This window comes from Mesorhizobium sp. M1004, assembly GCF_040318795.1.
Taxonomy (GTDB): Bacteria; Pseudomonadota; Alphaproteobacteria; order Rhizobiales; family Rhizobiaceae; genus Mesorhizobium.
Genome location: NZ_JAMYNB010000014.1, coordinates 57,672 through 165,878, shown reverse-complemented (window position 1 = coordinate 165,878; position 108,207 = coordinate 57,672). Strand labels below are relative to the sequence as shown.

The window sequence follows — 108,207 nt, the reverse complement described above, 5'->3', positions numbered from 1 at the left end:
AAGACCTGGAGAAGCTGATGGACGACGCCTCGCGCGGCTCCAATGCGACGGTGTCGGTCGACCTCGAGGCCAAGGAAATCCGCGGCCCCGACGGCGGCGTGGTCACCTTCGACCTCGACGACTTCAAGCGCCACTGCCTGCTGAACGGTCTCGACGATATCGGCCTGACCATGGAGAAGGCCGGCGCCATCGCCTCGTTCGAGAAGAAGAACGCTGCCGAGCGTCCTTGGGCCTGAGTGGTACGAGATGGCCCGGCCGCCACAAAGCCGGGTTCGTGGCGGCTGAACGGAGGGGACAGTCATGACACGTTTTCTTCTTGCCGGCGCCTGCGCGCTGGCGTGGATGCTGATGCCGGTGGCCGGCGCGCAAGCACAGACCGACACGGTCCTCGTGCCGGCAGAAGATCCGTCCGCCGCCGATCCGGGCGCGTCGAGCAATGCGGCCCTGGCGGACGATGACAGCCAGGGGCCGGTCCCGTTCGAGGGCGGGCAGCTGACCATCACCCAGCCGGAGCAGGATGGCGAAAAGGTGCTGGCCTATGACGGCAAGCAGCTGGCCAGCAATTACGACGTGTTCTTCGACAGAACAGTCAAGGTCGGCGGCGTCGACGTGGCGCTGGTCGATGTTGGCGACGGCGGCAACCAGTGCGGCCCGGCCAAGGTCATCGTCTGGAAACCGGAAGGCGGCGAGATACAAAGCCTCAAGGTCGAACAGGACGAATGCGGCGCGCCGCCGGCGGCGGTGGCCGACAACGCCATCTATTTCGTGCCGTATCTGTTGCCGGGCGATACGAAGCAAGCGCTGCAATGGTCACCCAGCGACGGGCTGACGATCTCGGGCGACCTGACCTACGCGCCGGAGCCGGGTACGGACTGGAAGGACGTCGATCCGGCCAAATACCAGAACATCATCGACGCCTTCCACAATGAGGCCGTCTACAAGGCGGCGCAGACGCTGCTCGGCGACACCATGCCCGACATGGCGACCAGCCTGCTGGTCGGCGGCGGCACCGAAAAGACGGCGTCGGGCGCCTTCTACGCCACCGGCTGCGTGCCGCACGCATGCGGCAGCAATGACGGTTTCATGGCGGTCGACCCGGCCAAGCACACGCTCTACTTCGCCCGGCGCGGCGACAATGGCGAGCCGCAGGCGTGGCCTGACGTGAAGACCTGGCCTGCGGATGTGAAGGAAGCAATGGACAAGGCGCAGGAGTCGGGGAACTAGGGTTCGCGGCAGCGCGGCGAACACTCGGTGTTCATGCTTGTTCCGTCGCGATCCGTCACACCCCCCTCTGCCCTGCCGGGCATCTCCCGCTCAAGGGGGGAGATCAGACGTCACTCTGGCTTTCGCCAATCGCAAATGTGGAAAGCGAGAAAGGCGTCCGAACTGCTAATCTCCCCCCTTGAGGGGGAGATGGCCGGCAGGCCAGAGGGGGGTGCTGTCCCGCCGACGACCAAGATTTGCACCTGACTTGGCCCATGGCCTGGCCGGCCCTTTCCCTGCAAAGTGTCCGAAACCACAGCGAGGCTCCATGCGCACACTCATCTCCACCGGTTCGCCCTTCGAAAAAACCGCCGGCTATTCGCGCGCGGTGGTGCAGGGCGACTGGTGCTTCGTCTCGGGAACCACCGGCTACGACTATGCGACGATGGCCATGCCGGAAACGGTGGAGGCGCAGACGCGCAATTGTCTGGCGACCATCGCGGAGGCGCTGAGGGATGGCGGCTTCGACATGGCCGATGTGGTGCGGGCGCATTACTACATCACAGACCGGGCCATCGTGGACGTCGTCTTCCCCATCCTCGGCGAGGCTTTCGGCGAGATCAGGCCGGCGGCGACGATGATCGTGTGCCAGCTCAACAAGCCGGAAATGAAGATCGAGATCGAAGTCACGGCGCTGCGGCGCACGGCTTGAGGAGGCCAAAGCCATGACGGTCCGGCGCATCGTAGCCAATATCGGGACGCAGGACGCGGCGGCGGCGAAACGCTTCTATCAGGACGTGCTTGGCCTCGATGTGCTGATGGATCAGGGCTGGATCGTCACCTACGGGTCCGACGAACGGATGCAGGTGCAGATCAGCTTCATGGCCCAGGGCGGCTCCGGCACGCCGGTGCCGGACCTCTCCATCGAGGTCGACGATGTCGATGCGGCGCTGCAAGGCATGAAGGCCGCCGGCTTTGCCGTCGAATACGGTCCGGCCGACGAGCCGTGGGGCGTACGGCGGTTTTATGTGCGCGATCCGTTCGGCCGGTTGGTGAATATTTTGTCCCACAAGTGATTTGTTCCTCTCCCCCGCCTCTGGCCACGGCGAGGAACCCAGGTCTTGAGAGGCGGGCGCCGTCGTAGCGTTCTTCATCCCCTTGCGCCGCAAGCTCTTGGCGTTTAGCAAGGCCGCGGTTTCTCCAAACAGCATCGGACGGTTCTCCATGGCTTCGAAAAATCTTCTCCTGCTCGCCGGCGACGGCATCGGCCCCGAGGCGATGGCCGAGGTGAAGAAGCTGATCGCGGCCATGAACGCAAAGCTCGGCAGCGGTTTTGCCACTGATGAAGGCTTGGTCGGCGGCTGTGCCTACGACGCGCATGGCGCGGCGATTTCGGATGGCGACATGGCAAAGGCGATGGCTGCGGACGCCGTGCTGTTCGGCGCCGTCGGCGGGCCGAAATGGGACAAGGTGCCTTACGAGGTGCGTCCCGAGGCCGGGTTGCTACGGCTGCGCAAGGATATGGAGCTGTTCGCCAATCTCCGGCCCGCCATCTGCTATCCGGCGCTGGCCGCGTCGTCCTCGCTGAAGCAGGAAGTCGTCGAGGGCCTCGACATATTGATCGTGCGCGAGCTTACCGGCGGAGTCTATTTCGGCGAGCCGAAGCAGATCATCGATCTCGGCAACGGCCAGAAGCGCGGCATCGACACGCAGGTCTACGACACGTTCGAGATCGAGCGCATTTCCGGCGTCGCTTTTGAGCTGGCGCGCACGCGCAAGAACCACGTGACATCGATGGAAAAGCGCAACGTGATGAAATCCGGGGTGCTGTGGAACGAGGTCGTCACCCAGACCCACGCAGCCAGATATGCTGACGTCAAGCTCGACCACATGCTGGCCGATGCCGGCGGCATGCAGCTGGTGCGCTGGCCAAAGCAGTTCGACGTCATCGTCACCGACAATCTGTTCGGCGACATGCTGTCCGACATCGCCGCCATGCTGACCGGATCGATCGGCATGCTGCCGTCGGCCTCGCTCGGCGCGCCCGATGTGAAGACCAGGAAGCGCAAGGCGCTGTACGAGCCGGTGCATGGCTCGGCGCCCGACATTGCGGGACAGGGCATCGCCAACCCGATCGCCATGATCGCGTCGTTTGCCATGTGCCTGCGCTACTCCTTCGGCATGGTCGATGAGGCCGACAAGCTCGAAGGCGCCATAGCCGCCGTGCTCGACGACGGGCTGCGGACGAAGGATATTATGTCCGAGGGCATGACCGAAGTCGGCACTGTCGCAATGGGCGATGCCATCATCGCCAAGTTCCTGGCTTAGCGGCCGACTCAGCGGATCTCGCCGGCCAGCCGTTTCAGCAGGCCGACGAGTTGCGCCTCATCCACGGCTGAGAAAAAAGCAGCGTCGGCGGCTTCGACGGCGACGATAGCGCGCTGGACTGCGGCCGTCCCCGTCGTGGAGACGCGGATCACCTTGGCGCGGGAATCCCGCGGGTTGGTGTCCCGCACAATCAGTCCCTTTGCCTCGAGCCGGGCGACGACGTCCGATGTCATCTTCACCTCGGTGCCGGCCTGGGCGGCGAGCTGCACCTGGTTGGGCGGCTCGCCATAGCGGCCGAGCCACATCGCCGAAGCCAGCAGCACGAACTGGACATGGGTAAGGTCAAGCGGGGCCAGCGCCGCCGTCATGACGCGCTGCCAGCGCATGGTGGTTCGCCAGAGCAGCAAGCCGGGGCTCTCGGATGGTCCGCTGAAGCGCGTGTTCAGATCCCCCCGATCAGCCACCGTTCGCCAACACCCTTGCCTGCTCGAACAGTTTGGCCATCGAAGTGTCGAAATCGCCGCTGATCTGCGGCCCGAGCTCTGGTCCGACCTCGGCGGCCGATGGGCCGGAAATCTCGAGGCGATGAGTCACTTGAGTGCCACCCTCGACCGGCGTCAGCGTATGCCTGAACAGCAGTTTCGTGTCGCCGAACGAGGTCTCGTCGGCATACGTCACAGTGTCGACAAGATCGACGATCGTCGATTCGAAGGTGTCCTGCCCGACGGGCGTTACAGAGACGCGGGTGCCCTTGGCGAACGGGCCGTGCAGCACGAACGTATCGGACCCTTCGTAGGTGAGGCGGCCTTCGTGCAGCGCCTTGAGCGCGTTCCAGATGGCCTGCGCCGAAAGGGGGGAAATTGCGGTGTACTCGTTGGTCCACATTTGTCTTGGCTCCATCATCCGTTTTCGATCGTCGATTTGATGAGTGCACAGATTATCTGTGCGCAGACTAAACGGCAAGAGAAATATTTTGTTCGTCCGGTCAAAACAGCAGCTGCCTTCCTGGCTGCGACCTAAGCCATTGTTAAATCGCGGCTGTCCGCAAACAGCCGGCAGTTCATTTCTGGTGCGGTCTAGGCTCCGCCTCCTCCAGGCACCGGCCCCCACTGGTTTTCGTGGGCCTGGGTCGGGATCAATCCGAGTATCAGCGCGAGGATCAGCGTAGCCGGAGCGAACATGAAGGTGATTGCGAAGTAAGGTATTGCCAGCCAGCCGGTCAGGCCGATGTCGTGCAAGCGGCGCACGACGAGCCCGACCCAGGGCAGGAACGTCGCTAGCCAAAACAGCCCCCAGACGCCGATCATCACAATCGGCCAGTTGCCGGCATCGAAATTGCCGACGGCCTGGTCGGCGAGGGCGCCGGCAATTCCGACCAGGATGAAGCTGACGGTCCAGAACAGGCAGTAGCCCCAGAATTCCTTGCGGCGGGCGCGTTCGGCGAAGTTGATGTAGTTGCGCGTCACGCCTCGCCAGAAATAACCCGGCAGTCCGCTATCGCGAACCGCGCCGTCTTCCGCCAGGCGGCCGAAATGCTGTGGCGCGGCTGAAGCGGCAGCCGCCTTGGGCGGCGCGGCGCTTGCCGCTGGCGCAGCGGTGGCGGGACTGGCGGGCTGGGCGCGGATTGAAAAAACGTCGCGCGCCTGACCGCTTGCCGGCAGAAACTCGACCACTGCGCCGTTCGCGATCACGGTATCACGGCGCAGATCCTCGCGCGCGAAGGTGTAGCGGTTGCCGTCCGCCCCGGTGATGAAGCCGAAACCCTGGGCCTCGTCATAGTGAAGAACTTCGCCGCGCATTTAGCCTCGCCCCCGTGTAGGCACAGACTGTTCAAAGTTGCGGCGGACTGCAAGGGGTTGGACGAAATGGAGGGTAAACGGTTCAGGCATGAGTTGCTTCATTTTCCCGTCCGTTGGCGCTGCCCCTCACCTGCCTGCCGGCATCCTCTCCCCGTATAATGGCGGGGAGAGGGGTCGCTGTTATTGACGATTCCGCCAATCGCCAACGTTGCAAGAAGAGCGCCAAGGCTGCGGTCAGCCGTTTCTCCCCGTCACTATACGGGGAGAAACGCCAGGCAGGGCAATGAGGGGCAGCGCCTGCATTTGTAATTGGCCGATAAGAGCCTCAAACCGGCCGCTTCTTCGGCTTCTTGTTCTTCGGCGGTCCCGCCTTGTCGAATTTCGGTTTCCCGGCCCAAGGCTTTGCATCCCCGGCGGGCCGTTCCCGCTTCTCGAATTTCGGCTTGTGTGCGCTTTGCGGCGCCTCGAACGGGCGCTTGCCGCGATGCGGCTTCTTGTCGGGCTTCGGCGCCTGGTAGCCGGCCCGCGACAGGTCGGGCGTGCCGTCCAGGCGTTTCAACGCAATGTTGCCCTGCAATTTCTTGTCGGGGCCGACGGCGGCGAGGAAGCGATCGGCCCAGTCGGCCGCGATCTGCACGTAGGTCTCATCCTGCTGCATCTTGATGGAGCCGATCTCGCGCTTGGAGATGTTGCCGGTGCGGCACAGCATCGGGATCAGCCAGCGCGGCTCGGCATTCTGCTTGCGCCCGATCGACAGCGAGAACCAGACGCTGTCGCCGAAATCGTCGCGGCGGCTGGGCGCTTCGTCGCGGCGTTCGAATTTTTCGCCCGCCGGTCTGTCTCGCGACGGCGTGAAGGCCGCGACCTCCGTCAGTTCCTCGGGCGCCGAGCGGCTGGCGCGGCATTGGCGCACGAAGGCGGCGGCCACCTGTTCGGCGCCATGCCTGGCCAGAAGCGCGTCGATGAAGCCGCGCTCGTCCTCGGCAATCGGCTCTTCGAAGGCTGGATCGGCAAGGATGCGCTCGTCGTCGCGCTTGATGACTTCGTCGGCGGAGGGCGGGCTCGCCCATGTCGCCTTCAGCCCGGCATTCTGCAGCAGCCGTTCGGTGCGCTTGCGGGCGCCGTTGGGCACGATCAGCGCGCTGACGCCCTTGCGTCCGGCTCGGCCGGTTCGGCCGCTGCGGTGCAGCAGCGTTTCGGGATTGGTCGGCAGATCGGCGTGGATGACCAGTTCGAGATTGGGCAGGTCGATGCCGCGCGCTGCGACGTCCGTGGCAATGCAGACTTTGGCGCGGCCGTCCCGCATCGCCTGCAGCGCGTGGGTGCGTTCGTTCTGGCTGAGCTCGCCCGACAGTGCGACGACGGAAAAATTGCGGTTGTTGAAGCGTGCCGTCAGATGATTGACGGCGGCGCGGGTGTTGCAGAACACCAGCGCGTTCTTCGCCTCGTAAAAGCGCAGCACGTTGATGATGGCGTTCTCGCGGTCGGGATAGGCGACATTCAGCGCCCGGTATTCGATATCGAGATGCTGCTTTTCCTCGCCGCCGGCCGAGATGCGTACGGCGTCGCGCTGATAGCCTTGCGCCAGCGTGGCGATCGAGCGCGGCACGGTGGCCGAAAACATCAGCGTGCGGCGCTGAGCCGGTGCGGCATCGAGGATGAATTCGAGGTCCTCGCGAAAGCCGAGGTCGAGCATCTCGTCGGCCTCGTCCAGCACCACGGCTTTCAGCGCCGACATGTCGAGGGAGTTGCGGGTGATGTGGTCGCGCAGGCGGCCGGGCGTGCCGACGACGATGTGGGCGCCGCGCTCCAGCACGCGCCGTTCGGAGCGCATGTCCATGCCGCCGACGCAGGACGCGACGGTGGCGCCGGTCGGCGCGTAGAGCCATTGCAATTCGCGCATCACCTGCAGAGCGAGCTCGCGCGTCGGCGCCACGGCCAGCGCCAGCGGTGCGCCAGCCTGGTCAAAACGTTCGGCGCTTCCAAGAAGGGTCGGCGCCAAAGCGAGGCCGAAGGCGACGGTCTTGCCTGAGCCGGTCTGCGCCGACACCAACGCGTCGGACTCGCCGAGCTCCAGCACGGCCTTCTGCACTGGCGTCAGCTCGGTATAGCCGCGTTTTTCCAGCGCTTCTGCCAGCGCAGGAACAATAGCTTCGAAATTGGACATCTCACTCTTTCGGAATTCAGGGTCTGGGCTCATCATGGAGCACATGCCGGGGCTGACGCACGCCAGCCAAACACTATTTGGGCGTTCGTACTTCTTGCGGCCGCTATTGTACAGGGCAGGCGTGTGCCTGGCCGCAATTGACTCCTGACGCAAACCGCGTAAAAGCCGGCATCGAACGGGATCATTTTCGATGCGCGGCCTTCTGATGGCTCTTCTTGCCTTCGACTTCCGCGGCCACAATCATGGGGCCGGGCGCGTCGGCGCGTCTTACCGTTCCAGCAAAACCATGGCCAAAAAAACCACCACCACGGTGTGATTCCCTTGGCCTAACCACCCTCTCCCGGGTCCGGCCCGGGGGACGGAACCCGCATTGGCCGGCGGGTTTTCTCCAAAAACCAAGCGGAGAGGGACAGGAGATTTCTGATGAGTTTCAAGGTTGCGGTAGTCGGCGCCACGGGCAATGTGGGCCGCGAAATGCTCAACATACTGGAAGAGCGCGGCTTTCCGGTAAGCGAAGTCGTGGCGCTGGCCTCGCGGCGCAGTCAGGGCACCGAAGTGTCGTTCGGCGACCGTTCGCTGAAGGTCAAGACGCTCGACCAGTATGATTTTTCCGACACCGACATCTGCATCATGTCGGCCGGCGGCAACGTCTCGAAGGAGTGGTCGCCGAAGATCGGCAAGCAGGGCTGCGTCGTCATCGATAACTCGTCGGCCTTCCGCTACGACCAGGACGTGCCGCTGATCGTGCCGGAAGTGAACCCGGATGCGATCTCGCTGTTCACCCGCAAGAACATCATCGCCAATCCGAACTGCTCGACGGCGCAGTTGGTCGTGGCGCTGAAGCCGCTGCACGATGTCGCAACCATCAAGCGCGTCGTCGTCGCCACCTATCAATCGGTATCCGGCGCCGGCAAGGAAGGCATGGACGAACTCTTTACACAGACCCGCGCGGTGTTCGTCGCCGATGGCGTCGAGGTCAAGAAGTTCACCAAGCGCATCGCCTTCAACGTCATTCCGCACATCGACGTCTTCCTCGACGACGGCTCGACCAAGGAAGAGTGGAAGATGGTCGCCGAGACCAAGAAGATGCTCGACCCCAAGATCAAGCTGACGGCGACCTGTGTGCGCGTGCCGGTGTTCATCGGCCATTCCGAAGCCGTGAACATCGAGTTCGAAAAGCCGATCACCGCCGACGAGGCGCGCGATATCCTGCGCGAAGCGCCAGGCTGCCAGGTCTTGGACAAGCGCGAGGATGGCGGCTACATCACGCCGCTGGAATCGGCCGGCGAGGACGCGACCTTCATCTCGCGCATCCGCGAGGATTCGACCATCGACAACGGCCTGTCGATGTGGATTGTCTCCGACAATTTGCGCAAGGGCGCGGCGCTCAACGCGGTGCAGATCGCCGAGCTTCTGGTCGAGCGCGGCCTGATCCAGCCGAAGAAGAAGGCGGCATAGTTTATTCGCTCACGGGCCGTATCGTTGCTGCCGCGGCGGGCCCTCCGCGGGGGCGCCGGAAGGCCGGCGGCCCGCAGTCGCGGGCTCGGCCTTCGGCCGAAGCCTTCCTTCTCCCCGTTCACGGGGAGAAGGTCCCGGCAGGAGGATGAGGGGCGCTGACCTCTGTTGAGAAACGTCGATTGCATTGCTTCCAGGCCAACACCGGCGCGCGTCGGTTCTACGAGCGCCATGGCTTTCGCCCGGAGACGTTCGGCGACGGCACCACCAACGAAGAAGGCCTGCCGAATCTCTACGTGCGTCGAGCTTGATACTCAGCCGGCGCTATCCTTGGCCAGTTGGCGCAATAACTCCATCGCTTCCTCGGCCCGCTCAGCGGGCACGAACAGATGGTCATGATAGAAAGCAGAGACCGGATTGACGCCCATGCCGGCGGCGGCCAGCCGGGCGGTGATGGCGGCGAGGAAGCCGACGGCTTCCAGCGAGGAGTGGACGTTCAGGGTGATCATGCGGCAGCGGAACGAAGCGGTCAGCCCGGCCGCCCGTGCCGCGTCCTCGGTCACGATCAGTGTCACACCCTCGCGCTCGCGAAAGACCATCACGGGATCGAGGCCTGCCTGCCGGCTGATTCCAGGTGTGAGCGTAGCGAACACGTAGACGTCCGGCAGCAGTTCCGGCGTCATCGCCGCCAGCAGCTTTTTCAGATCAGTCTCGCCGGCCATTCGCTCGTCTCTCGCCCAGCCCTATCAATAGCCGTGACTGGTGGATGTCGATAGTCCGTCAAGGTGGAGGGACAGCGCCCCCCTCTGCCCTGCCGGGCATCTCCCCCGCAAGCAGGGAGATCGGCGGTTTCGATGCTCAGCTCATTCATGGAACATTGCCGAAGCGGTCGAGCGTGTAATCTCCCCCCTTGCGGGGGAGATGGCCGGCAGGCCAGAGGGGGGTGTGAAGGATCGCCACGCAGCGGCTTTTGCTTGCTGCTACCCAAAAAGAATCCGCACCCTGTAGGATCGCCGCCCCATCGCTCGTCCTTGGTCCGAAGCGAGCAAACGGCTCGAACCGCTTAGGAGGGAACACCCGTGAGTATTTCTCAAACCATGCCCGTCTCATCGGGCGCCCTGTGGACCGGCCGCGTGCTCAGCGGCCTCATCATCCTGTTCATGATCTTCGACGGCGTCATCAAGCTGCCGCCGCTCGATGTCGTCACCCAGACCATGGTGCCGCTCGGCTGGCCGGCCGATGTCAATGTCGCGCGCACGCTCGGCATTATCGGGCTGATCTCGACCGCGCTCTATGCGCTGCCCCGCACCTCGGTGCTCGGCGCCATCCTGCTCACCGGCTATCTCGGCGGCGCCATCGCCACAAATATGCGCGTCGGCAGCCCGTTGTTTTCGCACACGCTGTTTAGCGTCTATCTCGGCATCATCCTGTGGGGCGGTCTCTATCTGCGCGACCCAAGCGTGCGCGCCCTGATCCCGTTCAGCCGTTAAGCGAGGAGAAAAACATGCTCAGCACCATTCTCATCCTCCTGGTCGTCATCATCGCCGCCGTGCTCATCTATGCGGCGACGAGGTCGAATGATTTCGTCACCGCCCGCACCGCCAGCATCAAGGCCGCGCCGGAAGCGATCTTTCCGCTGATCAACAATTTCAAGCACTGGCCGGAATGGTCACCCTACGAAAAGCTCGACCCGCTGATGAAGCGCACGCTGTCGGGCGCTGATGCCGGCAAGGGCGCCGCCTACGCCTGGGAAGGCAATGCCAAGGCCGGCAAGGGACGCATGGAGATCGTCAATTCCGTGCCATTTTCGCTGGTGTCGCTGAAGCTCGACTTCGAGAAGCCGTTCCGGGCCAGCAACAGCGTCGACTTCACCCTGAAGCCCTCGGGCGACACCACCGCAGTCACCTGGGCAATGCGCGGCAGCCGGCCCTTCATTGCCAAGCTGATGGGCCTGTTCATGAGTTTCGATACGCTGATCGGCAAGGATTTCGAGGCTGGCCTAGCCAATCTGAAAAAGGCAGCCGAAAGGTAGAAAAGCCTGGAATTCAACAAGCTCGGCGGCGGTCGGCACGAATGTGACCGGCGCGGACACCGCGATCTCTCACGTCATCGGGATCAAATCAGCCGTCTGGGAGTTAGAGCCGTGGCGGCGAGGACGGCGATCCGCGTGAGAGAGGAACGATAATGAAAAGAGCGATGATCATTCTGGTACTGGCGGCCGCGCTGGGCGCGTGCTCGCAAACCGAAAAGGGTGCCGCGGTCGGCGGCCTCGGCGGCGCGGCGGTTGGCGCAGCTGTGGCAAATGATCCGGTTCAGGGCGCCGTCGTCGGCGGCGCCGTCGGCGCCGTGGCCGGCGCGCTGATCGGCCGTGCCAGCGAAAGCGGTCAATGTCGCTACCGCGGCCGGAACGGGCGCACCTATATCGCCAGCTGCCCCGACGGTTATTGAACACAGCCAGGTCCAACATCGGAAACCGGCGGCTATAGATCGCCGGTTTCGCTGTTGCCCAAGACAGCTGGACCATGGCTGCCTGCGCTACAGCAATCCCCAGATATGCTCCCAAGCCAGGCGGCCCAGGCGTGTGTCGGCGTCGTCATTGCCGCCATGGGCGTGCAGCCCCGAGCGCGGCGTGTTTTCGCCCGGCAGCAGAATGCGGTGGCCGGCGTCGGGCACTGAGACGAGGCAGGTGGTCATTGCGGTGTCCTGGCGACGCTGAATGATCGACTGGGCAAAATCCAGCGATGGCCATAGCGCGTCGTCGCCGCCCGCAACCAGAACAATGTCGGCTGAAATAGCTTCGGCGGGAATGGCAGCCTCGGCCGCAGCGTCCTTGAAGGTTTGCAAGGCACGCTGGAAGAGGCCTCGGTAGGACACCAGACCGTCGACATACTCCGCGTTCCAAGCGGGATTGCTTGGGACGAACGGCAAAGGAATCCCCTCGAGCGTCCACGACGATCGTTCCGGCCAGCTGACGCCGTCGCGGCCCGGCCCGATATTCCCCCAGACCACCGATGTCGGGCTGATCGCAACCACGACGTCAATGCGTGGATCATGAGCCGCCGCAAGCAGGGAGGCCTCGGCGCCTTTCGAGGTCCCGACATAGACGATGCGCCGGCATCCCATCTGGACTAGATAGCCGGTCGCCGCGAAAAACGTTTCGAGCGGGATCTCGCAAATGCCGGGCACCTGACCTTCGCCGCCAAACCATTGCAGCGCGAGAGCGGATGCTCCTTCCTTGGCAAAGAGCCGGGCGCGGGTGACGTCGATGCGGCCGCTCGATCCGCTCAGCACGACGACGCCTGTCGTGGCGCCGGCGCATCGCAACAGCGTTCCGGCTACGCCGCCGAAAAGGGTCTCTTCCGTGACGGTCCGCTCAGTCATCTTTCGTTCGAACGCCATATGACATCGCCGCACAATAGCAAAACGGCGGGCACAGGCCCGCCGTTTTGTCGATGCGATGACGCGATGCTTATTCGGCGGTGGCGGCTTCCGCTTCGGCCGGGGCTGCAGCAGCGGCGGCAACAGCGGCGGCGGCGTCTTCCTGGGCCTTCTTCAGCAGAGAGGCGCGTTCCTGCGCCTTCTTGCCGGGCTCGGCCTTCTTCGGGTTGGAGCGGGCTTCGCGCTTGAGGAGGCCGGCCTCATCGAGGAAGCGCAGCACGCGGTCGGTCGGCTGAGCGCCGTGCGACAGCCAATGCTTGACGCGGTCGGCGTCGACCTTGACGCGCTCGCCGTCCTTGGGCAGCAGCGGGTTCCACGAGCCGATCGACTCGATGAACCGGCCGTCACGCGGCGAACGGGCGTCGGCGATGACGACGTGGTAGTAAGGGCGCTTCTTCGAGCCCGCACGGGCCAGTCTGATCTTCAAGGGCATTTCATTTCTCCTAAAATTTCTGATGTCAGTGTTGGGTTAATGGCTTTGTCTGGTGCAGGTCGTTGTCCCAAAACCGCTGCGCACTTTTGGGCGACATGCACTTTGTTAGCCGGTTTTGCTTGCGCCGTTGGACGCGGCGATCTGCTCGTGATGGCGGATCACTTCGCGGACGACGAAGTTGAGGAATTTTTCCGCGAAATCGGGGTCGAGATGAGCGTCCTTCGCCAGCTGGCGAAGGCGGGTGATCTGCTCCTGCTCGCGCGCCGGGTCGGCGGGCGGCAGGCCATGCTCGGCCTTGAGCACGCCGACCGCCTTGGTGCAGCGGAAGCGCTCGGCCAGCATATGAATGAGGGCGGCGTCGATGTTGTCGATCGAGGCGCGATAGCCGGCCAGGATGGTGCGTGCGTCGGCCATGTCTTTTTCTTCGTTCATAGCGTCCTCACTTCTTCTTTCCGAGGCCGGGCAGACCACCGCCGCCAAGGCCGGGAAGCTTCATGCCGCCGGGCAGACCGGGCAGGCCACCGCCGCTCGGGGTGGGCGGGCCCTTCATGCCGCCAAGGCCGGGCATCTGCTTCTGCAAGGCTTCGAGCTGCTTGGGATCCATCTTGGAGAGGTCGGGCATGCCGCCGCCCATCATGCCCCCAGGGCCGCCCATGCCGCCAGGCATCATGCCGCCGAGGCCCATCTTGGAGGCAAGGCCGCCCATCATGCCGCGCATCAAGCCGCCGCCTTTGCCCTTGCCGCCCATCGCCTTCATCATGTCTGCCATGCCGCGATGCATTTTCAAGAGCTTGTTGATCTCGGCCGCATCCGTGCCTGAGCCGGCGGCGATGCGCTTCTTGCGCGAATGTTTCAGCATGTCCGGATTGGCGCGTTCGGCCTTGGTCATCGACGAGATGATGGCTAGCTGGCGGCCAAACATCTTGTCGTCGAGGCCGGCGGCGGCCATCTGGTCCTTCATTTTGCCCATGCCGGGCATCATGCCCATGATGCCGCCCATGCCGCCCATTTTCGACATCTGCTGAAGCTGGCCGGCAAGGTCGTTCAGGTCGAACTTGCCCGACTGCATCTTTTTGGCCATCGCCGCCGCCTGCTCGGCGTCGATGTTTTCGGCGGCCTTTTCGACCAGCGAGACGATGTCGCCCATGCCGAGGATGCGGTCTGCAATACGCTTGGGGTGGAATTCCTCCAGCCCGTCCATCTTTTCGCCGGTGCCGATCAGCTTGATCGGCTTGCCGGTGACGGCGCGCATCGAAAGCGCGGCACCGCCACGGCCATCGCCGTCCATGCGGGTCAGCACCAGGCCGGTGATGCCGACGCGCTCGTCGAAGCTTTTGGCAAGGTTGACGGCGTCCTGGCCGGTCAGCGAATCCGCGACCAGCAGGATTTCGTGCGGGCTCGACATTTTCTTGATGTCGGCCATCTCCACCATCAGCGGCTCATCGATATGGGTGCGGCCGGCGGTGTCGAGGATGACGACGTCATGACCGCCGAGCTTGGCTGCCTGGACGGCGCGCCTGGCGATGTCGACCGGGTTCTGGCCCGCAATGACAGGCAGGGTCGCGACTTTGACCTGCTCGCCGAGCTGGCGCAGCTGCTCTTGCGCCGCGGGCCGCCGCGTGTCGAGCGAGGCCATCAGAACCTTCTTGTTCTGGCGCTCGGTCAGGCGCTTGGCGATCTTGGCGGAGGTCGTCGTCTTGCCGGAGCCCTGCAGGCCGACCATCATGATGACGACCGGCGCCGGCGCATTGAGGTCGATGGCGACGCCCTCGGCGCCGAGCATGTCGACCAACTCGTCATGGACGATCTTGACGACCATCTGTCCGGGCTTGATCGACTTGACGACAGCCGCGCCGACGGCCTTCTCGCGCACCTTGTCGGTGAAGGAACGCACCACTTCCAGCGCAACGTCGGCTTCGAGCAGCGCACGGCGCACCTCGCGCAACGCCGCCGAGACATCAGCCTCCGACAGCGCGCCGCGGCCGGTCAGGCCGTTCAGGATGGAGCCAAGGCGCTCCTGAAGTGATTCAAACATTGGTCAACCCGCCGCGCGAGAGCGCCTTGGATTCATGGTGATCCCTGTCGGGCCGATGGCCCTCCACGCCTCTTGTGCGCTCCTGCAGCGATTCAAACATTCCGTTTCCTTTTTCTCAGGCACCCCGATGGTGCCGAGAGGTAGTGCGTTCGCGCCGCTCATCCAAGCAAAGCTCAAAACCAAAAAGCACCCGGGGGCGCTCAGCGCTGCCGGGTGTTGGCCTCCAGGATCTGTTTACAGCACCCACCTCAAAAGGTTTTGGCGTCCTGGTCGGCTTGCTCGGAGGGATACTCGTCGCGGATTTCGGGGCTGTAGACAGGAAATCGGCCGAAGAGTCAAGACAAGGGCGGCTTCCCGGTCTCTGGATCGGTCCCTGTTTAGTTCACCCTGCATCCCGAGGGTCGGCCGTAACCTTCAGCGGCGAGCGCGGGTGCAGAAGCAGCAGGATCGTCAGCAAGGTGCAGACGATACCGATGGCGGCGATGATGACGGCATCCGTCGTCGTCCAGTCCGGACCTTCCAGCGGCTTGGCGTTGAACAGGGCGAAGGAATTGTAGTTCTCCTGATGCGAGATCAGCAGGAAGCCGGTGAGATTGTTGCCGAGATGGGCGCCGAAGGCGGCGCCGAGATTGCCGGTGACATAAACCACCAGCGTCAACAGCAAGGCGAAGGCGGCGATCGAGGCCAGCACGCAGGCGTTGATGGCGGGGGTCGAGCCCGGGCTCCAATGCAAGGAGGTGAACAGCAAAGCGGGCAATAGCGCCCACACGTAAGGGCTCTCGAAGCGCCTGGCCAGGCCGCGCAGCAGATAGCCGCGAAACAGCATCTCCTCGGACGAGGTCTGCAGCAGGGTCAGCGCCACGATCGGGAGCAGGAACAGCAGCCAGGTCGACAGGTTGATCGTGCCGCGGGCGATTTCGGGCTGTAGCCAGTAGAGCAGGATTTCGGAAAGCGCGGATGTGATCAGCACCGCGACCAGGCCCTTGAGGAAGCCCGACAAGGACACGCGGCGACTGGCGCCGAAAAGCGCCGAGAGCGGCTCGCCATGGACGAAACGCATGGCAAGCCAGAGGCCGAGCCAGATGCCGGTAAACGAGGTGAGTGCGGTGAGTATGCCGATGGGCGAGGCCAGAAAGCCCTGAAGCGGCCCGCGCGAATCGTCCGGCAATACATGCCAGACGATCGCGACATAGGTGCCGCCAAGCACCACAACCAGGGTGATCGCCACCCAGAACAGGACGACGACTGCCGTTCCAATTATCAGCCGCGGCAGGTTCGTCTTTTCGGTGGCCGTGTTGCTATAGCGCTCGAAGGCGGCTGGATCTGATATCACGCGAGTTCCTCTGCCGAACGCATCGGGTCGCATGATCTAGGGGATCGTCGGCTCTCGCGCAATTGCTGCTGTTCAGCTACCCTTTTGCCGCCCTCAGCCTCGGCAGGAGGGCGGCACGAGTTCACTTGTCATTCTTTCCAGGCAAAATCAGCGCACGACGTACATGATGCGCCGTGTCTGTGGGTCGACCAGCGCCTGCTGGCCATTCACATAGACGTAGCGGTAGCGGTAGTCGGGGATTTCGCGCAGTTCGACCGTGTCGGGCAAGGTGGCACCGGTCACCACCTCGCCCTCGAGATAGACAGGATCGAGCCGGTGCGTGCTGACATAGGTGCCGACTTCCGCCGGTGGCCTGTCGATGGCGTCGACGGGGCCGTCGTCGGACAGAATCGCACCGGTATAGGTATCGGGATAATCATCCTGCGGCGGTGTAACCACGGTGATGGCGGCGTCGGCGGGGCGGCGTGTCAGAACGACCCGGTTGCCGCCGAAATCGGCCGTGACATAGTCGGAATAGACCCAGCCCTGGCCTCCGGCTTCGGCAATGGTGCACCATTTGCTGTTTTCGATGCAGCCATTGAGCGTCGCCGACTGGCCGGCGGCGAGCACGCCGATCACAGGATATTGCGGGCCGGGGCCGGCGCGCACATTAAGATCGGTGACGGCCGAGACGGCGGTATCGGCGAGTGCCACACCCGACATCGCGACAAGCGCCCCGGCGACGGCCGGAAACAATATGCGTCTCATGGTTTCTCTCCCTTTCATGGTCCCTCGCGACACCAAACGAAACCAGAACGCATGCGTTCCGGCTAAAATACCGACGCCAGCTCACGATTTGTTCCGGTTTCTTTCGGCAAACCGGTCAAAAGCTCATGCACGAAGCTGAGTTTCTGCGCCGTCACGTCCGAAATGACGAAGGGATAAAGGTCGGGCAGGCCCATGCAGCGGTTGATCGAGTTGGAGGCTTCCGAGAGTACCAGCCAGCGGGCGAGAATCTTTTCGAACGGCTCGGGCACGGCGTCAGGTTCCGCGGGCGCCGCCTGCAACCGGCCGCCGGTGTCGCCTTGCGGCAGCACATTGGTCTCCATCGTCTCAAGCTGGCCGAGTGGAAAATTCAGCGCGTGCACCATCTCCAGCGTGTCGGTGATGTGGAGATGGTGCGCCCAGGTCTCGGCCCAGTCTTCCCATGGATGCGACGTCGCATAGGCGGAGATGTGGTTCTGCTGCCAGTCGGGCGCAGCGCCATTGGCGTAATAGGCCTTCAGCGCCTGCTCGTAGTCCGGGCGTTCGTCGCCGAACAGCGCCCGGAAGGCTTCGAGCCGTTGCGGCACGTCGCGGATCAGCCGGTCCCAGTAGTAATGGCCAAGCTCATGACGGAAATGACCAAGCAGCGTGCGGTAATTTTCGCCCATCTCGACGCGCCGCCGCTCGCGCTCGGCCGAGTCCGCCTCGGCGACGTTGAGCGTGATCAGGCCGTTGTCGTGGCCGGTAAGGATGCGTTCGCCGCCGGGACCGCCGCCGATCGGATCGGCAATGAAGTCGAAGGCGAGGCCGATTTCGTCGCCGTGCTTGTGCTTGGGCGCTACCGGCAGGCCGAAGGCGAGCAGCGAATAGACGGCGCGCTTCTTGGCCGCCTCGACGCGAATCCAGCGGCGGCGGTTGCCGTCGACGGAGAGGTCGGGGATCAGCTGGTTCAGCACGCAGGCGCGGCAGTAGGTATGGCCCGGTTCGGCCATCCAGTTGCAGGCGCATTCATCCGCATTGGTGCAGTGGAAGATGCCGTCGACGTCAGACAAGGCAAAGCGCGCATGCTCGGGATCGTAAAGCACGAGACTCCCGCAATTCAGGCACTGCGCATTCTCGAAGTAGAGGCGGTGGCCGCAATGCGGGCAGTCGAACAGTTTCATGTCGTTCTCGATGCGTCAGGCGTTGGCGTATGGCGTCAGAGGAGGAATATGGTGCGGAGCGGCGCCTCGCCCAAACGCCCGCCACGGGCCGCCGTTCCATGCCCCCGTCACCTCTTTTTACCCGAGCAGCGAATTCGCCTGCCCGGCGCCGGGCGTTTCGGCCACAATAAGCACTTGATCGTAAGCAAATTCCGCTGCATTGGCCAGGGTAGCGCCGGGGGTACGGTGACAATGGCGCGTTTCGCTGGCAAGTTCGCAACCGGGACGTGATTCAGGCAATCAGGAGAGAAAGCATGGCATTGCTTGCCAAGGGAAAGATTATTGCTGCCGCGGTGGTCGCGGTACTCGCGCTGGCGACGGGCGCGCAGGCGGCGGCCAGCTGCGGCAAGACCGGCGCGGGCTTCGAAGCGTGGAAGCAGGATTTTGCCGCGCAGGCCAGGTCCGAAGGTGTTGGTGGGAAGGGTCTGGCTGCTCTGGCCGGTGCCAGCTACGCGACAAAGACAATCTCCGTCGACCGCGCCATCCACAAGGCGTTCAGCGGTTCGGTGGACGCCTTCATGAAGCGCCGTGGCGGAGCTGCGATCATTTCCAGGGGCCGTGCGCTGAAGAAGTCGAATGCGGCGATGTTCGACAGGATCGAGAGCAATTACGGGGTGTCGCCGGGCGTGTTGCTGGCCATCTGGGGCATGGAAACCGGCTTCGGAGCCTCCCTGGGCAACCAGAACACGGTCTCCGCCATTCTGACGCTTGCCTATGATTGCCGTCGCCCGGGGTTCTTTTACCCGCACGCCATTGCGGCGCTGAAGCTGGTCGATCGCGGCGCGCTGAGCGCCTCGTCGGTCGGCGCTGCGCATGGCGAGATCGGCCATACGCAGTTCCTGCCCGGCAATGTCCTGAAGTATGGCGTCGGCAACGGAAATCTGCGCGACAAGGCGACGGCCTTGGCTTCGACGGCCAACTTCCTCAAGGCTCATGGCTGGCGGGCGGGTGCGAGCGCGAGTGCGAATATGGGGGCCATCGCCGGCTGGAATTCCGCCAGCGTCTACCAGCAGGCCATCGCCCAGATCGCCGACGCGATCGACGGCGGCTGACAGAAATATCCAGATCGAAGAACGGAAAGCCCGGCCATGCGCCGGGCTTTTCTGCAAGGACTGGAGCTTTTGGCGGTCAAACCGTTCAGCAGCCAAGCGGCTACCCGCCTTTTATGACCTTCCAGATGTCCGTGGACTGGTCGAACTGGAGGCGGTTTATGTCGGAGAAGGTCAGCCGGCCGGTCTTCATGGCATCGACAAGGCGGCGGCACAGCAGTGGCGGCATGCGCTCCAGGGAAACGTCCATAAAAGCGGCGATCTCGTGTTTGGCCGATATATTCGATATGGCCACCTTGCTGACGCAGCGATCGAATGCCGCCTCGGGATCCTGACTCACTTGCTCCTGCCCAGTCTGGCAACCGGCCAGCATGACGACCATTGCAGGCAGGGCCACAAACCACGGCTTCATTGTCAGCTGCACCCATCGATTGTGAGGAGGCTAGATAAGGGCCCGAAAAGATCAAGCAGGAAAAGCACTGAGTTCTTTGCCGCCGCTCTATTTCTTTGTTTTTACGCAGTTACGGACAAAGTCGGGCATGCTCTTTCTCGAATTGCTCGATCGTTGGCGCAAATGCCGGCTGAGCGCCTGGGCTCTCAATAATGTGCGTAGCCGCTCAACGGGCACTTCTGGGAAATAGGAACCTCGAAGGCGCCTTCAGTACCTTTGCAGCTCCGGAATTTGGAGTTGCGCAGCACCGGCGCGGCCCTGGCAGCCGCCTTTGACTTGCCCTTGATGACCAGCCATACCTCGGTCGGCAGGTCTAGCTGCACTCTGTTCAAATCGGAGTAGCTGATCCGCCCGCTGCGTACTCCTTCGGTGATGCGCTGGCAGAACAGGGCCGGCATGCGCTCCTGCGAGACGCCCATGAAAGAGGCGATTTCGTGCTTGAACGTGATGCTCCATAGATGGACGGCGGAGATGCACCCGTCCTGCTCGCGTTTTGCGGCCGCCTGCGAGGACTGGCATCCGGTAAAGACGATGGCCGCCGCAAGCATGAGAAAAATGGCGTTTTTCACGATCAGAATCCCTCCGTCCCGAGAAGGAATTTAGATGAGGCTTTTAAAAGGTCAAACGGAAACCATGTCAGCCAGCTTGGTCTCTTATATTAGAGGTACCAAATAAAAACCCTGCGTGACCGCCGGGTTTTCCTGGAACACTAGTTTGGTTCACCCTTGCGGCTCCTTGCCGCCAGCGTCCTCAGCCGCAGCGCATTGAGGCGGATGAAGCCGGCGGCGTCCTTCTGGTCGTAGGCGCCGCGGTCATCCTCGAAGGTGACCAGCGCGTCGGAATAGAGCGTCTTCTTGGATTTGCGGCCGGTGACCATGACATTGCCCTTGTAGAGTTTCAGGCGCACCGTGCCTTCGACGTCTTCCTGGCTCTTGTCGATCATCGCCTGGAGCATCAGCCGCTCGGGCGAGAACCAGAAGCCGTTGTAGATCAGCTCGGCGTAGCGCGGCATGAACTCGTCCTTGAGGTGGCCGGCGCCGCGGTCGAGCGTGATCGATTCGATGGCGCGGTGGGCGACGATCAGGATGGTGCCGCCGGGGGTCTCGTAGACGCCGCGCGATTTCATGCCGACGAAGCGGTTCTCGACCAGATCGAGCCGGCCGATGCCATTGTCGCGGCCAAGATCGTTAAGCGCCGTCAGCATGGCGGCCGGCGACAGCTTCTTGCCGTTCAGTGCAATCGGATCGCCCTTCAAAAATTCGATCTCGATCTCGGTGACCTTGTCCGGCGCCTCCATCGGCGAGACGGTGCGCTGATGGACGAATTCCGGCGGCTCGCTCCACGGGTCTTCCAGCACCTTGCCCTCGGAAGAGGAGTGCAGAAGGTTGGCGTCGACCGAGAACGGCGCCTCCCCCCGCTTGTCCTTGGCCACCGGGATCTGGTGCTGCTCGGCGAAGTTGATCAGGTCGGTGCGCGACTTGAACGACCAGTCGCGCCACGGCGCGATAACCTTGATGTCGGGATTCAGCGCATAGGCCGACAGCTCGAAACGCACCTGGTCGTTGCCCTTGCCGGTGGCGCCATGCGCAATAGCATCGGCGCCGACCTCCTGGGCGATCTCGACCAGGTGTTTGGAGATCAGCGGCCGGGCGATCGAGGTGCCGAGCAGGTAGGTGCCTTCATAGACGGCATTGGCGCGAAACATCGGGAAGACGAAGTCGGCGACGAATTCCTCGCGGACATCGACGACGCGGATATCCTTGATGCCCATCATCTCGGCCTTCTTGCGCGCCGGCTCCAACTCGCCACCCTGGCCGAGATCGGCGGTGAAGGTGACGACTTCGGCGCCGAGCTCGGTCTGCAGCCATTTCAGGATGATGGAGGTGTCGAGACCGCCGGAATAGGCGAGCACGACCTTCTTGACGTCTTTTGTCTTGGGCATTGCTGGGGACATTTTGGCGGTTCCGCGATGAGTTTCGGGGGCGAGGTATCACGGCATTTCCGGCCAGCGCAAGGGATGAACGGGCTCCGGCCGCCGCAGCCGCTGGACCAGATGCCACGCCAGTCAGTTGCTGGCGTGAGCGGGGAGGCTGCGTTATAGACCGACGATCATTCGCTAGGGGCCACCGATGTCCTTCATTCCCGATACCACGACGCTGATCCAGTTCGCCATCGCCACCATGGTCCTGGCGATCACGCCGGGGCCGGATATGACGCTGTTCGTCTCGCGCACACTGAGCCAGGGCCGCGCCGCCGGCTTTGCCTCGCTGGCGGGTGCTCTGTTCGGAACGCTGATCCACACAACTTTGGTGGCGGTCGGCATCTCGGCGCTGATCGTCGCCTCGCCAATGGCCTTCCTGGTGCTGAAAATCTTCGGCGCCGTCTATCTGGTGTTCCTGGCCTGGCAGGCGATGACCAAGGGCTCGGCGTTTTCACCGCAGAAGAAGAATGGCCCGCAGATTTCGCTGTTCCGCAGCTGGGCCGCCGGACTCGGCGTCAACCTGCTCAACCCGAAGATCATCCTGTTCTTCATGACGTTTCTGCCGCAGTTCGTCTCCGCTCACGATCCGAACGCGCCGGGAAAACTGTTCTTCCTCGGCCTCATGTTCATCGTGCTGTCGGTCCCGGTGACAGCGCCGATGGTCTTTGCTGCGGAAAGGTTTTCGGCGGCGATGAAGGCCAGCCCGCGGGTGACGCGGGTGGTAGACTATCTCTTTGCCGGTGTGTTTTCGGCCTTCGCGCTCAAGATCCTGACAGCTCAGGCGAAGTAGCGGCCTGCCACCAGCTTCCGGCCCAGCGGCCGGCGCTTAGCCAGTAGAAGATGCCGCCGACCATGCCGCAGCCGATCACCGCGGCGATGGCGTGCGGTTTGGTGACGTCGACATCCACGTTCTGATGGACGAAGCCGAGGAAGGCCGCGGCCACGACGCCGCCCGCGAGTGCATAGAACAGCCAGTCGCGGCGGCTGAGGACCTCGGAGATAAGGATTGCGACCACCGCCGGTATGAAAGCGAAATAGGCGACAAACAGCGCCACGAACGGAATCGAAAAATAGAGCGCCGTGGCCATCATCGGGTGCGCATCGTCCGGCTTATAACCGACGGAAGCCAGGAACAGCACGTTGAGAAAGGCGCTCGCCGCCAATGAGGCGACGACATAGCCGAACAGGATGACGGTGAAGCGGACGAGGTAGGCGAAGAGGCGGCTCACGCCTCGCCATGCCCCGCAATCATCATGGCTTCCAGCGCCAGGCGGTCGACCTTGCGCATGCGTTCGGAGTCGGATTTGAGCTGGCCGCAGGCGGCCAGGATGTCGCGGCCGCGCGGGGTGCGGATCGGCGAGGCATAGCCGGCATTGTTGATGTAGTCGGCAAACTTCTCGATCGTCTCCCAGTCCGAGCACTGATAGTTGGTGCCCGGCCACGGGTTGAACGGGATCAGATTGATCTTGGCTGGAATGCCCTTGAGCAACTTGATCAGCCCCTTGGCGTCCTCGATGGAATCGTTGACGTCCTTCAGCATCACATATTCGAAGGTGATGCGCCTGGCGTTGGACAGGCCGGGATAGGCGCGGCAGGCCTCGATCAGTTCCTTCAGCGGATACTTCTTGTTGATCGGCACAAGCAGGTCGCGCAGATCGTCATTGGTGGCGTGCAGCGAGATCGCCAGCATGACCCCTATCTCCTCGCCGGTGCGGAAGATCTCGGGCACCACGCCGGAGGTCGAGAGCGTAATGCGGCGCTTCGACAGCGACAGTCCGTCGCCGTCGGAGGCAATCAGCAGCGCCTTCTTCACCGCCTCGAAATTGTAGAGCGGCTCGCCCATGCCCATCATGACGACGTTGGAGACTTTTCTGCCCTCGGCAGGGACGATGGCGCCGTCGGGTGTGTCGCGGTCGGGGAAATCGCCGAGCCGGTCGCGGGCGGTGAGCAATTGCGCCAGGATCTCTTCCGCCGTCAAATTGCGCACCAGCTTCTGCGTGCCGGTGTGGCAGAACGAGCAGGTCAGCGTGCAGCCGACCTGCGATGAGATGCATAGCGTGCCGCGGCCTTCCTCGGGGATGTAGACGGTCTCGATCTCGACGGGACGGCCGGCGCCGCGCGGCGGAAAGCGGAACAGCCATTTGCGCGTGCCGTCGGAGGAAATCTGCTCCTCGACGATTTCGGGCCGGGCGACGGTAAAATGCTTGTCGAGTTCGGCGCGCAGATCCTTGGAGATGTTGAACATGCCGGCAAAATCGGAGACGCCGCGCACATACATCCAGTGCCAGAGCTGTTGGGCGCGCATTTTCGCCTGGCGCTCGGGCACGATGCCGGCACTGATGAGGGCCTCGCCGAGCTCGGTCCGGGTCAGGCCGATCAGCGACGGCTTCTCGGGCGTGGCGCGAGTGCGCAACGCGTCGCGTGCGCCCTCATTGGTGAGATCGAAGGAAAGGGTCATATCAGCGCCAATATAAGCGAATTGCGGCCGATTTCATCCATCGTGCCGAAAGAAGCGCGGCGCATAGCACAGGTTGCGGCGAGAGTCATGCGGCGGGAACCGCGCTAGCCTACTTGCACTTGGCGATCGACGTCAGCGCGGCCGAGATGCCTTTCAGCGAAAACACATAGGTCGTCGGATTGCCGCGGCCAGACTTCGCCGAGACCTTCATGTCGGTGCCAGTCTTCATGGCGGCGATCAGCACAGGCTCTTCGGCGGCGTTCTCGACCCAGGCCGACTTGCCGCGGGTGAACATCGAGAACGTCTTCTTGTCGATGGTGACGGTGGCCTTGGAGCCTTCCTGGAATGTGTAGCCGGCGATGAATTGCGGCTCGTAGGACACTTGCTGGCCCGGGCGCTGGCTGACGAAGAAGAACATGTCGCCGTGATCGAGCGTCGGCGGCTGCTTGTCGGTCGGCACGGTGAGCACATAGCAGACCTTGCCGCCCTGCGCCTGGTAGCTGTAGGTGCCCCAGGCATTGTGCTGGCCGATCTTGGTCGCCTGCTGCGCCAGCGCCGGCGCGGCAAAGGCCACCAGGACCAGGCTCGAGACTAGTGCAATCAATCCGCGCATCGCTTTTCCCGTATTCCAAATGGTGCGGGGCAGGCCGGCTTGGCGTCCTGCCCGTCGCTTCATTTTGATTTAATCTGGGTTACCAAACGGTGAATTTCCCTTGGAAAAGGACATTCACCCATGGAAACCACCGCCATTTCCGCGCCGCTTCTTGAAAAAACGGCTTTCGCAATGTCCCTGCGGCGACTTGGAGGCCACGAAAGCGGCAAGAGTTTGACTTTTCGAACGGCCGCAGCGGAACCCGAAGCCAAGCCGCTATCGTCCTGTTTGAGCGGAGGATTTCTTCTGAACCCAGTTGCCAACGCGACGCCGATTCAGCTCTTGTCGGCGATCGCCTCCTTGGCGGCCTTGCGGTGCGCAGGGGTGATATGGGCGCTTACCGCGGAGATCGCGGCGGTCAGCACGGCGATGTCGTCAGTGAACCCAAGGCCGAAGACGAAATCGGGTATGACATCGACCGGCAGCACGAAATAGCCAAGCGCTGCCAGCAATATGCCCTTGGCACGCAAAGGCGTCTTCCTGTCGAGCGCGCAATAATAGCCGGCGACGACCTCTTCCATGAACGGAATCTGCCGGGCGGCCTTCTTGGCCGTGCGCCAGAATTTGGCGCGCACTTCACTCTCGTCGCCGAGCTTGCTGCCGAAGCCGAAGAAATCAAAACCGGGCTGCTGCGCCATCAATCCTCTCCTTGCCGGCCGTCGCGCTACGCGTTGCGCGGCCGCCACGGAAAATGTGGTGAAAGTCCCGGTCCACTGCAAGAGGATGGCGCCGATTTGGCGTTGCCGCCCCAGCGTTCAGCCGCCTGCATACCCATTCATCTTCTTGGCCAGCGCGATGTCGAGCGCGGTGACACCGCCGGCATCATGGGTGTTGAGCGTCACGTCGACAGTCTTGTAGACGTTCGACCAGTCGGGATGATGGTCCATCTTCTCGGCGGCCAGCGCGACGCGGGTCATGAAGGTGAAGGCTTCGGAAAAATTCTTGAAGACAAAGCTGCGCTTGATGGAGGCGCCATCGGCTGCCTGCGACCAGCCAGGCAGTTCGGCCAGTGCGGCGGCGATGGCGTCCTTGCTGAGTTTCTCTCTCTTCATGATGATTTCCCGTGCTATCCCACATATCGACCCTCACCATAATGCAAGTCGCCCAAAAGTCCTTTGCGTTTTGGGCTTCCAAATGCACGAACGGCGCATATCGAATGAGCGTAAAGCCGATAAATTCCATACTCTTCGTCTGCCTCGGCAACATCTGCCGTTCACCCCTGGCCGAAGGCGTGTTTCGCGCCGTGCTGGCGGAGCGCGGCCGCGACATGGTGCTGGACGATATTGTGCTGGACTCTGCGGCGACCGGCGGCTGGAACCTCGGCGAAGCGCCCGACCCGCGCTCGATCGCGATTGCGGCCCGCCACGGCATCGACATATCAGGGCAGCGGGCACGCAAGGTCAGGCCGGGGGATTTTTCGCGCTTCGACCTGATCCTCGGCATGGATAGGCAGAATGTCCGCGACCTCAAGGCGTTGGCGCCGGCCGGTGCGCGCGAACGTATTCATCTCTTGGCAGAGTTTGCGCAGGGCAAAACCCGCGACGTGCCGGATCCCTATTATGACGGGGCCGAAGCGTTCGCTTCGGTCTACCGCATGATCCGCGAAGCGTCGGAGGCGCTGGCGACGAGATTGGTGGCGCGGGCGTCGACGCCGGAGAGCGGCCACGCCTCCTCGACAATGTAGGGACCGCCGCCGACCGAATCGCGCGACGACATCAGCACGAAGCGGCCGACGCGAAACGGTAGCGTCGCAAAATTGCCGCGCGCCGACAGGTACTGGGCGACGTCGAGCGGGCTCGAATTGCGCAAGCGTGCCAGCGTAACATGCGGGGTGAACTTGCGCGGGTCGGCGGGCAGGCCGAGCCGCTGGCAGATGCGGTCGATTTCGCTCTGCAGCGCCGAAAGGTCGGGCGAGGCGAAGACGCCGGCCCAGACGGCGTGCGGCTTCTTCTGGCCGAAAGCGCCAACTCCGGACAGGGTGAGCGAGAAGGATGGGCGGTGCACCCGGTCGAGCGCGTTGGCGATTTCGTCGGCGATATGGCCTTCGACGTCGCCGATGAAGCGCAGCGTCAGATGGTAGTTTTCGACATCGATCCAGCGGGCTCCGGGCAGGCCGCCCCTGAGCAGGGACAGCGAAAGAGCGGCGTCACGAGGTATTTCGAGGGCGGTGAAAAGACGCGGCATGGTGAGCCTCCCTTCCTCGAATCGAACTGTGCCCCTAGCGAATCATCGATAGTCAAACGGGGCAAGTGGTTTGTTGGTTGCAGGCATTTTTACGAACAGGCGACCCGGGCCCTCTGCAGCCCGGTCTTTTGTTTCAAAGTTCGCGCGAGGCGAACGCCGCGTTATTCTCGTCAGGCCGGCGTTCAACCGCCACCCTGAACTGCCGCAACAGCCTTCTCCACGGCGGGCAGGATGCGCTCGACCATCACTGCGACGCCCTTCGGATTGGGATGCAGGCCGTCCTCCAACTGCAGGCCGGACTGTCCGGCGACGCCATCGAGAAAGAACGGATAGAGCGGCACATCGTATTTCGCGGCCAGCTTTGGATAGATCGCATCGAAGGCGTTCTGGTAGTCGGCGCCGAGATTGGGAGCGGCGCGCATGCCGGCCAAAAGCACCGCGATCTTGCGCGCTTTCAGCTTCGCCAGCATGTCGTCCAGGTTCTTTTCCGTAATGCTGGGCGAGACGCCGCGCAGCATGTCGTTGGCGCCGAGTTCGAGGATAACCAGCCTTGTCCCATCCGGCACCGACCAGTCAAGCCGCGCCAAGCCGCCGCTCGAGGTGTCGCCTGAAACGCCGGCGTTGGCTACGGTGACGTCATGGCCTTTGGCGCGCAGCGCAGCTTGCAATTTGTCGGTAAAGCCATCGCCAGGCCCGAGGCCGAAACCGGCCATCAGGCTGTCGCCGAAGCCGACGATGGTGAACGTCTCGGCGCTCACGGACGAAATGGCGCCGCAAAGGGTGACGAAAAGGACGAGCCCTGCGGCATTCAAGCGTTTGAAAGATATCTTGCGTTTGAAAGACATGTGGCAGGCCCCATATACCCGAGGAATTCTTCCGGCGGCGGCTTCCGGCAAGCAGAGCCTTCATCCTGATATAGGACGCTTTAATTGTGACAGAAGCCGTCATCGCGCTGAAAGACATATCCCTGACCCTGGGCCAAGGGGCTTCGTCGGTGCATGTGCTGAAAGGCGTCAGCCTTGACGTGACGCGCGGCGAGGCGACCGGCATTGTCGGCCCTTCGGGTTCCGGCAAGTCGACCTTGCTGATGGTGCTTGCCGGGCTGGAGCAGGTCGATTCGGGGACGGTGCGGATCGCCGGCGAATTGCTGAACGGCAAAAGCGAGGACGAGATCGCATCGTTTCGGGGCCGAAACATCGGCATCGTCTTCCAGTCGTTCCATCTCATTCCCAACATGACGGCGCTCGAAAATGTCGCGGTGCCGCTGGAACTGGCCGGCCATGCCGATCCGTTCGGTGTCGCGGCGCGCGAGCTGGCAGCGGTGGGCTTGAGCGACCGCGTCACCCACTATCCGGGCGAGCTGTCCGGCGGCGAACAGCAGCGCGTGGCGATCGCCCGCGCGCTGGCGCCGTCGCCGCGCATTCTCATCGCCGACGAGCCGACCGGCAATCTCGACCATGCGACGGGGCGGCAGGTTGCCGACCTTTTGTTCGCCAAGGCGGCCGAGCGCGGCATGACCTTGTTGCTGGTCACGCACGATCCGGCCCTTGCGGCGCGCTGCTCGCGCCAGGTCTCGATGCGCTCGGGCCGCATCGAGGATGCGCCGGTAGCGCAGGTCAAGGTGCCGGCCTGATGCCACTGTCGCAGACGCTGAAGCTCGCGTTCCGCTTCTCGCTGCGCGAGATGCGCGGCGGGTTGTCGGGTTTCCTGATCTTCCTTGCGTGCATCGCGCTCGGCGTCGCTGCAATCGGCGGGGTCAATTCGGTGGCGCAGGCGATCACCGCAGGCGTTGCAGGCCAGGGCCAGACGCTGCTTGGCGGCGACTTGCGCTTCCAGCTCAACCAGCGCGATGCGACGCCAGCCGAAAGCACCTTCCTCGACCGCCTCGGCACTGTGTCGCACAGCGCCAATATGCGCTCGATGGCGCGGCTGGATGACGGCTCCGACCAGGCGTTGGTTGAGGCCAAGGCCGTCGACGACGCCTATCCGCTCTATGGCGCGCTCGAGACCGCGCCGCAGCTTGGCAGAGAGGATTTGTTCGGCGAGAAATCAGGCGTCTTTGGCGCCGCCGCGCCCGACCTGTTGTTCGACCGGCTGAATGTGGAGATCGGTGACCGGCTGAAGGTCGGCAGCGCGACATTCGAATTGCGGGCCAGGCTGGTGAGCGAACCGGATGCGGTGTCGGACGGTTTCGGCTTCGCGCCGCGGCTGATGGTTTCGATGCAAGGGCTCGCCGCCTCTGGTCTGATCCAGCCAGGCAGCCTGGTCGAGAATGCCTACAAGGTTCGGCTGCCGGCCGGCGCCAGCGAGGCCGATCTCAAGGCCATCCAGGATCGGGCGGCGAGCGATTTCCCCGAAGCCGGCTGGTCGATCCGCACCCGCTCGAACGCCGCGCCGGCGCTGTCGGCCAACATCGAGCGCTTCTCGCAATTCCTGACGCTGGTCGGGCTGACGGCGCTGGTGGTCGGCGGCGTCGGCGTTGCCAATGCGGTGCGCGCCTATCTCGACGGCAAGCGCGGCGTCATCGCCACCTTCAAGAGCCTTGGCGCCTCGGGCGGCTTCGTCTTCACCGTCTATCTCGTGCAAATCCTAATGATCGCCGGCCTCGGCATCGCGCTTGGCCTCATCCTCGGCGCCGCCATGCCGTTTGCAGCCAGCGCTGCGCTCCAGTCGGTCATTCCGGTGCCGGCCGAGGGCGGCTTCTATCCCGGTGCGCTGGCTCTTGCCGCGCTGTTCGGGCTGCTGGTGACGCTTGCCTTCGCGCTGTTGCCGCTCGGCCGCGCCCGCGATGTGCCGGCGACCGCGCTGTTTCGCGAAATGGGTTTTGAGGGCCGCGGCTTTCCACGCCTGCCCTATCTTGCCACGGCGGTCGGCATCGCGCTCGCTTTGGCGGCTTTGGCCATCCTGTTTTCCGGCGACCGGCGCATCGCCACGATCTTCGTCGGCGCGACGGTCTTTGCCTTTCTGGTGTTGCGCCTGGTCGGTGCGCTGGTGCAGTGGGTGGCGCGCAAAAGCCCGCATGCGCGCTCGGTCGCGCTTCGGCTCGCCATCGGCAACATCCACCGGCCCGGCGCGCTGACGCCGTCCGTCGTGCTGTCGCTGGGCCTCGGCCTAACGCTTTTGGTGACGCTGGCGCTGATCGACGGCAATCTCAGGCAGCAGATCTCCGGCAGTCTGCCGGAACGGGCGCCGAATTTCTTCTTCGTCGACATCCAGAATAGCGAGGTCGATGCCTTCTCGACATTGATCGGCAAAGAGGCGCCGAAGGGAACGCTGGTCAAGGTGCCGATGCTGCGCGGCCGGGTGATGGCGCTGAACGGCGTTAGTGTCGACAAGGCCAATGTGCCATCGGAAGGCGCCTGGGTGCTGCGCGGCGATCGCGGCCTGACCTACGACGCCAAACAGCCGGCCAATGCGACACTGACCGAAGGCAGCTGGTGGCCGGAGAATTACAGCGGCGAACCGCTGGTTTCGTTCTCCAACGATGAAGGCAAGGCGCTCGGCTTGAAGCTTGGCGATACCGTCACCGTCAATGTGCTCGGACGCAATGTAGCGGCCAGGATCGCCAATTTCCGAGAGGTGCAATGGGAGACGATGGGCATCAACTTCGTCATGGTGTTCTCGCCTAACACTTTTGCAGGCGCGCCCCATGGCTGGCTGGCGACGCTGACCGAAAAGGATGCCACGGCCGCAGAGGATGCCCGTCTGCTCAACGCCGTCACCCGCGCCTTCCCGGCGGTGACGACAGTTCGGGTCAAGGACGCGCTCGACGTCGTCAACCGGCTGGTCGGCCAGCTCGGCACGGCGATCCGGGCCGCGGCCGGCGTGGCGCTGATCGCTTCGGTGCTGGTGCTGGCCGGCGCGCTCGCCGCGGGAAATCGCGCCCGCATCCACGATGCCGTGGTGCTGAAGACGCTGGGCGCCACGAGGCGCACGCTGATCGCGGCGTTTTCGCTGGAATACATGCTGATCGGCCTGGCCACCGCGGTGTTTGCGTTGGCTGCCGGCGGCATCGCCGCCTGGTACATCGTTGCCCGCATCATGACACTGCCGTCGCATTTCATGCCGGAGGTGGCAGTGGCGACCTTGGTGTTTGCGCTGGTGATCACGGTCGGCATCGGCCTTGCCGGCACCTGGCGGGTGCTCGGGCACAAGGCAGCGCCGGTGCTGCGCGACCTCTAGGCCCCAAGCGGCAAGGTTGGCCGAATCTGCCGTTTCCGATTAAATCTTGGTAATGTGCAGTCATGGAAGCCCAAGAAAACCGGCTTCCGGAGATTCACCAAGCGTTGCAGCCCGTTACGGTCTTGTTCTTGACGTCAAGAACCATCATATTTCGCCACAGGCATGCTGGAGCCCCGCCAGCGGCGCCCAGGTCCGAAAGGGCCTGACACCGTACGGGGCAGAAGCAACAGAGGATTCCAATGGCTGAGCCCATTCGCAACTACCAGACTTCGGCCGTGCCGGGCGCGCGCGCCGACATCGACCAAGGCCTGCGCACTTACATGCTCAAGGTCTACAATTTGATGGGGCTTGGCCTCCTCATCACCGGCGTCGCCGCCTGGGGCGCTTTCCAGCTCGCCGTCACCGGCGACGGACAGCTGACCGCTTTCGGCACGCTGATCTATGCCAGCGCCTTCCGCTGGGTGGTCATCCTGGCTCCGCTCGCCGCCGTCTTCTTCCTGTCGTTCAGGATCCAGTCGATGAGCGTGGCCGCGGCGCAAACCACCTTCTGGGTCTATTCGGGCCTGGTCGGCCTGTCGCTGTCGACCATCTTCCTGGTCTACACCGGCGCCTCGATCACTCAGACCTTCTTCGCCACGGCGGCCGCCTTCGGCGCGCTGTCGCTCTACGGCTACACGACCAAGCGCGACCTTTCGGCGTTCGGCTCGTTCCTGGTCATGGGCGTGGTCGGCCTGGTGATCGCCATGCTGATCAACATCTTCCTGCAATCGTCGGCGCTCGGCTTCGCCATCTCGGCGATCGGCGTGCTGATCTTCGCCGGGCTCACCGCCTATGACACGCAGACCATCAAGGAAATGTACTACGAAGGCGATCAGGCCGACGTTGCCGGCCGCAAGGCGATCATGGGCGCGTTGAGGCTATATCTCGACTTCATCAACCTGTTCATGTTCCTGCTGCAGTTCATGGGCGATCGCCGCTAGGCGGTCTTCCCATCAGGCAACTGGACCAGCTGATATCAAGAGGGCGGCCAACGGCCGCCCTTTTCTTTTGTGCCGGCCTTTGCTGTCATGGAGGCAGATGAATCGTCTGCATAAATCACTATTTCCATCCGCGCGGCCTTGGAAGGCGACCTCGGCCGAATCACCGAGATCTACGGCGATGCCGTGACGCATGGCACCGCGAGCTATGAGCTGGAGCCGCCCAGCCGCACTGAGATGGGTGGGCGCTTCGACAGCCTGACGGCGGGGGGCTTTCCCTATCTGGTGGCGGAACGAGATGGCGCGCTGCTCGGCTACGCCTATGCCGGCGCGTTCCGGCCGCGCCCGGCCTACCGCTTCATCGTAGAGGATTCCGTCTATGTCGCGCCTGATGCGAAGGGCCAGGGCGTCGGGCTGCTGCTGATGCAGGCGCTGATTGAAGCCTGCCGTATGGCGGGCTTTCGCCAGATCGTCGCGGTGATCGGCGACGGCCATCCAGACAGCGCCTCGGTGCGGCTGCATGAAAAGCTCGGCTTTCGCCATTCCGGTCGCCTGGAAGGCTCCGGCTACAAGCATGGGCGCTGGCTTGACACGGTGTTCATGCAGCTGTCGCTGAATGGCGGCGTAACGGTTCCGCCCGATCCGCATTCGCTGCCGGAGCGGAAGTTTCGTGAGAGCCTGAGGAGGGGGAATTGAGGAGTTGAAGAACTGAAGAATTGAGGATTTGAATAGCTGAGAACAAACCCGGCGGTATTTCGACCGTTACATCCTCTTTCTTCAATTCTTCAGTTCTTCAATTCCCCAATTCTCAATTAGGCCTGGACAATCTTCAGCTTAGCATCGAAGACGTTGAGCACGCGACCGAGTTCCTGGCCGCGCTTGAGGATTCGGCCGCCGGCGGCGATGACGGCGAAGGCGCCTTGCCGGCGTGCCAGTTTCGGATCCTTGACGATCTGGAACAGCGGCACTTCGCTGGCCCGGCGGAAGACTGAAAACACAGCCCGATCAGACAGATGATCGATGGCATAGTCGCGCCATTCGTTGGCGGCGACCATGCGTCCGTACAGCCTCAGGATCTCGTCGAGTTCACGCCGGTCGAAACGGACCGGCTGGTCGAGGCGTTCGCGTCGCGCCTCGTGCAGCGGGATCAATATTGCGGATGCGTCCCCATCCTCCGTCCCACCGCTGCGATCGGTCATCCCGCGATCCCTTTGAAAATGAATATCGCTTGCAGAAGTTGGCGTGTTCGCCGGGGAATTGCAAGGCCCGGCTAACCATCCCGGGACTGCGCTGTTTTCGCAACGTCCAGTCACTTTTATAAAACGCGGTGTTTGAATTGGTGATGCCTCGCCACATTTCCGCCATTTTTTATCCGCGCTCATGCCCCAATGTCCGACGAATTTACCGGCGTTGCCTGAGACGGTTCGGTCCGGCACCGGCTCGTAAACCCCAAGCCCCCCGCCCACGGGTCTGCGTCGGATCGAACCAACCTCGGACTTTCCTCAGGGAGAGACCGGGTGCGACGATCCCAAAACCTAAATGACCGACGTCAGAAGCAAGCTGACGTCGGTTTTTTTGTTTTTGGCTGCTTGAAGAATTTGCTGGAGCTGCGGTGCCCAGTTTGCGGGCGCATCCCCTCACCCGGATTGCCAGCCGAATTGCAACAGCAATTCGGGCCAATCCGACCTCCCCCGAGCGGAGAGGAGTTCGCGCCAGCGCTGATTCAGCCTCTTCTCCCCTCGGGGAGAAGGTGGCCGAGAGCGGCCGGATGAGGGGGCCTCTTAAGGCTTGTGAATAAACGCCGCGCCCAGAATAGGCCCCGGCAGGCCGTCCTTGCCGACCGATTGCAGCAGCACGGCGCAGCCGCCTTTCTTGGCGATCTCGGTCATCGGCAATTCGTAGCGCTGCGCCTTGCCGTGCCACATGCCGGCGGTCTGGATGCCGGTGACGGCGTTCCAGTAGGTCATGCTGCGGCCGGTGTTCTCGCCCTTGGCGATGGTCACCGTCTGCGGTGGTTCGAAATAGACGATGACGACATGGGCGTCGCTGGGGCCGCTACCGGCGTCGCCGGCATCGATCATGACGCGATCGCTGGTGCGGCTGACCTTGACGCTGACCCGCATGCCTTCACCGGATTTCTCCATGCGGGCAAGCGCGCCGTCAACCTCCTTGCGGCTGGCGCCGTTGACATGGCTGCGACCATTGATGACGGCTTGCGGCGTGTAGACGGAGCGGGTGCCGAAGGCGCGCATATAGTCATATTGCCGGTCGGTATTGTCCTTGCTGCTCAGCGTGTCCTGCCAGCCGAGATAGTCCCAGTAATTGACGTGGTAGGCGAGCGCGACGACGTTGTCCTTGGCCGCCAGCTCGGCAAAGAAAGCGTCCGCCGGCGGGCAGGAATTGCAGCCCTGGCTGGTGAACAGCTCGACCACGCCCAAGGGCCTGTCAATCTGCGGTTTGTCGGTCTGGGTCGTTCCCGATTCCTCGGCGAACCCGGTCCCGGCAAGCGCCGAGAAGGCCAGCGCAAAAGCCGCAAGCCGCAGAGGGTGTCGAGGTGCCATGATCGTTCCGATTCCCGCCGGTGACGCCGGCCTTGTTCTGGTTGCCCAGATTTGTGGCAGAAGCGACAGTCAACGGGAAGTCACGTTGCGGTGAAATTTTTGCTGCCGCAACCATGGGTATGGCCATCACAGGGGGAGCACTTCACCGCCCGGTTCGATCGGGAGCATGGCATCAGGAGCGTGGGGCAGATCTTGCTGAGCCCAGCCGGTTTTACTCCTGTCGGACAGGGCGGGGCTTCGATCGGGTCGGGCGATGCTTTGGAGAGACTGGGAGTAGGGAGTAGGGAGTAGGGAGTAGGGAGTAGGGAGTAGGGGATGTCGTTCCCCGCTACCGCCCAATCCCTACTGCCTAAGCCCTGGCCGCTACGCGGCCAGATCGCGCAGCACGTATTGCAAAATGCCGCCATTCTTGAAGTAGTCGAGCTCGTCCAGCGTATCGATGCGGCAGATGATCGGCACGTTCTTCACGGTGCCGTCGCCATAGGTCACCTTGGCGATCATTGTCTGGCGTGGCTTGATGGTGCTTATGCCGTCGATCTCGACCAGCTCGTCACCCTTGAGGTTGAGCGAGGCCCATGAGGTGCCTTCCTCGAAGACGAAGGGGATGACGCCCATGCCGACCAGGTTGGAGCGATGGATGCGCTCGAAGGACTGGGCGATGACGGCACGGACACCGAGGAGATTCGTTCCTTTAGCTGCCCAGTCGCGCGAGGAGCCGTTGCCGTATTCGACGCCGGCGAAGATGACCAGCGGCACGCCTTCCTTTTTGTATCTCATCGCCGCGTCGTAGATCGATTCCTCTTCCTTCGACGGGTAGTGGATGGTGTAGCCGCCCTCGCGGCCGTTCTCGCCCAGCATGTGGTTGCGGATGCGGATGTTGGCGAAGGTGCCGCGCATCATCACCTCATGGTTGCCGCGCCTTGTGCCGTACTGGTTGAAGTCGGCAACGCCGACGCCATGGTCGGTGAGGTATTTGCCGGCCGGGGAAGCGGCCTTGATCGAACCCGCCGGTGAGATGTGATCGGTGGTGATCTTGTCGCCGAACAGGCCGAGCACGCGCGCGCCCTTGATGTCGCCGATCTTGCCGAAACCGGAGGTCATGCCGGCGAAATAGGGCGGGTTCTGCACATAGGTCGAGTTGTCGTCCCAGGCATAGGTCTGGCCTTCCGGCGCCTTGACGTTCTGCCAGTATTCGTCGCCCTTGAAGACGTCGGCATATTTGCGGGCGAACAGCTCACGTGTGACGTTCTTCTCGATGAACTCCTGGATCTCGGCCGAACTCGGCCAGATATCCCTGAGATAGACCGGCTTGCCGTCGCGGCCTTCGCCGAGTGGCTCGGTGGTCAGGTCCTTGGTGACGGTGCCGGCCAAAGCATGGGCTACCACCAGCGGCGGCGACGCCAGATAGTTCGCCTGCACGTCAGGTGAAACACGGCCTTCGAAGTTGCGGTTGCCGGAGAGCACTGCGGCGGCGATCAGGCCCTTATCATTGATGGTCTTGGAGATCGGCGCCGGCAGCGGGCCGGAATTGCCGATGCAGGTGGTGCAGCCGAAACCAACCAGGTTGAAGCCGATCTGGTCGAGCTCCTTCTGCAGGCCGGACTTTTCCAGATATTCGGCGACCACCTGGCTGCCCGGCGCCAGCGAGGTCTTCACCCACGGCTTCTGCTTGAGGCCGAGCCGGTTGGCGTTGCGCGCCAAGAGGCCGGCGCCGATCAGCACGCTCGGGTTGGAGGTGTTGGTGCAGGACGTGATGGCGGCAATGACGACATCGCCATGGCCGAGATCATGGTCGGTGCCTTCGACGGCATAGCGCTTGTGGATTTCGGCAGCCTTCTTGTACTCGGTCTCCATCGCCTTGGCGAAGCCGGCCGGAATGCCTTCGAGCGGAACGCGGCCTTCGGGGCGCTTGGGACCTGCCATCGACGGCACGACGCTGTCGAGCTCGAGTTCGAGCAGGTCAGTGAAGACAGGGTCGGCCGAGCCGGCGTCACGCCACATGCCTTGCGCCTTGGAATAGGCCTCGACCAGGGCGATGCGGCTTTCCTCGCGGCCCGACATTGTGAGGTAGCGGATGGTCTCGCCGTCGACCGGGAAGAAGCCGCAGGTGGCGCCATATTCGGGCGCCATGTTGCCGATGGTGGCGCGGTCGGCCAGCGTCATGTTGGACAGGCCCGGGCCGAAGAACTCGACGAACTTGCCGACGACGCCCTTCTTGCGCAGCATCTGGGTGACGGTCAGTACGAGGTCGGTGGCGGTGATGCCCTCCCTGAGCTTGCCGGTAAGGCGGAAGCCGATGACTTCGGGCAACAGCATGGAAACCGGCTGGCCGAGCATCGCCGCCTCGGCCTCGATACCGCCGACGCCCCAGCCGAGGACGCCAAGGCCGTTGATCATAGTGGTGTGCGAATCGGTGCCGACGCAGGTGTCGGGATAGGCGGTCGTTTCGCCGTCTTCCGTGTTGGTCCAGACGACCTGACCGAGATATTCGAGGTTGACCTGATGGCAGATGCCGGTGCCGGGCGGCACGACGCGAAAATTGCGGAACGCCTGCTGGCCCCATTTCAGGAATTTATAGCGCTCTTCGTTGCGCTCATATTCGAGCTCGACATTCCTGGCAAAGGCCAGTGGCGTGCCGAATTCGTCGACGATGACGGAGTGGTCGATGACGAGGTCGACCGGCACCAGCGGATTGATCTTCTGCGGATCGCCGCCGAGCGCCTTGAGGCCGTCGCGCATGGCGGCCAAGTCGACCACCGCCGGGACGCCGGTGAAATCCTGCATCAGGACACGCGCGGGGCGATAGGCGATCTCGACGCCGGCGGTGCCCTTGTCGGTCAGCCAGCCGGCAACAGCCTGGATAGAGTCCTTGGTGACGGAGCGGCCGTCTTCATTGCGCAAAAGGTTTTCCAGCAGCACCTTCATCGAATAAGGCAGCTGGGCAATGCCGGTGAGGCCGTTCCTCTCGGCCTCGACCAGATTGTAATAGACATAGTCCGCGCCACCCACGGTGAGGGTGCGGCGGCAATTGAAACTGTCGAGGGATTTTGACACGTGCGGTCCGTCCTTGTCTGTTCAGCCTGAAAGGGAACGGACGCCGATGGGCATGCAATCACGCGCAAAGGTGCGGGTACGGCCATTTCCGCTGTCCGTTCCCAGCCAACCCGAGCCGTTCAAGGCGGCGCGTGCGCTGGTTCGGCGCAAATTCTGTTCCCGTGCCGACCGCTGGCACGGATGTCCCGCATATAGAGAATTTTCTGGAATAGTTCTAGACAGTTGCGGAGCAAATTTGTGCGATGCGGCAGCTATCGCGCGGTAAAGTTTTCGGGACGGGCAGGCATGCGGCTGATTGCCGAAAATCTGGGCGGCGAACGCGGCGGCGAGACGGTCTTTTCCGGCATCGGTTTTGCGCTCGACAAGGGCCAGGTGCTGGTCGTCACCGGGCCGAACGGCTCGGGCAAATCGACGCTGCTCAGGGTCATCGCCGGGCTGCTGCCGAAGGCGCAAGGCGATGTGCGCATCGAGGGCGGCGAGAGGTTTCCGACGATCGCTTCGGCGGTCCACTATCTCGGCCACCTCAATGCAATGAAGACGGCGCTCAGCGTGGCGGAGGATCTGCGCTTCTGGCGCGATTTCAACGGCGATGGGCAGTCGGGTGTCGAAGAGGCGCTGGAGACGGTTGGTCTCGGCGGCATCGGCCATCTGCCTTTCGGCTATCTGTCGACCGGGCAAAGGCGGCGCGCGGCAATTGCGAAATTGCTGGTCAGTCATAAGCCGCTGTGGCTGCTGGATGAGCCGACGGCCGGGCTGGACAAGGCTTCGGAGGCGCGGTTTGCGGGGCTGATGACGAGGCATTGCGCAGAAGGTGGAATCATTGTCGCGGCGACGCATTTGCCGCTCGGATTGGATGGGGCGAAGGAATTGAGGATGGGAGCAACAGGGTGATGTCGGCATTCCCGCCCACCCCCCTCTGCCCTGCCGGGCATCTCCCCCGCAGGGGGGGAGATCAGATGTCATGCCGGCTTTCGCCAATCACCGGCATTGAAAAAGAGGCGTCAGCAGTGGAGCTGCCAATCTCCCCCCTTGCGGGGGAGATGTCCGGGAGGACAGAGGGGGGTGTGAAGGAACGCCACCTTCGGCAAGATGGCGATCAAACCGCAGGCGCGGCTTGGCAATGCTAGCCCTCTTCCTGCGCGACATCCGCCTCTCCGTCCGCGCCGGCGGCGGAGCGCTCACCGGCGTCATCTTCTTCCTCGCCGTCATCGCCACCATCCCCTTCGGTGTCGGACCGGACCTGAAGCTGCTCGCCCGCATCGGTCCGGCGATCCTTTGGATCGGCGCTCTGCTCGCCTGCCTGCTCGGCCTCGACCGGCTGTTTCAGGCCGATCGCGAAGACGGGTCGCTCGATCTTCTGGTGCTGGGCAATGACCGCCACATGCTGGCGTTGACGGTGCTGGTGAAGTGCCTGGCGCATTGGGCGGGCAGCGTTCTGCCGCTGGTGGTTGCGGCACCTCTGCTGAGCCTGTTCATGAACATGGAGCCGCTCAGCATCGGCGCCACCGCGCTCACGCTGCTGGTCGGCACGCCGGCGATCACTTTCATCGGCGCGGTCGGGGCGGCGGTGGCGGTGGCGCTGCCGCGTGGCGGGCTGCTGATCTCGGTGCTGGTGCTGCCGCTGACGATCCCGGTGCTGATCTTCGGGGTGTCGGCGAGCTACGGCGCGGTGGCCGATCCTGATCCGTTCCTGCAGCCCTTCCTCATTCTTGCCGCGCTGACGCTGTTTCTTGCCGTGCTGGGTCCGGTGGCGGCAGCACTGGCGCTGCGGCATGGAACGGATTGATATGACCGCTGCGGCGCGACGATCAATTGCGAAGCCCCAGCCGCAAAGCTAAGAAAGCCGCAAAGCTATGGGAAGGCCATGATCGAGCACGACGAAGTGACGGTGGAAGGGGAGCGAAGCGCATGAGTGCACACGCACTCTATGTCGCGGCCGCCTATGGCATCACGGTGATCGTGCTGGCCGGGCTGATCGGCTGGATCCTGCTCGATCAGCGGACCCGCAAGCGCGAACTGGCAGACCTCGAAGCGGCCGGCGTGCGGCGTCGCTCGGACAAAGCCGGTACTGGGGCCAGCACTGGGGCCAGCACTGGGGCCAGCAAGCCATGAGCACGGAAAGCGAAACGCCGGCGTCGCCGCGCCGCCGCCTGATCGTGCTGTTGCCGCTGCTGGTTTTTCTCGGCCTCGCCGGACTGTTCCTGTCGCAGCTTTTGTCGGGACGCGATGAGGCGGCAGTGCCGTCGGCGCTGATCGGCCTGCCGGCCCCGCAGACCAACCTGCCGGCGCTGGAAGGGTCAAACCTGCCCGGGCTGGATTCGAAAGCCTTCGCCGGCAAGGTAACGCTGGTCAACGTCTTTGCATCGTGGTGCGCGCCGTGCCGGGAAGAGCATCCGGTGCTCTTGCAGCTGTCGCAGGACAAGCGCTTCGTCATGGCCGCGCTAAACTACAAGGACCAAGCGCAAAACGCGCGCCGGTTCCTTGGTGATCTCGGCAATCCGTTCCAGGCGATAGGTGTCGACGAGGCCGGCCGCACGGCCATCGACTGGGGCGTCTACGGCGTGCCGGAAACCTTCGTCATCGGCAAGGACGGCAAGATTGCCTACAAGCATGTCGGGCCGCTGACAGGGGAGTCGGCGAGGGATGTTCTGTTGCCGCAGATTGAAAAGGCGCTCGCGGCACCGGGCTGACGTTGGCGCCATGCCCCCTCATCGGGCCGCTACGCGGCCCCCTCCTCCCCGTGGGGGAGAAGAGGGAAGCATCGGCACAGGCTAGCTCCTCTCCCCGGGGGGAGAGGTTGAATTGCCCGAATTGCTCATGCAATTCGGTTTGGCAATCCGGGTGAGGGGGCGGTGCCCCGCTGACGTCTGAAATGCTCAGCCGTAGATCTGCCTGTGGACCTGGTAGAGCATTTCCGAGCGGTCGGCGCGCAGGTCGGCCAGATCGCGGCTCGTCAGGTTTTCGATTTCCGCGACGAGGCGGTTGTAGTGGCGGCGCTTGGCCATCGAGGAGCGCGCGCGGGAGAAGAGGTTGTCAAAAGCCATAGCAAGGGTCCTTTCGTGCCGCATATCAGCGGTGAATTTGTTCCTCCCTTGGTCGTTCGCACCATGACATAGGAATGGTGCGATGCAAAAAGAAGATGTTGCAATGCACCATTGCACAGGGCGCATAGCGGGTTAATACAGCGCTACAGCACCATAAACGGCCGGACAGGCTGGCGGGCCATGCCGGCCGGGCACCTTTTGTCTTACAAATTGCGCCTGCGCCACCTTGCCATCGCGCCCGCAGGCTGGCTTGATCCGCGCGTCACGTGATGCCCGGAGGAAATGCATGGCGACCGCAGACTATTACGAAATTCTCGATCCACGTTTCGCGCGGCTGTTCAACGGCAACGCCCAGGTGGAAAAGCTGTTTACCGGATGTCAGTGGGCGGAAGGACCGGCCTGGTTCGCCGCCGGCCGCTATGTCGTCTGGTCCGACATCCCCAACAACCGCATGCTGCGCTATGACGAGACCGACGGCAATGTCAGCGTGTTCCGTCAGCCCTCCGGCAATTCCAACGGCAACACCGTCGACCGCCAGGGCCGACTGGTGACGTGCGAGCATTCCGGCCGCCGCGTGAGCCGTACCGAGCATGACGGCTCGATCACCACCATCGCGGCCGAATGGAAAGGCAAGCGGCTGAATTCGCCCAATGACGCGGTCGTGAAATCCGACGGCTCGATCTGGTTCACCGATCCGAGCTATGGCATCGACACCGACTATGAGGGCGACAAGGCCGACAGCGAGATCGGCGCTTGCAATGTCTACCGGGTCGATCCGGATACGGGCGAGGTCGAGGCCGTCATCACCGACATGGTCCGGCCGAACGGGCTTGCCTTTTCACTGGATGAAAGCCAGCTCTATGTCGTCGACACCGGCCGCACCCATGGCGCGCAGAACCCCGCGCATATGCGGGTCTTCAACGTCGGCAAGCACGGCAAGAAGGTCTCGGGCGGGAAGGTGTTCGCCGACTGCACGGCCGGCCTATTCGACGGCTTCCGGCTCGACGAGGCCGGCCGCATCTGGACCAGTGCCGCCGACGGCATCCATTGCTACGATCCCGACGGCACGCTGATCGGCAAGGTCAAGGTGCCGGAAGTGACCGCCAATTGCGTGTTCGGCGGCAACAAGCTGAACTGCCTCTACATCGCCGGCACCACGTCGCTCTACATGGTGCGGCTGATGGTGAACGGGGCGAAGACGTATTGAGGCTGCTGCAAACGCTTCTCTGGCGGCCTTGATGGCGTTTCTGCGCCTGCCGGCGGCGCCTGTTGCGCTGCGGCCGCCGGAACCACCGCCAAGCGGTTCGCCGGAGCGGATTTCGGAGCCGCGGCGCGGCGGTATCAGACACAATTCAAGGGAGGACATCATGCCATTCGTCAACATCCGCATCGTCAAGGAAGTGATCGCCGCTGATCCCGCTGGCAAGAAGGCCGACATTGCCAAAAAGGTCACGGCGGCCATCATGGACGCCACCGGGCTTAGCAATGACGACGTCTGGGTGGTGTTCGAAGAGGTCAACGCGCGCGACTGGTATGTCGGTGTGACCGATGTCGAGACGTTGCGGAAGGGGTAGCACAGCGGCACGTTGGGGTGCGCCGCACCCTTTCGTTCGTCATCCTAGGGTCTGCGCCGCGTCGCTTCGCTCCTTGCTCCGCCCTAGGATGACGAGGCAACGTTTGCGCGTATAAAACTCGCGAAAACCTGCACCGCTTCGCGCATGGCCCGCAGGTTCTCGTCCTCTCCCAGGATCGCTTCTATCTCCGGCGGTTTCTTGCCGAGCAAGGCAATCTCCAGAACCGCATTCTCACAAAGCGCGAACGACATGGTGCGCATGATCTCGGCCAGCGCGGCGCGGGCATAGAGCGAGCGCGCGGAGGCGTGGGCCAGCATGGCGGGCTTGCCGACTGCGGCGTCGCGCGAGACCAGCCAGTCGAGAGCGTTTTTCATGCCGCCGGGCACGCCATGGGCATATTCGGGGCAGGAGACGATGATGCCATCGGCGCTGGTGACGGCCTCGATCAGCCGCATGGCCTCGGCCGGTGTGCGCTCGCCTTCGTCATCCGGGTTGAAGATCGGCAGCAGGCCGAGCCCGTCATAGACAGTTACGCGGCAATCCGAAGGCGCGTTCGCGGACAGCGCCGCCAGCAGCGCCGAATTGGTCGAGGCGGCGCGCAGGCTGCCGGAGATGGCGAGGAGTTCGATCACGGGGAAACAGGGCTAGGGAAACCGGCAAAGGACTGCAATGGCGAATCGTACGCGAAATTTACCACAGGGTCTTGCTGTAGGCCTCGTCCAGCGAGCGGTCGAAATCGTCGGCAGTTTCGGCATGCGCCATCTGATCGGACAGGATCTGACCGAGCGTCGGCAACGTCGCGCGGTCGTGCCAGCTGTCCGGCTTCCACAATTCGGAGCGCATGAAGGCCTTGGCGCAGTGCATGTAAGCGGCCTTGACGCTCACCACGACGACGCTTTGCGGTTGCTTGCCGTCGACGGTGAGGCGCTCGCGCAAACCGGCATCGACGGTTATGCGGGCGTCGCCATTGATGCGCAGCGTCTCGTTCATGCCGGGGATGAGAAAAAGCAGCCCGACCGAAGGGTTGAGCAGGATGTTTTCCAGCGTGTCCAGCCGGTTGTTGCCGGGCCGGTCGGGAATGGCGATGGTCGTGTCGTCGAGGACAAGGGCAAAGCCCGGTCTGTCGCCTTTCGGCGTCACGTCGGCATTGCCGGCGCCGTCGGAAGAACCGATCAGCACGAAAGGGCTCTTGCCGATGAAAGAGCGGCAGTGGCCGTCGAGCGCCCTGAGTTCCTTGCGCATCGAGGTGTCGGTCGGCCGCGGCGTCTTGTAGATCGTCCTCAGTTCATCGCGCGTGGTGACGAATTCCATGGCCGTCTCCGTTTATTCTGACGCAATTCCGGACGGCTTCACACTTTTCCTGGAATTGCTCTACTTGCCGGCTTCTTCCACCTTCTCGGCCTTATCCTCGATCGAATGGTGCAGGATCAGCGGCATCTGGCTGAAGGTGAACAACAGGGTGATCGGCATGATGCCCCAGACCTTGAAGGTAACCCAGAAGTCGGTGGAAAAATTCCGCCACACCACTTCATTGGCAAGAGCCAGGAACAGGAAGAACAGGCCCCAGCGGAAAGTCAGCTTGCGCCAGCCTTCGGCATCGAGGCGAAAGGCCGAATCGAAGACATAGCCGAGCAGCGATCGGCCGAAATACAGACCGCCGAGCAGCACGCCGCCGAACAGGGTGTTGACGATGGTCGGCTTCATCTTGATGAACACGTCGTCCTGCAGATAGAGCGTCAGCGCGCCGAAGATGAAGACGACGACGCCCGAGACCATCGGCATGATCGGCAAGGTGCGCAGCAGCAGCCAGGAGGCGATCAGCGCGACCGCCGTCGCCGCCATGAACAGGCCGGTGGCGACGAAGATCGGCCCGCCGAATTCGGCCAGGACAGGAAATTTCTGCACCAGCCAGGCGCCGCGTGCATTGGCGAAGAAGAACACCATCAGCGGCCCGAGTTCCAGCACCAGCTTGAGCAGCGGATTGACGCTTTCTTTCTTCTTTCGCGGGTCGGACGGGTCGCGTTCGAGGATGGGAGGGTTCATGACTTCCTTCTGACGCATGATCTTGTCCAAAAAAGCCTGCAGCTCTTCGGGATCGTGCTTTTTACGCTACGCCCGCGATCGCCCTGGCGAATTCGCTGGCCGAGAATGGTTCGAGGTCGTCGACCTGTTCGCCGACGCCGATGAAGTAGACCGGCAGTTTGTGCTTTGCCGCGATCGCGACCAGAATACCGCCGCGCGCCGTGCCGTCCAGCTTGGTCATCACCAGGCCGTTGACGCCGGCGACATTGCGGAAGATCTCGACCTGATTGAGCGCATTCTGGCCGGTGGTGGCGTCGACCGTCTGCAGCACGGTATGCGGCGCTTCCGGATCGAGCTTGCCCAGCACGCGCACGATCTTTTCCAGCTCCGCCATCAGTTCGGTTTTGTTTTGCAGCCGGCCGGCGGTGTCGATGATCAGCACGTCGGAGCCGGCCTCCTTGGCGCGTTCGAAAGCGTCGTAGGCGAGGCCGGCGGCATCCGCGCCTATCTTCGAGGCGATGACCGGCGACTTCGTCCTCTCGCCCCAGATCTTCAGCTGCTCGATGGCTGCAGCGCGAAACGTGTCGCCGGCGGCCAGCATCACCGACAGGCCACCATCGGTCAGTTTGGCGGCGAGCTTGCCGATGGTCGTGGTCTTGCCGGTGCCGTTGACGCCGACCACCAGAATGACATGCGGCTTGTGCGACAGGTCGAGCTCCAGCGGCATGGCGACATGGGCCAGCACCTTCTCCACCTCGGCCGCCATGATGGTGCGGACATCCGCGTCGGAGACATCCTTGCCGTAGCGGCTGGCAGCGAGGGCATCGGTGACGCGCAAGGCTGTTTCCATGCCCAGATCGGCACGGATCAGCACGTCCTCCAGATCCTGCAGCGTCTCCTCGTCGAGCTTGCGCTTGGTGAAGACGCCGGCGATGTTGCCGGTGAGTTCTTTCGAGGAGCGGGCAAGCCCGTCGCGCATGCGCTGGAACCAGGAGCGTCGCGGCGCCGGTTCGGGCGCCTTTTGCGGCTCGGCTTTCTGCTCGACCTTTTTGGTTACGGTGACTTTGCCGGGAGCTGGTTTTGACTGTGGCGAAGGTTGCGGGGCCGGCGCGGGCGCTAGCTCGGCAACGATGGTCTTGGCTTCGACCGGCGCGGGTACAGCTTCAACCGACGTGCGCTTTACCTCCCCCTTGATGGGGGAGGTCCCAAGCGAAGCTTGGGGGTGGGGGTGATTTGCGCTGGCGTCAGCGCTGTCACCCCACCCCGCCGCTTCGCGTCGACCCTCCCCATCGAGGGGAGGGTGGGGCGCCTCGTCCTTCTCCCCGTGGCTATACGGGGAGAAGGTGCCGGCAGGCGGATGAGGGGCGGCGCTGACCTCTGAGTTAGGCTCTGCGGGAGGCGCGGACGGTTGCGGCACTTCGATCGGGGCGGCCGGTTCTGCTGGAGTCTCGGCAGGCGTCGGCACTTCGACGGGAGCGGGCTCCAGCTGCGGTTCCGGACGCGATGGTTCGATCTCCGGCTCGGCCGGCGCCGGCGGCACTTCTTGGGGCTGCGGCTCGGGAGCCGGCTCCGGAACCGCTGGCGGCGCAGGAACTTCTTCCGGTGCAGGCGGCTCGGGTATCTCCGGCTCAGGCTGCGGTTCTTCTACCGGCGCGGGCTCCGGCAACGGTTCCGGCTCGGATGGGACGACCGGTTCCGGCGCGGGCGGGATGGTCGGCGCGGGTTTGGGGTTCGGTTCTTGTGGCGCCGACGGCGGCGCAGGTTTAACCTCCCCCTGGTTGGGGGTGGTCCCAAGCGCAGCTTGGGGGGGGGGGTGAGTGGCGCCGGCGTCGGCGCTCTCACCCCTCCCCGCCACTTCGTGGCGACCCTCCCCATCGAGGGGAGGGTGGGGCGTCGGCGGCTCGGGCTCCTCGCGCTTCAAGAACTCCGGAACGACCTGCTCGGCCGCCGGCTTCAGCGCCTCAAGCGCATCCCATTTGATCGGCGGCAGGGGAGCGGTTTCGTCGATGCGCTCCTCGACGACTTCCTTCTTGCCGAACGAAAATATGTTCTTGAAAAAACCGGCCATGCTTCAATCGTCTCAGGCGGCGCGGGCAGTGAGCGGGGCTGCTATCAGGCGCGCGCCGTCATGGCCGGTGATGTCTGCCTCGACGATCTCGCCCGGCGCGCCCGTGTCGAGCGCCGCAAGCGTGAACCCTTCGGTGCGGCCGAGGCCGTCGCGCTCGACCAGGATCGACTGGCGCGTTCCGGGAAGCGACGACAGATGGCGGCGATACGCAGCCTCACCAGCGGCGCGCAGCTGGGCCGCGCGCTGCTTGACCAGTTCGCGGCGGACCTGCGGCATGCGCGCGGCGGGCGTGCCTTCGCGCGGCGAAAACGGGAAGACATGCAGGTGCGTCAGCCCACATTCCTCGACGATCTTTATCGAATTCTGAAACATTTCCTCGGTCTCGGTCGGGAAGCCGGCGATGATGTCGGCGCCGAAGACGATTGCCGGGCGCAATTTGCGCACATCTTCGCAGAAGCGGATCGACTGGTCACGCAAATGCCTGCGCTTCATGCGCTTCAAGATCATGTCGTCGCCCGACTGCAGCGACAGATGCAGATGCGGCATCAGCCTGGGCTCGGTGGCGATGGCGTCCAGCAGATCGTCGTCGGCTTCGATCGAATCGATGGAGGACAGCCGCAGCCGCTTCACATCAGGCACCTGCTTCAGGATGGTCTTCACCAGCTTTCCCAGCTTCGGCGCGCCCGGCAGGTCGGCGCCGAAGCCGGTCATGTCGACGCCGGTCAGCACGATCTCGGCATAGCCGTTGCCGGCGAGACGCTTGACCTGCTCGACAACCGCGCCCATCGGCACCGAGCGCGAATTGCCGCGGCCGTAGGGGATGATGCAGAAGGTGCAGCGATGGTCGCAGCCATTCTGCACCTGCACGAAAGCGCGCGCCCGGCCCTCGATGGCGTCCACCATATGACCGGCGGTCTCGCGCACCGAGAAAACGTCGTTGACGCGCGCCTTCTCGGTGTCGTTGACGCCGAAATCCGGCAGCGCGCGGTAGGAGTTGGCCTTCAGCTTCTCTTCGTTGCCAAGCACGAGGTCGACCTCGTCCATGGCGGCAAAATTCTGCGGTTCGGTTTGCGCGGCGCAGCCGGTGACGATGATGTGCGCCGCCGGATTTTCGCGGCGGGCCTTTCTGATCGACTGCCTGGCCTGGCGCACCGCTTCGGCGGTGACGGCGCAGGTGTTGAAGATAATGGCGCCGCCTTTGAGCGCGCCGAGACCTGCGCTTTCGGCCTCGCGGCGCATCACTTCGGATTCATAGGTGTTGAGACGGCAGCCAAAGGTGACGACGTCTATGCCTTGGGAGTTGGGGCCCTTGGTATCGGCAAGTGCAGACATCAGGCCGCGCTTTCGGTGTCGCGGGCCCAGGTGCCGGTCGACGGATCGAAACTGCCGGAAAATTCCCATTCAGCGGCACCGGTCAGGATGACGTGGTCGTCGTCGCGCCATTCCACATGCAGCGAGCCGCCGCCGGGCGTCATCAGCGTAACGCTGCGGCCGGTGCGCCGGGTGCGGGCAGCGGCGACGACGGAAGCGCAAGCGGCCGAGCCGCAGGCCTTGGTCAGGCCGGCGCCGCGCTCCCAGGTGCGGATGATCATCGTCTCCGGCGACGTTACCTGGGCGATAGTGATGTTGGCGCGCTCGGGGAAGATCGGATGGTTTTCGAGCAGCGGGCCGAAACGCTCGAGTTCGTAGGACCAGACATCGTTTTCGACCCAGAAGATGGCGTGCGGGTTGCCCATCGAGAGAGCCGAAGGCGAATGGAGCACCGGCGCGTCGATGGGGCCGATCTGCAACTCGATCATGCGGGTGTCGCGGAATTCCTCAGCCAGCGGGATATCCTGCCAGCCGAAGCGCGGCGTGCCCATGTCGACCGAGATGGTGCCGTCGGCATGTTCGACGGCGTTGAGGATGCCGGCGCGGGTCTCGAAGGTGAAAGTCTTCTGGCCGGTTTCGGCGGCCAGCGCCTGGACGACACAGCGCATGCCGTTGCCGCAGGCCTGCGCGCCCGAGCCGTCGGAATTCAAGATGTCGATGTAAAAGGCGGTGCCCGGCGTGCGCGAATCGTGGATCGCCATGATCTGGTCGAACCTGGTCGCCGCATCGGCGTTCAGCGCGACAGCCGACGCCGCCGTGACCCTATCGGCACGGCCACGCATGTCGGCGACGATGATTTCGTTGCCGATGCCGTTCATCTTGGCGAAGGGGGCAGTGCCTGCCATGATCTGAGGTAATTCCTGTACGTTTCGCCGCTATATGGCGGAAACGGGCGGGAATTACCAGTGTGGGCTGCGTCTAGGTTACCGCGAAAACGCCGAGTACGATCAGCAGGAAGATGACGAGAACGATGCCGATCAGCAGGCGCGCGCCGGTGGCGGCGGCACCGGCCAGCGCCGGCATGCCGAGCAGGCTGGCGGCGGCAGCAACGATCAGAAGAATGATGATCCATTTGATCATGGACAATGCCTCGCAAATTGACTGCAGCGGCCTAAGAACGCATCTGCTGCGCTCTGGTTCCCTCTTGCCGCGAGGCTCTCTCCGACTGGGCGCGCTATTCGGCAATCTCGAAGTCGGTCGTGAAAGGCGCCGTCTTTGGCGAGTTCTCGTCGTGCATGAGGAAATCCGCGCGGTATTTGCCGGGGGGAACGCCATCCAGGGAGACGTTTAATTTGAAGAACATCTCTCGGTTATGCGAGCGCGAGGCGAGCTGGACCCGACCAAGCTTTTCGACGGTTCCCAGCTTCTCGCCCGACTGGGAAAGCACGGTAAGGTCAACGTAAAGCGCGATCTGGTTGTTGCCGAGCCCATCCGAGCCGTAGCCGTAACCGACCGGCTCCATATAAAGCACAATCTCTTCGCCCGGCTTGTAGACATGGTTCGGGCGCTCGGCGTAGGCGCCGAACCCGCTGGCCGACAGGATATGCTTCACATTTTGCACGCCAAGCGGCATCGCTTGCCACAGAGCGTCCTCGGCGCTGCGGAATTTGTCCAGCGCGCCGGCGCCATCACCCGCCTGCAGTGCCTTTTCGGCTTCAGCGGCGCGATCGGAGATTTCGCCCGCGAAAGCGGCCGGCGTCGAAATTACCAGCGCGATCAAAACTGCCAAGATTGATTTCATCTGTTCCCCCCTGTTGCGATAGACCATCGGCTAAAACGGCAGTGCCGTAAACGGCCAAATGCAGACTTCAGCCGCGCTCGATCTCGGAGAACGTCCCAAAGCTCGCCCGGACGGAAGGCGCGAAACCGCTCACGCGCCAGGCCTTGCGCCTCAAGCGCTTCAGTCAGTTTTGCGCCGGCAGTTGCGCTCGACCGCCGATGCGCCGACCTGCTGCGGGCTCCGGTGCCGCTTTCGCAACCAATGTACCGGTTGGAACCGCGCTAGAGCGAAGACATGCCTTTTGTCCGCCAGCCATTTTGCGACAAATTTACAACAATTCGTGGTGCAAACCCTATTTTAACCATATCGGGTTGAAATTTCGCCACCTTCTCCATCTTGGTGAGGGGTGAGATTGTGCGGACGGCTTCCCCCCAGCCGGATCCGACGGAGGTTGGAATGATTTTTTCGAGAAGCGGGCTGATAGCCGTATCGCTGGCAGCGCTCGTTGCGAGCGGCTGTTCGACCTCGCGTTTTTCATCGATGGATGACCAGCAGCCCGCCCCGCTGCAGCCCGCGCCCGCCGGCACGGTGAGCGGAAGCCAACTGCCGCCCCCGGCAGCGCCGGGCACCACCGACCCATCGCAATTCCCGACCGCGCCGGCAGGCGCGCAGGTCGCCTCGCTGCCGCCGGACGGATCGGCGCCGGCCGGAGCCTCCGACCTTACCGCTGCGAGCGTTGCCGGCGTTTGGAACGCCAGCGTGTCCGGACAGAGCTGCAAGGTGGCGACGCCGCAGACCAAATTCGGCGCCGGCTTCCGCGCCGGGCCGCTGCATTGCCCGCCGCCCATCGACGGCATCAAATCGTGGAACGTCGCCGGCAAGCAGCTGACGCTCTATGACGAGAATGGCGGCACGCTGGCGCGGCTCTATTCCTCGGGCGGTTCGAAATTCGACGGCCAGACTACCAACGGCTTGCCGATATCGCTTACAAGATAGGCTGCCTATCCCTAGACAGCGACGTGACCGATGCATCTGCGTGACGGCCTCCAGACCCATGCGACCGTCAGGCAGCGCTACGACCATCTGGTCGCAACCGGCGCCATCGAGCGCGATGCGGCGCAGGAGCGCATCGCCGCCGCGCTCGACCGGCTGACCGACGAGATCTCGGTCAAGCGGCTGGCGCACAAGTCGAGCGCGCTCGGCTGGCTGTTTGCCCGCAAGCGCGAGACGCGCGAGGTCGTCAAGGGCCTCTACATTCATGGCGGCGTCGGTCGCGGCAAGACCATGCTGATGGATATGTTCTTCGAGCTGTTGCCGGTCAGGCGCAAGCGCCGCGTTCATTTCAACGACTTCATGGCCGATGTGCAGGACCGCATCCAGAAGCACCGGCAGGCGCGCAAGAACGGCGACGTCAAGGAGGACGACCCGATCCCGCCGGTCGCGCTTCAGCTTGCCGAACAGGCCTGGGTGCTGTGCTTCGATGAGTTTTCAGTCACCGACATTGCCGATGCGATGGTCCTGTCGCGGCTGTTTTCGGCGCTGTTCGCCAATGGCGTGGTTCTGGTCGCCACCTCGAATGTCGCGCCGCAGGATCTTTATCGCGACGGGCTGAACCGCCAACTCTTCCTGCCCTTCATCAGCATTCTCGAGCGCCACGCCCATGTGCTGACGCTCGATGCCGACAAGGACTACCGGCTGGAAAAGCTCGCCCGCACGCCGGTTTATGTCACCCCGGCGGATGCCGAAGCCGACCGTGTGCTCGACGAGGCCTGGCAGGCGATGACGCGTGGAGCGCCGACGGCCGAGACCTCGCTGACGCTCAAGGGGCGGCAGGTGAGAATACCGGCTGCTGCCGGCAATGCGGCGCGGTTTTCCTTCGCCGACCTCTGCGAAAAGCCGCTCGGCGCGCGCGATTTTCTGGCCATTGCCGGCCGCTTCTCGACCGTCTTCATCGATCACGTGCCGGTGCTGGGCGAAGGCAAGCGCAACGAGGCCAAGCGCTTCATCCTCCTGATAGACACGCTCTACGATCATCACACGCGGCTGGTGGTAAGCGCCGACGCCTCGCCGCCTGAGCTCTATACGGCCAGGCGCGGCAACGAGGTGTTCGAATTCGAGCGCACGGCCTCGCGGCTGATCGAGATGCAAAGCCGCGACTGGCTGGAGGACTGGGCGGAGCGGCAAAAGGCGAAGGCGGAAGTGCAGGTCTGAGGGTTCGAAGAGGTCATTATGTAGTGATCCTTCGCGCCCCCCTCTGTCCTGCCGGACATCTCCCCCACACGGGGGGAGATTGGCGGTTTCGGCGCTCCGCTCATTCCTGCGGCCATTGGAGATTGGCGAAAGGTCGCGTGACGTCCGATCTCCCCCCTCGTGGGGGAGATGCCTGGCAAGGCAGAGGGGGGCGCTGTCCCGCCGACGCCTAAAGCTCATACACATACATCACAAACGACTCCGCCGGCCCATGCACCTCCCCGCGCGTTTCATAAAGCGCCCGCGCTGGAACATTGTCCGGCTCGGTGCCGACCCAGACTTCGCCGCATCCCTGCTCGCGGCCGAGCGCGAACATGGCGTCGAGCATCTTTCGCGCGATGCCATGGCGCTGGAAGGCCGGCGAGACGCCGACTTCGTCGATGTAGAGTTCGGTCACCTTGTCGGGATGGCGGTGGATGATGGCAGCGCATTGGCCGACGACGACGCCGTCTGCCAGCGCGACAATCATTAAATGACCCGGCGAGGCGAGGTAAGCGGCAAGCCTGTCGGCCCGCACCGGCTCGTCGAACACGTCTTGGGCGATGCGCTTCACAAGGGCGTCATCGCCTGGATAGAGTCTTCTGATTTCCACGTTCATTGTGTAAACCTCCCAAGCTGGCATACAAACTTTGACGTTTACGTAAGTCCCAATGTTTCTAACCGATTGAAATCATTCACTCGAAAATAATCGATTGAATATATATTCCACCGGGGCTACTGGATGCGGCGAAATCTAGCTGAGACCATAGCATTCCGGCCTCTTCCTCGACGCCGTCAACAGATCGCCAGGGATTTTGGGCGTCGTCACAGACAAAGGGAAAATTTCCTCACATGGCACGCAACAAGATAGCGCTCATCGGCTCCGGCATGATCGGCGGCACGCTCGCTCACATGATCGGCCTCAAGGACCTCGGCGACGTGGTGCTGTTCGATATTGCCGAGGGCATCCCGCAAGGCAAGGGGCTCGATATCGCGCAGTCTTCGCCGGTCGATGGTTTTGACTCCCGGCTGACCGGGGTCAATGATTATGCCGGGATCGAGGGCGCCGATGTCTGCATCGTCACTGCCGGCGTGCCGCGCAAGCCGGGTATGAGCCGCGACGATCTGCTCGGCATCAACCTCAAGGTCATGGAACAGGTCGGCGCCGGGCTGAAGAAATACGCGCCCAAGGCCTTCGTCATCTGCATCACCAACCCGCTCGACGCCATGGTCTGGGCGCTGCAGAAGTTTTCGGGCCTGCCCAAGACCCATGTCGTCGGCATGGCCGGCGTGCTCGACAGCGCGCGCTTCCGCTATTTCCTCGCCGAGGAGTTCAAGGTCTCGGTCGAGGACGTCACCGCCTTCGTGCTCGGTGGCCATGGCGATTCCATGGTGCCGATGATCCGCTATTCCACGGTGTCGGGCATTCCGCTGCCGGACCTCATCAAGATGGGCTGGACCTCGAAGGAAAAGCTCGACCAGATCGTCCAGCGCACCCGTGACGGCGGCGCCGAGATCGTTGGCCTCTTGAAGACCGGCTCGGCCTTCTACGCGCCGGCGGCTTCCGCAATTTCGATGGCCGAATCCTATCTCAAGGACAAGAAGCGCGTGCTGCCTTGTGCTGCGCATCTCTCGGGCCAGTATGGCGTCAAGGGCACCTATGTCGGCGTTCCCGTTGTCATCGGCGCCGGCGGCGTCGAGCGCATCATCGAGATCGACCTCAACAAGGCCGAGCAGAAGATGTTCGACGCTTCGGTGGCGACAGTGCAGGGCCTGACCGAGGCTTGCGTCAAGATCGCCCCGCACCTCGCCTCGAAGTAATCCCCCAAAGCAGCCGATCCGGAGACCATCCAGATGAACATCCATGAATATCAAGGCAAGGCGCTGCTGAAGTCGTTTGGTGCGCCGGTGGCCGAAGGCGTGCCGGTGTTCAAGGCAAGCGAGGCGGAAGCCGCGGCACAAGCGCTGCCCGGCCCGCTCTATGTGGTGAAGAGCCAGATCCACGCCGGTGGCCGCGGCAAGGGGAAGTTCAAGGAACTGTCGCCCGACGCAAAGGGCGGCGTGCGGCTGGCTAAGTCGGTTGCCGAAGTCGTTGCCAACGCCAATGAGATGCTCGGCCACACGCTGGTGACCAAGCAGACCGGCCCCGCCGGCAAGCAGGTCAACCGTCTTTATATCGAGGACGGCGCCGACATCGAGCGCGAGCTTTATCTGTCGATCCTGGTCGACCGCTCGGTCGGCCGCATCGCTTTCGTCGTCTCGACCGAGGGCGGCATGGACATTGAAGGCGTCGCCCACGACACACCGGACAAGATCATCACCCGCGCCATCGATCCGCTGGCCGGCGTGACGACCATCGACGTCGACATATTGGTGGAAGCGCTGGGACTAAACGGCGATGCCGCCAAGGATGCCGGCACGCTGTTCCCGATCCTCTACAAGGCCTTTGTCGAGAAGGACATGAGCCTGCTCGAGGTCAACCCGCTGATCGTGATGAAAAACGGCCGCCTGCGCGTGCTGGACGCCAAGGTGTCGTTCGACAACAACGCGCTGTTTCGCCACCCCGAACTGATGGAATTGCGCGACACCACCGAAGAGGACGAGAAGGAGATCGAGGCGTCGAAATACGACCTCGCCTATGTCGCGCTCGACGGCAATATCGGCTGCATGGTCAACGGCGCCGGCCTTGCCATGGCGACGATGGACATCATCAAGCTCTACGGCGCCGAACCCGCCAACTTCCTCGATGTCGGCGGTGGCGCGTCGAAGGAGAAGGTGACGGCGGCGTTCAAGATCATCACCCGGGATCCGGCGGTCAAAGGCATTTTGATCAACATCTTCGGAGGCATCATGAAGTGCGACATCATCGCCGAGGGCGTGATTGCCGCGGTCAAGGAAGTCGGCCTGGAAGTGCCGTTGGTGGTGCGCCTCGAAGGCACAAACGCCGAACTCGGCAAGAAGATCATCAACGACAGCGGCCTCAACGTCGTGTCGGCCGACGATCTCGACGACGCAGCCAAGAAGATCGTGGCGGCGGTGAAGGGCTGAAGGCGAATGCCTCCGCGCAAGATAAACCTGGTCGAGGCGGCGGATCGAACGATCACCAAGGTCTTCGATCCGCATATCGCCGGCGACGTCAATGACAGCCAGGCGAAGGTCGCCAAGTTCGGCGAGACCTTCGACTGGCATGCACATGAGCATGAGGACGAGGCCTTTCTCGTGCTGCGCGGACGCATCGCCATCGATTTTCGCGACGGTCCGGTCGAGCTCGGCGAGGGCGACTTCATCGTCGTGCCAAGGGGTGTCGAGCACCGGCCGCGGTCGCTGACCGCCGAGCCCGTGGTGCTGATGTTCGAGCCGGCAACGACGCTCAACACCGGCAATGCCAAGAGCGACCTCACCGTCACCGACCTGAAGCGGCTCTGACCATGAACGCGGCTTCCTTTTCCTCGCTCTCGGCCGATCACCAGCGCCTGCAGGCGCTGGTCGGCGCGTGGCGCGGCGAGGAAGAGGTGGCGGAAACGCAATGGGCCGATGGCGGCACGGCGACGTCGGAGGTGCTGGCGGAGGCGCAGTTCGGCGGCCTGTTCGTGGTGCAGCGCTATCGCCAGCGCCGCGACGGCACGGTCTCGTTCGGGTCGCACTCAGTGTTCGGCTTCGACCAGCCAAACAGCCTCGTCACCATGCATCAGTTCGATTCCATGGGTTTTATGCCGGCCTCGCCGGCCACAGGTGCATGGAACGGCGCAGAACTGATTCTGGAGCGGTCATCGCCGCGCGGCTCAGCGCGCGTGACGTATATTTTCGACACTCCCGATGCCTACCGGATGCGACTGCATTTCAAACCTGCCGGCAGCGACAGCTGGCAAGACATGGTGAGCGGCGTCTACCGGCGCGTCTCGCCTTCCTCGATCAACGGTTTTTAGAAAAGGGCTCCGATGTCCATTCTCATCGACAAGAACACCAAGGTGCTGGTGCAGGGCCTGACCGGCAAGACCGGCACGTTCCACACCGAACAGGCGCTGGCCTATCACGGCACCAGGATGGTGGGCGGTATCCATCCAAAGAAGGGTGGCGAGACCTGGACCGGCGCCAAGGGCGAAAACCTGCCGATCTTCGCCTCGGTCGCCGAGGGCAAGGAAAAGACCGGCGCCAACGCCTCGGTCGTCTATGTGCCGCCGGCGGGCGCCGCCGAAGCCATCCTCGAAGCCATCGAAGCCGAGATCCCGCTGATCGTCTGCATCACCGAAGGCATTCCGGTGATGGACATGGTCAGGGTCAAGGCGCGGCTCGACCGCTCGACCTCGCGGCTGATCGGCCCGAACTGCCCTGGTGTGCTCACCCCCGACGAATGCAAGATCGGCATCATGCCCGGCAACATCTTCCGCAAAGGCTCGGTCGGCGTTGTTTCGCGCTCGGGAACGCTTACCTATGAGGCAGTGTTCCAGACCACAAATGTCGGCCTCGGCCAGACGACCGCCGTCGGTATCGGCGGCGACCCCGTCAAAGGCACCGAGTTCATCGACGTGCTCGAGATGTTCCTCGCCGACGACGAGACCAAGTCGATCATCATGATCGGCGAGATCGGCGGTTCGGCCGAGGAAGACGCCGCGCAGTTCCTCAAGGACGAGGCCAAACGCGGCCGCAAAAAGCCGATGGCGGGCTTCATCGCCGGGCGCACCGCGCCGGCCGGTCGCACCATGGGCCATGCGGGCGCGGTCATCTCCGGCGGCAAGGGCGGCGCGGAAGACAAGATCGCGGCGATGGAATCGGCCGGCATTAAAGTATCGCCATCGCCGGCGCGTCTGGGCACGACGCTGGTCGAGGCGATCAAGGCCAAGTGAGTAGCGAGTAGTGAATAGCGAATAGGGAAAAGAGAGTAACGGCGCGACCCGGGAAAAATCCCTACTCGCTATTCGCTACTCACTATTCGCTTTTGAAAAGGAGACGGAGCCAGGCTCCGCGGACAAAAATGGCAAGACAAGATCAGGCCAACGACCAATTTTCGCTCACCTCTTTCCTCTATGGCGGCAATGCCGACTATATCGACGCGCTGTACGCGTCCTATGAGGATGATCCAGAGTCGGTAAACCCCGAATGGCAGGATTTTTTCGCCGGGCTGAAGGACGACGCCGGCGATGTGCGCAAGAACGCCAAGGGCGCTTCCTGGGCAAAGCCCTCCTGGCCGCTGCAGGCCAATGGCGAACTGGTGTCGGCGCTCGACGGCAATTGGGGCATCGTCGAGAAGCATCTGGAAAAGAAGGTCAAGGACAAGGCGGTCACCAATGGCGTCGTGCTGTCGGATGCCGACGTGCATCAGGCGACGCGCGATTCGGTGCGCGCCATCATGATGATCCGCGCCTTCCGCATGCGCGGCCATCTGCATGCCAATCTCGACCCGCTCGGCATCGCCAAGCCGCTTGAGGACTATAACGAGCTGTCCCCGGAGAATTACGGTTTCACCGCAGCCGACTACGACCGGCCGATCTTCCTCGACAATGTGCTCGGCCTCGAATTCGGCACCATCCGGCAGATGCTGGAGATCCTGACCCGCACCTATTGCTCGACGCTCGGTGTCGAGTTCATGCACATTTCCGACCCCGAGGAGAAGGCCTGGATCCAGGCGCGCATCGAGGGTGCCGACAAGGAGATTTCCTTCACCGCTACGGGAAAAAAAGCGATCCTGCAGAAGCTGGTCGAGGCCGAAGGCTTCGAGCAGTTCATCGATGTCAAGTACAAGGGTACCAAGCGCTTCGGCCTCGATGGCAGCGAAGGCCTGATCCCGGCGCTGGAGCAGATCATCAAGCGCGGCGGCCAGCTCGGCATGAAGGAGATCGTGCTCGGCATGGCGCATCGCGGCCGGCTGAACGTGCTGTCCCAGGTGATGGCCAAACCGCATCGCGCCATCTTCCACGAATTCAAGGGCGGCTCGGCCGCTCCTGACGAGGTCGAGGGCTCGGGCGACGTCAAGTACCATCTCGGCGCCTCGTCGGACCGCGAATTCGACGGCAACAAGGTGCATCTGTCGCTGACCGCCAATCCTTCGCATCTGGAAATCGTCGATCCGGTTGTGATGGGCAAGGCGCGCGCCAAGCAGGACTATCTGTTCGGCCGCAGCCGCGAGGAGATCGTGCCGCTGGAAGAGCGCGCCAAGGTGCTGCCGCTGCTTCTGCATGGCGACGCCGCCTTTGCTGGCCAGGGCGTAATCGCGGAAATTCTCGGCCTGTCGGGCCTGCGCGGCCACCGCGTCGCCGGCACGCTGCATTTCATCATCAACAACCAGATCGGCTTCACCACCAATCCGCGCTTCTCGCGCTCGTCGCCCTATCCGTCCGACGTCGCCAAGATGATCGAGGCGCCGATCTTCCACGTCAATGGCGACGACCCGGAAGCGGTGGTGCATGCCACCAAGGTGGCGATCGAATTTCGCATGAAGTTCCACAAGCCGGTGGTGGTGGACATGTTCTGCTATCGCCGCTTCGGCCACAATGAGGGCGACGAACCGGCCTTCACGCAGCCGATCATGTACGCCAACATCCGCAACCACAAGACGACGGTGCAGATCTATGGCGACCGGCTGATCGCCGAGGGCCATATCAGCCAGGCCGAACTCGACAAGATGAAGGCCGACTGGCGCGCCCATCTGGAGTCCGAATGGGAAGTCGGCCAGCACTACAAGCCCAACAAGGCCGACTGGCTGGACGGCGCCTGGTCTGGTTTGCGCACCGCCGACAACCAGGACGAACAGCGCCGCGGCAAGACCGCCGTGCCGGTCAAGGTGCTGAAGGACATCGGCAAGAAACTGACCGAGGTGCCGAAAGGTTTCGAGGCGCACAAGACCATCATCCGCTTCCTCGAAAACCGCCGCCAGGCGATCGACTCCGGCGAAGGCATCGACTGGTCGACGGCCGAGGCGCTGGCCTTCGGCGCCATCCTGCTCGACGGCAATCCGATCCGGCTCTCCGGCCAGGATTCAGAACGCGGCACCTTCTCGCAGCGCCATTCCGTGCTCTACGACCAGCGCGACGAGACCCGCTACATCCCGCTCAACAATCTCTCGGCCGCACAGGCCGGCTACGAAGTCATCAACTCGATGCTGTCGGAAGAGGCGGTGCTCGGCTTCGAGTATGGCTACAGCCTGGCCGAGCCTAAGGCGCTGACGCTCTGGGAAGCGCAGTTCGGCGATTTCGCCAACGGCGCCCAGGTGGTGTTCGACCAGTTTATCTCGTCGGGCGAGCGCAAGTGGCTGCGCATGTCGGGCCTGGTCTGCCTGCTGCCGCATGGCTATGAGGGCCAGGGGCCGGAACATTCCTCGGCCCGGCTCGAGCGTTTCCTGCAGCTCTGCGCCGAAGACAATATGCAAGTCGCCAACTGCACCACGCCGGCAAACTACTTCCACATATTGCGCCGGCAACTGAAGCGCGACTTCCGCAAGCCGCTGATCCTGATGACGCCGAAGTCGCTGCTGCGCCACAAGCGGGCAGTGTCGACGCTGCCGGAGATTTCGGGCGAAAGCTCGTTCCACCGGCTGTTGTGGGACGACGCCCAGCTGTTGCAGAACCAGGCGATCAAGCTCACCAAGGATTCCAAAATCCGCCGCGTCGTGCTGTGCTCGGGCAAGGTCTATTACGACCTGTACGAGGAACGCGAGAAGCGCGGCATCAACGACATCTATCTCTTGCGCGTCGAACAGCTCTATCCGTTCCCGGCCAAGGCGCTGATCACCGAACTGTCGCGCTTCCGCAATGCCGAGATGGTGTGGTGCCAGGAGGAACCCAAGAATATGGGCGCCTGGTCGTTCATCGATCCGTATCTGGAATGGGTGCTGGCTCATATCGACGCCAAGCACCAGCGGGTGCGCTATACCGGACGTCCTGCGGCGGCATCGCCGGCGACCGGCTTGATGTCGAAGCATTTGGCGCAGCTCGCCGCCCTGCTCGAAGACGCGCTCGGCGAATAGAACAAACCCGGCGAATAGAACAGACAGAGAAGAAACGGAACAGGCACAATGGCTACCGAAATCCGCGTTCCCACTCTCGGCGAATCCGTCACCGAGGCGACCATCGGCAAGTGGTTCAAGAAGGTCGGCGATGCCATTGCCGTCGACGAGCCGCTGGTCGAGCTCGAAACCGACAAGGTGACGGTGGAGGTGCCTGCCGCCGTCGCCGGCACGCTGGGCGAGATCACCGCCAAGGAAGGCGAGACCGTCGGCGTCGGCGCGTTGCTGGGTTCGATCTCGGCAGGCGTCGCCACGGCCGCCCCGGCGTCCAAGCAGGAGACCAAGCCGCAAGCGGTGTCGCAGGCTTCGAGCCCGGACGCAGCGCACACGACCAGGCAGGCTGCGGCTGAGACCGCCAAGATAGCCGGCGACGCCGGGCCGGTCGAGCCGCGCACCATGCCGCCGGCGCCAGCTGCCGCGAAGCTGATCGCCGAGAACAATCTGTCGGTCGACCAGGTTTCCGGGTCGGGCAAGCGCGGCCAGGTGCTGAAGGGCGATGTGCTAGACGCGATTTCCAAGGGCGCGCCGTCGCAGCCGGCCGAAATTCCGAAGGCCGCACCGGCTCCGGTCGCCGTGCGTGCGCCGTCTTCGGGCGACGATGCGTCGCGCGAGGAGCGCGTGCGCATGACCAAGCTGCGCCAGACCATTGCGCGCCGGCTGAAGGAAGCGCAGTCGACCGCCGCCATGCTGACCACCTTCAACGAGGTCGACATGTCGGCGGTGATGGCGCTCAGGACCAAGTACAAGGACATCTTCGAGAAGAAGCATGGCGTGAAGCTCGGCTTCATGGGCTTCTTCACCAAGGCGGTTACGCACGCATTGAAGGAAATCCCCTCGGTCAATGCCGAGATCGACGGCACCGACATCATCTTCAAGAACTATGCCCATATCGGCGTTGCCGTCGGCACCGAAAAGGGTCTCGTCGTGCCGGTGGTGCGCAATGCCGACCAAATGTCGATTGCCGAGATCGAGAAGGATATCGGCCGGCTGGGCATCGCCGCGCGGGACGGCAAGCTGTCGGTCGCCGACATGCAGGGTGGTACGTTCACCATCTCCAATGGCGGCGTTTACGGCTCACTGATGTCGACGCCGATCCTCAATGCGCCGCAGTCCGGCATTTTGGGCATGCACAAGATCCAGGACCGGCCGGTCGTGGTCGGCGGCCAGATCGTGATCCGGCCGATGATGTACTTGGCGCTGAGCTACGATCACCGTATCGTCGACGGCAAGGAAGCCGTGACCTTCCTGGTCCGCGTCAAGGATAGCCTGGAGGATCCCGAACGGCTGGTGCTTGATTTGTGATCGGAGCTGATCCGTCATGAGCGGCTGGCTGGCGCGGTTTGGGTTCAAGCTGGGTCGAGTAGCGGGTAGCGTATTGAGGCGTTCCCGGCCGGCGGCTTCCGCCGCCATCTCTCCGCCGGCGACATCGACTGAATGGGATTCGGCGCCGGCGAGCAGCAATCTCGGTGTCTTCGCTCTCAGCGAAGCCGAAATGGCGGAGCGGAAGATCATCGTCACCGCGATCGGTGAGCTTGAGCTACCGACCGGCGAAATCATCGCTTGCGATCCACTGATTACCGGGCTGGAACGGCCTGTGTTTAGCCGTAAGGTCAGGCCGGGATGCTATCCAGTCACGTTGCTTGAGGCGCAAGGCCGTGTTGCTGCAGCGGTATTGCGGTTTGGCACTGGCTTGCCGGTGCGGTGGGAGTTGGCTGCCTTCGTCCGCGACGTCGGCACATCGTCCTGGAAGTCTGGATTTATTGTCGATGATAATGTTGCTTCGTTCATGGACAAGTCGGTTCTGACGCTGATGTCCGAGCAGGAGGAACTCGACAGCTATCTTGCTGACGTTGCATGCTCGTTCGACAAGTTCCGCATGGATAATCCGGTTGATGGAAATCCGCTTAATATAGCCATGTTCGACACTGGCTTCGGTGATGGGAACTATTATTCCTTCTGGGGACTGGATGCGGCCGGCGAGCCGCTGGTCTTGATGACCGATTTCGAGGTGCTCGAAAACGCCGACGGCCGCGAGAGCAGCCCGAGCAATTCATGACAAACATCGCTTCGCCAATGATCGGATTTATGGCCGGGCTGGCTGTTCTCGCAGCGGGTTACGAGGCGCATGCCGCCTGCCCGCTGGCGCTTGCTGTCTATGGCGATGCCGAAAGCGAGGCCGGCATTGATTTCCGGCCGACGACGGATGCGGTCACCGTCACCAACTCGTTCAAGATGGTGCTCGACAAGGGCATCGTTCTCGACGGCATCGTCATGTGGACATCGGGCGTTTCGCGGCCGCACGGATCGCTGATGTACAAATGCCCGACCGGCGACGTCACCGGTGACGAGCTTGCCGGCTGCACGGTGTGGCAGGGTGTCGTCTACAGCGCCGACGACAAGGGCAACATTGCGCTGCTGGCAGCCGAAAGCACGGACGCGCCGCAGAGCCTGATCTTCCCCGATCTCGGCCCGTCGCTGCAGATGTCGTCGGCCTTCGGTCCGAAAGGCTTCTCGAAACTGCCGTGGGATGTGTTTCTGCTGAAGGGCTGCCAGGAATGAGTGCATCGCAAAAAGTGCTTCTGGTCACCGGCGGCAGCCGCGGCATTGGTGCGGCCACTTGCCGGCTTGCGGCGAAGGCCGGCTACCGCGTCGCGGTCAACTATGCCGCAAACGAGGCCGCGGCCCAGGCGCTGGTCGCCGAGATCGAGGTCGGTGGCGGTGAGGCGATAGCGGTCAAGGGCGATGTCGGCGTCGAGGCTGACATCGTCGCCGTGTTCGAAGCCGTCGATAGCGCCTATGGCCGGCTCGACGCCCTGGTCAACAATGCCGGAATCGTCGACGTCAAGGCGCGCGTCGATGAGATGAGCCTGGCGCGGCTGGAGCGCATGATGCGCATCAACGTCATCGGCTCGTTCCTGTGCGCGCGCGAAGCGGTCAAACGCATGTCGAGCAAGCATGGCGGCCAGGGCGGCGCCATCGTCAACATCTCGTCGGCGGCGTCGCTACACGGCTCGCCCGGCGAATATGCCGACTATGCAGCGTCCAAGGCGGCGATCGACACTTTTACGCTCGGCCTGGCGCGCGAAGTCGCGACCGAAGGCGTGCGCGTCAACGCGATACGGCCGGGCATCATCGACACCGAGATCCACGCCTCGGGCGGCCAGCCGGACCGGGTCGAGCGGTTCCGCGACATGCTGCCGATGAAACGCGCCGGCACGGCGGATGAAGTCGCGCATGCCGTTCTCTATCTTTTGTCGGATGAAGCGTCCTACACGACGGGCGCAATCCTGAATGTAAGCGGCGGCCGCTGAGCCCCAAGCTAAGGGAAACGAACATGGCTTATGATGTCGTTATCATCGGGTCGGGACCGGGCGGCTATGTCTGTGCCATCAAGGCGGCACAGCTCGGGCTCAAGGTCGCGGTGGTCGAGAAGAACGCCACTTTCGGCGGCACCTGCCTGAACATCGGCTGCATCCCATCCAAGGCGCTGCTTTATGCCTCGGAGATGTTCGCCGAGGCCGGCCATTCCTTCGATGCGCTGGGCGTCGAGATACCGGCGCCGAAACTCAATCTGAAGAAGATGATGGCGCACAAGGACGCGACCGTTTCGGCCAACGTCAATGGCGTCGCCTTCCTGTTCAAGAAAAACAAGATCGATAGTTTCCGTGGCACCGGGAAGGTGGTTGCGGCCGGCAAGGTGTTGGTGACGGCTGAGGACGGCAAGGTCGAGGAGATCGAGACGAAAAACATCGTTATTGCCACGGGCTCCGATGTCGCCGGCATTCCCGGCGTCAAGGTCGACATCGACGAGAAGGTGATCGTATCGTCGACCGGCGCGCTGTCGCTGGAGAAAGTGCCGGGACATCTGGTGGTGGTCGGCGGTGGGGTCATCGGTCTGGAGCTCGGCTCGGTCTGGGCACGGCTCGGCGCCAAGGTCACCGTGGTCGAATTCCTCGACACCATCCTGGGCGGCATGGACGGCGAGGTCTCCAAGCAGTTCCACCGCCTGCTTTCCAAGCAGGGTTTCGAGTTCAAGCTCGGCGCCAAGGTGACAGGGGTGACCAAGGCCAAAAAGGGCGCCGCCGTTACGTTCGAGCCGGTCAAGGGTGGTGCGGCCGAGACCATCGAGGCCGACGCGGTGCTGATCTCGACCGGACGCCGGGCCTATTCCGACAGCCTCGGGTTGAAAGAAGCCGGCGTCGCGGTCGACGAGCGCGGCCGGGTCAAGACCGACGGGCATCTCAGGACCAACGTGGCCGGCATCTACGCCATTGGCGACGTCATCGCCGGTCCGATGCTGGCGCACAAGGCCGAGGATGAAGGCGTGGCGGTGGCCGAGACCATTGCCGGCCAGGCCGGCCATGTGAATTACGACGTCATTCCGAGCGTCGTCTACACCAGCCCGGAAATCGCTTCGGTCGGCAAGACAGAGGAAGAGCTGAGGAAGGCCGGCATCGACTACAAAACCGGCAAATTCCCGTTCACCGCCAACGGCCGCGCGCGCGCCATGCTCCACACGGACGGCTTCGTGAAGATCCTCGCCGACAAAGCCAGCGACCGCGTGCTCGGCGTCCACATTGTCGGCTTCGGCGCCGGCGAGATGATTCATGAGGCGGCGGTGCTGATGGAATTCGGCGGCTCATCCGAAGACCTCGCCCGCACCTGCCACGCGCATCCGACAATGTCGGAAGCGGTGAAGGAAGCAGCGCTGGCGACGTTCTTCAAGCCGATCCATATTTAAGGAAACGCTGGAGGGACAGCACCCCCCTCTGGCCTGCCGGCCATCTCCCCCTCAAGGGGGGAGATTGGACTTCACCGCCGCGTCGCGAGCTTTCAAGTTTCTCACGTTTCTAACCTGGCGCTGTTCGTGAACTGCCGATCTCCCCTCTCGAGGGGGAGATGTCCGGCAGGACAGAGGGGGCGGTGAAGAATCGCGACGCTCGCCGATAGGTGCCCCAAACAAAACGGCCCGCTTTTCAGCGGGCCGTTCTTGGCTGGAATCAAGATGCCAGATCAGTTGGCCAGATTACGGGCTCGGCGCCGGAGCGGGCGCGGGTGCCGGGGCTGGCGCAGGAGCCGGTGCGGGAGCCGGTGCGGGAGCAGGGGCTGGTGCGGGAGCCGGTTCGGCGGGCTTCATCGGCTCAGCCGGTGCAGGTGCGGGCGCCGGTGTGCTGGCTGCCGGCGGCTCTGCGGGTGCAGGATGTTCGCCGCTTCTGCCGAAAACATAGTACGCGACAATCGCAAGGATGACGACGACCAGCGCAATCAGCCAGCCGCTGCCACCACCCGACCTGGGCGCTGGATCGTTAGGGTTCGCCATAAAAGTGTCCTCCGTGGATGAAAAGCATCAATCAACACCCCTCAACGCGCAACCGTTGAACGGGTTCATACTAGGCCTTCAAATTGACGAACGCAGGAAAATTCTGATTCGCAACCGCTCGTTGGCCTGTATTTCCCCCGCAAAATCAATCACGAACGAGGTAGAACGAGCTTAGCTGGCCTTTTCCGCCAAAAATAGGGCCAACCGCCTCCGCTTTGCGAATCAGTTGCGCACCGCACAGAGCCGGGCTTACGTGATTCGGTATTCAAGACGGGCGCTGCTCAGTCGACGGCGGTGACGGTATAGCCGGCCTTGCGAAAATCCTCGACCAGGCCTTCGGGGCCGGGAAGATGCATGGCGCCGACGGCCATGAAGGCATTGCCCTTGGCCAGGATCGGTGCGGCATGGTCGGCCATGACCTTGTTGCGGCCGGTGATCATCGTCCGGTCGAATTCGGCGTAACCTGCGTCGTCGTCTTCGTCGGGCGAGATCGAACGCAACAGCGGCCAGAAGGTGCCGGTGTCGCCGCGCTGGTAAAGCACGATCATGGTTTCGTTGATGTCGTTTATCTTGTCGCCGAGCTTCAGGGTCTCGACCAGCCCTTTGATGTGGAACGCAATCGGCAGCGAGGCCATGGCGCGCAGCTGGCTGGCAGCGGTCTCCAACCCTTCCACCGGTTTCCCCAAGGCCTTGGCGTCCTGCGCCAGCTTGACGTCCAGAACCGGTGCGCCGCCTGCCTGACGGGCGACCTCACAGACCGGCAGCGCGACCATGGCCGACAGCAGCCACGGCTTCATCTTGGAGACGCTCGCCGGCGGAATGCCGCGCGCATCGAGCCCTTTGTTCACCACCGCCGCATCCTCCGGCGACAACAGCGACGACAACGTCGTGTTGTCGGTGAACATCATCAGCTCGGGTTCCTTGAGCATGGCCTCCATCATCTTCTGCTTGTCGAGCACGTCGGTGGTCTCGATGATGATGGTGCCGGCGGCGTCATAGGCTTTCCTGGCTGCCGGCGGCAGAGTGGTCACGCGCGGGTCGGTCATGTGCATGGTGCCGAACAGGAAGGATGCCTTTTCGCCTGATTTCTCCAGCTTCCACAACAGGCCCTTGCCGTTCAGCGTCGCTGCTGCTTCCGTCTCGATCCTGGAATAGGTGGCGGGGTCTTCCTTCTGCAGGGCCGACAGCAGATCGGCGCCGGCGCAGGCCGGGGCTTCGGCATGCGCCCTGCCCATGGCAAGCAGCAGCACGACGAGAAAAGACAGGCAAAACACGGCGTTGAGCGCGACGAGCAGCTTCAGCGACACAAGGGCCGCGCGATCGGCAATGGCAAGGGCGCGTTTCATGGTGCGGTTCTAGGACTGAAAAGCGGCGAAACGGTTAACCGGCGTGGGGAAATTGTCCTGGACTTATACAGTGGTCACGCGCGGGGATGCGCGGATTCGTAAATCTCGAGCAGTCTTGCGGTGTCGACGCCGGTATAGACCTGCGTCGTTGACAGGCTGGCGTGGCCGAGCAGTTCCTGGATGGTGCGCAGGTCGCCGCCGCGCCCGAGCAGATGGGTGGCGAAGGAATGGCGCAACGCGTGCGGCGTCGCGGTGTCAGGCAGGTTCAGCGCCGAGCGCAGCCTGGCCATGTCGCGCTGGACGATGGCCGGGTTGAGCGGCCCGCCGCGGGCGCCGCGAAACAGCAGGCCCTTGGGATCGAGATGGTAGGGACACAGTTTTCGGTATTCGGCGATTGCCCTGAGCGCCACCGGCAGCACCGGCACCAGCCGTGTCTTGCCACCCTTGCCGGTGACGCGCAGCACGGTGTCGGCTTCCGATGCCAGGTCGGCGGCGCTGAGGCCCAGCGCTTCGGAAATGCGCAGGCCCGATCCATAAAGCAGCGTCAGCACGGCGGCGTTGCGGGCGGCGATCCAGGGCTCTTCAGCCAGCTGGCCTTCCACCGACACGACATGTTTGGCATCGCTGGCGGTCAGCGGCTTGGGCAGCGATTTCGGCTGGCGCGGCGCGCGCAACGCAGCGGCACCGGCGGCATTGGCGAGACCGCGCCGTTCGAGGAAGCGCAGCAGCGAGCGGATGCCGGCGAGGCCGCGTCCGAGCGTGCAGGCGCCGGCGCCGGCGTTGCGCCGCGCGGCAAGAAAGCCGCGCAGATCGGCCGGGCGGAGAGTGGCGATGTCGGAAAGACCAGGCGAGCCGCCGCAATGCCCTGTGAGGAAATGCAGGAACTGGCGCGTGTCGCGCTCATAGGCTTCGACGGTCGCCGGCGACAGCCGGCGCTCGCGCGCCAGCATCTTCAGCCAGCTTTCGCGCGCTGCCTGGAGGTCGGGTTTTGCCGGGATGAGAAATTCCTGCATGCCGCCATTGTCAGGCAGCCGGGTTAGGAAGCGGTGAAGAACCTGTCATTGAAATGACGCCGGTAGGGCGTTAGAGCAGGGCAAAGGATATCAGCCATGTCGAAGCCCCAGAACCCCGTGCAAATGGCCGTGATCGGCGCCGCCCACGGCATCAAGGGCGAATTGCGGGTGAAGACTTTCACTGGCGAGCCGATGGCGCTGGCCGATTATGGGCCGCTCTATGCCAAGGACGGCCGCGTTTTCCAGATCACCGACATAAGGCCCGCCAACACCGTCGTGGTGGTGCGCTTCAAGGGCATTGCCGACCGCAACGCCGCCGAGGCGCTGGCCGGAACCGAGCTGTTCGTCGACCGCTCGATGCTGCCCGACGATGGCGAGGAGGACGAATTCTACCACGCCGATCTCGTCGGACTTGAAGTCCGCGACGATAAGGGCGCGGTCATCGGCAAGGTGGTGGCGGTGCATAATTTCGGCGGCGGCGACATTCTCGACGTTACCCTCGGCGGGCGCAAAGGCGTGCTGATCCCGTTCACCCAGGCCGCCGTGCCTCAGGTTTCGATCGCCGAAGGTTTTCTCCGCGTCGACCCGGCAGCCGCCGGCCTTGTCGAGGATGAGGATGGCGACGCGCCGCGCGAAGAAGATTTCGACGCGAAGGGCCGACCGCGCGGGCCGCGCGAAGCCGGAGGCAACCGGTGACGTTCAAGGCGTCGGTGCTGACGCTCTATCCCGAGATGTTTCCGGGCGGGCTAGGCCTGTCGCTGGCCGGACGGGCGCTCGCAGTCGGGACATGGTCGCTGGAAGCTATCCAGATCCGCGACTTCGCCAGCGATCGCCATCACACCGTCGACGACACGCCGGCCGGCGGTGGCGCCGGCATGGTGATGCGCGCCGATGTGCTGGCCAAGGCGATCGACCACACGTCGCCGGCGGGCGATCCGCGGCCGCGTTTGCTGATGAGCCCGCGTGGAAAGCCGCTGACGCAGGCGCACGTGCGCGAACTGGCTGGCGGGCCAGGCGCCGTCATCGTTTGCGGCCGGTTCGAGGGCGTCGACCAGCGGCTGATCGAGGCGCGTGGACTGGAAGAGGTCTCCATCGGCGATTTCATCCTGTCGGGCGGCGAGCCGGCGGCGCTCGTGCTGCTCGACGCCGTTGTGCGGCTGTTGCCCGGCGTCATGGGCAATGCGGTGTCGGGCGAGGAAGAAAGTTTCGAGAACGGCCTGCTCGAACACCCGCATTACACGCGGCCACAGGAGTTCGAAGGCCGCCCCATCCCCGACGTGCTGGTCTCCGGTAATCACAAGAAGATCGCCGCGTGGCGGCGCGCCGAGTCCGAGAAGCTGACCAGGGAGCGCCGGCCGGATTTGCTCGCCGCTCAGCCCTTGGCAAAATAGTAGACGGCGAGAAACAGGCCGACGGCGATGACGAAGCCGCGTACTGCGTTTTGCGGCACGCGCTTGGCGATCCAGACGCCGGCATAGCCGCCGAGCGCGCCGCCGGGGATCATGACGATTGCCTGAGGCCAGGCAACAACGCCGCCGGAAACGAAGACCAGTATGGCAACGGCGGCGATGACCACGGCCAGCATGTTCTTCAGCGCGTTCAGCCGGTGATAGTCGCCGGATTGCGTCAGGCCGAGCGTCGCCAGCATCATGACGCCCATGCCGGCGCCGAAGAAGCCGCCATAGATGGCGGTAGCGAACTGCGCCAGCGAACCGGCCAGAGAGCCGACCGTGGCTTCATGCCCAGGCTTCGGCGTTGGTTTCAGCCACGGCCCGGCGGCGAACAAGGCGGTTGCGGCCAGCAGCAGCCACGGCACGAGGGCGCGGAACGACGGATTTGAGAGCGCCAGCAGGATGAGCGCACCAGCCAGCGCGCCCAAAGCCGAGATCAGGCAAAGCAGCAGCGCGCCGCGCCAGAAATGCTTGATGTCGGTCCAGTAAGCCAGCGTCGAGGTGATGTAACCGGGAAACTGCGTTACCGAGGACGTGGCGTTGGCGACGATCGGCGGCAGGCCGGCCAGCGTCATGGCGCCGAAGGTTATGAAGGTGCCGCCGCCGGCAACCGCGTTGACGGCGCCTGACAGAAAACCCGCGAGGAAGAGCAGGACTGCGTCGAAAACAGACATTGTGAGGCCGCCGGACAAGTGTGCTGCTCCCGGATTAGGAAGCTTGAAGGGCCGGCGCAACCCTGCACTGGACGATTGCGTGGTGGCATGCGACCAAAAAAGACAGGGCCAAGGCGTGACAAGTCAGTGAAATAGCTGTATGTGCCCGCCCGTACTGGCGAGAAAAATCTCCCGGACCCGTCAACAATGACGGTGTAGTCGCCCCTGCCCAATGTTTCGAAGACAAGATGTCTCGGGGACAAAGGGCATAGCCGAGCGGTCAATGGAACTGCAAGGCGAGTGTCGGACGCTCTGACTGTCGGAAGAACAAGAAGTGGACTTTTGAGATGGATATCATCCGTCAGCTCGAGGCCGAACAGGCCGCCAAGATCGAAGCCAAGCGCAAGCTTCCCGAGTTTCAGCCCGGCGACACCGTGCGCGTCCAGGTCCGCGTGACCGAAGGCACCCGCACCCGCGTCCAGGCCTATGAGGGCGTCGTCATCGCCCGCGCCGGCGCCGGCTTCCAGGAAAATTTCACCGTCCGCAAGATCTCCTACGGCGAAGGCGTCGAGCGCGTTTTCCCGGTCTACTCGCCGATGGTCGAAGGCGTCGAGATCGTGCGCCGCGGCAAGGTGCGCCGCGCCAAGCTCTATTATTTGCGCGACCGTCGCGGCAAGTCGGCCCGTATTTCGGAAAACACCGGCGTGCGCGCCCGCAAGCTCAACGATGAGGAGCGCGACGCGCTGAACGCCGAGAAGGCCCGCATCGAAGCCGAGAAGGTTGCCGCTGCCCAGGCGCTGGCCGCCGAGACGGCCGCCAAGGAAGCTGCCGAGAAGAAGGCCGTCGACGAAGCCGCCAAGGCCGCCGACGAGGCTGCAAAGGCGGCGGAAGCGACCCCGGCCGAATAAACCTGGTCCAAGGATTTTGAAAAGGCGGCTTCGGCCGCCTTTTTTCGTTTCACCAGACTGTGAACGATTGCCGGCCGAGAGTTTGGCCATGGCTGTTGACTCGAATTATCTTGTACACTAAATGATAGTGTACAAATAAAATGGAGAACTGACATGGCACTCTACACCACACAGGCTCGCGTCACCGGCGGCCGCGCCGGCCACGGCGAGACCAGCGACGGCCTGCTGAAGGTCGACCTCGCTTTGCCGAAGGAGCTCGGCGGACAGGGTGGCGCCACCAATCCCGAGCAGCTGTTCGCGGTCGGCTATGCCGCCTGCTTCGAAAGCGCCATCCGCTTCGTCGCGCGCAAGCAGAAGCTGCCGCTGGACGATGCGGCGGTGAGCGCCACCGTCAGCCTGCTTCCCAATGGTGAAGGCTTCAAACTTGGTGTCGCACTGGCCGCCGAGACCAAAGGCCTTGATCAGGCGGCGGCAGAAGCGCTTGTATCGGCCGCGCATCAGATTTGCCCCTATTCCAATGCGATCAAAGGCAATGTCGAGGTGGCGCTTTCGACCGTGGCGCTTCCGGCAAAGGCAGCATGACGACGAAGACCGAAACCAGGGCCAGCGAAGTCCCGGCGGACACCGCCGGGAGGATCGCCGTTCCGCGCCTCGACCAGCAGCTTTGCTTCGCGCTCTATTCGGCGAGCGGGCTGATGACCAAGCTCTATCGGCCGCTGCTTGACCCGCTCGGCCTGACCTATCCGCAATATCTGGCGATGCTGGCGCTGTGGCAGCATGCGCCGAGCACGGTCGGCGAACTCGGCGAGGCGCTGGGGCTGGATTCGGCGACATTGACGCCTCTGCTCAAGCGGATGGAAGCGGCTGGTCTCGTCACCCGCCGTCGCGATCCGGCCGACGAGCGCCGCGTGCTGGTCGAACCGACTGCCAAGGGCCAGGCGCTGCGCGCCCGCATCAAGGACGTATCCGCAGGCCTTGCCTGCGCCATGCCGCTGGAAGTCGAGGAGCTGAAGTCGCTGCACCGGACCTTGACCGGATTTGTCGCCAAGCTGCGTGAGGCTACGTCACCATCCTGATCCGTCATCTGACGGGTTCCCGTGTCCAGGAGGGGCCTGGTTTGCCGGCGGCGCAATCACGGAATAAATTCCGACCACGGGGCGTTCTAAAACCGCGTTGGTTGAAGGCATTGGAATCCGCTTTCACCGGACGCTGAGCACCGGACCGGCTTGCAAGCCGTCTGCGGACGGCTAAAGTCGTGCCTGGATTTTCATGCGAGCCCGGCTGCAAGCGGGCTTCTCATCCTGGAGCGTGTCATGACCAAATCGAAGCTGCTGCTGGCCGCCCTCGCGGCCTGTTTCCTCGCGCCCGTCGCTGCATGGGCGGCCGATGCGCTGCCCGATCTCGGCGGCAAGAAGGTCGTGGTGGTGACGGAAAACGCCTATCCGCCGCTGCAGTTCATCGACGCCAAGACCGGCAAGCAGATCGGCTGGGAGTATGACGCGATGGACGAAATCGCCAAGCGGCTGAACTTCGAGGTGGAGTACCAGAACACCTCCTGGGACGCGATGATCCAGGCGGTTTCCGACAACCAGTACAACATTGGCATGACCGGCATCACCATCAAGGACGACCGAAAGGAGAAGGTCGATTTCTCCGACCCCTATATGCGTTCGGAGCAGTTCATGCTGGTGCGCGCCGATGAAAGCCGCTTCACCGACGCCAAGACCTTCGCCGCCTTCAAGGACGGGTTGATCGGCGCGCAGGCCGGAACGACGCCGTTCTACACCGCCGTCTACAGCGTGCTCGACGGCAATGAGCAGAACCCGCGCATCAAGCAGTTCGAGACCTTCGGCGCTTCGGTGCAGGCACTGAAATCCGGCGACGTCGATGTCGTCCTGACCGACGGCACCGCCGGCAAAGGCTATGTCGATGCCTCCGGCGGCAAGCTCAAGCTGATCGGCGGCCCGCTCGGCACCGAGGATTTTGGCTTCATCTTCCCGAAGGGCTCGGACCTGGTGAAGCCGGTCAACGCGGCGATCGCGGCGCTGAAGGCCGACGGCACGATCGAGGCGCTGAACAAGAAGTGGTTTCTCGACTACAAGATGGGGCAGTGATGTCCGACTCCTTACCCTCCCCCTTGTGGGGAGGGTCGATCCGCGAAGCGGAGCGGGGTGGGGGTGCCAGCGCCGGCGCTTTGTCACGACCCCCACCCCGGCTCACCAGCTTTGCGATGCAAAGCTTGTTCGCCGACCCTCCCCACAAGGGGGAGGGTGAAGCGCCCTGATGGCCACGCCCCCCGCTTCGACTCTCAAATCCGATTTCCCCTGGTGGCTTGCCGCCGCGATCGCGCTCGCCGTCGTCGCTGCGCTCTCCATTGCCGCCAGCGATCTCTACGCCCAGGTTTTTGCCACCGTCGCCAAAGGCATCGGCATCACCATTCTTGTCACCGTGGTCGCCTTCGCGCTGGCTTCCGCCGTCGGGCTCGGCATTGCGCTGATGGGGTTGTCGGGGTCGCGTTGGCTCAAGCAGATCGCTCGTTTCTATGTCGAGATCATCCGCGGCGTGCCGATCCTGGTGCTGTTGTTCTGGATCGCCTTCGCCGGCGCGCCGGCCTTCGTGGCTGCGTGGAATGCGCTGACCGCGCCGCTGCAAAACGCCGGCTATCTCGGCGAGCTTTTGGTGCGCGACGTGTCGCTGTTGTGGCGTGCGATCATGGCGCTGACCATCGGTTATTCCGCCTTCATCTCCGAGGTCTTCCGCGCCGGCATCCAGTCAGTCGAGAAAGGCCAGATCGAGGCTGCCAAGGCGCTCGGGCTGACGCGCACGCAGCGCTTCCGGCTGATCGTCTTCCCACAGGCGATCCGCACCATCCTGCCGCCGCTCGGCAATGACTTCGTCGCCATGGTCAAGGATTCCTCGCTGGTCTCGGTGCTCGGCGTCGCCGACATCACGCAGATGGGCAAGATCTACGCCGCCGGCTCGTTCCGCTTCTTCGAGACCTATTCGATCGTCGCCTATATCTATCTCATCCTCACCGTCAGCCTGTCGCTGGCGCTGCGGGGGCTGGAGCAACGACTGCGGCGGGCGCAGCAGGAATAGAAGTCCGACGCGGGCACGGCTACGATCGCGGAGGACAGGATTCCGGAGGATGCAGGCGATGACGATCGACAAGGCCAATGCGGCGCTGGGTACCGTCTATTCGGCCGACACGCCGGAAGGGCTGGCCAAGGCCTATGCAGACTGGGCCGCGACCTATGACGGCGAGACCGCTTCGCTCGGCTATCTGCTGCCGTTCCTGATCACCGCCTGGGTGGCGCGCCATGTGAAGGTGGGTGAAGGCCCGCTGCTCGACGCCGGCTGCGGCACCGGCCTGTCAGGCCCGTCATTGAAGGCGCTGGGTTATCACGACATTGCCGGCCTCGACCTCTCCGACGACATGCTGAAGATCGCCGGCAGCCGCAATGCCTATGGCGATCTGAAGCAGGCCATGCTCGGCGGGCCGCTACCCTGGCCGGACGGGCATTTCCGCGCCTTTCTGTCGACTGGCGTGTTCACCATCGGCCATGCGCCGGCGTCCGGCCTGCACGAGCTTGTCCGCATCACCAGGAAAGGCGGCCACGCCATCTTCACCGTGCGCGACCAGGTTTTCGAAAGCGGCGGCTTCCAGGACGTGTTCGACGGGCTGGAACGGGCCGGGAAATGGCAGCCGGTCGAGCAAAGCCCATGGTTCCGCTGCTATGCGATCGCCGAGCCGGATGCGTTGGTAAAGACTTTTGTGTTCGAGGTGCTTTGAGCGCCGCCCTCTTCGCCTTCTCTCACAAGGGGAGAAGCGAAAACACGCCGCAATTGCCGAAAACCGAAAACATTGGTATGAGCCACGCCATGGAAGAGCTTTTTGGCGATCCGGCCTATAAGGGTTTCGTGCTGCAGGACCGAAAACGCCTGCCGTCGCGTTTCTCTTCGCGCATTTCCGGCGCGCTCACCAGCCGACTTAGCTAAGCCGCTTTCGCCGGGCCGAAGGCTTCGGCGCGTCTGCCCTTCCCCTTTTTGCAAATCGACGGATTTACGCACATGAGCGCACCGCGCACCCTCTACGACAAGATTTTCGACGACCATGTCGTCGATCGCCAGGATGATGGCACCTGTCTGCTCTACATCGACCGCCATCTCGTCCATGAAGTGACCAGCCCGCAGGCCTTCGAGGGTCTGCGCATGACCGGCAGAAAAGTCCGGCATCCGGAAAAGACGCTGGCCGTGGTCGATCACAATGTCTCGACCTCGCCCGAGCGCAAATTCGGCATCAAGAACGAGGAAAGCCGCATCCAGGTCGAGGCCTTGGCCAAGAACGCTAGGGATTTCGGCGTCGAATATTACTCCGAAAACGATATCCGCCAAGGCATCGTCCACATCATCGGGCCGGAGCAGGGCTTCACGCTGCCTGGCATGACGATCGTCTGCGGCGACAGCCACACCTCGACGCATGGCGCCTTCGGCGCACTGGCGCATGGCATCGGCACCTCCGAGGTCGAGCATGTGCTGGCGACGCAGACGCTGATCCAGCGCAAGGCCAAGAACATGCTGGTGCGTGTCGATGGCCAGTTGCCGGAAGGCGTCACCGCCAAGGACATTATCCTCGCCATCATCGGCGAGATCGGCACCGCCGGCGGCACCGGCTATGTCATCGAATATGCCGGTGAGGCGATCCGCGCGCTGTCGATGGAAGGCCGCATGACGATCTGCAACATGTCGATCGAGGGCGGCGCGCGCGCCGGCCTGATCGCGGCCGACGAAACCACCTTCGCCTATGTCAAGGGCAAGCCGCGCGCGCCGAAGGGCGCGTCGTGGGACGCCGCGCTCGAATACTGGAAGACGCTGCAGTCCGACGAGGGCGCGCATTTCGACAAGGTGATCGTGCTCGACGCGGCCAAGCTGCCGCCGATCGTCTCCTGGGGTTCCTCGCCCGAGGACGTCGTTTCGGTGCAGGGCGTCGTTCCCAATCCGGAAGAGATCACGGACGAGAACAAGCGGACGTCAAAGATCCGCGCGCTCGACTATATGGGGCTGACGCCGGGCACGAAGATCACCGACATCACGCTCGACCGCGTCTTCATCGGCTCCTGCACCAATGGCCGCATCGAGGATCTGCGTGCGGTGGCCAAGGTGGTCGAAGGCAAGACGGTGAGTGCGCATGTCGATGCGATGATCGTGCCGGGCTCCGGTCTGGTCAAGGAACAGGCGGAGGCCGAGGGTCTCGACAAGATCTTCATTGCCGCCGGTTTCGACTGGCGCGAGCCGGGCTGCTCGATGTGCCTGGCCATGAACGACGACCGGCTGAAGCCGCATGAGCGCTGCGCCTCGACCTCGAACCGCAATTTCGAGGGCCGGCAAGGCTTCAAGGGCCGCACCCATCTGGTGTCGCCGGCGATGGCGGCGGCGGCGGCGATCGCCGGCCATTTCGTCGACATCCGCGACTGGAAATAGCGCAGACTGTTTCAAGCCTGATCTGAGCTTATGCAAACCCCGAACGGCAAAACCGTTCGGGGTTTTGTTTAATGCGCGCCGCTCTAAGACCCTTGGGGTATATGCCCTAGCCGGCACGCCGGATGATTTCATGAAATTCCTCCCGGCTGCCGGGTTCGTCGGCCGCGACCACCAGCGCCAGTTCGCGCTCGTCGAAGATCTTGAACCACTCGTCCCATTCGACCAGCTCGTAGCCGCCTGCGTTGACCGGGCGTTCAGGTTGATCCTGGTCCTGATAGGCGTGCTGGCCGAAGACGAGCCTCAGCAACGGCTGCGTTCCGGTTTCGGGCGATACATCGACGATCGCCGGAAATCCGGCGCGCCCTGCGGCCCATGAGCGAATTGCTTCGTGGTCGGTCAGCGTGATCGTGTCGGCCATGAATAACTTCTCCTTGATTGCTGTCACGAAACGCCTGCCTCAGGTCCCGGTTCCGTGCAGCAGCTTCATCAGTGGCGACTTGCATATTCGTCCCGGCTTAACCGCTTGTTGGGGCTTGCGCTCTAAGGTCTTCCCTGACGTCAAGCGGGGAAGTCACCGTCCTTTGGACACCGGCCTGTTCATAGCGCTGCTCAATCCGACGATCGCGCTGGCGCTCGGCGCGGCGTTCCTCGTGCTATGGTTCTATCAGCGCCACCGGCCCTATCTGGCTGTGCTCGGCACGAGCTATTGCGTGTCCGCGCCCGGCTTCCTGCTGCAGTATTTCACGCTGCCCGGCGGCATGGTGCTGACCAAGCTGGTCTCCAACCTCTGCTTCACGCTTGCCGCCTGTTGCCTCGTCGGTGCGATCATCTCACGCTACGGCAGGCGCGTGCCCTATATCGCGATCGGCATTCTGGCGGGTGGCGGGATGGTGGCATTCTGCTGGTTCCTGTTCGTCCAGCCGGACTTGACTTGGCGCATCCTGTCGATCAATTTCGGCTTTGGCGGCCTCAGCCTGCTGGTCGCCGCCGAGCTGCGCGCCGTGCGCAAGAACGGCCCGACGGAAAAAATCCTGTTCGTACTGTCGCTGCTGTCCGGGCTGAACTTTATCGGCCGCACGCTGCTCGTCGTCATCTCGCACGGGCCGTTCACCAGCTATGACGGGTTTTATGGCTCGTCCTACTGGACGACGGCGCTTTTGTCGCACGCGCTGCTGTCGTTGCTGATCGCGCTCTGCCTGTTCTCGGCAGCTGCGCTCGACGTGATGAAGGCGCTGAAGACCGAGACGCACACCGATCCGCTGTCTGGCCTGCTCAACCGCAGGGGTTTCGAGGAGCGCGCCTTGCTGGTGCTGCAGCATTGCGCTGTTACCAAGGTGCCGGTCGCGCTGGTGCTGGCCGATCTCGATCACTTCAAGGCGCTCAACGACAAATACGGACATGCCGCGGGCGACCAGGTGATCGCCGACTTCGCCGCCAAGCTTCGCGCGGCCGCCGGCACGCGTGCGGTTGCCGGCCGCATCGGCGGCGAGGAGTTCGCTGTGCTTCTGTCGCTGAGCGATCTTGCCACGGCGCGGCTGTTTGCCGAAGCCGTGCGCACGCACTATTCGGCCGGCAGTGTCGACGGGTTGCCGCCGGGCACCAGGGTGACCGCGAGCTTCGGCGTCGCGGCGCGCACCGGCGACGAAGGGCTGGAGCCGCTGATGCGGCGCGCCGACGAAGCGCTCTACAAGGCCAAGAAGAACGGCCGCGACAGTGTGCGATTGTCCTATGAGCGGGCGGAAACGGTGTTCATCCCGGATACAGGCAGCGTCGGTTAGCGTCTCGCTTAAACGGCCTCTCGGCCGTGCCGGATCATCAGCGGCAAGGGCTGAGGTTGGGCATTTCGCCATCGGAGAGGCCGTACATATAGGAGCGGCCCTTCACGAACACCGGCGGCTGGTAGCAGCCACGCCTGGAGATGTGATCCGCCTCGTCTTCATAAAGGACTTCCGGTTCCGCTTCCGGCTGCCCGGCGCTGGTGTAGTCGGACAATTTCTTGGCCAGCCTGCCTTGGCCGACAATGATGCGCTTGTAGCCGGCGGCGCTGTCGATGACGAGATTGCCTAGGGAATCGGCATAGACGCGGTCATGATGGCGCGACCAGGCCATTGCCGGGGCGGCGAAGCCGAGACTGGCTGTCGCCAGCACAAGCGCCGCAAGGCGCGCTCTTCCTGAATTCGAAAGCATGGTGTCCTCTCTGCTGTGGACCCGATCGAATCGGAAATTAACCTTTTCTTAACCTTTGTTAAGAGGGCAGGCGCATCCGGCGGCGATCTCTCGCCAAACATGGTTAATATCCGACGGGATGGAAACCCGGGCGTCATCATTCGGCCATGCTTGCCCGCACCATCGGCCGCGACGCACACAACTACGCTGACGTCGGGTGAGCTTGATCTTGGTGGAACATCGCGGCTAGTTAGCCGCGCAGGAGGACAGCATATGGCGTTACGCCGGACGTTTCGGGTGACGCTGTTGTCGATCCCCTTGCTGACTGCCGCAGCCTGCGTGCCGCAGAACGGCGCGCCGACGGCGGTGAATACCGTACCACCCACTGTCGCGCCCGTGCCGGCTCAGCAGTCCGCCGCACCTGTGGCGCCCCCGGCTTCCGCAACGGCTCCGACAGCGCCTGCCGCACCTTCAGCCAAGATCGTCACCGACCTTACCGCGCCGCGGTCTGCTGTCGGCACGGCAACTTACAGATGCGGCAATGGCGGCATGATCACCATCCAGAACCTCGGCACGGCGTTGCGCGTTGTCAGGCCCGATGGCACGACCGAGGAGTTTGCCGCATCACCCGCCAACCAGTCCAGCCGCTACCAGGAAGCCGCGTCGCATGACGCAATCGTGATCGACGCGCGCGAGGCGCTGGTGATGAAGAGGGGCTCGACACCACAGACCTGCAAACGATAGCCTGGCGTCGATTGCAAAGGAAATGCCGCACTGCAGCGAACGGTGCGCCGGCTTTCGACGGTGGCCAAATCGATTGAAGCGAAACAGCAGCCTTTTGTCAGACTAAATGACGTTTTCAAAACGATTTTCCGGCTTTGACGCGGTGCAAAAAGAGCATTAGAAACCGGCTGTCTGAAGTCATATATCGAGGCGGTAAGTGCCGCTTTCCACCGCGGCTCCGGACATCGAACTGGGGCAGCCATGAGCAAATCACCAGCCACCCGAACCGCCAGACGTGAACGGCCGCTCTCGCCGCACCTGACGATTTACCGCCCACCGATCACCATGACGATGTCGATCATTCACCGCATCACTGGCGGGGCGCTGTATTTCGGCACGCTGCTGGTCGCCGCGTGGCTGATGGCGGCGGCGAGTTCGCAAGGCGCTTTCGATTGGATCAACTGGGCCTTCGGCACCTGGCTCGGCCGGCTCATCCTGTTCGGCTACACCTGGGCGCTGATGCACCACATGCTGGGCGGCGTGCGCCATCTCGTCTGGGACACCGGCGCCGGGCTGGAGAAACACACGGCATCGAAGATCGCCTGGGCGACGCTCGCCGGTTCCATCCTGCTCACGCTGCTGATCTGGGTCGCCGGCTACATGGCGCGGGGAACCTTGTGATGAGCGGCACGAACAACAACGATATGCGCACGCCGCTGGCCAAGGTCCGCGGTCTGGGCTCGGCCCGCGAAGGCACCGGGCATTTCTGGCGACAGCGGCTGACGGCCATTGCCAACATCCCCCTGATACTGTTCTTCGTCGGGTTCCTGATCGCGCTCAATGGCGCCGGCTTCGCCGAGGTGCGGGCGGCGCTCGCCAGTCCGTTCGTGGCGCTGGTGTTGGCGCTGGTGCTCGTTTCCGGTCTCACCCATATGCGTGTCGGCATGCAGGTCATTATCGAGGATTACGTGCATGCCGAAGGCATGAAGCTGGCGCTGATCGCACTCAGCACGTTTTTCACCATAGCGGTCGGCGTCGCCTCGATCTTCGCCCTGCTCAAACTGGCATTCGGAGGCTGATTTGGCCAAGGACGCGAAATCGGCCACCGGCTATACCTTTGTCGACCACAAGTTCGACGTGGTGGTCGTCGGCGCCGGCGGCGCCGGCCTGCGCGCCACGCTCGGCATGGCCGAGCAGGGCCTGCGCACGGCCTGCATCACCAAAGTGTTCCCGACCCGCTCGCACACGGTGGCGGCACAAGGCGGCATTGCCGCGTCGCTGTCCAACATGGGTCCGGACTCCTGGCAGTGGCACATGTACGACACCGTCAAGGGTTCGGACTGGCTGGGCGACGTCGACGCCATGGAATATCTGGTGCGCGAGGCACCGGCGGCGGTCTACGAGCTCGAGCATTACGGCGTGCCGTTCTCGCGCACCGAAGAGGGCAAGATCTACCAGCGGCCGTTCGGCGGCCACATGATGAATTATGGCGACGGCCCGCCGGTGCAGCGCACCTGTGCTGCCGCCGACCGCACCGGTCACGCCATCCTGCACACGCTCTACGGCCAGTCGCTGAAGAACAATGCCCAGTTCTTCATCGAGTATTTTGCGCTCGACCTGATCATGGAGCCGGACGGCACCTGCACCGGCGTCGTCGCCTGGAACCTCGACGACGGCACCATCCATCGCTTCTCCGCCAAGATGGTGGTGCTGGCGACCGGCGGCTATGGCCGCGCCTATTTCTCGGCGACGTCGGCGCACACCTGTACAGGCGACGGCGGCGGCATGGCGGCACGGGCGGGCTTCCCGCTGCAGGACATGGAGTTCGTGCAGTTCCATCCGACAGGCATATACGGCGCCGGCTGCCTGATTACCGAAGGCGCGCGCGGCGAGGGCGGCTATCTCGTCAATTCCGAGGGCGAGCGCTTCATGGAACGCTACGCGCCGTCGGCCAAGGACCTGGCCTCGCGCGACGTCGTCTCGCGTTGCATGACGCTGGAGATCCGCGAAGGCCGCGGGGTCGGCAAGAACAAGGACCATATTTTCCTGCATCTCGACCATCTCGATCCGGCCGTGCTGCATGAGCGGCTGCCGGGCATTTCGGAATCGGCCAGGATTTTCGCCGGCGTCGACCTGACCAAGGAGCCGATCCCGGTGCTGCCGACGGTGCACTACAATATGGGCGGCGTGCCGACCAATTACTGGGGCGAGGTGCTGAACCCGACGGTCGAGAATCCTGACCGGGTGTCACCCGGGCTGATGGCGGTCGGCGAGGCCGGCTGTGCCTCCGTGCACGGCGCCAACCGGCTGGGCTCGAACTCGTTGATCGATCTGGTGGTGTTCGGCCGCGCCGCCGCAATCCGCGCCGGCCAGGTCATCGACCGTAATTCGGCGATCCCTTCGCCCAACGAAGCCTCGGTCGAAAACATCATGGACCGCTTCGACCGGCTGCGCCACGCCAATGGCTCGACGCCAACCGCTGTTCTGCGTGAGAAAATGCAGAAGGCGATGCAGGAAGACGCCGCCGTGTTCCGCACACAGGAGTCGCTCGAAAACGGCTGCAAGCGCATTTCGCAGATATGGACCGAGCTCAAGGACCTGAAAGTCTCCGACCGCTCGATGATCTGGAATTCCGACCTGGTCGAGACGCTGGAGCTGGAAAATCTGATGGCCAACGCCATCACCACGGTCTACGGCGCCGAGGCGCGCAAGGAGAGCCGCGGCGCGCATGCGCGCGAAGATTTTTCGGCCCGCGACGACATTGTCTGGCGCAAGCATACGCTGGGTCGGCTAAGCGAGGACGGCCAGGTGAGCCTCAGCTATCGTCCCGTGCACACCGAGCCGCTGGTGGCGGAAAAGGACGGCGGCATCAGCCTTGCCAAGATCGCGCCGAAGGCCAGGGTGTACTGACCATGGTGCCGAAGCCCGTCATCCGAAAGGACCAGAGGTAATGGTCGAACTAACGCTTCCCAAGAACTCCAAGGTGCAGCCGGGCAAGACCTGGCCGAAGCCGGAGGGCGCCACCAACCTGCGGGAATACCGCATCTACCGCTGGTCGCCCGACGATGACGAGAACCCGCGCATCGACACCTATTTCGTCGATATGGACGATTGTGGGCCGATGGTGCTCGATGCGCTGCTCTGGATCAAGAACAAGATCGACCCGACGCTGGCGTTGCGCCGCTCCTGCCGCGAAGGCATTTGCGGCTCCTGCGCCATGAACATCGATGGCTCCAACACGCTGGCCTGCACCAAGGGCTGCGACGACATTTCCGGCGCCGTCAAAGTCTACCCGCTGCCGCATATGCAGGTGGTCAAGGACCTGGTGCCCGACCTCACCAATTTCTACGCCCAGCACGCCTCGATCCAGCCATGGCTGAAGACAGTGTCGCCAGAGCCAGCCAAGGAATGGCTGCAGAGCCATGAGGACCGCGAAAAGCTCGACGGGCTCTACGAGTGCATCCTATGCGCCTGCTGCTCGACCTCGTGCCCGAGCTATTGGTGGAACGGCGACCGCTATCTCGGCCCGGCGACGCTGCTGCAGGCCTATCGCTGGCTGATCGACAGCCGCGACGAAGCCACGGGCGAACGGCTCGACGATCTCGAAGACCCGTTCCGGCTCTACCGCTGCCACACCATCATGAACTGCGCCCAGACCTGCCCGAAGGGGCTCAACCCGGCCAAGGCGATTGCCGAGATCAAGAAGATGATGGTGGAGCGCAGAGTCTGACGCCGCCGCTACCCGCCGACTTTTCGCCGGACGCCGTCGCGGCGCTGCGCGCCCGCCTCGATCTGGTGCGAAGCCAGCCTGTAAAAATCCTGTTTGCCATCGAAAGCGGCAGCCGCGCCTGGGGGTTTCCGTCTCCCGACAGCGATTATGACTGCCGCTTTGTCTATATCAGACCGGTAACCGATCACCTCGTGCTGCAGCAGGCGCGCGATGTGATCGAGTTTCCGATCGAAGGCGAGATCGATGCCGGCGGCTGGGATCTACGCAAGGCGTTGCTGCTGGCGCTTGGCGGCAATGCCGTCATAGTCGAATGGGCGAAGTCGCCGATCGTCTATGAGGAGGTTTCGGGGTTTCGCCAGCGCCTTCTCGATTTGCTGGCCGAGATCGTCGATCCGGCGAAGGTATCGCACCACTATCTCGGCCTTGCGCGTTCGCATGTCGCCAAGATCGGCAGTTTCTCCGGCGAGGTGAAGCTGAAGAAGCTGTTCTATCTGATCCGCCCGCTCGTGGCGCTCGACTGGATGGAACAGCGCGGCTTTGCCAGCCTGCCGCCGATGAACCTTGGCGAATGCCTCGATCAGACCGAGATACCGGCTCAAGCCAGCGACGAAATCCGCGGCCTGATCGAGCGCAAAAGCCGGACGCGGGAGATGGGCTCGGGCCTCATCCCGACCGCAATCGCGCGCTATCTCGAAGCCCGCTATGGTCACCACGAAATGAACCTAGTCGGCCCCGTCAGGGACAAAGCCGGCCAAGCGCGCAAACATGCCCTTGCAACCGAATTTTACCGCCGGGAGGCTGAACTTCAATGAGCGATGACCTTCCCATTCTCAATCCCGTCGAAGCCCGTGTGCTCGGCTGCCTGATCGAGAAGAAGGAGCTGACGCCGGATGTCTATCCGCTGACGCTGAATGCAGCACTTGCAGCCGCCAACCAGAAGACGGCGCGCGAGCCTGTCATGGCGCTGGAGCAGACGGAGGTGCATCGGACTCTCAAGCTGCTCGAGCAGAAGGGGCTGGTGCGTCAGATGTTCGGCTCGCGCGTCGAGCGCTATGAGCATCAGATGGCGCAGCGCTTCTCGCTGACCACGCCGCAGACCGCGGTGATCGGCCTGCTTTTGCTGCGCGGGCCGCAGACGGCGCATGAGTTGCTGGCGCGAGCTGAGCGCATGGCGCGGTTTTCGTCCGTCGAGGACCTGCGTGGCGAACTCGACATGCTGATCGGCCGCCGCCCGCCGCTCGTCCAGGAAATACCGCGCGGGCCGGGGCAGCGCGAGGACCGTTTTATGCATCTGCTCGCAGGACCGGTGGACGTCGCGGCGTTTTCGGTGCAGCGGAGCTCGCCGGCCTTGCCTGCTTCCGACCTGGAAGCGAGATTGGAGGCTCTGGAGCAGGAAGTCGCAGCCCTTCGCGCCCGGCTTGATGCGCTGGGCGCCCAATAGTATCCGAGACGTCGGCGGGACAGCACCCCCTCTGGCCTGCCGGCCATCTCCCCCTCAAGTGGGGAGATCAGATGTCACGCCGGCCTTCGCCAATTACGAACGTCGAAAGAAGAGTGCCAGCTACCGAGCTTCCAATCTCCCCGGGAGATGCCCGGCAGGGCAGAGGGGGGCGCGAAGAATCGCTACCCCGGGCAAAATCGGCGGATCACCCCAGTTTCGCGTCGAGCGACACTTTGATGGCGCCGAGCGCCTTCGAAACCGGGCATTCGGCCTTGGCCTTCTCGGCCAATTCCTTGAACTTCGCCGCATCGATGCCCGGTACCTTGCCGATCAGGGTGATGGCGCTGCCGGTGATGCCGGTGCCGGGGACCAGCGTCACCACCGCCTTGACGTCGAGCTCGGTGGCGGGCGTGCCGTTCTCGGCCAGGAAATGCGACAGCTGCATGGCGTAGCATCCGGCGTGTGCCGCCGCGATCAACTCTTCGGGATTGGTGCCGGATTTGCCGCTCTCGTCCTCGAAGCGAGCCTTGAACGAATAGGGCGTGCCCTTCAAGGTGCCGCTCTGGCTCTCGAGCGTGCCCGTGCCCTCCTTCAGATTGCCTTTCCAGACGGCGTTTGCGGTACGGTCCATAGAATTCTCCTTGATTACAGCGACAGCGCCGGCCACGCGGCGTTCCCTCCAACTATAGCGCGGCGGCAGGGGAAGACCACCGCGCTGTTTCGGCCGGATGCGACGCCGGCGTGCCCTGCAAATTCTTCTGAAAAAATGTGCGTGCAAAAATGTCGACTTGCATCGGCGCCGGCCGTCCTGCGAGCGTCCACGGATTCTCGTGGCGGATGGAGATCCAAGATGAACAATCTGTTTTCTGCCCATTGGAACGACGCCGACAAAAGCGCGCGTCTACGCGAGATCGAGTGCTCGCGATCTTCCGGCTTCGGCCGGCTGCTTGCTGCGGTCGCCGTGATCGGCATTGCGGTCTGCGTGCTCGACCACGCTGCTGCCGGCAAGGATGCCGCCGGCGCCGTGATCGCCTATGGGTCGTCACAGCAAGGGAGCTGGAAATGAAATATGTCTGTCTGGTCTACGGCGAGGAAAAGGACCTCCATGCCATGACGCCGGAGCGTCTGGCCAAGCTCGACTCCGATTCGATGGCCTATGACCGGTCATTGGACCAGCAAGGCAAGCTGATCATCGCGCAGGCGCTGCAATCGGTGAAGACGTCGAAGACGGTGCGGCGGCGCCAAGGCAAGCGGCTGATCACTGACGGTCCGTTTGCCGAAACCAAGGAGCAGTTGCTTGGTTTCGTCATGATCGAAGCCGACACTCTCGAACAGGCGCTGGAGATCGCCGGCAAAATTCCGCTGGCCGAAATCGGCACCGTCGAAGTCAGGGCGATCTACGACGTGCCGGGGTCGTAAGGCAGCAGCGGCGAGGTCATGCAGGCCGGCGGATCATATCCGCCGCCTTCTCGGCGATCATCACCACTGGCGAGGCGGTGTTGCCGGAGACGATGCGCGGCATGATCGAGGCGTCGACGACGCGCAGGCCCTCGACACCGGTCACGCGCAGGTCCGGGCTGACGACGGCGCGGTCATCGATGCCCATCCGGCAGGTGCCGACCGGGTGGAAGATGGTCGTGGCGATCGAGCCGATCTGGTGCAGCAGGTCATCATCGGACTGGTGGGTGAGGCCCGGCAGGATCTCCTCCGGCTGGAAACCGGCAAGCGCCTTGGCGGTCATGATGCTGCGCGCCTGGCGCACCGAGCGCAGCGCGATCTCGCGGTCGCGCACCGTCGAGAGGTAGTTCAGCCGGATATCGGGCTGCACTGCCAGCTCGCGCGTCGTGGCATGCACGGAGCCGAGGCTGTCGGGGCGCAAATTGCAGACCGACATGGTGATTGCCGGGAACGGGTGCAGCGGGTCGCCCAGCCGGTCGGTAGACAAGGGCTGGACGTGGTACTCCAGGTCCGGCGTCGCCATCGACGGATCGGATTTCGAGAACATGCCGAACTGGCTCGGCGCCATCGACATCGGTCCCGAGCGGCCAAAGGCATATTGCAGCGCGATCTTCGCCTTGCCGCTCAGGCTGTTGGCTAGCGTGTTGAGCGTCAGCGCCGACGACACTTTGTAGACAGTGCGGATCTGCAGATGGTCCTGAAGGTTCTCGCCGACATCGGGGCTGGCGTGAACCACATCGATGCCGAGCGCGGCGAGGCGATCCGGCTCGCCGACCCCGGAAAGCTCCAGCAGTTTCGGCGTGTTGATCGAACCGGCGGTCAGCAGCACCTCGCTCCTGGCCTTTGCCTCGATGGTTTGGCCGCCGACGCGATAACAAACGCCGATAGCACGCTTGCCCTCGAACAACACCGTCTCGACATGGGCGTTGACGACCAGCCTGAGGTTCGGCCGTCGCAGCGCCGGGCGCAAGAATGCCTTGGCTGTGTTCCAGCGCACGCCCTTGCTCTGGTTGACTTCGAAGAAGCCGGACCCCTCATTGTCGCCGTCGTTAAAATCCTCGCGCGGCATGATGCCGAATTCCTTGGCCGCCTCCTGCACGGTGTTCAGGATCGGCCAGGACAGGCGTTGCCGCGCCACTTTCCATTCGCCGCCGGAACCGTGCAGCTCGGTCTTGCCGCCATGATGGTCCTCGGATTTGAGGAAATAGGGCAGCACATCGTCCCAGCCCCAGCCGACATTGCCCATCTGCCGCCAGCCATCATAGTCCGCCGCCTGTCCCCGCATGTAGATCATGCCGTTGACCGAGGTGCAGCCGCCCAACACCTTGCCCCGGGGATAGAGCAGCGAGCGGCCGTTCAGGCCGGCTTCGGGGGCAGTCTTCATCATCCAGTCGGTGCGCGGATTGCCGATGCAATAGAGATAGCCGACGGGGATGTGCACCCAGTGGTAATTGTCGCTGCCGCCGGCCTCGAGCAGCAGCACGCGCGTCGCCGGGTTTTCGCTCAGCCGATTGGCCAGCACGCAGCCCGCCGTGCCTGCGCCGACGATGATGTAGTCGTAGTCGCCATCGAGCCGTTGGGTCATTGCGGTGGTTTACTCGGCGGTGTTCTACTCGGTTCTGCCGCCTGTTCGGCCCAGAACGATCGCAGCGTATCGGCAAGGCCGCAATAGGCGCGACAACGCCTGTTGTAATGGTCCTGCATGGCCGGGTTCGGACGATAGGCGGCGCTTGACCGGGTCATGGCGTCGACGCCGGCCTCGTAGTCGGCGAACAGGCCGGCCGCGACCCCGGCGCCGATCGCCGCACCGAGTGCGCCGGTCTCGCGTGCTTCAGGGACGGTGATCGGCACGCCAAGCCCGTCGGCGAAGATTTGCGGCCAGTGCTCGCTGCGCGAACCGCCGCCGGACAGCACCGCCTTGTCGAAGCTGACACCGGCGTCCTTCAGGACATTGATGTGGCGCCGGTGCTCGAACATCACGCCCTCGAACAGCGCGCGCAGCATATGGCCTTCCCTATGCCAGCCGGCGAGGCCGTAGAAGCCGGCGCGGAACTCCGCCCCTTGTCCCGACCCGTAGAGAAACGGGTGGAACATCGGATCGTCCCAGGTTGGCGTCACCGCGCCGACAGCCGCGTTGCAGTGGCCGAACGGATCGTCATAATGGGCACCGCGCTCGACGCGAAGTCGGCGTTATCGCTAAGCGGTTGCATCATTAGTGCCCGTGACGAGCGACCTGAACCCAGGACGCCCGATCTCGGCGTCTGGATGATTAGGGGGCCAGCTCTGTTTTCTCATCAGATACAATTCTTGCGTGTTGAAGCAACGCCGGAGTTCTCCTATCGTCGCCGCAATTTTCGGGGGAATTCGACATGCCTTTCCTGATTGCTATTCTCGGCGTGCTGGGAGCCGGGGCGTTCTGGTGGTATCGCATGAAGGCCATGAACGAAGCCGCGCGCGAGGTCGCCGACGTCGTCGGCCGCGTCCAGGGCAACATAAGGCGCAAGAAGCTGCGCAAGCAGGCGGCGCTGTCGCCGCTGACGGCGATCGACGATCCGGTGGTGGCGGCAGCAACGCTGATCATGGCAATCGCGGCGGAGCATGGTCAGATCCTGCCGAAGCGCGAAACGGTTATCCGCGAGGTGATCTCGCAGATTGCGGACAACCAGAAGAAGACCGATGAAGCCGTCGTCTACGCCAAATGGGCCGCGGCGCAGATCGACGATACGACGATCGTCATCGACAAGCTGGCGCCCTTCCTGCGCGAGCGCCTCGATCCCCACGAGCGCGAAGATCTGCTGCAGATGCTGGATCGTGTTGCCAAGAGCGGCGAGCAGAGTTTCAAGGTCGCCGACCAACGCATGCTGCGACTGCGGCAGAAGCTGGGGTTTGAGGTCAACTGAGAAACAGCCCGGGCCGCATGTCATTCTGGATAGCGAGCGTGGTAGGATCGGCTGCCGCTTACCTTATCGGCTCTACGCCTGCCGGCTACCTGGCGGGGAAACTGCTTAAGGGCATCGATATCCGGGAGCACGGCTCCAAGTCCACCGGTGCGACAAATGTATTGCGCACACTCGGGAAATGGCCAGCATTGGTGGTGCTTCTGGTGGACGTGCTGAAAGGGGCGGCAGCGGTCATCTTTGCCCGTTGGTTTTGTTTCTGGTCTTCCGCAACGCCGCCGTCGGCAATATTGATATGCCCGTTTGGGCTCCTTGGGTTGTATGCCTGGCCGGACTCGCTGTTTTGCTTGGGCATAGCCGTTCGATCTGGCTGAATTTCACCGGCGGCAAATCGGCTGCGACGGGGTTGGGTGTTTTGTTGGCGATGTCCTGGCCTGTGGGTCTAGGCGCGGCGACGGCATTTGCCGTGGTGTTGGCAGTTTCCCGAATTGTGTCCCTGAGTTCGATGCTGGCGGCGCTCACCGCGATCGCCCTCGTCGGCGGCATGGAGCAACCATTGCCCTACCGGTTGCTGGTCATCGCCGGCGGCATCTACGTGATCGTGCGCCACCGCGCCAACATTGCGCGGCTGATGTCAGGAGCCGAGCCGCGTCTATGACAAAGCGGCACTCATTCCCGGCCTAAATCGCCTCACCCTTGAGCAGCCGTGGTGTGCCGTTGGACAACCCCGACGCCTGGCGGATGAAGAACTCCTTCAGCCTGGGCATCCGTTCGACAAGGCCGAGGCCTATGTCGCGGAGCTGGCGCAGCGGGCCGATGTCGTTGGAAAACAGCCGGTTCAGCACATCTGTGGTGACGCCCATCTGCACCGTGTCGAAGCGGCGCCATTGCTGGTAGCGCTCGAGCACGTCGAGCGCGCCGATATCCTGTCCCAAGCGATCGGCCTCGACCACCACTTCAGCAAGGGCCGCCACATCCTTGAAGCCGAGATTGAGGCCCTGGCCGGCGATCGGGTGGATGCCGTGCGCGGCGTCGCCGGCAAGTGCTACGCGCGGGGCGACGAAGGCGCGCGCGATGGTCAGGCCGAGCGGCCAGGCGCGCGGCTTGTCGGTGACGCGGATTTCGCCGAGCTTCAGGCCGAAGCGCAATTCAAGCTCCTGCTCGAAGACGAGGTCGTCGCCCGAGACCAGCTTTTCGGCATCCTCGGAACGTTCGACCCAGACCAGCGACGAACGGTTGGTGCCGTCCTCGGTCGGCTTGAGCGGCAGCGTTGCAAACGGGCCGGCCGGCAGAAAATGCTCTTCGGCGCGGCCATTGTGCGGGCGCTCATGCGCCACCGTGCAGACGATGCCGGACTGGCCATATTCCCATTTCACCGTCTTGATGCCGGCCATGTCGCGCAATTTGGAATTGACGCCGTCGGCGGCGACCAGCAGCCGCGCCTCAATCGCCGCGCCGTCGGCCAGATGCACGGTGATGCCGGCGCCATTGCCGTCGAACGATGCGACCGCGACACCTTCGATGATGTCGATGCCGAGCTTTTGCGCGCGGCGGCGCAAGGCGCTGTTCAGGTCCTTGTTGGCGACCATGTGGGCGAACGGTTCGCCCGGCGCGACCTCGCCATCGAAGGTGAGAAACACCGGACGCACCGGATCGGCGGTGCGCGAATCGGTGACGATCATCTCGGTGATCGCCTGCGATTGCCCGACGATTTCCTGCCAGACGCCGAGCTGGTCGAGCATGCGGCAGGCGGCGGCGGCGATCGCCGAGGCGCGGCGGTCCTTCTGCCAGACGCCGGCGGGGGCAGCATCAACGACCGCCACGGCGAGGCCCGGCCGCGCCTGTTTCAGCGACACGGCGGCGGCGAGGCCGACATAGCCGGCGCCAGCGACCAGCACGTCGAGCGGGGTTTTTGCGTCCGGGTTGCGGTTCGCCATGTCAATTCCCTCCGAAGTCTCCACCATCCCCGCCCACTGGGGCATTCCGGCCTTGACTGCCCGCCATTCCTGTTGGAAACCGCCATAGCATCTTACGGCGAGGTCACGAAGCATGACGGCGGCCATGGACGAGCTTCTCAGCATTCTCGACCTCGAGCAGCTGGAACACAATCTGTACCGTGGTCGCAGCCCCAAGCTCGACTGGCAGCGCGTTTTCGGCGGCCAGACCATCGCCCAGGCGCTGGTCGCCGCGCAGCGCACCGTCGAGCCCGAGCGCCACGTGCATTCGCTGCACGGCTATTTCATGCGGCCCGGCGACACCAAGGTGCCGATCGTCTACGAGGTCGACCGCATCCGCGATGGCGGCTCCTTCGCCACGCGGCGCGTGGTGGCGATCCAGCACGGCCAGGCGATCTTTTCGCTGGAAGCCTCGTTCCAGCAGGACGAGGTTGGCCTTGAGCATCAGCTGCCGATGCCGCGCGACGTGCCGCCGCCCGACAGCCTGTTGTCGCAGCGCGAATTGCTGGGCAAGTTCGGCGAGGCGGTGCCGGACGGCATCAAGCGCTACTGGGAGCGTGACCGGCCGATCGAGATGAAGCCGGTGATGCTGAAGCATTACACCAGCCGCGAAAAGCTGGAGCCGCAGCAGAACATCTGGATCCGCACCACCGGCCCGGTGCCGGCCGACCGCGGCATCCAGGCGGCGGTGCTTGCCTACCTCTCCGACATGACGCTGCTCGACACCTCGACCTTTGCGCACGGCCGCGCCATTTTCGACCGCGACATCCAGGCGGCGAGCCTCGACCATGCGATGTGGTTCCATCGCAGCCATCCGCTCGATGACTGGATCCTGTACACGCAGGACAGCCCGTCGACGCAGGGGTCGCGCGGCTTCACCCGCGGCTCGCTGTTTGCCCGCGACGGCACGCTGATCGCCTCGGTTGCCCAGGAAGGCCTGATCCGGCTGAAGCGGCCGCCTGCGGAATAGGCATTTTCGAAAAATTGCCTACTTTTTAATCAGTGACTGTCCGTTGACAGTGCGCACCGTGGCGCCGGGACTCGAGCGATCCGTTTATTTACAATGAGTTAACACCCTGCTTCGGCAACTGGCACGGAGCTTGAATCCTGTTGGGCACTCTCCGGGCTTTTTGGGATCGGTGAAGGTGTGCAAACGCGGGGGACCGCAACAGCAAAGGGTGAAACCTTATGAAAATCGTGATGGCAATCATCAAGCCGTTCAAGCTCGACGAGGTGCGCGAAGCACTCACCGCCGTCGGCATCCAGGGCCTGACCGTCACCGAAGTCAAAGGCTACGGGCGTCAGAAGGGACACACGGAAATCTATCGCGGGGCGGAATACGCGGTCAGTTTCCTGCCGAAGATCAAGATCGAAGTCGCGGTTAGCACAGACTTGGTCGACAAGGCCGTCGAAGCCATCACGGCGGCGGCCAAGACCGGCCAGATCGGCGACGGCAAGATCTTCGTCTTCGGCATCGATCAGGCGGTGCGCATCCGTACCGGCGAAACAGACACCGACGCACTTTGAGCGGCGAACACGTATTCCAATGGAGAGTTCAATGAATATACCTTCCACCTTGAAGTCAGTGGCACGCTCCGCGCTGCTGGGCTCCTTAGCGCTCGGAGCATTGGGCACGGTTGCTGCCTTCGCGCAGGAGGCGGCTCCCGCCGTCGCGGCGGCAGCGCCAGCAGCGCCGGCTTTTACTGTCGACAAGGGCGACACCACGTGGATGATGATTTCCACCGTGCTGGTGCTGTTGATGACCATTCCCGGCCTTGCGCTTTTCTACGGCGGCCTGGTTCGTACCAAGAACATGCTGTCGGTGCTGATGCAGGTCTTCACCATCACCAGCGTGGTCATGATCATCTGGGTCTTCTACGGCTACAGCCTCGCCTTCACCCCGGGCAACGCCTTCGTCGGCGGCCTTTCGAAGATGTTTCTCTCCGGCGTCAACGTATCGACGCTTTCGGAAACCTTCAGCAAGGGCGTCGCCATTCCTGAACTGGTGTTCGTCGTCTTCCAGATGACCTTCGCCTGCATCACGCCCGCCCTGATCGTCGGCGCATTCGCCGAACGCGTCAAATTCTCCGCCTTGATCCTTTTCGTTATCCTATGGGTGACGTTAATCTACTTCCCGATCGCGCACATGGTCTGGTTCTGGGGCGGCCCGAGCGCCTATGCCGACCCGTCCGGCCTGATCTTCAGCTTCGGCGCCATCGACTTCGCCGGCGGCACGGTCGTTCACATCAATGCGGGCATTGCCGGTCTCGTCGGCGCGCTGATGATCGGCAAGCGCATCGGCTACAAGAAGGACATCATGGCGCCGCACTCGATGACGCTGACCATGGTCGGCGCTTCATTGCTGTGGGTCGGCTGGTTCGGCTTCAACGCCGGTTCGAACCTCGAAGCGAACGCCTATGCGGTGCTGGCGATGATCAACACCTTCGTCGCCACGGCGGCGGCGGCAGTGGCCTGGATCGTGCTTGAATCGCTGCTGCGCGGCAAAGCCTCCATGCTCGGCGCTGTTTCGGGCGCGGTCACCGGCCTCGTCGCGATTACGCCGGCTGCAGGTTTTGCCGGCCCGATGGGCGCTATCGTGCTTGGCATCGTCGCCACCTTCGTCTGCTACTTCTTCGTCTCGGTGGTGAAGAACACGTTCGACTATGATGACAGCCTCGATGTCTTCGGCGTCCACTGCGTCGGTGGCATCATCGGTGCGCTCGGCACTGGCATTCTGGTCAATCCCGCCCTCGGCGGCGCCGGCATCGTCGACTATTCGACGGCCGACTTCGCCGCCGGCTATGCCGGCACGGCCACGCAGCTCCTGGCGCAGGGCAAAGGCGTCCTGGTAACTCTGCTGTGGTCGGGCATCGGCAGCGCAATCCTCTACAAGGTCGTCGACTTGATCATCGGTCTGCGTCCGACAGCCGACGCCGAGCGCGAAGGCCTCGACCTGACTTCGCATGGCGAAGCGGCCTACCACTCGTAAGCCTTGCGGGGCGGCTCGGCCGCCCCGCATTCTCCCATCCCGTCGTGACGCTCCCGAAAGGAGTTCACGCTTTGAGGCCCGGGTCATTCCGGGCCTCTCTTTTTGGCAACCGTGCTGGCAGGCCTCGGTCCCTGCGCAATCACGTTCTAGTGATGGCCGCCGGCGGGGAGACGTCGACCGGATTGGTTCTGAACTGTTGAGACTGCCTACAGTGGAGTGAGCAAGATCGTGGCTCCGGCTGCCGTATAGTTAATGCGGCCTTAACTTCCCCCCGATAGTCTGACATCCGAATCTGCCGGAGTGCGTCATGCGCCCGGCCAGTCCATGACAGACGGGGAACGAAGCATGCGTTCAGGGGCTTCAGCACCGCTCGCGCTAACCGATACGGGGCACGGCATCCAGGCATTCGCGCGGCGCCAGGTCGGGCGGCTGGTCGGCGCCGGCCTGTTTGCGCTGGTCGCCTTTGGCGTCGCGGCGCTGGCGACCTGGAACGTCGCCGATCCCAGCTTCTCGCACGCCACCGACAACATCGTCACCAACGCCATGGGCTATGCGGGCGCGGTATTCTCCGACCTCGCCATGCAGTTCTTCGGCCTTGCCGCGGTTGCCGCCCTGGTGCCGGCGGTGATCTGGGGCTTTCTTCTGTTTTCGGCGCGCGGCGTCGACAGGCTGCCGAAGCGCGGCCTTGCCTGGTTCGGCTTCGCGCTGCTCGCGGCGGCGATGGCCGGCTGCGTGGTGCCGCCCAAGACGTGGCCGTTGCCGACCGGCCTCGGTGGCGTGTTCGGCGACATGGTGCTCAATATTCCGGGCCTGGTCATTGGCGGCTACCCGACCGGCATCGTTGCCAGCATCATTGCCATGGTGCTCATTGCGCCGGCGCTGTGGCTGTTTGCCTATGGCTCGGCGCTGATTGCGCGCAAGAACGGCTTTGCCGTCATGGAGCGCACCGCGGAGCCCGATCCCCGAGAGGACGACCTGCTCTTCGACGAAGACGAGGATGAGGGCGACGAGGGGATACTGGCGCTCGGCGCCGTTACCCACTGGTGGCTGTCTTTCCGCGCCTGGATGCATCGCCGGGCTGTGCGCCGCCAGCAGGAGCGCGACGAGTTCGAGCCGGAGATGGAGCAGCGCTCCACCGCATGGCGCCGCGCCGCCGAACGGGTCGAATCGGCGGAATTCGCCGAAGCGCGGATGAGCCCGGATGGCCGCGCCCGCGTCGAGCCGGAATTCTTCGCCGCCATGGTCAATGACCGCAGCGTTTCCGTCGATCCGGACGATGACGACGTCCTCGATGCCGGTTTCGACAATGGCGACGAGGAGGTCGAACTCGACGACGAGCCGGTCCAGCGCCGTGCCGCGCCGAACGCCAAGGTGCAGAACTTCCGGTCAGATGCGGCGACCCGCGTCGCCGCACCTGCGCCGCGTCCCGCTCCCGGCGCGCGCGTCCAGCGCGAGGCGCAGACCTCGCTGATCGGCTCGGAAACATTCGAAATGCCGTCGCTGCATTTCCTGTCGGAGCCGAAGAACGTGGTGCGCGACGCCAGCCTGTCCAAGGACGCGCTGGAGCAGAATGCGCGCCTGCTCGAAGGCGTTCTGGAGGATTTCGGCGTCAAGGGCGAGATTATCGCGGTACGGCCCGGCCCCGTCGTCACGCTCTATGAACTGGAACCGGCGCCCGGCATCAAATCGTCGCGCGTCATCGGCCTGTCCGACGACATCGCCCGCTCGATGAGCGCGATTGCCTGCCGCGTCGCCGTGGTGCCCGGCCGCAACGCCATCGGCATCGAATTGCCGAATGCCAAGCGCGAGACCGTCTATCTCCGGGAGATCCTGGCCAGCCGCGATTTCGAGACGACCAAGTCCAAGCTGGCGCTGGCGCTGGGCAAGACCATCAATGGCGAGGCGGTGATCGTCGACATCGCCAAGATGCCGCATGTGCTGGTCGCAGGCACCACCGGCTCCGGCAAGTCCGTCGCCATCAACACCATGATCCTGTCGCTGCTCTACAAGCTGACGCCGCAGGACTGCCGGCTGATCATGATCGACCCGAAGATGCTCGAACTTTCCGTCTATGACGGCATCCCGCACCTTCTGACGCCGGTGGTCACCGACCCGAAGAAGGCCGTGGTGGCGTTGAAATGGACGGTGCGCGAGATGGAGGACCGCTACCGCAAGATGTCCAAGGTCGGCGTGCGCAACATCGACGGCTTCAACGCGCGCGTGCAGTTGGCTGAAAAGAAGGGCGAAAAAATCTCGCGCACCGTGCAGACCGGCTTCGACCGCCAGACCGGCGAGGCGATCTACGAGACCGAGAACCTCGATCTCGAGCCAATGCCCTACATCGTCGTCATCATCGACGAAATGGCCGATTTGATGATGGTCGCCGGCAAGGACATCGAAGGCGCGGTGCAGCGCCTGGCACAGATGGCGCGCGCGGCCGGCATCCATGTCATCATGGCGACGCAACGTCCGTCGGTCGACGTCATCACCGGCACCATCAAGGCCAATTTCCCGACCCGTATCTCCTTTCAGGTGACGTCGAAGATCGACAGCCGCACCATTCTGGGCGAGCAGGGCGCCGAGCAGCTGCTCGGCATGGGCGACATGCTGTACATGGCCGGCGGCGGCCGCATCCAGCGCGTGCACGGTCCATTCGTCGCCGACGACGAGGTCGAGAAGATCGTCGCCCATCTGAAGCTGCAGGGGGTGCCCGAATATCTCGACGCCATCACCGAGGATGACGGCGAGGACGATGACGAGCCGTCGGGCAAGGGCGGCGCTGGCGGTGGCGGCAACAGCAATTTCGAGGATTCCGACGATCCCTACGACCAGGCGGTCTCGGTCGTGCTGCGCGACGGCAAGGCGTCGACCAGCTATATCCAGCGCCGGCTCGGCATCGGCTACAACCGCGCCGCCTCGATCATCGAGAAGATGGAGAAGGAAGGCATTGTCGGCCCGGCCAACCATGCCGGCAAACGCGAAATCCTGGTGCCGACCGAGGACGACAAGTTCTGATCAGCCGATACGGCCCGGCGGCAACCTTGAACCTTTTGGCGCGTTACAGCGACTGAGCGCTGTCCGGCCCGCCAAACTTAAGTCTAACTGGGGGTCCACGAACTGCAACGAGACACACACCACACGAGAGTGACCGGCATGAAAAACGATCTTTCCGCGATCAGCGATTTCGCTCCAAACCGTCGCCAGTTGCTCGGCCTTGGCCTGATGCTCGCCGGCGCCGCGGCCATCAACGTCGTGCCGGGGTTCCAGCTCTTGGCCTCGGCGCAGGCGGCGGTGCCGCCGACGGCGCAAAAGATCGCCGACCATTTCTCCTCGGTCAAATCGATGAGCGGCGAGTTCGTCCAGTTCGGCCCCAACAACCAGCAGACCGGCGGCAAGTTCTTCCTTGAGCGGCCAGGCAAGATTCGCTTCAACTATGACGGCAAGTCGAATTTCCGGGTGATTTCCGACGGCAAGTCGGTGGTCATCCTCAACAAGCGGCTGAAAACGTCCGATCTCTATCCGTTGTCGAAGACACCGCTGAAGCTGTTGCTCGACACCAAGATCGACCTCTCGGGCGGCCGCGTCAAATCGATCAAGGAAGAGAGCGACCTCACCACCATCCAGCTTGCCGACAAGTCGGTGTTCGGCAATTCGAAGATCACCATGATGTTCGATCCGAAATCCTATGATCTGCGCCAGTGGACCATCACCGACGCGCAGGGCAAGGACACCACGGTGATGATCTACAACACCAAGGAAGGCGTCAGCTTCCCTGCGGATACGTTCGCCATCGACTATACGGCGAACCGCGAGCTGAATACCAACCACCGCTAGATCCGGTCAGGCCGGCCTGCAAATGGCGATCTCCTGCGCTTCCGGCGCTCACGTGGTTTAAGTACGCTCCGCTCCGGTTCTCGGAGACCACCATTTTCGACTCGGCCTGACCTGAATCAGGGCCGCCGCCCGCAAAGGCTGGCTTGTTTTTGTGGCGCTCGGCTGGCAGTAGATCGGTGACCTTGTTCGGATCGCCGCATGCCCTTCTCCATCGCCACCTGGAACATCAACTCCGTGCGCCTGCGCATGCCGATCGTCGAGCGGCTGCTGACGGAGCAGGCGCCCGATGTGCTTTGCCTGCAGGAGACGAAGGTTCCCGACGAGCTGTTTCCGGAAAAGGCGTTCCGCAAGGCCGGCTACGAGCACATCGCCTTCCATGGCCAGAAGGGCTATCACGGCGTTGCGACGGTGGCGCGGCGGCCGATCGAGATTGTCGAGAAACGGCGCTTCTGCGAGATCGATGACAGCCGGCACCTGTCGGTCAAGGTGCAGGCCGGCGGCAAGGCAATCCTGGTCCACAATTTCTACGTGCCGGCCGGCGGCGACGAGCCCGATCCGGAGATCAACCGCAAGTTCCGCCACAAGCTCGATTTCGTTGCCGAGATGAACGCCATCCACGCCGCGCATGACGAGGTGTCGGCTTCGATCCTGGTCGGCGACCTCAACATCGCGCCGCAGGAGCACGATGTCTGGTCGCACAAGCAATTGCTCAACGTCGTCAGCCACACGCCGGTCGAGACGCAAAATTTCGACGCGATGCGGATCGCCGGCGACTGGGTCGACCTGATGCGGCTCGACGTGCCGCCAGAGCAGAAGCTCTACACCTGGTGGAGCTATCGCGCGCGGGACTGGGAAGCCTCGAACCGCGGCCGCCGGCTCGACCATGTCTGGTCGTCACCGAACCTGGTGCCGAGCTTTGCCGGCTATGAGATCCTGCGAGAGGCGCGTGGCTGGGAGCGGCCCTCGGACCATGTGCCGGTGATTGCGCGGTTCGACCTGGATTAGGCGTGCCGATATTCAGGTGAGGCCGGCCTGCAATGGCCGATACCTGCGCTTCCGGTGCGTACTTTGAGTACGCTCCGCTCCGGTTTTCGGTATCAGCCATTTTCGACTCGGCCTGACCTGAATCTCGACACACCCAAGCGTGAGCGCGGTCGCGGGGACCTACCCGCCAAACCTTGGGGCCAACTTCTCGATGCGGGCGATCATGGCCTGAAAATCATCGAGGATTCGCTGGTGCAGTTTCACCGCCACTTCGGGATATTCCTCCAGGATGCGGCGAAACATCTTGCGGCTCAACCTTATCACTTCCGAATCGGTCTCGGCCGAGGCGCTGGTCAGCCGTCTTGAGTCGGCGATCAGCGCCAGTTCGCTGAGGATCGTGCCGGGGCCGGCGGTGCCGATCGGGATGCGGTCGCCGTCATGCTCGCGGTAGAGCACGATGCGGCCACTGACCACGATATAGGCTGAGTCGGCTTCGTCATCCTCGCGGTACAGCTTGCGGTCGGCCTGCAGATGGGTGGCTTCGGCGCCGAAGGCGAGCAGGCGCAGCTGTTCCTGCGTGAAACCCTCAAAGAGCTTCACGGCGGACAGGATGCGGATGTCGTCATCCAGCGCCATCTCTAGCTGCGTCCCCGAACGGTCAGTCCAATCCCTCCCTTAGAGCGCCGCGCGTCCAATTGGACGCGCAAAGGACGCTCTAACACTTCAATCTGCGCAGCGGGCCGATCCAGGCTCCCCCAGCCGGATCCTCCCCGAAACAGTCCCGCCCCGACCGCTTATTGAACAATGAAAAGTTTAAGGAACCAGCTTGTAGCCGCCGCTTTCTGTCACAAGAATTTCAGCATTGGAAGGATCGCGCTCGATCTTCTGGCGCAGCCGGTAGACGTGAGTTTCCAGCGTGTGCGTGGTGACGCCGGAATTGTAGCCCCACACTTCCTCGAGCAGGACGTCGCGCGTCACCACCTTCTGGTCGGCTCGATAGAGATATTTGATGATCGAGGCTTCCTTCTCGGTCAGCCGCACCTTGCCGCCGCGCTGGTCGATCAGAAGCTTCTGGCTGGGCTTGAACGTGTAGGGCCCGACCGAAAAGGTGGCGTCCTCGCTCTGCTCGTGCTGGCGCAGTTGTGCGCGGATGCGGGCGAGCAGCACGGCGAAGCGGAACGGCTTGGTGACATAGTCGTTGGCGCCCGCCTCGAGGCCCAGAATCGTGTCGGAATCGGTATCGTGGCCGGTCAGCATGATGATCGGCGCCTTGTAGCCGCCCTTGCGCAGGATCTTCACCGCCTCGCGGCCATCCATGTCGGGCAGTCCGACATCCATGATGAGCAGGTCGATGAGCCCGCCGCGCGCCGCGGCGACGCCTTTGGCGGCGGTCGCTTCCTGCAAGACGTCGAATTCTTCGTAAAGGGCCAGTTGCTCGACGAGGGTTCCGCGCAGGTCGTCATCATCGTCAACGATCAGAATGGTACGTGATGTCATGGATCAATCCATTGTTTTGAAAAGAATTTTCAGTTGACCGCCTCCCATTTATGCGGAAGCTGACCGGCGCAACAGTCCGATCACAGTGATTTGTTCCGTGACACGATCATACAAGAAAAAACGCGATCGCAATGCAGCCGGCGCAATTTTGCCGAAAAGGCTGCGTGTGCTGGTGGTTCGGGCGAGGCCGGGCAACCCCAGCCAGGGGATATTGCAGGCCGGCAGCAAGGTGTTTGCCTGTGCGCTCGGACGCGGCGGCATCTCGGCCAATAAGCGCGAAGGCGACGGTGCGACGCCGCTTGGCGAGATGCGGATTTTGTCAGGATATTTTCGGGGCGATCATTTCGCGGCCGGCCGCAAAACCCAGCTGGCGATGGCGCCGATCGGCGCCGATCTCGGCTGGTGCGAGGTGCCGGACGACCGCAACTACAACCGGCCGGTGAAAATCCCCTATGGCGCCAGCCATGAGCGAATGCGGCGCGACGACCGCCTCTATGATGCCTGCCTTGTGCTCGACTGGAACATGGCGCCGCGCCGGCGCGGCCGCGGCAGCGCCATCTTCTTCCATCTGGCGCGCCCAGGCTTCACACCGACGCAAGGCTGCGTGGCGGTGACAGCGCGGACAATGGCGCGGCTGTTGCCGCTGGTGTCGGACCGGACGGTGGTGAGGGTGGTGAGGTAGGGAGTAGGGAGTAGGAAGTAGGAAGTAGGAAGTAGGAAGTAGGAAGTAGGAAGTAGGAAGTAGGAAGTAGGAAGTAGGAAGTAGGAAGTAGGAAGTAGGAAGTAGGAAGTAGGGAGTAGGATGGTCTCGGCGTCGTTTCAATCCTTCACTACTCACTACTCACTACTCACTACTCACCATTGCCTAACGCCTTCTCGGCTTCTGCCACCCAGTGTCCAGCAATCCAAGCCGGCCGAGTTCCCGGTCCACGGCCCGCGTCACGTCCTTGCGCTGCGCGCCGACATCGCGCAGTTGGCGATCCGAAAGGTCCTCCACGTCCTGGCGCGGCAGGTTGATGGCGACTTTCGCCTGGCGAAGCCAGTCCGTTACGGCATGCAACCAGTTCGAGCGAGCTGCTGGCGAGTTCAAAACGAAGATGGACATGATGCGCTCCGTGTTCCGCCGGATATCAAATCCGGCTTGATGGTGTTTCGATGGATGCATCATGCCGCATTGAAATCCATGCGAGAAACGAGTAGTTCTTTTCGGATCGTCAAGTTTTATTTGAGGATACGGGGATGTCCCGTCTGTTGCCCGGAACGCGCGCGCTGAGGACTCTGGAAGCCGCCGCCCGCCACCTCAATTTCACCCGCGCTGCCGACGAGCTCGGGCTGACGCCGGCGGCGGTCAGCCACCAGATCAAGGAAATCGAGGATCAGCTCGGGCTGGTGCTGTTCACGCGAACCAGTCGTACCATCCGGTTGACCGAGGCAGGTACGGTGCTGTTCGAGGCCTCGATCGATGCGCTCGACCTGCTCAACCGGGCGGTGTCGCGGGCGCGCAAGCTGACGCGCGGCACGGCATTGCTGAAGGTGACGCTCGACGCGCAGTTCGCGTCAAAATGGCTGATGCGGCGCGTCGACGATTTTCGCAAACTTCAGCCCAGTATCGAGCTGAGGTTCGACATCGGCTACGAAGTGCGCGATTTCGAACTCGACGACGTCGATGTCGGCATCCGGTTCGGGGTCGGCAAGTATCCGGGGCTTCGCGCCCATCGCCTGTTCGACAACATCCTCATTCCGGTGTGCAGCCCGAGCCTGCTGACCTCCGGCCCGCCGCTGCGCGAACCGCGCGACCTCTTCAACCACACGCTTGCCCATATCGAATGGTCGCGCCAAGGCGTGACATGGCCGAACTGGCGCATGTGGATGGCGGCGGCCGGCATCAACGATTTCGACGACAGTCGGACTATCGTGTTTGGAACCTCTACCGATGCCGTGCAGGCGGCGCTCGACGGCAATGCCGTGGCGCTCGCCGAGTTCGCCATGGTGGCAAACGACCTTTCCCAGGGAAGGCTGGTGCAGCCCTTTGAACTCGGTCTGCGCGTGGGGCCGGAGTTCGGCTACTTCCTGGTCTATCCCGAGAGCACTGCCAACGATCCGCGCATCATCGCTTTCCGCGAATGGATCCTCGACGAAGTCGCCAGGACGCAGACCTGACGACTTCTGCAGGCCTCAGCTGGCGACGACCGGCGCCCCGAACCAGCCGATCACCGCGCCGATGATCAACAGCACGCCGAGCCAGTGGCCGCCGTCGATCAGGGTCAGGTCCCAGCCGAAATTCTCATAGCGATGGTTGGCCATCAGCGTCGTGGCGACGAAACCCAGCCAGAGGACGAAGCCGAAGACCAGCCCTGCGACAAGGACCGGCTCGCCGCCGGTCATCGCGCCGACGACCAAGGCCAAGACCAGCGCCATGATCAGCTCGGCGATGAAGGAGATGATGAAGGGCAATATGGATTTCTTTGACGTTGACGGATCGATCCTGGCCGCCCTCATCCAAGGCTTGCTGAGGGCCGTGTACCAGACGGCGCCAAACAGCCACGCCGCGACGGCCGCGACAACCACCGCCAGCCAGTTCACCACTGAAAAATCCATAAAGTCCTCCCCTCAAGCATGCAGCCCAAAGCCTGACGGTTCTGGGATAACGACATGCGTATTCTTCAAATCAATGCGCGATGGAACGCCTGTTCGGCAATGCCGTCAAGCGAAGCGCCACACCGTGGTGCGCTTGACCAGGGCGTCCTCCAGCGCCCGCGTCACCGCCACTTCGTAGACTGCGAGCGGCTCCAGTCCCGCCTTCGGCATGTAGGAGCGGCCCGGATCGCCGACGAGGATGTCAGCGCCGCGCGCCTTCAGTGTCGAAAACCACGGCATCAGCGTGTCGGCGAAGGATTTGTCGTAGAAGACGTCGCCGGCCAGCACCACGTCCCAGCCGGCGTCGGTGCCGATGCAGTCCGTGCCGCAAAAGTCGATGGCAACGCCATTGGCCTCTGCGTTGAGGCGGATCGCCGTTTCGCAGAACGGGTCGATGTCGGCGGCGATCACCTGCGCCGCACCCGCCTTGGCGGCGGCGATGGCGACAAGGCCGGAGCCGGAGGCGAAGTCGAGCACGCGTTTGCCCCGCACATCCGACGGATTGTCCAGCACGTAACGGGCAAGGCCCTGACCGCCGGCCCAGGCAAAGGCCCAGAACGGCGGCGGCAGGCCGATTTCAATCAGCTCGTTCTCCGTGCGCTGCCAGAGGTCATGCGCTTCTTCGGCAAGATTGAGGACAATCTCCGGCACATGCGGCGGCGACATAAGCGCCGTGTTGTCGAGAATGAACTTTTTCGCGCTGTTCGGCGTGAGGACCGTCACGGAGCCGGCGTCAGGCCGCCCATGCGGCAGACTTCCTTCCATTCGGCCGGCGTCACCGGCTGTACGGAAAGCCGTCCAAGCCGCACCAGCGCCATCTCGGCAAGCTTCGGATTGGCCTTGACCTGCTCCAGCGTCGGCGGGTTCGGCACGTCCTTGAAGGCGCGGATGTCGACGCATTCCCAGCGCGGATCGTCGGTGGTGGTATCCTGATGGGCAAGCGCGCAGACCTCGGCAATGCCGACGACGTTCAGCCCCTCATTGGAGTGATAGAAGAAGCCGAGATCGCCGATCTGCATCGCCTTCATGTTGTTGCGCGCTGCATAGTTGCGCACGCCGTCCCACTGCGTGCCGGCCTTGCCCTTGGCCTTCAGCGCCTCGAAGGAGAAGACCGAAGGTTCGGATTTGAACAGCCAGTAGTTCATGTCTTTGCACCAACTACTATTTTTTGCGCAATTCCGGACGGAAAACCGTTACACAATTTTCCTGGGATCGCTCTAGGCGCCGCCGGAACTAACTAGCCGCCGGCTTGTTGAAGGTCCAGTTCCACTGGCGGATTTCGACACTTTCGAACAGCCCGGCCTTGGCATAGGGGTCGGCAGCCGACAGCGCCTGCGCACCGGCGAGGTCGGGCGCTTCCACGACGACGAGGCTGCCATTGGGCTTGCCCTCGGCGTCGAGGAACGGGCCGGCAAAGGCCAGTTTGTTGTCGGCGTTCAGGCGTTCGAGAAAGGCGACGTGGACCGGCCGCGTATCGACCCGCACCTGCAGGCTGCCCGGCTTGTCCTTGCAAATCAACGCAAACAGCATGTTAAACTCCGGTTTGTTTGGGGATCAGAGGTCGGTTTCGGTTTTCAGGGGTCGCGTCATCAGCGCGGACACAGCCTGCCGAATGGTGATCGTGCCGTCCAGTATCGCCGACACCGCAGCGATGATCGGCGCGTCGATGTGGCGCTCGGTGGCGATGCGGGCGGCGATCGCCGCCGTCGGCACGCCTTCGGCGAGCGGCAGTCCGGCCAAGGGCTTGCCTTGCCCCAGCGCCAGCCCATAGGCGAAATTGCGCGACTGGGCCGAAGAGCAGGTGAGCAAAAGGTCGCCGAGGCCGGAAAGCCCCATCAGCGTCTCCGGCTTGGCGCCGAAGGATGCCCCGATGCGGCGCAGTTCGACGAAGCCGCGTGTCACCATGGCGGCCTGCGCGCTGGCGCCGAGCCCAGCGCCGGTGACGGCGCCAGCGGCAATGGCGAAGACATTCTTCAAAGCGCCACCAATCTCGACGCCGATCAAATCGTCGCTGGAATAGCAGCGCAGATTCTGCGCCGAAAAGCGCGCGGCAAGCTCGGCCGCCAAGGCGTCGTCGGGGGAAGCAACCACGACAGCGGTCGGCAGACCCCTGGCCACATCGGCGGCAAAGCTCGGACCGGACAAGGCCGAAACCGGAGTTTCGGGCAGGATCTCACCAACGATCGCCGACAGCAGCGCGCCGGTGTCGCGCTCGATGCCTTTGGCGCAGAGAACCAGCGGGATGCCTTTCGGCATATGGGGCTTTGCCGTCGTCAGCATGGCGCGCAGCGCCTGCGCCGGCGCCACGGCCAGCGCGCAATCGGCATCGGTCAGGGCCGTGCTGATATCGCTCGTCGCCGCAATGCCTGTTTCAATGGCGATGCCGGGGAGATAACGCGGGTTCTCGCCGCGGCGGATCGCGGAAACCGTCTCTTCGTCGCGGGCGTAGAGCCGGACATCGTGACCGGCGCGCAGCATCGCCAGCGCCAGCGCCGTGCCCCAGGCGCCGCCGCCAAGCACGGCAACGCGCCAGCCGGTCTTGTCCCTGCCGCTTGTCTTGCCGGCGCTCATGCTTTCGCTCCACGCCGGCCGGAGCCGACCATCGGCGCCGAAATGCTGTCCAGCGGCCAGCGCGAACGCGGCACGAAATCGAAGCCGTTCTCTTGCGACAAGCCTGCCCGCAACCGCTCGATCCCGGCCCAGGCGATCATCGCCGCATTGTCGGTGCAAAGCTTCAGCGGCGGCGCGACAAAGGCGAAGCCGGCCTCGGCGCACTGCTTCTGCAGCGTCGCCTTGATCGCTCTGTTGGCGGCGACGCCACCGGCAACGACCAGCGCCGGCTCGGCCTTGTCCGGAAATTCGTCACGGAAGCGGGCCAGCGCGCGGGCCACGCGGTCGCCAAGTGCGTCGGCTACCGCCGCCTGGAACGAGGCGCAGATGTCGGCGACATCCTGCTCGCTTAGCGGCTGGATGGCGGTCGCCGCCTGGCGCACGGCGGTCTTGAGGCCGGAGAAGGAGAAATCGGGCTGCGCCGAGCCCCTCATCGGCCGCGGAAAGGCAAAGCGCGTCGCATCGCCCGACATTGCCGCCTTTTCGACGTTCGGGCCGCCGGGATAGGGCAGGCCGAGCATTTTGGCCGTCTTGTCGAAAGCTTCGCCGAGCGCGTCGTCGATGGTCGTCGCCCAGCGCTGGTAGTCGCCAACGCCGCGCACGGCGACGATCTGGGTGTGGCCGCCGGAAACCAGCAGCAGCAAATAGGGAAAGTCGAGCCCGTCGGTCAGCCTTGCGGTCAGTGCGTGGCCTTCGAGATGGTTGATGGCGATCAGCGGCTTGCCGGCGGCCGCTGCAATCGCCTTGGCCGTCATCAGGCCGACGATCAGCCCGCCGACCAGGCCGGGGCCGCCAGTGGCGGCAATGGCGTCGATGTCGGCCAGGGCTACGCCCGAATCCGCAAGAGCGGCCTCGACAATGCCGTCCAGCGCCTCGACATGGGCGCGCGCGGCGATCTCCGGCACGACGCCGCCGAAGGCGGCGTGCTCCTCGATCTGGCTGAGCACGATGTTGGACGCAATCACCGGCACGGAATCGCCTTCCAGCGTCACCACGCTGGCGGCGGTCTCGTCGCAACTCGTCTCAATGCCCAGAACGCGGATCAATTCGTCGCTGTCTCCAGAGATTGTGTCGCCGGACTTTCCTAGTTAGAGGGAGTGCCGGAAACGCAAAGCCAGCCGGGGGTTATCACGGACCGCGCGCCATGCAAACTTTGAAAATCGGAACACGCGGCAGCCCGCTGGCGCTCGCCCAGGCGCATGAAACGCAGGCGCGGCTGATGGAAGCGCACGGCATGCCGGCGGAAGCCTTCGAGGTCGTCGTCATTTCGACCAGCGGCGACCGCATCCAGGACCGGCCGCTGTCGGAAGCCGGCGGCAAGGGCCTGTTCACCAAGGAAATCGAAGAGGCGCTGCTGGCCGGCACGATCGATATCGCCGTGCATTCCTCCAAGGATATGCCGACAGTGCTGCCGGACGGGCTGGAGCTGTCCGCCTTCCTGCCGCGCGAGGATGCGCGGGACGCCTTCATCGGAAAGGCGGTGAAGCGCATTGTTGATTTGCCGCAAGGCGCCAAGGTCGGGTCGTCTTCGCTCAGGCGCCAGGCGCTGATCCGGCGCATGCGGCCGGACCTAGGCGTGGTCATGTTCCGCGGCAATGTGCAGACCAGGCTGCGCAAGCTGGAGGAAGGCGTCGCCGAAGGCACGATCCTCGCTTATGCCGGGCTGAAGCGGCTCGGGCTCGGCCATGTCGTCACCGATCTGATGCCGCTCGATGCTTTTCCGCCGGCGCCGGGACAAGGCGCAATCGGCATCGAAACCCGCATCGGCGACAGCGAGGTCGAAAAGATGCTGGTGGCCATCCATGATGTGCCGACAGGCCAGGCGCTGGCCTGTGAGCGCGCCTTCCTGGCGGCGCTCGACGGCTCCTGCCGCACGCCGATCGCCGGCTATGCGACGATCTCGGGCGGCAGGCTGGTTTTCGCCGGGCTGATCATTTCGCCCGATGGCACGCAATCGCATGAGGTCAAGGCCGAAGGCTTGGCGCTGGATGCCGCTGACATCGGCACGGACGCGGCCAGGATGGTGCGGGTCAAAGCGGGCGAAACCTTCTTCGACGGCTGGGTCTGACATGCGTGTCCTGGTGACGCGACCGCAGCCCGGGGCGTCGCGAACCATGCGGCGGCTGCAGGAATTGGGATTTGAGCCTCTCCTTCTGCCACTGACCGAAACGGTGACACTGCCGGTTGGCGCCGATGCTGCGTGCGACAATGCCGTGGCCGTCGCTGTGACCAGCGCCAATGCCGTGCGGCATGCGCCGAAAGAACTCATTCGTGCGCTCGCCGCCTTGCCTTGCCATGCCGTCGGACGCAGGACGGCTGAAGCGGCACGTTCGGCAGGGTTCTTGTCGGTCAGCGAAGGGGCGGGCGACGCCGAGCGGCTGGCCGAGGCGATTGCCGCCGGCCTTTCCGGCAAGGCGGTCGTCTATCTCACAGGGCGCGTGCGGTTTCCGCCCTTCGAGGCGCGGCTGCGAAATGCCGGCGTCGAGGTCCGCACCGTCGAAACTTACGACACGATTTCGCTCGATTATTCCGATGCTGAAACCCGTACACGCCTGTCCGACAAGGCGGTCGACGCGGTGCTGCTCTATTCAGCCAAGGCGGCGGCAGCGTTGCAGGCCTTGACCAACAGGGCGGGGCTGCGCGATCTCTTTGAAAACATGCAGGCTTTTGCGCTCTCCGAGCGCGTGGCAGCGGCATTTGACAATGCCGCCGGCAAAAAAATACGCATGGCGCGGGAACCGCAGGAGGAGGCGCTGCTTGAGCTGTTGCACCGCGGCGACTGAGCCCCGTGTCATCACGCCGCCCCTTTTCACCTGATGATGATGTGCTAGACCATTTTTCAAACCATCACGCGCCGTCGGGCGCCCAGACGAAGCAGGATTGCGGAGCCCAGGCATGGTCAAGACGCCGAAGATGCGACATTCGAAAAGCCGCCGCGAGCCGGTGACCATCGAACTCGAACCCGGCGCTGTCTCGCGCATTGCCGATGCGGATGCCGCCAAGACGGATGTCGCCAACTCGGATGACGTCGGGGCCCCGGCAGAATCGGTTGCGGCCGAGGATGCGGCTGCCATGGCCAATGCGCAGCCGGAGACGCCTGACGAGCCCGTTCATGCCGATCAAGCCGATCTCGAGCCGTGGGAGCACTCCGACGCCGCGGCGCAGGCCGCTCCCGAAAGCGCCGATGCCAAGGCGTCCACCCAGGCGGAGCAGCCTTACCCCACCGCTTCGGATGCGCCACCGCGCGCCAGAACCTCCGACTACAGTTTCGAGGATGCCTCGCCCAAGCCGGGTGCACCCAAGGAAACCCCAAGGACAGCCGGGAACCAGCCCATGGCCGCGCAACCGAAGCGCACGAGCGGCATTGCCGCCGGCATCATCGGCGGTGTCATCGCGCTGGC

The 108,207-nt window shown here is 63.6% G+C and carries 120 protein-coding genes and 2 pseudogenes (2 of these 122 running past the window's edge); 69 read left to right on the top strand and 53 right to left on the bottom strand.

All coding sequences use genetic code 11. The features are described 5' to 3' along the window. From leuD to leuB, 5 genes are all read left to right on the top strand, one after another. Positions 1–236, top strand: the 3' portion of a protein-coding gene (gene leuD, locus NKH54_RS26225) for a 3-isopropylmalate dehydratase small subunit (RefSeq protein ID WP_023694556.1). It extends 370 nt beyond the left edge of the window; 236 of the gene's 606 nt are visible here — the last part of the coding sequence; its start codon lies beyond the left edge, outside the window; its stop codon occupies positions 234–236. 64 nt (positions 237–300) lie between these two features. Continuing rightward, entirely contained in the window at positions 301–1,224 is a 924-nt protein-coding gene (locus tag NKH54_RS26220; protein WP_023683819.1) for an Ivy family c-type lysozyme inhibitor, read from the top strand. Between the two features lie 307 nt (positions 1,225–1,531). Then, complete coding sequence (locus NKH54_RS26215) at positions 1,532–1,915, top strand: RidA family protein (protein WP_023828757.1); 384 nt, start codon at positions 1,532–1,534, stop codon at positions 1,913–1,915. Between the two features lie 13 nt (positions 1,916–1,928). After that, positions 1,929–2,279, top strand: a complete 351-nt coding sequence (locus NKH54_RS26210) for a VOC family protein (RefSeq protein ID WP_023671691.1) — start codon at positions 1,929–1,931, stop codon at positions 2,277–2,279. Between the two features lie 148 nt (positions 2,280–2,427). Then, on the top strand, positions 2,428–3,531 hold the full coding sequence (gene leuB / locus NKH54_RS26205; protein WP_023706813.1) for a 3-isopropylmalate dehydrogenase: 1,104 nt from the start codon (positions 2,428–2,430) through the stop codon (positions 3,529–3,531). An 8-nt stretch (positions 3,532–3,539) separates the two neighbouring features. On the opposite strand, the gene NKH54_RS26200 is transcribed toward leuB, so the two are convergent. From NKH54_RS26200 to NKH54_RS26185, 4 genes are all read right to left on the bottom strand, one after another. Next, positions 3,540–3,938, bottom strand: a complete 399-nt coding sequence (locus NKH54_RS26200) for a MarR family winged helix-turn-helix transcriptional regulator (RefSeq protein WP_245259985.1) — start codon at positions 3,936–3,938, stop codon at positions 3,540–3,542. A 49-nt stretch (positions 3,939–3,987) separates the two neighbouring features. Then, complete coding sequence (locus tag NKH54_RS26195; protein ID WP_023694553.1) at positions 3,988–4,416, bottom strand: SRPBCC family protein; 429 nt, start codon at positions 4,414–4,416, stop codon at positions 3,988–3,990. 191 nt (positions 4,417–4,607) lie between these two features. Continuing rightward, complete coding sequence (locus NKH54_RS26190) at positions 4,608–5,330, bottom strand: DUF805 domain-containing protein (RefSeq protein WP_023683826.1); 723 nt, start codon at positions 5,328–5,330, stop codon at positions 4,608–4,610. A 325-nt stretch (positions 5,331–5,655) separates the two neighbouring features. Then, positions 5,656–7,497, bottom strand: coding sequence for a DEAD/DEAH box helicase (locus tag NKH54_RS26185; protein ID WP_353029280.1), 1,842 nt, complete (start codon positions 7,495–7,497; stop codon positions 5,656–5,658). A gap of 190 nt (positions 7,498–7,687) precedes the next feature. On the opposite strand from NKH54_RS26185, the gene NKH54_RS26180 reads away from it, so the two are divergent. Together NKH54_RS26180 and NKH54_RS26175 are read left to right on the top strand one after the other, a co-directional pair. Then, complete coding sequence (locus NKH54_RS26180; protein ID WP_352841535.1) at positions 7,688–7,813, top strand: hypothetical protein; 126 nt, start codon at positions 7,688–7,690, stop codon at positions 7,811–7,813. A 107-nt stretch (positions 7,814–7,920) separates the two neighbouring features. Continuing rightward, positions 7,921–8,955, top strand: a complete 1,035-nt coding sequence (locus NKH54_RS26175) for an aspartate-semialdehyde dehydrogenase (protein ID WP_023671698.1) — start codon at positions 7,921–7,923, stop codon at positions 8,953–8,955. Positions 8,956–9,266: 311 nt separating this feature from the next. Here NKH54_RS26175 and NKH54_RS26170 read toward each other — a convergent pair whose 3' ends face one another. Then, positions 9,267–9,674, bottom strand: coding sequence for an ACT domain-containing protein (locus NKH54_RS26170; protein ID WP_023702586.1), 408 nt, complete (start codon positions 9,672–9,674; stop codon positions 9,267–9,269). 357 nt (positions 9,675–10,031) lie between these two features. Between NKH54_RS26170 and NKH54_RS26165 the strand changes: the two genes are divergently transcribed. The 3 genes from NKH54_RS26165 to NKH54_RS26155 all read left to right on the top strand — a co-directional run bounded on the left by NKH54_RS26165 (position 10,032) and on the right by NKH54_RS26155 (position 11,400). Continuing rightward, positions 10,032–10,442 (top strand): DoxX family protein, encoded by a 411-nt coding sequence (locus NKH54_RS26165; RefSeq protein WP_023687655.1) that lies wholly within the window; start codon positions 10,032–10,034, stop codon positions 10,440–10,442. Positions 10,443–10,456: 14 nt separating this feature from the next. Continuing rightward, complete coding sequence (locus NKH54_RS26160; protein WP_352638666.1) at positions 10,457–10,984, top strand: SRPBCC family protein; 528 nt, start codon at positions 10,457–10,459, stop codon at positions 10,982–10,984. Positions 10,985–11,136: 152 nt separating this feature from the next. Continuing rightward, complete coding sequence (locus NKH54_RS26155; protein WP_353029279.1) at positions 11,137–11,400, top strand: YMGG-like glycine zipper-containing protein; 264 nt, start codon at positions 11,137–11,139, stop codon at positions 11,398–11,400. A gap of 87 nt (positions 11,401–11,487) precedes the next feature. Here the strand turns inward: NKH54_RS26155 and NKH54_RS26150 are convergent, their stop codons facing one another. From NKH54_RS26150 to NKH54_RS26120, 7 genes are all read right to left on the bottom strand, one after another. Then, positions 11,488–12,333 (bottom strand): acyl-CoA thioester hydrolase/BAAT C-terminal domain-containing protein, encoded by an 846-nt coding sequence (locus tag NKH54_RS26150; protein WP_353029285.1) that lies wholly within the window; start codon positions 12,331–12,333, stop codon positions 11,488–11,490. An 88-nt stretch (positions 12,334–12,421) separates the two neighbouring features. Further along, on the bottom strand, positions 12,422–12,823 hold the full coding sequence (gene rpsP / locus NKH54_RS26145; RefSeq protein WP_023671705.1) for a 30S ribosomal protein S16: 402 nt from the start codon (positions 12,821–12,823) through the stop codon (positions 12,422–12,424). A 105-nt stretch (positions 12,824–12,928) separates the two neighbouring features. Next, positions 12,929–13,255 carry a chorismate mutase gene (locus NKH54_RS26140; protein WP_023671706.1) on the bottom strand — a complete coding sequence of 109 codons (327 nt, stop codon included), beginning with the start codon at positions 13,253–13,255 and terminating at the stop codon, positions 12,929–12,931. A gap of 7 nt (positions 13,256–13,262) precedes the next feature. Continuing rightward, positions 13,263–14,858, bottom strand: coding sequence for a signal recognition particle protein (gene ffh, locus NKH54_RS26135; protein ID WP_023702591.1), 1,596 nt, complete (start codon positions 14,856–14,858; stop codon positions 13,263–13,265). A 382-nt stretch (positions 14,859–15,240) separates the two neighbouring features. Next, on the bottom strand, positions 15,241–16,191 hold the full coding sequence (locus tag NKH54_RS26130; RefSeq protein WP_353029278.1) for a CPBP family intramembrane glutamic endopeptidase: 951 nt from the start codon (positions 16,189–16,191) through the stop codon (positions 15,241–15,243). 147 nt (positions 16,192–16,338) lie between these two features. Beyond that, positions 16,339–16,938, bottom strand: coding sequence for a DUF1236 domain-containing protein (locus NKH54_RS26125; RefSeq protein ID WP_023742092.1), 600 nt, complete (start codon positions 16,936–16,938; stop codon positions 16,339–16,341). 62 nt (positions 16,939–17,000) lie between these two features. Beyond that, entirely contained in the window at positions 17,001–18,098 is a 1,098-nt protein-coding gene (locus NKH54_RS26120) for a zinc-binding metallopeptidase family protein (protein ID WP_353029277.1), read from the bottom strand. Positions 18,099–18,391: 293 nt separating this feature from the next. Between NKH54_RS26120 and NKH54_RS26115 the strand changes: the two genes are divergently transcribed. After that, positions 18,392–19,189 carry a lytic murein transglycosylase gene (locus tag NKH54_RS26115; RefSeq protein ID WP_023671711.1) on the top strand — a complete coding sequence of 266 codons (798 nt, stop codon included), beginning with the start codon at positions 18,392–18,394 and terminating at the stop codon, positions 19,187–19,189. Positions 19,190–19,289: 100 nt separating this feature from the next. Here NKH54_RS26115 and NKH54_RS26110 read toward each other — a convergent pair whose 3' ends face one another. The 3 genes from NKH54_RS26110 to NKH54_RS26100 form a co-directional block, all read right to left on the bottom strand. Further along, positions 19,290–19,598, bottom strand: coding sequence for a hypothetical protein (locus NKH54_RS26110; RefSeq protein WP_023726018.1), 309 nt, complete (start codon positions 19,596–19,598; stop codon positions 19,290–19,292). Positions 19,599–19,783: 185 nt separating this feature from the next. After that, positions 19,784–20,206 carry a hypothetical protein gene (locus tag NKH54_RS26105; protein ID WP_353029275.1) on the bottom strand — a complete coding sequence of 141 codons (423 nt, stop codon included), beginning with the start codon at positions 20,204–20,206 and terminating at the stop codon, positions 19,784–19,786. A gap of 140 nt (positions 20,207–20,346) precedes the next feature. Then, the gene (locus NKH54_RS26100) at positions 20,347–21,579 is read right to left on the bottom strand and encodes an argininosuccinate synthase (RefSeq protein ID WP_023698861.1); all 1,233 of its coding nucleotides are present in this window, start codon (positions 21,577–21,579) and stop codon (positions 20,347–20,349) included. A 187-nt stretch (positions 21,580–21,766) separates the two neighbouring features. Between NKH54_RS26100 and NKH54_RS26095 the strand changes: the two genes are divergently transcribed. Further along, a complete protein-coding gene (locus tag NKH54_RS26095) occupies positions 21,767–22,408 on the top strand; it encodes a LysE family translocator (protein WP_352756368.1) in 642 nt (213 codons plus the stop codon). On the opposite strand, the gene NKH54_RS26090 is transcribed toward NKH54_RS26095, so the two are convergent. From NKH54_RS26090 to NKH54_RS26070, 5 genes are all read right to left on the bottom strand, one after another. After that, a complete protein-coding gene (locus NKH54_RS26090; protein WP_352596808.1) occupies positions 22,380–22,847 on the bottom strand; it encodes a hypothetical protein in 468 nt (155 codons plus the stop codon). The two genes, NKH54_RS26095 and NKH54_RS26090, sit on opposite strands and share 29 nt — an antisense overlap. Next, entirely contained in the window at positions 22,844–24,076 is a 1,233-nt protein-coding gene (gene rlmN / locus NKH54_RS26085; protein ID WP_352596810.1) for a dual-specificity RNA methyltransferase RlmN, read from the bottom strand. Before rlmN ends, NKH54_RS26090 begins: the two co-directional genes overlap by 4 nt. A gap of 109 nt (positions 24,077–24,185) precedes the next feature. Beyond that, positions 24,186–24,689 (bottom strand): invasion associated locus B family protein, encoded by a 504-nt coding sequence (locus tag NKH54_RS26080; protein ID WP_023671718.1) that lies wholly within the window; start codon positions 24,687–24,689, stop codon positions 24,186–24,188. Positions 24,690–25,003: 314 nt separating this feature from the next. Beyond that, positions 25,004–25,366, bottom strand: coding sequence for a YkvA family protein (locus NKH54_RS26075; protein ID WP_023687669.1), 363 nt, complete (start codon positions 25,364–25,366; stop codon positions 25,004–25,006). A gap of 117 nt (positions 25,367–25,483) precedes the next feature. Further along, entirely contained in the window at positions 25,484–25,780 is a 297-nt protein-coding gene (locus NKH54_RS26070; RefSeq protein WP_023698863.1) for a 4a-hydroxytetrahydrobiopterin dehydratase, read from the bottom strand. A gap of 104 nt (positions 25,781–25,884) precedes the next feature. Here NKH54_RS26070 and NKH54_RS26065 point away from each other — a divergent pair, with 104 nt between their 5' ends. Next, the gene (locus NKH54_RS26065; RefSeq protein WP_023671721.1) at positions 25,885–26,412 is read left to right on the top strand and encodes a low molecular weight protein-tyrosine-phosphatase; all 528 of its coding nucleotides are present in this window, start codon (positions 25,885–25,887) and stop codon (positions 26,410–26,412) included. On the opposite strand, the gene thpR is transcribed toward NKH54_RS26065, so the two are convergent. Both thpR and NKH54_RS26055 read right to left on the bottom strand, forming a co-directional pair. Continuing rightward, positions 26,316–26,912 carry an RNA 2',3'-cyclic phosphodiesterase gene (gene thpR / locus NKH54_RS26060; RefSeq protein ID WP_023671722.1) on the bottom strand — a complete coding sequence of 199 codons (597 nt, stop codon included), beginning with the start codon at positions 26,910–26,912 and terminating at the stop codon, positions 26,316–26,318. The two genes, NKH54_RS26065 and thpR, sit on opposite strands and share 97 nt — an antisense overlap. Before the next feature lie 182 nt (positions 26,913–27,094). Continuing rightward, positions 27,095–27,757 (bottom strand): arylesterase, encoded by a 663-nt coding sequence (locus tag NKH54_RS26055; RefSeq protein ID WP_460221912.1) that lies wholly within the window; start codon positions 27,755–27,757, stop codon positions 27,095–27,097. Between the two features lie 86 nt (positions 27,758–27,843). Here NKH54_RS26055 and NKH54_RS26050 point away from each other — a divergent pair, with 86 nt between their 5' ends. The 4 genes from NKH54_RS26050 (at position 27,844) to NKH54_RS26035 (ending at position 32,767) form a co-directional block, all read left to right on the top strand. After that, complete coding sequence (locus tag NKH54_RS26050) at positions 27,844–28,545, top strand: ABC transporter ATP-binding protein (RefSeq protein ID WP_023747389.1); 702 nt, start codon at positions 27,844–27,846, stop codon at positions 28,543–28,545. After that, positions 28,545–31,094 (top strand): ABC transporter permease, encoded by a 2,550-nt coding sequence (locus NKH54_RS26045; RefSeq protein ID WP_353029274.1) that lies wholly within the window; start codon positions 28,545–28,547, stop codon positions 31,092–31,094. The genes NKH54_RS26050 and NKH54_RS26045 overlap by 1 nt, the downstream gene beginning before the upstream one ends. Before the next feature lie 239 nt (positions 31,095–31,333). Further along, positions 31,334–32,074, top strand: coding sequence for a Bax inhibitor-1/YccA family protein (locus NKH54_RS26040; RefSeq protein WP_023671726.1), 741 nt, complete (start codon positions 31,334–31,336; stop codon positions 32,072–32,074). 114 nt (positions 32,075–32,188) lie between these two features. Further along, positions 32,189–32,767, top strand: a complete 579-nt coding sequence (locus NKH54_RS26035; RefSeq protein WP_353029284.1) for a GNAT family N-acetyltransferase — start codon at positions 32,189–32,191, stop codon at positions 32,765–32,767. Between the two features lie 116 nt (positions 32,768–32,883). Here NKH54_RS26035 and NKH54_RS26030 read toward each other — a convergent pair whose 3' ends face one another. From NKH54_RS26030 to acnA, 3 genes are all read right to left on the bottom strand, one after another. Then, the gene (locus tag NKH54_RS26030; RefSeq protein WP_023683844.1) at positions 32,884–33,270 is read right to left on the bottom strand and encodes a DUF2794 domain-containing protein; all 387 of its coding nucleotides are present in this window, start codon (positions 33,268–33,270) and stop codon (positions 32,884–32,886) included. 582 nt (positions 33,271–33,852) lie between these two features. Beyond that, positions 33,853–34,632 carry a DUF1223 domain-containing protein gene (locus NKH54_RS26025; protein WP_023683845.1) on the bottom strand — a complete coding sequence of 260 codons (780 nt, stop codon included), beginning with the start codon at positions 34,630–34,632 and terminating at the stop codon, positions 33,853–33,855. A gap of 363 nt (positions 34,633–34,995) precedes the next feature. Further along, complete coding sequence (gene acnA / locus NKH54_RS26020; protein WP_023715753.1) at positions 34,996–37,686, bottom strand: aconitate hydratase AcnA; 2,691 nt, start codon at positions 37,684–37,686, stop codon at positions 34,996–34,998. Positions 37,687–37,971: 285 nt separating this feature from the next. Between acnA and ccmA the strand changes: the two genes are divergently transcribed. The 4 genes from ccmA (at position 37,972) to NKH54_RS26000 (ending at position 40,376) form a co-directional block, all read left to right on the top strand. Further along, the gene (gene ccmA, locus NKH54_RS26015; protein ID WP_352764162.1) at positions 37,972–38,577 is read left to right on the top strand and encodes a heme ABC exporter ATP-binding protein CcmA; all 606 of its coding nucleotides are present in this window, start codon (positions 37,972–37,974) and stop codon (positions 38,575–38,577) included. A gap of 229 nt (positions 38,578–38,806) precedes the next feature. Next, on the top strand, positions 38,807–39,472 hold the full coding sequence (ccmB, locus tag NKH54_RS26010) for a heme exporter protein CcmB (protein WP_023687678.1): 666 nt from the start codon (positions 38,807–38,809) through the stop codon (positions 39,470–39,472). 122 nt (positions 39,473–39,594) lie between these two features. Beyond that, positions 39,595–39,798, top strand: a complete 204-nt coding sequence (gene ccmD / locus NKH54_RS26005) for a heme exporter protein CcmD (protein WP_023683849.1) — start codon at positions 39,595–39,597, stop codon at positions 39,796–39,798. Next, on the top strand, positions 39,795–40,376 hold the full coding sequence (locus NKH54_RS26000; RefSeq protein ID WP_023687679.1) for a DsbE family thiol:disulfide interchange protein: 582 nt from the start codon (positions 39,795–39,797) through the stop codon (positions 40,374–40,376). The genes ccmD and NKH54_RS26000 overlap by 4 nt, the downstream gene beginning before the upstream one ends. 186 nt (positions 40,377–40,562) lie before the next feature. Here the strand turns inward: NKH54_RS26000 and NKH54_RS25995 are convergent, their stop codons facing one another. Continuing rightward, positions 40,563–40,730, bottom strand: a complete 168-nt coding sequence (locus NKH54_RS25995; RefSeq protein ID WP_023687680.1) for a hypothetical protein — start codon at positions 40,728–40,730, stop codon at positions 40,563–40,565. 286 nt (positions 40,731–41,016) lie between these two features. On the opposite strand from NKH54_RS25995, the gene NKH54_RS25990 reads away from it, so the two are divergent. Together NKH54_RS25990 and NKH54_RS25985 are read left to right on the top strand one after the other, a co-directional pair. Then, positions 41,017–41,937: an SMP-30/gluconolactonase/LRE family protein gene (locus NKH54_RS25990; RefSeq protein WP_353029273.1), complete on the top strand. Its 921-nt coding sequence runs from the start codon at positions 41,017–41,019 to the stop codon at positions 41,935–41,937. A 160-nt stretch (positions 41,938–42,097) separates the two neighbouring features. Continuing rightward, positions 42,098–42,304 carry a tautomerase family protein gene (locus NKH54_RS25985; protein WP_023683852.1) on the top strand — a complete coding sequence of 69 codons (207 nt, stop codon included), beginning with the start codon at positions 42,098–42,100 and terminating at the stop codon, positions 42,302–42,304. 83 nt (positions 42,305–42,387) lie between these two features. Here NKH54_RS25985 and NKH54_RS25980 read toward each other — a convergent pair whose 3' ends face one another. The 8 genes from NKH54_RS25980 to NKH54_RS25945 form a co-directional block, all read right to left on the bottom strand. Further along, complete coding sequence (locus NKH54_RS25980) at positions 42,388–42,936, bottom strand: NADPH-dependent FMN reductase (protein ID WP_023683853.1); 549 nt, start codon at positions 42,934–42,936, stop codon at positions 42,388–42,390. A gap of 58 nt (positions 42,937–42,994) precedes the next feature. After that, positions 42,995–43,615, bottom strand: coding sequence for a pyridoxamine 5'-phosphate oxidase family protein (locus tag NKH54_RS25975; RefSeq protein WP_023706747.1), 621 nt, complete (start codon positions 43,613–43,615; stop codon positions 42,995–42,997). 60 nt (positions 43,616–43,675) lie between these two features. Further along, positions 43,676–44,347: a septation protein A gene (locus NKH54_RS25970; RefSeq protein WP_023710236.1), complete on the bottom strand. Its 672-nt coding sequence runs from the start codon at positions 44,345–44,347 to the stop codon at positions 43,676–43,678. A gap of 61 nt (positions 44,348–44,408) precedes the next feature. After that, positions 44,409–46,394 (bottom strand): signal recognition particle-docking protein FtsY, encoded by a 1,986-nt coding sequence (ftsY, locus tag NKH54_RS25965; protein WP_353029272.1) that lies wholly within the window; start codon positions 46,392–46,394, stop codon positions 44,409–44,411. A gap of 12 nt (positions 46,395–46,406) precedes the next feature. Continuing rightward, positions 46,407–47,726, bottom strand: coding sequence for a tRNA (N(6)-L-threonylcarbamoyladenosine(37)-C(2))-methylthiotransferase MtaB (mtaB, locus tag NKH54_RS25960; RefSeq protein WP_353029271.1), 1,320 nt, complete (start codon positions 47,724–47,726; stop codon positions 46,407–46,409). Further along, entirely contained in the window at positions 47,726–48,610 is an 885-nt protein-coding gene (gene dapF, locus NKH54_RS25955; protein WP_023706744.1) for a diaminopimelate epimerase, read from the bottom strand. The genes mtaB and dapF overlap by 1 nt, the downstream gene beginning before the upstream one ends. Before the next feature lie 73 nt (positions 48,611–48,683). Continuing rightward, complete coding sequence (locus tag NKH54_RS25950; protein WP_023671746.1) at positions 48,684–48,845, bottom strand: DUF1328 family protein; 162 nt, start codon at positions 48,843–48,845, stop codon at positions 48,684–48,686. Positions 48,846–48,939: 94 nt separating this feature from the next. Further along, the gene (locus tag NKH54_RS25945) at positions 48,940–49,506 is read right to left on the bottom strand and encodes a hypothetical protein (RefSeq protein ID WP_023710233.1); all 567 of its coding nucleotides are present in this window, start codon (positions 49,504–49,506) and stop codon (positions 48,940–48,942) included. Between the two features lie 435 nt (positions 49,507–49,941). On the opposite strand from NKH54_RS25945, the gene NKH54_RS25940 reads away from it, so the two are divergent. Together NKH54_RS25940 and zapE are read left to right on the top strand one after the other, a co-directional pair. After that, entirely contained in the window at positions 49,942–50,481 is a 540-nt protein-coding gene (locus tag NKH54_RS25940; protein WP_023710232.1) for a protease inhibitor Inh/omp19 family protein, read from the top strand. Positions 50,482–50,511: 30 nt separating this feature from the next. Beyond that, on the top strand, positions 50,512–51,696 hold the full coding sequence (zapE, locus tag NKH54_RS25935) for a cell division protein ZapE (RefSeq protein WP_352806821.1): 1,185 nt from the start codon (positions 50,512–50,514) through the stop codon (positions 51,694–51,696). A 208-nt stretch (positions 51,697–51,904) separates the two neighbouring features. On the opposite strand, the gene NKH54_RS25930 is transcribed toward zapE, so the two are convergent. Then, the gene (locus NKH54_RS25930) at positions 51,905–52,333 is read right to left on the bottom strand and encodes a GNAT family N-acetyltransferase (RefSeq protein WP_352806818.1); all 429 of its coding nucleotides are present in this window, start codon (positions 52,331–52,333) and stop codon (positions 51,905–51,907) included. 233 nt (positions 52,334–52,566) lie between these two features. Between NKH54_RS25930 and mdh the strand changes: the two genes are divergently transcribed. The 11 genes from mdh to lpdA all read left to right on the top strand — a co-directional run bounded on the left by mdh (position 52,567) and on the right by lpdA (position 64,454). Continuing rightward, positions 52,567–53,535 carry a malate dehydrogenase gene (gene mdh, locus NKH54_RS25925; RefSeq protein WP_023670541.1) on the top strand — a complete coding sequence of 323 codons (969 nt, stop codon included), beginning with the start codon at positions 52,567–52,569 and terminating at the stop codon, positions 53,533–53,535. 33 nt (positions 53,536–53,568) lie between these two features. Then, positions 53,569–54,762 (top strand): ADP-forming succinate--CoA ligase subunit beta, encoded by a 1,194-nt coding sequence (gene sucC, locus NKH54_RS25920; RefSeq protein WP_023745421.1) that lies wholly within the window; start codon positions 53,569–53,571, stop codon positions 54,760–54,762. A gap of 6 nt (positions 54,763–54,768) precedes the next feature. Further along, positions 54,769–55,140 carry a cupin domain-containing protein gene (locus NKH54_RS25915; protein WP_023670539.1) on the top strand — a complete coding sequence of 124 codons (372 nt, stop codon included), beginning with the start codon at positions 54,769–54,771 and terminating at the stop codon, positions 55,138–55,140. A 2-nt stretch (positions 55,141–55,142) separates the two neighbouring features. Next, positions 55,143–55,640 (top strand): DUF1579 family protein, encoded by a 498-nt coding sequence (locus NKH54_RS25910; RefSeq protein ID WP_023752711.1) that lies wholly within the window; start codon positions 55,143–55,145, stop codon positions 55,638–55,640. 12 nt (positions 55,641–55,652) lie between these two features. Further along, positions 55,653–56,558 carry a succinate--CoA ligase subunit alpha gene (gene sucD / locus NKH54_RS25905; protein ID WP_023699237.1) on the top strand — a complete coding sequence of 302 codons (906 nt, stop codon included), beginning with the start codon at positions 55,653–55,655 and terminating at the stop codon, positions 56,556–56,558. 128 nt (positions 56,559–56,686) lie between these two features. Beyond that, positions 56,687–59,674 carry a 2-oxoglutarate dehydrogenase E1 component gene (locus NKH54_RS25900; RefSeq protein ID WP_023670536.1) on the top strand — a complete coding sequence of 996 codons (2,988 nt, stop codon included), beginning with the start codon at positions 56,687–56,689 and terminating at the stop codon, positions 59,672–59,674. Between the two features lie 48 nt (positions 59,675–59,722). After that, the gene (odhB, locus tag NKH54_RS25895; RefSeq protein WP_353029269.1) at positions 59,723–61,015 is read left to right on the top strand and encodes a 2-oxoglutarate dehydrogenase complex dihydrolipoyllysine-residue succinyltransferase; all 1,293 of its coding nucleotides are present in this window, start codon (positions 59,723–59,725) and stop codon (positions 61,013–61,015) included. A gap of 16 nt (positions 61,016–61,031) precedes the next feature. Next, entirely contained in the window at positions 61,032–61,769 is a 738-nt protein-coding gene (locus tag NKH54_RS25890; protein WP_050485860.1) for a DUF4241 domain-containing protein, read from the top strand. Then, the gene (locus tag NKH54_RS25885) at positions 61,766–62,272 is read left to right on the top strand and encodes a hypothetical protein (RefSeq protein ID WP_352512800.1); all 507 of its coding nucleotides are present in this window, start codon (positions 61,766–61,768) and stop codon (positions 62,270–62,272) included. Before NKH54_RS25890 ends, NKH54_RS25885 begins: the two co-directional genes overlap by 4 nt. Continuing rightward, complete coding sequence (locus NKH54_RS25880; protein WP_023726044.1) at positions 62,269–63,024, top strand: SDR family oxidoreductase; 756 nt, start codon at positions 62,269–62,271, stop codon at positions 63,022–63,024. The genes NKH54_RS25885 and NKH54_RS25880 overlap by 4 nt, the downstream gene beginning before the upstream one ends. Before the next feature lie 23 nt (positions 63,025–63,047). Beyond that, a complete protein-coding gene (gene lpdA, locus NKH54_RS25875; protein WP_353029267.1) occupies positions 63,048–64,454 on the top strand; it encodes a dihydrolipoyl dehydrogenase in 1,407 nt (468 codons plus the stop codon). An 860-nt stretch (positions 64,455–65,314) separates the two neighbouring features. Here the strand turns inward: lpdA and NKH54_RS25870 are convergent. Then, the gene (locus tag NKH54_RS25870; RefSeq protein WP_023683873.1) at positions 65,315–66,379 is read right to left on the bottom strand and encodes a TraB/GumN family protein; all 1,065 of its coding nucleotides are present in this window, start codon (positions 66,377–66,379) and stop codon (positions 65,315–65,317) included. Positions 66,380–66,453: 74 nt separating this feature from the next. Then, entirely contained in the window at positions 66,454–67,392 is a 939-nt protein-coding gene (locus NKH54_RS25865; RefSeq protein WP_353029266.1) for a tyrosine recombinase XerC, read from the bottom strand. A 96-nt stretch (positions 67,393–67,488) separates the two neighbouring features. Here NKH54_RS25865 and rimM point away from each other — a divergent pair, with 96 nt between their 5' ends. After that, the gene (rimM, locus tag NKH54_RS25860) at positions 67,489–68,088 is read left to right on the top strand and encodes a ribosome maturation factor RimM (protein WP_023730247.1); all 600 of its coding nucleotides are present in this window, start codon (positions 67,489–67,491) and stop codon (positions 68,086–68,088) included. Continuing rightward, positions 68,085–68,783, top strand: a complete 699-nt coding sequence (gene trmD / locus NKH54_RS25855) for a tRNA (guanosine(37)-N1)-methyltransferase TrmD (RefSeq protein WP_023698365.1) — start codon at positions 68,085–68,087, stop codon at positions 68,781–68,783. The genes rimM and trmD overlap by 4 nt, the downstream gene beginning before the upstream one ends. Here the strand turns inward: trmD and NKH54_RS25850 are convergent. Next, positions 68,765–69,517, bottom strand: a complete 753-nt coding sequence (locus NKH54_RS25850; protein WP_023683874.1) for a sulfite exporter TauE/SafE family protein — start codon at positions 69,515–69,517, stop codon at positions 68,765–68,767. The two genes, trmD and NKH54_RS25850, sit on opposite strands and share 19 nt — an antisense overlap. A gap of 326 nt (positions 69,518–69,843) precedes the next feature. Between NKH54_RS25850 and rplS the strand changes: the two genes are divergently transcribed. From rplS to leuC, 8 genes are all read left to right on the top strand, one after another. Next, complete coding sequence (gene rplS / locus NKH54_RS25845; protein ID WP_023687704.1) at positions 69,844–70,404, top strand: 50S ribosomal protein L19; 561 nt, start codon at positions 69,844–69,846, stop codon at positions 70,402–70,404. Positions 70,405–70,557: 153 nt separating this feature from the next. Next, complete coding sequence (locus NKH54_RS25840) at positions 70,558–70,986, top strand: organic hydroperoxide resistance protein (RefSeq protein WP_023670524.1); 429 nt, start codon at positions 70,558–70,560, stop codon at positions 70,984–70,986. Continuing rightward, positions 70,983–71,480 (top strand): MarR family winged helix-turn-helix transcriptional regulator, encoded by a 498-nt coding sequence (locus NKH54_RS25835; protein ID WP_023683877.1) that lies wholly within the window; start codon positions 70,983–70,985, stop codon positions 71,478–71,480. Before NKH54_RS25840 ends, NKH54_RS25835 begins: the two co-directional genes overlap by 4 nt. Before the next feature lie 237 nt (positions 71,481–71,717). Beyond that, positions 71,718–72,518: a transporter substrate-binding domain-containing protein gene (locus tag NKH54_RS25830; protein ID WP_023726051.1), complete on the top strand. Its 801-nt coding sequence runs from the start codon at positions 71,718–71,720 to the stop codon at positions 72,516–72,518. 169 nt (positions 72,519–72,687) lie between these two features. Next, complete coding sequence (locus tag NKH54_RS25825; RefSeq protein ID WP_023698366.1) at positions 72,688–73,503, top strand: amino acid ABC transporter permease; 816 nt, start codon at positions 72,688–72,690, stop codon at positions 73,501–73,503. Positions 73,504–73,561: 58 nt separating this feature from the next. Beyond that, positions 73,562–74,197, top strand: coding sequence for a class I SAM-dependent DNA methyltransferase (locus NKH54_RS25820; RefSeq protein WP_353029263.1), 636 nt, complete (start codon positions 73,562–73,564; stop codon positions 74,195–74,197). Further along, a complete protein-coding gene (locus NKH54_RS25815; protein ID WP_032996200.1) occupies positions 74,194–74,403 on the top strand; it encodes a hypothetical protein in 210 nt (69 codons plus the stop codon). Before NKH54_RS25820 ends, NKH54_RS25815 begins: the two co-directional genes overlap by 4 nt. Positions 74,404–74,475: 72 nt before the next feature. Further along, a complete protein-coding gene (gene leuC / locus NKH54_RS25810; protein WP_023670518.1) occupies positions 74,476–75,885 on the top strand; it encodes a 3-isopropylmalate dehydratase large subunit in 1,410 nt (469 codons plus the stop codon). Positions 75,886–75,991: 106 nt separating this feature from the next. Here the strand turns inward: leuC and NKH54_RS25805 are convergent, their stop codons facing one another. Beyond that, positions 75,992–76,303 (bottom strand): hypothetical protein, encoded by a 312-nt coding sequence (locus NKH54_RS25805; protein WP_023670517.1) that lies wholly within the window; start codon positions 76,301–76,303, stop codon positions 75,992–75,994. A gap of 163 nt (positions 76,304–76,466) precedes the next feature. On the opposite strand from NKH54_RS25805, the gene NKH54_RS25800 reads away from it, so the two are divergent. Continuing rightward, a complete protein-coding gene (locus NKH54_RS25800; RefSeq protein WP_353029262.1) occupies positions 76,467–77,663 on the top strand; it encodes a GGDEF domain-containing protein in 1,197 nt (398 codons plus the stop codon). A gap of 37 nt (positions 77,664–77,700) precedes the next feature. Here the strand turns inward: NKH54_RS25800 and NKH54_RS25795 are convergent, their stop codons facing one another. Further along, positions 77,701–78,072 carry a hypothetical protein gene (locus NKH54_RS25795; protein ID WP_023687709.1) on the bottom strand — a complete coding sequence of 124 codons (372 nt, stop codon included), beginning with the start codon at positions 78,070–78,072 and terminating at the stop codon, positions 77,701–77,703. A 252-nt stretch (positions 78,073–78,324) separates the two neighbouring features. Here NKH54_RS25795 and NKH54_RS25790 point away from each other — a divergent pair, with 252 nt between their 5' ends. The 7 genes from NKH54_RS25790 to NKH54_RS25760 all read left to right on the top strand — a co-directional run bounded on the left by NKH54_RS25790 (position 78,325) and on the right by NKH54_RS25760 (position 83,945). Beyond that, a complete protein-coding gene (locus tag NKH54_RS25790; RefSeq protein WP_023709350.1) occupies positions 78,325–78,795 on the top strand; it encodes a hypothetical protein in 471 nt (156 codons plus the stop codon). 240 nt (positions 78,796–79,035) lie between these two features. Next, the gene (gene sdhC / locus NKH54_RS25785) at positions 79,036–79,455 is read left to right on the top strand and encodes a succinate dehydrogenase, cytochrome b556 subunit (protein WP_023683884.1); all 420 of its coding nucleotides are present in this window, start codon (positions 79,036–79,038) and stop codon (positions 79,453–79,455) included. Continuing rightward, entirely contained in the window at positions 79,455–79,853 is a 399-nt protein-coding gene (sdhD, locus tag NKH54_RS25780) for a succinate dehydrogenase, hydrophobic membrane anchor protein (protein WP_023683885.1), read from the top strand. The genes sdhC and sdhD overlap by 1 nt, the downstream gene beginning before the upstream one ends. A gap of 1 nt (position 79,854) precedes the next feature. Continuing rightward, the gene (sdhA, locus tag NKH54_RS25775; protein WP_353029261.1) at positions 79,855–81,684 is read left to right on the top strand and encodes a succinate dehydrogenase flavoprotein subunit; all 1,830 of its coding nucleotides are present in this window, start codon (positions 79,855–79,857) and stop codon (positions 81,682–81,684) included. A gap of 40 nt (positions 81,685–81,724) precedes the next feature. Beyond that, positions 81,725–82,504 carry a succinate dehydrogenase iron-sulfur subunit gene (locus NKH54_RS25770; protein ID WP_023670510.1) on the top strand — a complete coding sequence of 260 codons (780 nt, stop codon included), beginning with the start codon at positions 81,725–81,727 and terminating at the stop codon, positions 82,502–82,504. A 65-nt stretch (positions 82,505–82,569) separates the two neighbouring features. Beyond that, the gene (locus NKH54_RS25765; RefSeq protein WP_023730237.1) at positions 82,570–83,316 is read left to right on the top strand and encodes a nucleotidyltransferase domain-containing protein; all 747 of its coding nucleotides are present in this window, start codon (positions 82,570–82,572) and stop codon (positions 83,314–83,316) included. Further along, positions 83,313–83,945 (top strand): YceH family protein, encoded by a 633-nt coding sequence (locus NKH54_RS25760; RefSeq protein ID WP_353029259.1) that lies wholly within the window; start codon positions 83,313–83,315, stop codon positions 83,943–83,945. Before NKH54_RS25765 ends, NKH54_RS25760 begins: the two co-directional genes overlap by 4 nt. Positions 83,946–84,150: 205 nt before the next feature. On the opposite strand, the gene NKH54_RS25755 is transcribed toward NKH54_RS25760, so the two are convergent. Further along, positions 84,151–84,576, bottom strand: coding sequence for an OsmC family protein (locus NKH54_RS25755; RefSeq protein WP_353029258.1), 426 nt, complete (start codon positions 84,574–84,576; stop codon positions 84,151–84,153). A gap of 219 nt (positions 84,577–84,795) precedes the next feature. On the opposite strand from NKH54_RS25755, the gene NKH54_RS25750 reads away from it, so the two are divergent. Together NKH54_RS25750 and NKH54_RS25745 are read left to right on the top strand one after the other, a co-directional pair. Beyond that, complete coding sequence (locus NKH54_RS25750; protein WP_023730235.1) at positions 84,796–85,011, top strand: hypothetical protein; 216 nt, start codon at positions 84,796–84,798, stop codon at positions 85,009–85,011. Continuing rightward, positions 85,008–85,364, top strand: coding sequence for a YciI family protein (locus NKH54_RS25745; RefSeq protein ID WP_353029257.1), 357 nt, complete (start codon positions 85,008–85,010; stop codon positions 85,362–85,364). Before NKH54_RS25750 ends, NKH54_RS25745 begins: the two co-directional genes overlap by 4 nt. Positions 85,365–85,380: 16 nt before the next feature. On the opposite strand, the gene NKH54_RS25740 is transcribed toward NKH54_RS25745, so the two are convergent. Both NKH54_RS25740 and NKH54_RS25735 read right to left on the bottom strand, forming a co-directional pair. Further along, on the bottom strand, positions 85,381–86,988 hold the full coding sequence (locus NKH54_RS25740) for a GMC family oxidoreductase (protein ID WP_023730234.1): 1,608 nt from the start codon (positions 86,986–86,988) through the stop codon (positions 85,381–85,383). Further along, positions 86,985–87,575 (bottom strand): annotated as a pseudogene (locus NKH54_RS25735) (FGGY-family carbohydrate kinase); the annotation flags it as partial. The pseudogene NKH54_RS25735 and the gene NKH54_RS25740, both read right to left, overlap by 4 nt. A 197-nt stretch (positions 87,576–87,772) precedes the next feature. On the opposite strand from NKH54_RS25735, the gene NKH54_RS25730 reads away from it, so the two are divergent. Both NKH54_RS25730 and plsY read left to right on the top strand, forming a co-directional pair. Next, positions 87,773–88,303, top strand: coding sequence for a hypothetical protein (locus NKH54_RS25730; protein ID WP_353029256.1), 531 nt, complete (start codon positions 87,773–87,775; stop codon positions 88,301–88,303). Between the two features lie 17 nt (positions 88,304–88,320). Continuing rightward, a pseudogene (plsY, locus tag NKH54_RS25725) lies at positions 88,321–88,958 on the top strand (glycerol-3-phosphate 1-O-acyltransferase PlsY). A gap of 22 nt (positions 88,959–88,980) precedes the next feature. On the opposite strand, the gene NKH54_RS25720 reads toward plsY, so the two are convergent. Then, positions 88,981–90,237 carry a ubiquinone biosynthesis hydroxylase gene (locus tag NKH54_RS25720; protein WP_023732903.1) on the bottom strand — a complete coding sequence of 419 codons (1,257 nt, stop codon included), beginning with the start codon at positions 90,235–90,237 and terminating at the stop codon, positions 88,981–88,983. Positions 90,238–90,349: 112 nt separating this feature from the next. Here NKH54_RS25720 and tesB point away from each other — a divergent pair, with 112 nt between their 5' ends. From tesB to xth, 6 genes are all read left to right on the top strand, one after another. Then, the gene (tesB, locus tag NKH54_RS25715; RefSeq protein WP_023683895.1) at positions 90,350–91,225 is read left to right on the top strand and encodes an acyl-CoA thioesterase II; all 876 of its coding nucleotides are present in this window, start codon (positions 90,350–90,352) and stop codon (positions 91,223–91,225) included. Between the two features lie 218 nt (positions 91,226–91,443). After that, the gene (locus NKH54_RS25710) at positions 91,444–91,782 is read left to right on the top strand and encodes a P-II family nitrogen regulator (protein ID WP_023670499.1); all 339 of its coding nucleotides are present in this window, start codon (positions 91,444–91,446) and stop codon (positions 91,780–91,782) included. A 31-nt stretch (positions 91,783–91,813) separates the two neighbouring features. Next, positions 91,814–93,244: an ammonium transporter gene (locus tag NKH54_RS25705; protein ID WP_023670498.1), complete on the top strand. Its 1,431-nt coding sequence runs from the start codon at positions 91,814–91,816 to the stop codon at positions 93,242–93,244. Positions 93,245–93,589: 345 nt separating this feature from the next. Continuing rightward, complete coding sequence (locus NKH54_RS25700) at positions 93,590–96,259, top strand: DNA translocase FtsK (RefSeq protein WP_023736792.1); 2,670 nt, start codon at positions 93,590–93,592, stop codon at positions 96,257–96,259. A gap of 138 nt (positions 96,260–96,397) precedes the next feature. Then, positions 96,398–97,078, top strand: coding sequence for an outer-membrane lipoprotein carrier protein LolA (locus NKH54_RS25695; protein WP_023683897.1), 681 nt, complete (start codon positions 96,398–96,400; stop codon positions 97,076–97,078). A 198-nt stretch (positions 97,079–97,276) separates the two neighbouring features. Beyond that, entirely contained in the window at positions 97,277–98,083 is an 807-nt protein-coding gene (gene xth, locus NKH54_RS25690; RefSeq protein ID WP_023698380.1) for an exodeoxyribonuclease III, read from the top strand. 159 nt (positions 98,084–98,242) lie between these two features. Here xth and NKH54_RS25685 read toward each other — a convergent pair whose 3' ends face one another. Then, on the bottom strand, positions 98,243–98,698 hold the full coding sequence (locus NKH54_RS25685; protein ID WP_023670494.1) for a cyclic nucleotide-binding domain-containing protein: 456 nt from the start codon (positions 98,696–98,698) through the stop codon (positions 98,243–98,245). A 177-nt stretch (positions 98,699–98,875) separates the two neighbouring features. Continuing rightward, positions 98,876–99,559, bottom strand: coding sequence for a response regulator transcription factor (locus NKH54_RS25680; RefSeq protein WP_023670493.1), 684 nt, complete (start codon positions 99,557–99,559; stop codon positions 98,876–98,878). 145 nt (positions 99,560–99,704) lie between these two features. Here NKH54_RS25680 and NKH54_RS25675 point away from each other — a divergent pair, with 145 nt between their 5' ends. After that, positions 99,705–100,241: a L,D-transpeptidase family protein gene (locus tag NKH54_RS25675; protein ID WP_245264527.1), complete on the top strand. Its 537-nt coding sequence runs from the start codon at positions 99,705–99,707 to the stop codon at positions 100,239–100,241. Between the two features lie 183 nt (positions 100,242–100,424). Here NKH54_RS25675 and NKH54_RS25670 read toward each other — a convergent pair whose 3' ends face one another. Next, positions 100,425–100,664, bottom strand: a complete 240-nt coding sequence (locus NKH54_RS25670; RefSeq protein WP_023670491.1) for a hypothetical protein — start codon at positions 100,662–100,664, stop codon at positions 100,425–100,427. A 134-nt stretch (positions 100,665–100,798) separates the two neighbouring features. Between NKH54_RS25670 and gcvA the strand changes: the two genes are divergently transcribed. After that, complete coding sequence (gene gcvA, locus NKH54_RS25665; RefSeq protein WP_023683901.1) at positions 100,799–101,719, top strand: transcriptional regulator GcvA; 921 nt, start codon at positions 100,799–100,801, stop codon at positions 101,717–101,719. 15 nt (positions 101,720–101,734) lie between these two features. Here the strand turns inward: gcvA and NKH54_RS25660 are convergent, their stop codons facing one another. The 6 genes from NKH54_RS25660 to tsaD form a co-directional block, all read right to left on the bottom strand. Then, the gene (locus NKH54_RS25660; RefSeq protein WP_023710206.1) at positions 101,735–102,157 is read right to left on the bottom strand and encodes a DUF1761 domain-containing protein; all 423 of its coding nucleotides are present in this window, start codon (positions 102,155–102,157) and stop codon (positions 101,735–101,737) included. Positions 102,158–102,262: 105 nt separating this feature from the next. After that, positions 102,263–102,961, bottom strand: a complete 699-nt coding sequence (locus NKH54_RS25655; protein ID WP_352916006.1) for a class I SAM-dependent methyltransferase — start codon at positions 102,959–102,961, stop codon at positions 102,263–102,265. Continuing rightward, on the bottom strand, positions 102,916–103,341 hold the full coding sequence (locus tag NKH54_RS25650; protein WP_023670487.1) for an EVE domain-containing protein: 426 nt from the start codon (positions 103,339–103,341) through the stop codon (positions 102,916–102,918). The genes NKH54_RS25655 and NKH54_RS25650 overlap by 46 nt, the downstream gene beginning before the upstream one ends. Positions 103,342–103,429: 88 nt before the next feature. Continuing rightward, complete coding sequence (locus NKH54_RS25645) at positions 103,430–103,726, bottom strand: YciI-like protein (protein WP_023687732.1); 297 nt, start codon at positions 103,724–103,726, stop codon at positions 103,430–103,432. A gap of 24 nt (positions 103,727–103,750) precedes the next feature. Continuing rightward, positions 103,751–104,767 (bottom strand): NAD(P)H-dependent glycerol-3-phosphate dehydrogenase, encoded by a 1,017-nt coding sequence (locus tag NKH54_RS25640; protein ID WP_023710204.1) that lies wholly within the window; start codon positions 104,765–104,767, stop codon positions 103,751–103,753. After that, entirely contained in the window at positions 104,764–105,849 is a 1,086-nt protein-coding gene (tsaD, locus tag NKH54_RS25635; protein ID WP_196813837.1) for a tRNA (adenosine(37)-N6)-threonylcarbamoyltransferase complex transferase subunit TsaD, read from the bottom strand. Before tsaD ends, NKH54_RS25640 begins: the two co-directional genes overlap by 4 nt. A 101-nt stretch (positions 105,850–105,950) precedes the next feature. Here tsaD and hemC point away from each other — a divergent pair, with 101 nt between their 5' ends. From hemC to NKH54_RS25620, 3 genes are all read left to right on the top strand, one after another. Beyond that, positions 105,951–106,874 carry a hydroxymethylbilane synthase gene (gene hemC, locus NKH54_RS25630; protein ID WP_023710202.1) on the top strand — a complete coding sequence of 308 codons (924 nt, stop codon included), beginning with the start codon at positions 105,951–105,953 and terminating at the stop codon, positions 106,872–106,874. A gap of 1 nt (position 106,875) precedes the next feature. After that, the gene (locus tag NKH54_RS25625; RefSeq protein WP_023710201.1) at positions 106,876–107,589 is read left to right on the top strand and encodes a uroporphyrinogen-III synthase; all 714 of its coding nucleotides are present in this window, start codon (positions 106,876–106,878) and stop codon (positions 107,587–107,589) included. Positions 107,590–107,701: 112 nt separating this feature from the next. Next, a protein-coding gene (locus NKH54_RS25620; protein WP_023821973.1) for a COG4223 family protein crosses the window boundary here: on the top strand, positions 107,702–108,207 show its 5' end (the start). 985 nt of this gene lie beyond the right edge of the window; 506 of the gene's 1,491 nt are visible here — the first part of the coding sequence; it begins with the start codon at positions 107,702–107,704; the stop codon falls past the right edge of the window.

Bases quoted from the DNA above. Each gene is read 5' to 3' on its own strand.
- NKH54_RS25730 (WP_353029256.1), top strand. From the start codon at position 87,773: ATGCCTTTCCTGATTGCTATTCTCGGCGTGCTGGGAGCCGGGGCGTTC.
- NKH54_RS26115 (WP_023671711.1), top strand. From the start codon at position 18,392: ATGGCATTGCTTGCCAAGGGAAAGATTATTGCTGCCGCGGTGGTCGCG.
- NKH54_RS25835 (WP_023683877.1), top strand. From the start codon at position 70,983: ATGACGACGAAGACCGAAACCAGGGCCAGCGAAGTCCCGGCGGACACC.
- NKH54_RS25865 (WP_353029266.1), bottom strand. From the start codon at position 67,392: ATGCAGGAATTTCTCATCCCGGCAAAACCCGACCTCCAGGCAGCGCGC.
- sucD (WP_023699237.1), top strand. From the start codon at position 55,653: ATGTCCATTCTCATCGACAAGAACACCAAGGTGCTGGTGCAGGGCCTG.
- NKH54_RS25880 (WP_023726044.1), top strand. From the start codon at position 62,269: ATGAGTGCATCGCAAAAAGTGCTTCTGGTCACCGGCGGCAGCCGCGGC.
- NKH54_RS26175 (WP_023671698.1), top strand. From the start codon at position 7,921: ATGAGTTTCAAGGTTGCGGTAGTCGGCGCCACGGGCAATGTGGGCCGC.
- NKH54_RS25945 (WP_023710233.1), bottom strand. From the start codon at position 49,506: ATGAAATCAATCTTGGCAGTTTTGATCGCGCTGGTAATTTCGACGCCG.
- NKH54_RS25650 (WP_023670487.1), bottom strand. From the start codon at position 103,341: ATGAACTACTGGCTGTTCAAATCCGAACCTTCGGTCTTCTCCTTCGAG.
- NKH54_RS26180 (WP_352841535.1), top strand. From the start codon at position 7,688: ATGCGCGGCCTTCTGATGGCTCTTCTTGCCTTCGACTTCCGCGGCCAC.
- NKH54_RS25655 (WP_352916006.1), bottom strand. From the start codon at position 102,961: ATGGAAGGAAGTCTGCCGCATGGGCGGCCTGACGCCGGCTCCGTGACG.
- dapF (WP_023706744.1), bottom strand. From the start codon at position 48,610: ATGGCAGGCACTGCCCCCTTCGCCAAGATGAACGGCATCGGCAACGAA.
- thpR (WP_023671722.1), bottom strand. From the start codon at position 26,912: ATGCCGCGTCTTTTCACCGCCCTCGAAATACCTCGTGACGCCGCTCTT.
- NKH54_RS25825 (WP_023698366.1), top strand. From the start codon at position 72,688: ATGGCCACGCCCCCCGCTTCGACTCTCAAATCCGATTTCCCCTGGTGG.
- ftsY (WP_353029272.1), bottom strand. From the start codon at position 46,394: ATGGCCGGTTTTTTCAAGAACATATTTTCGTTCGGCAAGAAGGAAGTC.
- NKH54_RS25930 (WP_352806818.1), bottom strand. From the start codon at position 52,333: ATGAACGTGGAAATCAGAAGACTCTATCCAGGCGATGACGCCCTTGTG.
- mtaB (WP_353029271.1), bottom strand. From the start codon at position 47,726: ATGTCTGCACTTGCCGATACCAAGGGCCCCAACTCCCAAGGCATAGAC.
- NKH54_RS25750 (WP_023730235.1), top strand. From the start codon at position 84,796: ATGAACAATCTGTTTTCTGCCCATTGGAACGACGCCGACAAAAGCGCG.
- rlmN (WP_352596810.1), bottom strand. From the start codon at position 24,076: ATGACCCTTTCCTTCGATCTCACCAATGAGGGCGCACGCGACGCGTTG.
- NKH54_RS26065 (WP_023671721.1), top strand. From the start codon at position 25,885: ATGAGCGTAAAGCCGATAAATTCCATACTCTTCGTCTGCCTCGGCAAC.
- NKH54_RS26080 (WP_023671718.1), bottom strand. From the start codon at position 24,689: ATGCGCGGATTGATTGCACTAGTCTCGAGCCTGGTCCTGGTGGCCTTT.
- NKH54_RS26040 (WP_023671726.1), top strand. From the start codon at position 31,334: ATGGCTGAGCCCATTCGCAACTACCAGACTTCGGCCGTGCCGGGCGCG.
- NKH54_RS26220 (WP_023683819.1), top strand. From the start codon at position 301: ATGACACGTTTTCTTCTTGCCGGCGCCTGCGCGCTGGCGTGGATGCTG.
- NKH54_RS25940 (WP_023710232.1), top strand. From the start codon at position 49,942: ATGATTTTTTCGAGAAGCGGGCTGATAGCCGTATCGCTGGCAGCGCTC.
- rpsP (WP_023671705.1), bottom strand. From the start codon at position 12,823: ATGCCCTTGAAGATCAGACTGGCCCGTGCGGGCTCGAAGAAGCGCCCT.
- NKH54_RS25755 (WP_353029258.1), bottom strand. From the start codon at position 84,576: ATGGACCGTACCGCAAACGCCGTCTGGAAAGGCAATCTGAAGGAGGGC.
- NKH54_RS26110 (WP_023726018.1), bottom strand. From the start codon at position 19,598: ATGAAGCCGTGGTTTGTGGCCCTGCCTGCAATGGTCGTCATGCTGGCC.
- sdhD (WP_023683885.1), top strand. From the start codon at position 79,455: ATGAGCGGCACGAACAACAACGATATGCGCACGCCGCTGGCCAAGGTC.
- NKH54_RS25640 (WP_023710204.1), bottom strand. From the start codon at position 104,767: ATGAGCGCCGGCAAGACAAGCGGCAGGGACAAGACCGGCTGGCGCGTT.
- NKH54_RS25680 (WP_023670493.1), bottom strand. From the start codon at position 99,559: ATGACATCACGTACCATTCTGATCGTTGACGATGATGACGACCTGCGC.
- NKH54_RS26000 (WP_023687679.1), top strand. From the start codon at position 39,795: ATGAGCACGGAAAGCGAAACGCCGGCGTCGCCGCGCCGCCGCCTGATC.
- zapE (WP_352806821.1), top strand. From the start codon at position 50,512: ATGCATCTGCGTGACGGCCTCCAGACCCATGCGACCGTCAGGCAGCGC.
- NKH54_RS26095 (WP_352756368.1), top strand. From the start codon at position 21,767: ATGTCCTTCATTCCCGATACCACGACGCTGATCCAGTTCGCCATCGCC.
- NKH54_RS25625 (WP_023710201.1), top strand. From the start codon at position 106,876: ATGCGTGTCCTGGTGACGCGACCGCAGCCCGGGGCGTCGCGAACCATG.
- xth (WP_023698380.1), top strand. From the start codon at position 97,277: ATGCCCTTCTCCATCGCCACCTGGAACATCAACTCCGTGCGCCTGCGC.
- NKH54_RS25870 (WP_023683873.1), bottom strand. From the start codon at position 66,379: ATGAAACGCGCCCTTGCCATTGCCGATCGCGCGGCCCTTGTGTCGCTG.
- rplS (WP_023687704.1), top strand. From the start codon at position 69,844: ATGGATATCATCCGTCAGCTCGAGGCCGAACAGGCCGCCAAGATCGAA.
- NKH54_RS25700 (WP_023736792.1), top strand. From the start codon at position 93,590: ATGCGTTCAGGGGCTTCAGCACCGCTCGCGCTAACCGATACGGGGCAC.
- NKH54_RS26100 (WP_023698861.1), bottom strand. From the start codon at position 21,579: ATGCCCAAGACAAAAGACGTCAAGAAGGTCGTGCTCGCCTATTCCGGC.
- NKH54_RS26125 (WP_023742092.1), bottom strand. From the start codon at position 16,938: ATGAGACGCATATTGTTTCCGGCCGTCGCCGGGGCGCTTGTCGCGATG.
- NKH54_RS25890 (WP_050485860.1), top strand. From the start codon at position 61,032: ATGAGCGGCTGGCTGGCGCGGTTTGGGTTCAAGCTGGGTCGAGTAGCG.
- NKH54_RS25950 (WP_023671746.1), bottom strand. From the start codon at position 48,845: ATGATCAAATGGATCATCATTCTTCTGATCGTTGCTGCCGCCGCCAGC.
- NKH54_RS25820 (WP_353029263.1), top strand. From the start codon at position 73,562: ATGACGATCGACAAGGCCAATGCGGCGCTGGGTACCGTCTATTCGGCC.
- lpdA (WP_353029267.1), top strand. From the start codon at position 63,048: ATGGCTTATGATGTCGTTATCATCGGGTCGGGACCGGGCGGCTATGTC.
- ffh (WP_023702591.1), bottom strand. From the start codon at position 14,858: ATGTTTGAATCACTTCAGGAGCGCCTTGGCTCCATCCTGAACGGCCTG.
- NKH54_RS25695 (WP_023683897.1), top strand. From the start codon at position 96,398: ATGAAAAACGATCTTTCCGCGATCAGCGATTTCGCTCCAAACCGTCGC.
- NKH54_RS26160 (WP_352638666.1), top strand. From the start codon at position 10,457: ATGCTCAGCACCATTCTCATCCTCCTGGTCGTCATCATCGCCGCCGTG.
- NKH54_RS26120 (WP_353029277.1), bottom strand. From the start codon at position 18,098: ATGAAACTGTTCGACTGCCCGCATTGCGGCCACCGCCTCTACTTCGAG.
- NKH54_RS25995 (WP_023687680.1), bottom strand. From the start codon at position 40,730: ATGGCTTTTGACAACCTCTTCTCCCGCGCGCGCTCCTCGATGGCCAAG.
- NKH54_RS25990 (WP_353029273.1), top strand. From the start codon at position 41,017: ATGGCGACCGCAGACTATTACGAAATTCTCGATCCACGTTTCGCGCGG.
- NKH54_RS25885 (WP_352512800.1), top strand. From the start codon at position 61,766: ATGACAAACATCGCTTCGCCAATGATCGGATTTATGGCCGGGCTGGCT.
- NKH54_RS25645 (WP_023687732.1), bottom strand. From the start codon at position 103,726: ATGCTGTTTGCGTTGATTTGCAAGGACAAGCCGGGCAGCCTGCAGGTG.
- NKH54_RS26170 (WP_023702586.1), bottom strand. From the start codon at position 9,674: ATGGCCGGCGAGACTGATCTGAAAAAGCTGCTGGCGGCGATGACGCCG.
- NKH54_RS25805 (WP_023670517.1), bottom strand. From the start codon at position 76,303: ATGGCCGACACGATCACGCTGACCGACCACGAAGCAATTCGCTCATGG.
- NKH54_RS25710 (WP_023670499.1), top strand. From the start codon at position 91,444: ATGAAAATCGTGATGGCAATCATCAAGCCGTTCAAGCTCGACGAGGTG.
- NKH54_RS25705 (WP_023670498.1), top strand. From the start codon at position 91,814: ATGAATATACCTTCCACCTTGAAGTCAGTGGCACGCTCCGCGCTGCTG.
- NKH54_RS26155 (WP_353029279.1), top strand. From the start codon at position 11,137: ATGAAAAGAGCGATGATCATTCTGGTACTGGCGGCCGCGCTGGGCGCG.
- mdh (WP_023670541.1), top strand. From the start codon at position 52,567: ATGGCACGCAACAAGATAGCGCTCATCGGCTCCGGCATGATCGGCGGC.
- NKH54_RS25790 (WP_023709350.1), top strand. From the start codon at position 78,325: ATGGCGTTACGCCGGACGTTTCGGGTGACGCTGTTGTCGATCCCCTTG.
- NKH54_RS25770 (WP_023670510.1), top strand. From the start codon at position 81,725: ATGGTCGAACTAACGCTTCCCAAGAACTCCAAGGTGCAGCCGGGCAAG.
- hemC (WP_023710202.1), top strand. From the start codon at position 105,951: ATGCAAACTTTGAAAATCGGAACACGCGGCAGCCCGCTGGCGCTCGCC.
- odhB (WP_353029269.1), top strand. From the start codon at position 59,723: ATGGCTACCGAAATCCGCGTTCCCACTCTCGGCGAATCCGTCACCGAG.
- gcvA (WP_023683901.1), top strand. From the start codon at position 100,799: ATGTCCCGTCTGTTGCCCGGAACGCGCGCGCTGAGGACTCTGGAAGCC.
- NKH54_RS25985 (WP_023683852.1), top strand. From the start codon at position 42,098: ATGCCATTCGTCAACATCCGCATCGTCAAGGAAGTGATCGCCGCTGAT.
- NKH54_RS26045 (WP_353029274.1), top strand. From the start codon at position 28,545: ATGCCACTGTCGCAGACGCTGAAGCTCGCGTTCCGCTTCTCGCTGCGC.
- NKH54_RS25850 (WP_023683874.1), bottom strand. From the start codon at position 69,517: ATGTCTGTTTTCGACGCAGTCCTGCTCTTCCTCGCGGGTTTTCTGTCA.
- NKH54_RS25740 (WP_023730234.1), bottom strand. From the start codon at position 86,988: ATGACCCAACGGCTCGATGGCGACTACGACTACATCATCGTCGGCGCA.
- NKH54_RS25910 (WP_023752711.1), top strand. From the start codon at position 55,143: ATGAACGCGGCTTCCTTTTCCTCGCTCTCGGCCGATCACCAGCGCCTG.
- ccmB (WP_023687678.1), top strand. From the start codon at position 38,807: ATGCTAGCCCTCTTCCTGCGCGACATCCGCCTCTCCGTCCGCGCCGGC.
- NKH54_RS25685 (WP_023670494.1), bottom strand. From the start codon at position 98,698: ATGGCGCTGGATGACGACATCCGCATCCTGTCCGCCGTGAAGCTCTTT.
- NKH54_RS26025 (WP_023683845.1), bottom strand. From the start codon at position 34,632: ATGGCACCTCGACACCCTCTGCGGCTTGCGGCTTTTGCGCTGGCCTTC.
- rimM (WP_023730247.1), top strand. From the start codon at position 67,489: ATGTCGAAGCCCCAGAACCCCGTGCAAATGGCCGTGATCGGCGCCGCC.
- NKH54_RS26150 (WP_353029285.1), bottom strand. From the start codon at position 12,333: ATGACTGAGCGGACCGTCACGGAAGAGACCCTTTTCGGCGGCGTAGCC.
- NKH54_RS26195 (WP_023694553.1), bottom strand. From the start codon at position 4,416: ATGTGGACCAACGAGTACACCGCAATTTCCCCCCTTTCGGCGCAGGCC.
- NKH54_RS25760 (WP_353029259.1), top strand. From the start codon at position 83,313: ATGAGCGATGACCTTCCCATTCTCAATCCCGTCGAAGCCCGTGTGCTC.
- NKH54_RS25660 (WP_023710206.1), bottom strand. From the start codon at position 102,157: ATGGATTTTTCAGTGGTGAACTGGCTGGCGGTGGTTGTCGCGGCCGTC.
- NKH54_RS26055 (WP_460221912.1), bottom strand. From the start codon at position 27,757: ATGTCTTTCAAACGCAAGATATCTTTCAAACGCTTGAATGCCGCAGGG.
- NKH54_RS26210 (WP_023671691.1), top strand. From the start codon at position 1,929: ATGACGGTCCGGCGCATCGTAGCCAATATCGGGACGCAGGACGCGGCG.
- NKH54_RS26075 (WP_023687669.1), bottom strand. From the start codon at position 25,366: ATGGCGCAGCAGCCCGGTTTTGATTTCTTCGGCTTCGGCAGCAAGCTC.
- NKH54_RS25970 (WP_023710236.1), bottom strand. From the start codon at position 44,347: ATGAACCCTCCCATCCTCGAACGCGACCCGTCCGACCCGCGAAAGAAG.
- ccmA (WP_352764162.1), top strand. From the start codon at position 37,972: ATGCGGCTGATTGCCGAAAATCTGGGCGGCGAACGCGGCGGCGAGACG.
- NKH54_RS25975 (WP_023706747.1), bottom strand. From the start codon at position 43,615: ATGGAATTCGTCACCACGCGCGATGAACTGAGGACGATCTACAAGACG.
- sucC (WP_023745421.1), top strand. From the start codon at position 53,569: ATGAACATCCATGAATATCAAGGCAAGGCGCTGCTGAAGTCGTTTGGT.
- NKH54_RS26070 (WP_023698863.1), bottom strand. From the start codon at position 25,780: ATGAAGAGAGAGAAACTCAGCAAGGACGCCATCGCCGCCGCACTGGCC.
- NKH54_RS25670 (WP_023670491.1), bottom strand. From the start codon at position 100,664: ATGTCCATCTTCGTTTTGAACTCGCCAGCAGCTCGCTCGAACTGGTTG.
- ccmD (WP_023683849.1), top strand. From the start codon at position 39,595: ATGAGTGCACACGCACTCTATGTCGCGGCCGCCTATGGCATCACGGTG.
- NKH54_RS25830 (WP_023726051.1), top strand. From the start codon at position 71,718: ATGACCAAATCGAAGCTGCTGCTGGCCGCCCTCGCGGCCTGTTTCCTC.
- NKH54_RS25915 (WP_023670539.1), top strand. From the start codon at position 54,769: ATGCCTCCGCGCAAGATAAACCTGGTCGAGGCGGCGGATCGAACGATC.
- NKH54_RS25840 (WP_023670524.1), top strand. From the start codon at position 70,558: ATGGCACTCTACACCACACAGGCTCGCGTCACCGGCGGCCGCGCCGGC.
- NKH54_RS26190 (WP_023683826.1), bottom strand. From the start codon at position 5,330: ATGCGCGGCGAAGTTCTTCACTATGACGAGGCCCAGGGTTTCGGCTTC.
- NKH54_RS26215 (WP_023828757.1), top strand. From the start codon at position 1,532: ATGCGCACACTCATCTCCACCGGTTCGCCCTTCGAAAAAACCGCCGGC.
- NKH54_RS26185 (WP_353029280.1), bottom strand. From the start codon at position 7,497: ATGTCCAATTTCGAAGCTATTGTTCCTGCGCTGGCAGAAGCGCTGGAA.
- leuC (WP_023670518.1), top strand. From the start codon at position 74,476: ATGAGCGCACCGCGCACCCTCTACGACAAGATTTTCGACGACCATGTC.
- NKH54_RS26030 (WP_023683844.1), bottom strand. From the start codon at position 33,270: ATGACCGATCGCAGCGGTGGGACGGAGGATGGGGACGCATCCGCAATA.
- sdhC (WP_023683884.1), top strand. From the start codon at position 79,036: ATGAGCAAATCACCAGCCACCCGAACCGCCAGACGTGAACGGCCGCTC.
- NKH54_RS25795 (WP_023687709.1), bottom strand. From the start codon at position 78,072: ATGCTTTCGAATTCAGGAAGAGCGCGCCTTGCGGCGCTTGTGCTGGCG.
- tesB (WP_023683895.1), top strand. From the start codon at position 90,350: ATGACGGCGGCCATGGACGAGCTTCTCAGCATTCTCGACCTCGAGCAG.
- NKH54_RS25745 (WP_353029257.1), top strand. From the start codon at position 85,008: ATGAAATATGTCTGTCTGGTCTACGGCGAGGAAAAGGACCTCCATGCC.
- NKH54_RS25720 (WP_023732903.1), bottom strand. From the start codon at position 90,237: ATGGCGAACCGCAACCCGGACGCAAAAACCCCGCTCGACGTGCTGGTC.
- NKH54_RS25900 (WP_023670536.1), top strand. From the start codon at position 56,687: ATGGCAAGACAAGATCAGGCCAACGACCAATTTTCGCTCACCTCTTTC.
- leuB (WP_023706813.1), top strand. From the start codon at position 2,428: ATGGCTTCGAAAAATCTTCTCCTGCTCGCCGGCGACGGCATCGGCCCC.
- NKH54_RS26140 (WP_023671706.1), bottom strand. From the start codon at position 13,255: ATGAACGAAGAAAAAGACATGGCCGACGCACGCACCATCCTGGCCGGC.